The 114,140-nt window shown below is 63.0% G+C and carries 102 protein-coding genes, 4 tRNA genes and 3 pseudogenes (2 of these 109 running past the window's edge); 54 read left to right on the top strand and 55 right to left on the bottom strand.

What is annotated here, in order from left to right; all coding sequences use genetic code 11:
• The 3 genes from ampE to H681_RS05005 all read right to left on the bottom strand — a co-directional run.
• Nucleotides 1–674 carry the 5' portion of a regulatory signaling modulator protein AmpE gene (gene ampE, locus H681_RS05015; RefSeq protein ID WP_015475748.1) on the bottom strand. The gene continues 163 nt to the left of window position 1, outside the view, so 674 of the gene's 837 nt are visible here — the first part of the coding sequence; it begins with the start codon at nt 672–674; the stop codon falls past the left edge of the window.
• Complete coding sequence (ampD, locus tag H681_RS05010) at nt 671–1,234, bottom strand: 1,6-anhydro-N-acetylmuramyl-L-alanine amidase AmpD (protein WP_015475747.1); 564 nt, start codon at nt 1,232–1,234, stop codon at nt 671–673. The genes ampE and ampD overlap by 4 nt, the downstream gene beginning before the upstream one ends.
• Before the next feature lie 250 nt (nt 1,235–1,484).
• Nucleotides 1,485–3,779: a DUF1631 domain-containing protein gene (locus tag H681_RS05005; RefSeq protein ID WP_015475746.1), complete on the bottom strand. Its 2,295-nt coding sequence runs from the start codon at nt 3,777–3,779 to the stop codon at nt 1,485–1,487.
• A gap of 285 nt (nt 3,780–4,064) precedes the next feature.
• Between H681_RS05005 and nadC the strand changes: the two genes are divergently transcribed.
• Both nadC and galE read left to right on the top strand, forming a co-directional pair.
• The gene (gene nadC, locus H681_RS05000; RefSeq protein WP_015475745.1) at nt 4,065–4,913 is read left to right on the top strand and encodes a carboxylating nicotinate-nucleotide diphosphorylase; all 849 of its coding nucleotides are present in this window, start codon (nt 4,065–4,067) and stop codon (nt 4,911–4,913) included.
• Between the two features lie 129 nt (nt 4,914–5,042).
• The gene (gene galE, locus H681_RS04995; RefSeq protein WP_015475744.1) at nt 5,043–6,059 is read left to right on the top strand and encodes a UDP-glucose 4-epimerase GalE; all 1,017 of its coding nucleotides are present in this window, start codon (nt 5,043–5,045) and stop codon (nt 6,057–6,059) included.
• Between the two features lie 54 nt (nt 6,060–6,113).
• Here galE and H681_RS04990 read toward each other — a convergent pair.
• The 5 genes from H681_RS04990 to H681_RS04970 form a co-directional block, all read right to left on the bottom strand.
• Nucleotides 6,114–6,189 (bottom strand) — tRNA-Thr (locus H681_RS04990).
• Between the two features lie 97 nt (nt 6,190–6,286).
• Entirely contained in the window at nt 6,287–7,831 is a 1,545-nt protein-coding gene (locus H681_RS04985; protein ID WP_041711738.1) for an NAD(P)/FAD-dependent oxidoreductase, read from the bottom strand.
• The gene (locus H681_RS25655) at nt 7,821–8,306 is read right to left on the bottom strand and encodes a GtrA family protein (RefSeq protein ID WP_157883298.1); all 486 of its coding nucleotides are present in this window, start codon (nt 8,304–8,306) and stop codon (nt 7,821–7,823) included. Before H681_RS25655 ends, H681_RS04985 begins: the two co-directional genes overlap by 11 nt.
• Complete coding sequence (locus H681_RS26320; protein WP_015475741.1) at nt 8,290–10,215, bottom strand: hypothetical protein; 1,926 nt, start codon at nt 10,213–10,215, stop codon at nt 8,290–8,292. The genes H681_RS25655 and H681_RS26320 overlap by 17 nt, the downstream gene beginning before the upstream one ends.
• Before the next feature lie 91 nt (nt 10,216–10,306).
• Nucleotides 10,307–10,768, bottom strand: coding sequence for a pilin (locus H681_RS04970; protein ID WP_015475740.1), 462 nt, complete (start codon nt 10,766–10,768; stop codon nt 10,307–10,309).
• A gap of 225 nt (nt 10,769–10,993) precedes the next feature.
• Between H681_RS04970 and pilB the strand changes: the two genes are divergently transcribed.
• From pilB to yacG, 5 genes are all read left to right on the top strand, one after another.
• Complete coding sequence (gene pilB, locus H681_RS04965; protein ID WP_041711736.1) at nt 10,994–12,697, top strand: type IV-A pilus assembly ATPase PilB; 1,704 nt, start codon at nt 10,994–10,996, stop codon at nt 12,695–12,697.
• 3 nt (nt 12,698–12,700) lie between these two features.
• Nucleotides 12,701–13,918 (top strand): type II secretion system F family protein, encoded by a 1,218-nt coding sequence (locus H681_RS04960; protein ID WP_015475738.1) that lies wholly within the window; start codon nt 12,701–12,703, stop codon nt 13,916–13,918.
• A gap of 5 nt (nt 13,919–13,923) precedes the next feature.
• The gene (locus H681_RS04955) at nt 13,924–14,796 is read left to right on the top strand and encodes a prepilin peptidase (protein WP_015475737.1); all 873 of its coding nucleotides are present in this window, start codon (nt 13,924–13,926) and stop codon (nt 14,794–14,796) included.
• 65 nt (nt 14,797–14,861) lie between these two features.
• The gene (gene coaE, locus H681_RS04950; RefSeq protein ID WP_015475736.1) at nt 14,862–15,470 is read left to right on the top strand and encodes a dephospho-CoA kinase; all 609 of its coding nucleotides are present in this window, start codon (nt 14,862–14,864) and stop codon (nt 15,468–15,470) included.
• Nucleotides 15,467–15,670 (top strand): DNA gyrase inhibitor YacG, encoded by a 204-nt coding sequence (gene yacG / locus H681_RS04945; RefSeq protein WP_015475735.1) that lies wholly within the window; start codon nt 15,467–15,469, stop codon nt 15,668–15,670. The genes coaE and yacG overlap by 4 nt, the downstream gene beginning before the upstream one ends.
• 139 nt (nt 15,671–15,809) lie before the next feature.
• Here yacG and H681_RS04940 read toward each other — a convergent pair whose 3' ends face one another.
• From H681_RS04940 to H681_RS04925, 4 genes are all read right to left on the bottom strand, one after another.
• Nucleotides 15,810–16,025: a hypothetical protein gene (locus H681_RS04940; RefSeq protein WP_015475734.1), complete on the bottom strand. Its 216-nt coding sequence runs from the start codon at nt 16,023–16,025 to the stop codon at nt 15,810–15,812.
• A 106-nt stretch (nt 16,026–16,131) separates the two neighbouring features.
• A complete protein-coding gene (locus H681_RS04935) occupies nt 16,132–16,821 on the bottom strand; it encodes an energy-coupling factor ABC transporter permease (RefSeq protein ID WP_015475733.1) in 690 nt (229 codons plus the stop codon).
• Nucleotides 16,818–17,285, bottom strand: a complete 468-nt coding sequence (locus tag H681_RS04930; protein WP_041711734.1) for a hypothetical protein — start codon at nt 17,283–17,285, stop codon at nt 16,818–16,820. Before H681_RS04930 ends, H681_RS04935 begins: the two co-directional genes overlap by 4 nt.
• Before the next feature lie 2 nt (nt 17,286–17,287).
• Nucleotides 17,288–17,704, bottom strand: a complete 417-nt coding sequence (locus H681_RS04925; protein ID WP_015475731.1) for a GNAT family N-acetyltransferase — start codon at nt 17,702–17,704, stop codon at nt 17,288–17,290.
• A gap of 109 nt (nt 17,705–17,813) precedes the next feature.
• Between H681_RS04925 and H681_RS04920 the strand changes: the two genes are divergently transcribed.
• The 4 genes and pseudogenes from H681_RS04920 to H681_RS25650 all read left to right on the top strand — a co-directional run.
• Nucleotides 17,814–18,443 carry a DUF1780 domain-containing protein gene (locus H681_RS04920; protein ID WP_015475730.1) on the top strand — a complete coding sequence of 210 codons (630 nt, stop codon included), beginning with the start codon at nt 17,814–17,816 and terminating at the stop codon, nt 18,441–18,443.
• Nucleotides 18,444–18,512: 69 nt separating this feature from the next.
• Nucleotides 18,513–18,683: a DUF3094 domain-containing protein gene (locus tag H681_RS04915; RefSeq protein ID WP_015475729.1), complete on the top strand. Its 171-nt coding sequence runs from the start codon at nt 18,513–18,515 to the stop codon at nt 18,681–18,683.
• 53 nt (nt 18,684–18,736) lie between these two features.
• Nucleotides 18,737–20,035 (top strand): NAD(P)/FAD-dependent oxidoreductase, encoded by a 1,299-nt coding sequence (locus H681_RS04910; RefSeq protein ID WP_015475728.1) that lies wholly within the window; start codon nt 18,737–18,739, stop codon nt 20,033–20,035.
• A 249-nt stretch (nt 20,036–20,284) separates the two neighbouring features.
• Nucleotides 20,285–21,504: pseudogene (locus H681_RS25650) on the top strand (IS3 family transposase); the annotation flags it as partial.
• 64 nt (nt 21,505–21,568) lie between these two features.
• Here H681_RS25650 and cyoE read toward each other — a convergent pair.
• The 6 genes from cyoE to H681_RS27030 all read right to left on the bottom strand — a co-directional run bounded on the left by cyoE (nt 21,569) and on the right by H681_RS27030 (nt 27,447).
• Nucleotides 21,569–22,456 carry a heme o synthase gene (gene cyoE, locus H681_RS04895; protein WP_015475726.1) on the bottom strand — a complete coding sequence of 296 codons (888 nt, stop codon included), beginning with the start codon at nt 22,454–22,456 and terminating at the stop codon, nt 21,569–21,571.
• A gap of 11 nt (nt 22,457–22,467) precedes the next feature.
• Nucleotides 22,468–22,830 (bottom strand): cytochrome o ubiquinol oxidase subunit IV, encoded by a 363-nt coding sequence (cyoD, locus tag H681_RS04890; protein WP_015475725.1) that lies wholly within the window; start codon nt 22,828–22,830, stop codon nt 22,468–22,470.
• Entirely contained in the window at nt 22,830–23,459 is a 630-nt protein-coding gene (gene cyoC, locus H681_RS04885) for a cytochrome o ubiquinol oxidase subunit III (protein ID WP_015475724.1), read from the bottom strand. The genes cyoD and cyoC overlap by 1 nt, the downstream gene beginning before the upstream one ends.
• A gap of 3 nt (nt 23,460–23,462) precedes the next feature.
• A complete protein-coding gene (cyoB, locus tag H681_RS04880; RefSeq protein ID WP_015475723.1) occupies nt 23,463–25,442 on the bottom strand; it encodes a cytochrome o ubiquinol oxidase subunit I in 1,980 nt (659 codons plus the stop codon).
• A gap of 6 nt (nt 25,443–25,448) precedes the next feature.
• Nucleotides 25,449–26,444 carry a ubiquinol oxidase subunit II gene (gene cyoA / locus H681_RS04875; protein WP_041711732.1) on the bottom strand — a complete coding sequence of 332 codons (996 nt, stop codon included), beginning with the start codon at nt 26,442–26,444 and terminating at the stop codon, nt 25,449–25,451.
• An 871-nt stretch (nt 26,445–27,315) separates the two neighbouring features.
• The gene (locus H681_RS27030; protein ID WP_269078302.1) at nt 27,316–27,447 is read right to left on the bottom strand and encodes a hypothetical protein; all 132 of its coding nucleotides are present in this window, start codon (nt 27,445–27,447) and stop codon (nt 27,316–27,318) included.
• A 346-nt stretch (nt 27,448–27,793) separates the two neighbouring features.
• On the opposite strand from H681_RS27030, the gene H681_RS04870 reads away from it, so the two are divergent.
• Entirely contained in the window at nt 27,794–28,537 is a 744-nt protein-coding gene (locus tag H681_RS04870) for an SDR family NAD(P)-dependent oxidoreductase (protein WP_041712401.1), read from the top strand.
• A gap of 522 nt (nt 28,538–29,059) precedes the next feature.
• Nucleotides 29,060–30,037 (top strand): alpha/beta fold hydrolase, encoded by a 978-nt coding sequence (locus H681_RS04865; protein WP_015475720.1) that lies wholly within the window; start codon nt 29,060–29,062, stop codon nt 30,035–30,037.
• Between the two features lie 60 nt (nt 30,038–30,097).
• Here the strand turns inward: H681_RS04865 and H681_RS04860 are convergent, their stop codons facing one another.
• The 4 genes from H681_RS04860 to H681_RS04845 all read right to left on the bottom strand — a co-directional run bounded on the left by H681_RS04860 (nt 30,098) and on the right by H681_RS04845 (nt 37,568).
• Nucleotides 30,098–30,847 carry an SDR family NAD(P)-dependent oxidoreductase gene (locus tag H681_RS04860; protein ID WP_015475719.1) on the bottom strand — a complete coding sequence of 250 codons (750 nt, stop codon included), beginning with the start codon at nt 30,845–30,847 and terminating at the stop codon, nt 30,098–30,100.
• Nucleotides 30,847–31,269, bottom strand: coding sequence for a MerR family transcriptional regulator (locus H681_RS04855; protein ID WP_015475718.1), 423 nt, complete (start codon nt 31,267–31,269; stop codon nt 30,847–30,849). The genes H681_RS04860 and H681_RS04855 overlap by 1 nt, the downstream gene beginning before the upstream one ends.
• A gap of 49 nt (nt 31,270–31,318) precedes the next feature.
• Entirely contained in the window at nt 31,319–36,826 is a 5,508-nt protein-coding gene (locus tag H681_RS04850; protein ID WP_015475717.1) for a trifunctional serine/threonine-protein kinase/ATP-binding protein/sensor histidine kinase, read from the bottom strand.
• A 79-nt stretch (nt 36,827–36,905) separates the two neighbouring features.
• Nucleotides 36,906–37,568 carry a response regulator transcription factor gene (locus H681_RS04845; RefSeq protein ID WP_015475716.1) on the bottom strand — a complete coding sequence of 221 codons (663 nt, stop codon included), beginning with the start codon at nt 37,566–37,568 and terminating at the stop codon, nt 36,906–36,908.
• 271 nt (nt 37,569–37,839) lie between these two features.
• Between H681_RS04845 and H681_RS04840 the strand changes: the two genes are divergently transcribed.
• Nucleotides 37,840–38,853 (top strand): GlxA family transcriptional regulator, encoded by a 1,014-nt coding sequence (locus H681_RS04840; protein WP_041711729.1) that lies wholly within the window; start codon nt 37,840–37,842, stop codon nt 38,851–38,853.
• A gap of 25 nt (nt 38,854–38,878) precedes the next feature.
• On the opposite strand, the gene H681_RS04835 is transcribed toward H681_RS04840, so the two are convergent.
• Nucleotides 38,879–39,814, bottom strand: coding sequence for a LysR substrate-binding domain-containing protein (locus tag H681_RS04835; RefSeq protein WP_015475714.1), 936 nt, complete (start codon nt 39,812–39,814; stop codon nt 38,879–38,881).
• A 332-nt stretch (nt 39,815–40,146) separates the two neighbouring features.
• Between H681_RS04835 and H681_RS04830 the strand changes: the two genes are divergently transcribed.
• The 4 genes and pseudogenes from H681_RS04830 to H681_RS04815 all read left to right on the top strand — a co-directional run.
• Nucleotides 40,147–40,521 (top strand): response regulator transcription factor, encoded by a 375-nt coding sequence (locus tag H681_RS04830; RefSeq protein ID WP_015475713.1) that lies wholly within the window; start codon nt 40,147–40,149, stop codon nt 40,519–40,521.
• A gap of 295 nt (nt 40,522–40,816) precedes the next feature.
• Nucleotides 40,817–42,019: an NAD(P)/FAD-dependent oxidoreductase gene (locus tag H681_RS04825; protein WP_015475712.1), complete on the top strand. Its 1,203-nt coding sequence runs from the start codon at nt 40,817–40,819 to the stop codon at nt 42,017–42,019.
• Nucleotides 42,020–42,097: 78 nt separating this feature from the next.
• Nucleotides 42,098–43,021 (top strand): MBL fold metallo-hydrolase, encoded by a 924-nt coding sequence (locus H681_RS04820; protein WP_015475711.1) that lies wholly within the window; start codon nt 42,098–42,100, stop codon nt 43,019–43,021.
• 207 nt (nt 43,022–43,228) lie between these two features.
• A pseudogene (locus H681_RS04815) lies at nt 43,229–43,465 on the top strand (catalase); the annotation flags it as partial.
• Between the two features lie 365 nt (nt 43,466–43,830).
• Here H681_RS04815 and H681_RS04810 read toward each other — a convergent pair.
• The 3 genes from H681_RS04810 to H681_RS04800 all read right to left on the bottom strand — a co-directional run bounded on the left by H681_RS04810 (nt 43,831) and on the right by H681_RS04800 (nt 44,073).
• Nucleotides 43,831–43,906 (bottom strand) — tRNA-Lys (locus H681_RS04810).
• A 5-nt stretch (nt 43,907–43,911) separates the two neighbouring features.
• A tRNA-Pro gene (locus H681_RS04805) sits at nt 43,912–43,988 on the bottom strand.
• Between the two features lie 9 nt (nt 43,989–43,997).
• Nucleotides 43,998–44,073, bottom strand: a tRNA-Asn gene (locus tag H681_RS04800).
• Between the two features lie 211 nt (nt 44,074–44,284).
• On the opposite strand from H681_RS04800, the gene H681_RS04795 reads away from it, so the two are divergent.
• Together H681_RS04795 and H681_RS04790 are read left to right on the top strand one after the other, a co-directional pair.
• Entirely contained in the window at nt 44,285–46,570 is a 2,286-nt protein-coding gene (locus H681_RS04795) for a DUF1631 domain-containing protein (protein ID WP_015475709.1), read from the top strand.
• A 10-nt stretch (nt 46,571–46,580) separates the two neighbouring features.
• Nucleotides 46,581–46,934 (top strand): PilZ domain-containing protein, encoded by a 354-nt coding sequence (locus H681_RS04790; RefSeq protein WP_015475708.1) that lies wholly within the window; start codon nt 46,581–46,583, stop codon nt 46,932–46,934.
• Nucleotides 46,935–47,065: 131 nt separating this feature from the next.
• On the opposite strand, the gene clpB is transcribed toward H681_RS04790, so the two are convergent.
• The 3 genes from clpB to rluD all read right to left on the bottom strand — a co-directional run bounded on the left by clpB (nt 47,066) and on the right by rluD (nt 51,561).
• Nucleotides 47,066–49,630 (bottom strand): ATP-dependent chaperone ClpB, encoded by a 2,565-nt coding sequence (gene clpB, locus H681_RS04785; protein ID WP_015475707.1) that lies wholly within the window; start codon nt 49,628–49,630, stop codon nt 47,066–47,068.
• Nucleotides 49,631–49,879: 249 nt separating this feature from the next.
• Nucleotides 49,880–50,605 carry a peptidoglycan editing factor PgeF gene (pgeF, locus tag H681_RS04780; RefSeq protein WP_015475706.1) on the bottom strand — a complete coding sequence of 242 codons (726 nt, stop codon included), beginning with the start codon at nt 50,603–50,605 and terminating at the stop codon, nt 49,880–49,882.
• On the bottom strand, nt 50,602–51,561 hold the full coding sequence (rluD, locus tag H681_RS04775; RefSeq protein WP_015475705.1) for a 23S rRNA pseudouridine(1911/1915/1917) synthase RluD: 960 nt from the start codon (nt 51,559–51,561) through the stop codon (nt 50,602–50,604). Before rluD ends, pgeF begins: the two co-directional genes overlap by 4 nt.
• A gap of 148 nt (nt 51,562–51,709) precedes the next feature.
• Between rluD and H681_RS04770 the strand changes: the two genes are divergently transcribed.
• From H681_RS04770 to H681_RS04755, 4 genes are all read left to right on the top strand, one after another.
• Nucleotides 51,710–52,732, top strand: a complete 1,023-nt coding sequence (locus tag H681_RS04770; RefSeq protein ID WP_015475704.1) for an outer membrane protein assembly factor BamD — start codon at nt 51,710–51,712, stop codon at nt 52,730–52,732.
• Nucleotides 52,733–52,875: 143 nt separating this feature from the next.
• Nucleotides 52,876–53,112 (top strand): PP0621 family protein, encoded by a 237-nt coding sequence (locus H681_RS04765; protein ID WP_015475703.1) that lies wholly within the window; start codon nt 52,876–52,878, stop codon nt 53,110–53,112.
• Nucleotides 53,102–54,691 (top strand): sensor histidine kinase, encoded by a 1,590-nt coding sequence (locus tag H681_RS04760; RefSeq protein WP_015475702.1) that lies wholly within the window; start codon nt 53,102–53,104, stop codon nt 54,689–54,691. Before H681_RS04765 ends, H681_RS04760 begins: the two co-directional genes overlap by 11 nt.
• A gap of 15 nt (nt 54,692–54,706) precedes the next feature.
• Complete coding sequence (locus H681_RS04755; RefSeq protein WP_015475701.1) at nt 54,707–56,047, top strand: sigma-54-dependent transcriptional regulator; 1,341 nt, start codon at nt 54,707–54,709, stop codon at nt 56,045–56,047.
• Between the two features lie 327 nt (nt 56,048–56,374).
• Here H681_RS04755 and thiO read toward each other — a convergent pair whose 3' ends face one another.
• Entirely contained in the window at nt 56,375–57,484 is a 1,110-nt protein-coding gene (gene thiO, locus H681_RS04750; protein ID WP_015475700.1) for a glycine oxidase ThiO, read from the bottom strand.
• Nucleotides 57,485–57,682: 198 nt separating this feature from the next.
• On the opposite strand from thiO, the gene H681_RS04745 reads away from it, so the two are divergent.
• From H681_RS04745 to H681_RS04715, 7 genes are all read left to right on the top strand, one after another.
• Nucleotides 57,683–58,195, top strand: coding sequence for a GspH/FimT family pseudopilin (locus tag H681_RS04745; protein ID WP_015475699.1), 513 nt, complete (start codon nt 57,683–57,685; stop codon nt 58,193–58,195).
• 150 nt (nt 58,196–58,345) lie between these two features.
• Nucleotides 58,346–58,834 (top strand): GspH/FimT family pseudopilin, encoded by a 489-nt coding sequence (locus H681_RS04740; RefSeq protein WP_015475698.1) that lies wholly within the window; start codon nt 58,346–58,348, stop codon nt 58,832–58,834.
• Between the two features lie 8 nt (nt 58,835–58,842).
• On the top strand, nt 58,843–59,403 hold the full coding sequence (pilV, locus tag H681_RS04735) for a type IV pilus modification protein PilV (RefSeq protein ID WP_015475697.1): 561 nt from the start codon (nt 58,843–58,845) through the stop codon (nt 59,401–59,403).
• Nucleotides 59,400–60,245, top strand: a complete 846-nt coding sequence (locus H681_RS04730; RefSeq protein ID WP_015475696.1) for a PilW family protein — start codon at nt 59,400–59,402, stop codon at nt 60,243–60,245. The genes pilV and H681_RS04730 overlap by 4 nt, the downstream gene beginning before the upstream one ends.
• On the top strand, nt 60,242–60,868 hold the full coding sequence (locus H681_RS04725; protein ID WP_015475695.1) for a PilX N-terminal domain-containing pilus assembly protein: 627 nt from the start codon (nt 60,242–60,244) through the stop codon (nt 60,866–60,868). The genes H681_RS04730 and H681_RS04725 overlap by 4 nt, the downstream gene beginning before the upstream one ends.
• A gap of 11 nt (nt 60,869–60,879) precedes the next feature.
• A complete protein-coding gene (locus H681_RS04720; RefSeq protein WP_177324578.1) occupies nt 60,880–64,578 on the top strand; it encodes a pilus assembly protein in 3,699 nt (1,232 codons plus the stop codon).
• Between the two features lie 29 nt (nt 64,579–64,607).
• A complete protein-coding gene (locus tag H681_RS04715) occupies nt 64,608–65,027 on the top strand; it encodes a type IV pilin protein (protein WP_015475693.1) in 420 nt (139 codons plus the stop codon).
• Nucleotides 65,028–65,066: 39 nt separating this feature from the next.
• Here H681_RS04715 and ispH read toward each other — a convergent pair whose 3' ends face one another.
• The 6 genes from ispH to murJ all read right to left on the bottom strand — a co-directional run bounded on the left by ispH (nt 65,067) and on the right by murJ (nt 72,492).
• The gene (gene ispH / locus H681_RS04710; protein WP_015475692.1) at nt 65,067–66,011 is read right to left on the bottom strand and encodes a 4-hydroxy-3-methylbut-2-enyl diphosphate reductase; all 945 of its coding nucleotides are present in this window, start codon (nt 66,009–66,011) and stop codon (nt 65,067–65,069) included.
• Between the two features lie 97 nt (nt 66,012–66,108).
• Nucleotides 66,109–66,561 carry an FKBP-type peptidyl-prolyl cis-trans isomerase gene (gene fkpB / locus H681_RS04705; RefSeq protein WP_015475691.1) on the bottom strand — a complete coding sequence of 151 codons (453 nt, stop codon included), beginning with the start codon at nt 66,559–66,561 and terminating at the stop codon, nt 66,109–66,111.
• Complete coding sequence (lspA, locus tag H681_RS04700; protein WP_015475690.1) at nt 66,554–67,063, bottom strand: signal peptidase II; 510 nt, start codon at nt 67,061–67,063, stop codon at nt 66,554–66,556. Before lspA ends, fkpB begins: the two co-directional genes overlap by 8 nt.
• Nucleotides 67,056–69,890 carry an isoleucine--tRNA ligase gene (gene ileS / locus H681_RS04695; protein ID WP_015475689.1) on the bottom strand — a complete coding sequence of 945 codons (2,835 nt, stop codon included), beginning with the start codon at nt 69,888–69,890 and terminating at the stop codon, nt 67,056–67,058. Before ileS ends, lspA begins: the two co-directional genes overlap by 8 nt.
• 21 nt (nt 69,891–69,911) lie before the next feature.
• Nucleotides 69,912–70,850 (bottom strand): bifunctional riboflavin kinase/FAD synthetase, encoded by a 939-nt coding sequence (gene ribF, locus H681_RS04690; RefSeq protein ID WP_015475688.1) that lies wholly within the window; start codon nt 70,848–70,850, stop codon nt 69,912–69,914.
• A gap of 103 nt (nt 70,851–70,953) precedes the next feature.
• Complete coding sequence (gene murJ, locus H681_RS04685; RefSeq protein WP_015475687.1) at nt 70,954–72,492, bottom strand: murein biosynthesis integral membrane protein MurJ; 1,539 nt, start codon at nt 72,490–72,492, stop codon at nt 70,954–70,956.
• A 253-nt stretch (nt 72,493–72,745) separates the two neighbouring features.
• On the opposite strand from murJ, the gene rpsT reads away from it, so the two are divergent.
• Nucleotides 72,746–73,015, top strand: a complete 270-nt coding sequence (rpsT, locus tag H681_RS04680) for a 30S ribosomal protein S20 (RefSeq protein ID WP_009617555.1) — start codon at nt 72,746–72,748, stop codon at nt 73,013–73,015.
• A gap of 154 nt (nt 73,016–73,169) precedes the next feature.
• On the opposite strand, the gene H681_RS04675 is transcribed toward rpsT, so the two are convergent.
• The 5 genes from H681_RS04675 to rplU form a co-directional block, all read right to left on the bottom strand.
• Nucleotides 73,170–73,625 carry a CreA family protein gene (locus H681_RS04675; RefSeq protein ID WP_015475686.1) on the bottom strand — a complete coding sequence of 152 codons (456 nt, stop codon included), beginning with the start codon at nt 73,623–73,625 and terminating at the stop codon, nt 73,170–73,172.
• 11 nt (nt 73,626–73,636) lie between these two features.
• The gene (gene proB, locus H681_RS04670; protein ID WP_015475685.1) at nt 73,637–74,755 is read right to left on the bottom strand and encodes a glutamate 5-kinase; all 1,119 of its coding nucleotides are present in this window, start codon (nt 74,753–74,755) and stop codon (nt 73,637–73,639) included.
• A gap of 61 nt (nt 74,756–74,816) precedes the next feature.
• The gene (gene cgtA / locus H681_RS04665) at nt 74,817–76,037 is read right to left on the bottom strand and encodes an Obg family GTPase CgtA (RefSeq protein ID WP_015475684.1); all 1,221 of its coding nucleotides are present in this window, start codon (nt 76,035–76,037) and stop codon (nt 74,817–74,819) included.
• Between the two features lie 159 nt (nt 76,038–76,196).
• Nucleotides 76,197–76,454, bottom strand: coding sequence for a 50S ribosomal protein L27 (gene rpmA, locus H681_RS04660; RefSeq protein WP_009617551.1), 258 nt, complete (start codon nt 76,452–76,454; stop codon nt 76,197–76,199).
• Between the two features lie 22 nt (nt 76,455–76,476).
• Entirely contained in the window at nt 76,477–76,788 is a 312-nt protein-coding gene (rplU, locus tag H681_RS04655; protein WP_015475683.1) for a 50S ribosomal protein L21, read from the bottom strand.
• Nucleotides 76,789–77,029: 241 nt separating this feature from the next.
• On the opposite strand from rplU, the gene H681_RS04650 reads away from it, so the two are divergent.
• Both H681_RS04650 and H681_RS04645 read left to right on the top strand, forming a co-directional pair.
• Nucleotides 77,030–77,998: a polyprenyl synthetase family protein gene (locus H681_RS04650; RefSeq protein WP_015475682.1), complete on the top strand. Its 969-nt coding sequence runs from the start codon at nt 77,030–77,032 to the stop codon at nt 77,996–77,998.
• Nucleotides 77,999–78,174: 176 nt separating this feature from the next.
• Nucleotides 78,175–78,399, top strand: coding sequence for a PA4570 family protein (locus tag H681_RS04645; protein ID WP_015475681.1), 225 nt, complete (start codon nt 78,175–78,177; stop codon nt 78,397–78,399).
• A 248-nt stretch (nt 78,400–78,647) separates the two neighbouring features.
• Here H681_RS04645 and H681_RS04640 read toward each other — a convergent pair whose 3' ends face one another.
• The 6 genes from H681_RS04640 to H681_RS04615 form a co-directional block, all read right to left on the bottom strand.
• A complete protein-coding gene (locus H681_RS04640; RefSeq protein ID WP_015475680.1) occupies nt 78,648–79,265 on the bottom strand; it encodes an FKBP-type peptidyl-prolyl cis-trans isomerase in 618 nt (205 codons plus the stop codon).
• A gap of 76 nt (nt 79,266–79,341) precedes the next feature.
• A complete protein-coding gene (locus H681_RS04635; protein ID WP_015475679.1) occupies nt 79,342–79,638 on the bottom strand; it encodes a DUF6482 family protein in 297 nt (98 codons plus the stop codon).
• 124 nt (nt 79,639–79,762) lie between these two features.
• Nucleotides 79,763–80,257 carry a TIGR00645 family protein gene (locus H681_RS04630; RefSeq protein WP_015475678.1) on the bottom strand — a complete coding sequence of 165 codons (495 nt, stop codon included), beginning with the start codon at nt 80,255–80,257 and terminating at the stop codon, nt 79,763–79,765.
• Between the two features lie 154 nt (nt 80,258–80,411).
• Nucleotides 80,412–80,753, bottom strand: a complete 342-nt coding sequence (locus H681_RS04625; protein ID WP_015475677.1) for a PA4575 family protein — start codon at nt 80,751–80,753, stop codon at nt 80,412–80,414.
• Between the two features lie 165 nt (nt 80,754–80,918).
• Entirely contained in the window at nt 80,919–83,396 is a 2,478-nt protein-coding gene (locus H681_RS04620) for a Lon protease family protein (RefSeq protein ID WP_015475676.1), read from the bottom strand.
• A 96-nt stretch (nt 83,397–83,492) separates the two neighbouring features.
• Entirely contained in the window at nt 83,493–83,816 is a 324-nt protein-coding gene (locus tag H681_RS04615; RefSeq protein ID WP_015475675.1) for a TraR/DksA family transcriptional regulator, read from the bottom strand.
• A gap of 222 nt (nt 83,817–84,038) precedes the next feature.
• Here H681_RS04615 and H681_RS04610 point away from each other — a divergent pair, with 222 nt between their 5' ends.
• From H681_RS04610 to H681_RS04590, 5 genes are all read left to right on the top strand, one after another.
• Entirely contained in the window at nt 84,039–84,527 is a 489-nt protein-coding gene (locus H681_RS04610; RefSeq protein WP_015475674.1) for a DUF3015 domain-containing protein, read from the top strand.
• A 61-nt stretch (nt 84,528–84,588) separates the two neighbouring features.
• On the top strand, nt 84,589–86,454 hold the full coding sequence (locus tag H681_RS04605) for an Lnb N-terminal periplasmic domain-containing protein (protein ID WP_015475673.1): 1,866 nt from the start codon (nt 84,589–84,591) through the stop codon (nt 86,452–86,454).
• Nucleotides 86,455–86,506: 52 nt separating this feature from the next.
• Nucleotides 86,507–87,727 carry an RtcB family protein gene (locus H681_RS04600; protein WP_015475672.1) on the top strand — a complete coding sequence of 407 codons (1,221 nt, stop codon included), beginning with the start codon at nt 86,507–86,509 and terminating at the stop codon, nt 87,725–87,727.
• 160 nt (nt 87,728–87,887) lie between these two features.
• Nucleotides 87,888–88,247, top strand: a complete 360-nt coding sequence (locus tag H681_RS04595; protein WP_015475671.1) for a hypothetical protein — start codon at nt 87,888–87,890, stop codon at nt 88,245–88,247.
• A gap of 127 nt (nt 88,248–88,374) precedes the next feature.
• Entirely contained in the window at nt 88,375–89,400 is a 1,026-nt protein-coding gene (locus H681_RS04590; RefSeq protein WP_015475670.1) for a cytochrome-c peroxidase, read from the top strand.
• 176 nt (nt 89,401–89,576) lie between these two features.
• Here the strand turns inward: H681_RS04590 and gdhA are convergent, their stop codons facing one another.
• Complete coding sequence (gdhA, locus tag H681_RS04585; protein WP_015475669.1) at nt 89,577–90,911, bottom strand: NADP-specific glutamate dehydrogenase; 1,335 nt, start codon at nt 90,909–90,911, stop codon at nt 89,577–89,579.
• 214 nt (nt 90,912–91,125) lie between these two features.
• Here gdhA and H681_RS04580 point away from each other — a divergent pair, with 214 nt between their 5' ends.
• Nucleotides 91,126–91,422, top strand: coding sequence for a hypothetical protein (locus tag H681_RS04580; protein WP_015475668.1), 297 nt, complete (start codon nt 91,126–91,128; stop codon nt 91,420–91,422).
• 67 nt (nt 91,423–91,489) lie between these two features.
• Here the strand turns inward: H681_RS04580 and ettA are convergent, their stop codons facing one another.
• Entirely contained in the window at nt 91,490–93,181 is a 1,692-nt protein-coding gene (gene ettA, locus H681_RS04575; protein ID WP_080636200.1) for an energy-dependent translational throttle protein EttA, read from the bottom strand.
• A 148-nt stretch (nt 93,182–93,329) separates the two neighbouring features.
• On the opposite strand from ettA, the gene H681_RS04570 reads away from it, so the two are divergent.
• From H681_RS04570 to H681_RS04555, 4 genes are read left to right on the top strand one after another with little or no spacing between them, the layout of a single operon-like run.
• Nucleotides 93,330–94,595, top strand: a complete 1,266-nt coding sequence (locus tag H681_RS04570; RefSeq protein WP_015475666.1) for a site-specific integrase — start codon at nt 93,330–93,332, stop codon at nt 94,593–94,595.
• Nucleotides 94,592–96,178 (top strand): site-specific integrase, encoded by a 1,587-nt coding sequence (locus H681_RS04565; protein ID WP_015475665.1) that lies wholly within the window; start codon nt 94,592–94,594, stop codon nt 96,176–96,178. Before H681_RS04570 ends, H681_RS04565 begins: the two co-directional genes overlap by 4 nt.
• A complete protein-coding gene (locus H681_RS04560) occupies nt 96,175–98,412 on the top strand; it encodes a hypothetical protein (protein WP_015475664.1) in 2,238 nt (745 codons plus the stop codon). The genes H681_RS04565 and H681_RS04560 overlap by 4 nt, the downstream gene beginning before the upstream one ends.
• A gap of 2 nt (nt 98,413–98,414) precedes the next feature.
• Nucleotides 98,415–98,819 (top strand): hypothetical protein, encoded by a 405-nt coding sequence (locus H681_RS04555; protein ID WP_015475663.1) that lies wholly within the window; start codon nt 98,415–98,417, stop codon nt 98,817–98,819.
• Between the two features lie 15 nt (nt 98,820–98,834).
• Here the strand turns inward: H681_RS04555 and H681_RS26725 are convergent, their stop codons facing one another.
• Both H681_RS26725 and H681_RS04545 read right to left on the bottom strand, forming a co-directional pair.
• Nucleotides 98,835–99,065 (bottom strand): hypothetical protein, encoded by a 231-nt coding sequence (locus H681_RS26725; RefSeq protein WP_041711728.1) that lies wholly within the window; start codon nt 99,063–99,065, stop codon nt 98,835–98,837.
• Between the two features lie 456 nt (nt 99,066–99,521).
• Nucleotides 99,522–100,400, bottom strand: a complete 879-nt coding sequence (locus H681_RS04545) for a LysR family transcriptional regulator (protein WP_015475661.1) — start codon at nt 100,398–100,400, stop codon at nt 99,522–99,524.
• Between the two features lie 116 nt (nt 100,401–100,516).
• Between H681_RS04545 and H681_RS04540 the strand changes: the two genes are divergently transcribed.
• From H681_RS04540 to H681_RS04530, 3 genes are read left to right on the top strand one after another with little or no spacing between them, the layout of a single operon-like run.
• Nucleotides 100,517–101,590 (top strand): alkene reductase, encoded by a 1,074-nt coding sequence (locus H681_RS04540; protein WP_015475660.1) that lies wholly within the window; start codon nt 100,517–100,519, stop codon nt 101,588–101,590.
• A 10-nt stretch (nt 101,591–101,600) separates the two neighbouring features.
• Complete coding sequence (locus H681_RS04535; RefSeq protein WP_015475659.1) at nt 101,601–102,338, top strand: pirin family protein; 738 nt, start codon at nt 101,601–101,603, stop codon at nt 102,336–102,338.
• Between the two features lie 15 nt (nt 102,339–102,353).
• Complete coding sequence (locus H681_RS04530) at nt 102,354–102,941, top strand: isochorismatase family protein (RefSeq protein ID WP_015475658.1); 588 nt, start codon at nt 102,354–102,356, stop codon at nt 102,939–102,941.
• A 100-nt stretch (nt 102,942–103,041) separates the two neighbouring features.
• Here H681_RS04530 and H681_RS04525 read toward each other — a convergent pair whose 3' ends face one another.
• Nucleotides 103,042–103,662 carry a tyrosine-type recombinase/integrase gene (locus H681_RS04525; RefSeq protein ID WP_015475657.1) on the bottom strand — a complete coding sequence of 207 codons (621 nt, stop codon included), beginning with the start codon at nt 103,660–103,662 and terminating at the stop codon, nt 103,042–103,044.
• 86 nt (nt 103,663–103,748) lie between these two features.
• A complete protein-coding gene (locus H681_RS04520; RefSeq protein WP_015475656.1) occupies nt 103,749–104,663 on the bottom strand; it encodes a LysR substrate-binding domain-containing protein in 915 nt (304 codons plus the stop codon).
• A gap of 108 nt (nt 104,664–104,771) precedes the next feature.
• On the opposite strand from H681_RS04520, the gene H681_RS04515 reads away from it, so the two are divergent.
• From H681_RS04515 to H681_RS04505, 3 genes are all read left to right on the top strand, one after another.
• Nucleotides 104,772–105,884, top strand: coding sequence for an extracellular solute-binding protein (locus tag H681_RS04515; RefSeq protein ID WP_015475655.1), 1,113 nt, complete (start codon nt 104,772–104,774; stop codon nt 105,882–105,884).
• A 4-nt stretch (nt 105,885–105,888) separates the two neighbouring features.
• A complete protein-coding gene (locus H681_RS04510; protein WP_041711727.1) occupies nt 105,889–106,665 on the top strand; it encodes an MBL fold metallo-hydrolase in 777 nt (258 codons plus the stop codon).
• 268 nt (nt 106,666–106,933) lie between these two features.
• Nucleotides 106,934–107,665, top strand: a complete 732-nt coding sequence (locus tag H681_RS04505; protein WP_015475653.1) for a TorF family putative porin — start codon at nt 106,934–106,936, stop codon at nt 107,663–107,665.
• 418 nt (nt 107,666–108,083) lie between these two features.
• Here H681_RS04505 and H681_RS04500 read toward each other — a convergent pair whose 3' ends face one another.
• Both H681_RS04500 and H681_RS04495 read right to left on the bottom strand, forming a co-directional pair.
• The gene (locus tag H681_RS04500; RefSeq protein ID WP_015475652.1) at nt 108,084–109,115 is read right to left on the bottom strand and encodes an IS110 family transposase; all 1,032 of its coding nucleotides are present in this window, start codon (nt 109,113–109,115) and stop codon (nt 108,084–108,086) included.
• Between the two features lie 180 nt (nt 109,116–109,295).
• Nucleotides 109,296–110,186 carry a LysR family transcriptional regulator gene (locus H681_RS04495; RefSeq protein WP_015475651.1) on the bottom strand — a complete coding sequence of 297 codons (891 nt, stop codon included), beginning with the start codon at nt 110,184–110,186 and terminating at the stop codon, nt 109,296–109,298.
• A gap of 137 nt (nt 110,187–110,323) precedes the next feature.
• On the opposite strand from H681_RS04495, the pseudogene H681_RS27205 reads away from it, so the two are divergent.
• The 4 genes and pseudogenes from H681_RS27205 to H681_RS04470 form a co-directional block, all read left to right on the top strand.
• Nucleotides 110,324–111,479, top strand: a pseudogene (locus tag H681_RS27205) (IS3 family transposase).
• A gap of 112 nt (nt 111,480–111,591) precedes the next feature.
• A complete protein-coding gene (locus H681_RS04480) occupies nt 111,592–112,947 on the top strand; it encodes a chloride channel protein (protein ID WP_015475647.1) in 1,356 nt (451 codons plus the stop codon).
• Between the two features lie 113 nt (nt 112,948–113,060).
• Nucleotides 113,061–114,014 (top strand): TAXI family TRAP transporter solute-binding subunit, encoded by a 954-nt coding sequence (locus tag H681_RS04475; RefSeq protein WP_015475646.1) that lies wholly within the window; start codon nt 113,061–113,063, stop codon nt 114,012–114,014.
• A gap of 48 nt (nt 114,015–114,062) precedes the next feature.
• Nucleotides 114,063–114,140, top strand: the start of a protein-coding gene (locus H681_RS04470) for a TRAP transporter permease (protein ID WP_015475645.1). The gene runs 1,950 nt beyond the window's last position; only the first 78 of its 2,028 coding nucleotides appear in the window; the start codon lies at nt 114,063–114,065; its stop codon lies off the right edge, out of view.

The following is a 114,140-nucleotide window of genomic DNA, read 5'->3' as shown; positions in this document are numbered from 1 at the left end:
GGCACGTCCCAGGCCAGCAGGTCATGCAACAGGCTGCGGCTGACGGCGACGAAGTTGCCCACCAGGGCGAAACTCAGCACCAGCGCCCGCGCCGGCAGCCAATCGAGCGCATGCCGCAGCTGGACGGCGCGCTCGCGCAACTCCGCCTGCCGGCCCTGCTCCGCCGCGATGGCCAGCAGACGGTAGGTCAGCGCCGCCACCGGGCCCAGCAGCGCATACCAGAAGATCACCGCGAAGAACGCCTGGTAGGCCTGCCACACCAGCGTGCCCTGCACCTGCGCCAGCAGCTCGTCGTCGTTGTCGGCCTGCACGCCGAGGTCGCGCCGGGCAACGTGATAGGCGCCCTGGGCATCCTCGCGCCGCCAGGCATCGCGGAAGGGGCCGACGGCCCGCAGGATATCGCCGCGTCCCAGGCTCCAGACCACCACCAGCAGGTGCACCGGCAGCGCCAGCAGCCCATAGGCGACGGGTTCCAGCAGGGTCAGCAGCAGGGCCAGCAACAGCAGCGGCGGCAGTACCGCCACCAGCAGCCCGAGCCAGGGACGCGCGGTCAGCGACGGCGCACCGCCCACGCTGTCCAGCCAGCCGAGCCACAGGCTGTCGCGCTGCAGGCGCGCGCGCCAGGATGAAAGTTTCTCCACCAGCAGGACCAGCAACAACACCAGGAAACTCATATCGACTCCTTCGCTCCGAGGGCGGCGAAATAGCGCGCCCAGTCGAACGCCTCGCCCGGATCAGTCTTGCGCTCGGGCGCAATATCGCAGTGTCCCTGGATACGCACCGGGGTGATGGCCGGGTAGCTCGCCATCAGTTGCCGGGTCAGCTCCGCCAGCACCTCGTACTGACGGTCGCTATAGGGATCGCAATCGGTCCCTTCCAGCTCGATGCCGATGGAAAAATCGTTGCAGTTCTCCCGCCCGTCGAAACGCGACACGCCGGCATGCCAGGCGCGCTCGTTGCACGACACGAACTGGAACAGCGAACCGTCGCGCTCGATCAGGAAATGCGCGGAAACGGTCATGGCGGCGATGCTGGCGAAATAGGGATGCTCGTCGGCGTCGAGACGGTTCTGGAAAAACGCCTGGACCTTGCAGGTGCCGAACTGGCCCGGCGGCAGGCTGATGTTGTGGATCACCAGCAACGACACCACCTCGCCGTCGGGGCGGGCGTTGAAGTTCGGCGAGGGACAATGCTGGGCGCCTTGGCACCAGCCGGTACGGGGATCGAGCTGCATGGGGGCTCCTTGGCAGAACCCCACTCTAAAGCAGCCGCACGGGGAAATGAACTCGCCGGCTCAACCCCGCAGGCTCAGAACCTTCTGGAGGATATGCCCAGCGACGAACTTGAGTGTCTTTTGTAGGAGCGAGCTTGCTCGCGAACCTGCAAGGCACGGTGCTATACCGTTCGCGAGCAAGCTCGCTCCTACAAGAGCAGCCCGCCCTATGGGTGGCTTTGCAACCGTGCGGCAGGTCGTAGGCAGGCTCTCAGGCGTTCTTCAGGCGGCGCAGATTGCCGATCACCGACTCCAGGGCGCGGTCGAACAGCAGGGCGTCATCGAGCAGGCGCACGGCGTTGCGACGGAACTCCAGAGCCAGGCCCATGCGGGTCTTCTCCAGCACCTTCATGCCGGTGCGGTTGACGAAGATGTAACGGCAACTCGGGCGGATCACCGCCGCCAGCTTGCAGCGCAGCTTGTGCTCTTCGTCCTCCTGGATCTCCACCCAACTGCCGACGCGCAAGCCATCGACCCGGCGCAGCGACTCGTCGTCATCGGCGAGCACTTCCTCCGGCTCCGCAGGGCGGCTTTCGTCGGGAGTGGCGAGAACGATTTCCGCCACCACGGCCACCATCGCCGGCTGCGCCGCCGAGGCAACCGCCGCCGGGGCGTCCAGCGGCTCGTCGAGCAGCGGCAGGTCGTCGTCCAGCTCGGCCGCCGCCCGGCGTTCCTCGGCCTGCTTGTAGCGCTGGAAGGCCTGCACATGCAGCCCTTCCAGACGGCTGAAGAACTCACCGGTGGAGAACGGATCGAACGCCGCGGAGGACAACCCATCGCGCAGCGACTTGAGCAGTTGCGGGACTATCTCCAGCAGGCGCAGGCGCGAGTCCGGGTCCTCGTGGGGCTCCACGCTCCAGATCAGGTCGTCCATCGTCGCCAGCGCGGCGTCCCACTCGGTGGACGTAGTGCCGTGCTTGAGGCAGGTGAGCAGCAGCACCTTGCTCCAGGCTTCCTGCAGCAGACGCACCACCACCTCCGGCAGCGTGCGACCGAGCAGGCGCTCGTTGAGCACCCGCTCCACGTCCTGGCGCGCCAGCTCGGCGCGGGCGCGGCCTTCCTCGGCGTCGCGGGTGCGCTGTTCGAGCAGATCGCTACGACGGCGCTCGTCACCGGTGAAGACGATGAACTCATCGAGCAGTTCGGAGAAGATCGCCGGGTCGTCGACGAAATCGTTCAGCAGGCGCATCACCACCTGCTCGATCCTCTGGTACAGATAGTCGCGCTGGCCGTCGGTCTGCTCGCCCCAGCCCAGGGCCGCCGAGGCGATCTCGTTGAGCAGGCGACGCGCCGGGTGGCTGCCGCGGCTGAAGAAGGTCTTGTCGAGCACCGCGACCTTGAGCATCGGAATCTGCATGCGGCCGATCAGGGCCTTCAGCGAGTCCGGCAGGGTGCGGTCGTCGAGAATGAATTCGAAGAGCATGGAGACGAGGTTGATGACGTCCTCGTCGACCTGGCCGACCACGCGGGAGCGGCCACTCTTGGTGCTGACGCGGGTCAGCAGGTGATCCAGGTGCTGGCGTACGTCGACTTCATCGATGGTCTGCGCCGGCAGGTGCGACTGCAGGTGGGAGAGCAGGCGCATCAGGTCATTGCTGGTGATCGGCAGCGCATCGGCGGGCATCGCGCGGGTGGGCGCGACGGCGCTGCCGCGCACCTGCGAGAGCAGTTCCTGCAGGGCGGAGAAAGCCGCCTGGGACTCGGAGTCCAGGTACTGCATGCCGGCCTGCTCCACCGCAGCCGGCGCCGACGATGCCGCGCCGCCCTGGCTGGGCACAGCGCGTTGCGGCGGACGGCGCAGCGGCACGTTCTTGAGCTCCGGCAGCACGCCGAGAGCGACCAGCGTCTGATTGGCCTCGGCGTACAGCTGCTCGGCCTCGGCCAGCACATACTTGTCGAACAGCTTGAGGATGATCAGCTTGACCTTGATCTCCACCCCCAACCCCTGGCACGCCTCGAGGAACGCCTCGCAGAGCAGGCGCGGCCCCAGCGGGTTGGTCTTGTCTTCGACCTTCTTGCTGACCAGCGTGTTGAAACGGGCCGTGAGGTGCCCGAGGGCGATGCCATCGCGGCTCACCACCTTGGCGACCATAGCGTCCAGCGCTACGGACTCTTCCAGCTCATCGTTCTGGACCAGGGAGAGGTTGTCGTAGGAAACGGAGTCCAGCGGCGGCTTGCCGATCTCGTACTGGCAGAGGCTGGCGAATTGCTCGAAGACTTTCTGCAGGAAGCCGCGCTCGATGCTCTTGCGCTTGAGGCGCAGGTCGCGCATGGCCTCGAAATAGGCGCTCTGCTCGGAGTTGTTGGAGGCCCGGTCGGCCATCTCGAACAGGGTGTCGTCGGCGTTGTCGAACAACGCCTGCATGGCTTGACGCAGCTGAAGGGCGACCTTGTCGCGCACACTGACCAGCGCCGCCGGCAGACGACCGGCGAACGAATTCGGCGATTGTTCGGGAGCGGCCGGCTTGTTCAGCGGCACTACATTCGCGTTGGCGTCCTTCTGCATCGCAAGTCTCCTGCCGTCAGCCCTGGCGGGGCTGGCTGGCGGTACCAACAGTCATCGAGGCGTCATCCGTAACGTCAAATTCGTGGCGTCAAAAAGTAGGAAATTTCCGCATCATTATAGGGAAGCTTTTTGAACAACCAAGAGTCATTTCTCGCATTCTTGAAGAAATTCACGTCGATTTAGATGCCGCTTGTCTGACAGACGATTCACCGCCCGACAACGCCAATCGATACCCGCAAAGTTCCGTCGACCGTATAATCCCGGCACTGCGAACAGGAGTCCTCCATGCCGAACCTCACCCTCGCCGAGCTTTCCGGGGAAATCCAGGCCAACGTCCGCGCCGCCCTGGCCGAAGACGTCGGCAGCGGCGACATCACCGCCCAACTGATTCCCGCCGAGCGCGACGCTTCCGCGCGCATCATCACCCGCGAGAACGCCACCGTGGCCGGCAGCGCCTGGGTCGACGAGGTCTTCCGCCAGGTCGATCCCCGCGTCCAGGTGAAATGGCAGGCCCGCGATGGCGACCGGGTCAGCGCCGACCAGACCTTGTTCACCCTCGAAGGCCCGGCCCGCGCCCTGCTCACCGGCGAGCGCAGCGCCCTGAACTTCCTCCAGCTGCTCTCCGGCACCGCCACCCGCGCCCGCCACTACGCCGACCTGGTCGACGGCACCGGCGTGAAGCTGCTCGACACCCGCAAGACCCTGCCCGGCCTGCGCCTGGCGCAGAAGTACGCGATCACCTGCGGCGGCTGCCACAACCACCGGATCGGCCTGTACGACGCCTTCCTGATCAAGGAAAACCACATCGCCGCCTGCGGCGGCATCGCCCAGGCCATCGCCACCGCCCAGCGCATCGCGCCCGGCAAGCCGGTGGAAATCGAAGTGGAAGACCTCGCCGAACTGCGCCAGGCCCTGGATGCCGGCGCCGACATCATCATGCTCGACGAACTGAGCCTGGACGACATGCGCACCGCCGTCGCCCTCACCGCCGGCCGCGCCAGGCTGGAAGCCTCCGGCGGCATCACCGAGGCGACCCTGCGCAGCGTCGCCGAAACGGGGGTGGACTACATCTCCATCGGCACCCTGACCAAGGACGTCACGGCGCTGGATCTGTCGATGCGGCTGAGCCCCTGACTCCTGCTCGTGATGGAGTCCCGGTTCGCCGACTCGGTCACGCCGACCTCAATGGTCCCAATTCGGCCGCGTCTGACATAATCAGTCGCGTTCGAATCGACAGGCGAGTGAAGGGAGTACAGCGCGAACATGGCGAAGCGAATTCTGTTGACCGGGGGCTGCGGTTACATTGGCTCGCACATCTGCCTGGAACTGATCGAGCAGGGCTACCAACCCGTGGTGCTCGACAACCTGAGCAATAGCTCGACCACTCCGCTGCAGCGCATCGAGCAACTCACTGGCCAGCACATCCCCTTCATCGAAGGCGATGTTCGCGACGAAGCCATACTCGACCACATTTTCAGCACATACGAGCTCAGTGCGACCATCCACCTCGCAGGCCTCAAGTCTGTCGCGGAATCGGTCGCTGCCCCCATCGCCTACTACCAGACCAACTTTGGCGGCACCGTTGCCCTGTGCCAGGCCATGCAGCGCCATCGTGTGAAGCACTTCATCTATAGTTCCTCGGCCACCGTCTATGGCTTGACGGCCCAGAGCCCGATCCGCGAGGACGCCCCCACCGCCCCGGCCAGCCCCTATGGCCAGTCGAAACTCATGGCGGAGATTGCCCTGCGCGACATCGCCCACGCCGACCCGCAATGGAAAATCGCCATTCTGCGCTACTTCAACCCCGTCGGCGCCCATGCATGCGGGCAGATTGGCGAAGACCCCTGTGGCGTTCCGAACAACCTGATGCCGTACGTCTCCCAGGTTGCAGCCGGCAAGCAGCCCAAAATCCGGATTTTCGGCAACGACTATCCCACTCCGGATGGCACTGGCATGCGTGACTACCTGCATGTATGCGACCTGGCCCACGCCCACCTCTGCGCCCTGCGCTGGCTGGATGGAGCTAGCGGCGCGAAGGTCTTCAATCTCGGAACTGGCCGCGGCTACAGCGTGCTTGAAATCATCCGGGCCTATGAAAAGGCCTGCGGCCACGCCCTCCCCTTCCAGTTCCTTCCCCGGCGCGACGGCGACATCGCCAGTTACCACGCCGAGCCGGCGCTAGCTACCAGGGAGCTGCGCTGGTCCGCGACCCGCACGATTGAAGATATGTGCCGCGATGCCTGGAACTGGCAAAGCCGGAATCCCAACGGCTACACCTGATCCCGGATGACAGAAAACAAAAAGCCCCGCAATTGCAGGGCTTTTTGTTGAGGCTGGTGCCGGTAAGAGGAATCGAACCCCCGACCTTCTCATTACGAATGAGCTGCTCTACCGACTGAGCTACACCGGCGGCGGAGCGCACTGTATCAGTGGAAAAGTGCGCAAGCAACACGCCCTTCACACTGCAGGGGCATGGGCTTCTGGCAGCAAGAGCCCCTGTCCGGTAACTACTTTTCCTCGTGATACTCGTCATCCACATTGATGGCCCAGATCCGCTCCTTGTCGACTTGCCCGGAGACGATCTGTTCAACCGCTTCCTTGGCCGTCAGCATGGAGTGGTCCTGATTGTTGTAGCGATGCATGCCATTACGTCCGACAAGGAAGAGATTTCGCACTTCATCCAGTTCCTTGCGAAGGACGTCGAATCGTTTGTACGCCTCACCGAAATATCCGGGATACGCCTTGGGCACTCTGATTGCCACGGAGTCAATGGCCTGGGCCGCACTTACCAGACCGATTTCACACATTTCCTTCTGCGCCAGCGCTCTCAAGGCATCATCGTCCATCAGCCATAGGCTGTCGGTTTCCTTGCAGAAGAACTCAAGCCCGAGCCATACCGTATTCTGGTCGGCCACCATGTAGGGGCTCCAATTGTTGAATATCTGCACCCGCCCAACTTTCACTCCGGGCTCTTGGATGTAGATCCAATTGTCATTCAGCGTCCTGACCAGGTCTTCCCGGGCATAGAGCAGCCCGACGGTGATGAAATCCCTGTACTGCAGCGTTTTCGCAACACCTCGAGCCTCAACGGAGAAGCGATCCCGAGACGCAGCCACCAGGTCCTTGATCGGCATCGTCGAAATGACCTGATCGCACTCCAGACGGTGGAAATCACCATTGGCATCGACAAATCCCACGGACTCCACGAGCTCCCCGGAATAACCGATATCCACCACCCGGCTATTCATCTCCAACCGTCCACCAGCGGCGACAAAACTCGCAGCCACCTGCTCCCACATCTGCCCCGGGCCGAACTTGGGATAAATGAACCGCTCAATCAGAGAGGTGTGGGCCGCCTTGCCTTCAAGGCCAAGCATCTTCTTCAATGCATGGGCCAAGGCTCCGAGGATGGACAGGCTCTTGATACGTTGCCCCCCCCATTCTGCACTGATTTCATCACAACTAACGCCCCAGACCTTTTCCGTGTACTCCTTGAAGAACTGGCGGTACAGCTTCTCCCCGAATCGGTTGATCAGGAAATCCTGCAGGGAAACCTCCGGCTTGACCGGACGCAACTTCGCCGCCACGTAACTGAGCCCGTAGGTGAAGACTTTCACCAACCCCAGCTTGCGCAGACTGTCCAGATTCAGCTTCAGCGGATAGTCGAAGAACTGCTTGCCGAAGTAGATTCTGGACAAGCGATCCCGCAGCAACATTACGCTATCCGGATCCTGCTCCCGCGAAGCTACCGCATGAATAGGCAGGGCACTGGATTTACCCTGATACTGCAACAAGGTATCTGCAGCCCCCTCACCATCGGCAAGCGGCATGACATCTTGCCACCAGCGCATGACCCAATCGGACTTCGAGAAGAATCGGTGCCCACCGATATCGATGCGATTCCCCTTGTACTGGACAGTACGAGAAATACCACCGACCAGATTATCCGCCTCGATGATGGTGATATCTGTAAACCCGGACTCTTGTAGCTCCAATGCAGCTGTAAGTCCGGCGGGCCCAGCACCCACTATGACCACTTTATTATTTGACATGAAGGACACCGTCCTGAGTGGCGAGCGCTTCTCTGCCTCCGAAAAGCACATACTTACGGAGCAAGAAATTAAGGATGAAGCTGACCACTGCTGCTGCCAGCTTGACGAGCTCCGGATTCAAGCTCCAAAGCTCCGTTCCCAGGTAAAGCATCCCTCTTGCCACACAGGCGCCACAGACACCCAAAGCCATGAAGATCAGAAACTCCAGCATCGGGCTTCTTCTAAGAACCCGGGTTGGGAAGACCCAAAGCACGCTCAAGAAATAGGCTACAAGCACACCAACCAGAAAACTGGTAACTACGGCGGCGTTCATGGAGTGACTGAAGACCCGAATACACAGTGAAAAAGTTGCAATATCACATAACAACGCGACCAGCGAGACAAGGAAATATCGAAGCGGCTCCATCAATCGTGCAGCAATATGATTTACCGATTTATACGCTGGCCTTCCTGGCCATTTATTTTCGGACAACATTTTCCAGAACCCCGCTACAGCTATACAGATGAAAGGTAATGTCCTGGCCTTCCTTGTTATGTTTAGGGACCATCCACCACCCCAACTCCGGAACTGCCAACTCGGTCTGCAGTACAATATAAGAGAGCTCATGACCAGCAGATATACACATATCGCGTACGGCGTATATATCCAACGAGCAGCTATCCACCTGACCGGTCACCACCCCTATTGCATTACAAAATTCGGCCTGCACTGCCAAGCGCTGTAAAATCATCTTGCGCCGATATGCTTCCTCAGCCGTTTTACGCTCGAACAGCAACCCGGCCTGCTGCTCTTCACTGAAATAGCTTGCCCGTCGCAGGAGCAACCAAGGGGCCAACAACTCTTTCTCCCAGTAGACCTGTGCGCCACGCTCCAACTGCACACCGAAGGGATTGGACTCGCCTGCACGCTCTTCAACGTAACGATTCCAGATGCTTCGACTGTCCCAGCTATAGAGGGAATAGATGAGTGACGCACTCAAGCCACAAAGTAGCACCCCCTTGAATGCTCCACTCGGACGCCCCCAAGCACGCATCCCCCCCAGCAACAGCAGAGCAAGGACCAGCGGGTGGCCCAAGAGTATCGAGTCCAGTCGAAAGCTTCCCAGGTCCGCCCCCTGCTTCAAAAATGCCGTCACTGTGGTGACTATCATCAGCAGAAGGCCGAGCATGAGCCCAAGAGCAACAAAAATAATCATTGCTCGCGAAAATGCTGGGCGCGCCTTTCGAACCAACGCTCCCCAGAACACAAACAACGGAATAACCAGGGCAACCAACCACGGTGAAGGACTAATCTGTCCGGCCGGCATCGCCCAGACCACACAGGCCACTAGCAACAAGAGTCGCTCACGCCCGTACTCCCGGTTATAGATACTCCAGGCCAGCAAAGGCAGCGCAGCCATCGCAAACCAGTGGGCCACCCATTGGACCCGCCACAACTGAAGGCTGGTCATGAATGCAAGCCGCATGAGGTCCGCCAGCACGATACTCGCGAGGCAGGAGCAGATCAGCGCCAAAAACACCGCTTTGGCGAAGACCTGCAAGCGCCCGGAAAAATACTGAATGGAAAGAACCAGAAGGAAACTATCCGACAGCAGCGCCATCCAGGACTTGACGGGCCACTTGAGCATGAATACGTTTCTATTTGGGCTCGCAATCCATGAGTACCACTCCGCATCATACTTAAGAGCGATGAAAGCAAGGCTCTTAACTCCCAATGCGGCAAGTAACAGCACCAGCACAACCGGAATCAACAACAGCAACCAGCGCCTATTCTGAAGTACTAGCCAGAACCAGATCACGATCCAAACAGCCAGGGCTTGCAAGGGATGGAGAAGCGCCGCCATAAGCCATAGGACGGTACAAATTAGCCAACGCCCTGACAACAGCGCAGCAAGCGCCATCAGCCCCAATGGCTCGGCCAGTGTTCTACCGGTAAAAAAAGGCTCACTGTAGCTGAATACTAGGAAACCACCATATACCGACGGCAGCGCTAGCACCGCCAATAGCGCATACACCTGAGTACGCACACCGTTTTCACGAAAGAGGGCTCGGACTAGCAGCCCGGCGGCGACCAGATAAAGGACTCGCCCCAGAAATGTTGCAACGATGAATATATCTGCAACAGAAAAGTGCTTCAGCAACCAAGCTAGGAGTTGTGGAAAAACGGTAAATTCGGCCTGCCCACCATAAGCGAAGAAAAGATCATGAGAAAACTCACTGGGCTGCCATCTCAGGAACCCTTGTCCCAGATACAGGATGGCATCATGCCGGATACCGGAATACGGACGCAGAACAAGCAGAAGCGAGACTGCCAAAATCCCGAAGGCAATCTTGTTGATTAATGGTGACCGATGCGCCACGTCCATGTCACGAAGCTCACTCATACTCAAGACTCGATCTTTACAGCCAATAACCGACGAAAAAACAAAAAAGAAACCCCGGAGAGACCGGGGTTTCCTTCACACCAACTGGCTATCAGCCGCGGCAGGAGCCCGGCAGGAACTTTTGCGGAATAGTGGTGGTAGAGGAATCGCCACAAACCCAGCGATTAATAGTGCCACCAGCAGTAGGCGCAGTAATAGTAGTAGCCGAGGAAGATGGGGTCAAAGTCAGCACCTTACCATCAACATCGGAGTTGATGCCGGTGCCCGCAGTAACACTCACCACGCCATTGGCATCAGTTTCGATCTTAGCAACATACTTAGAAGTAGCAGTAGAGCTCTCGCACCCCCAGGCATTCGCTGCCGGCAGCGTAGTGGCGGATTGAACAACCTCAGTAATAGTGGTGCGACAAGCGGAAGCAGCCAGTACAACCTCAGAAACCTTGGCACGGGCGGTGTAATCTTGGTATGCCGGCAGCGCGATGGCGGCCAGGATGCCGATGATCGCAACCACGATCATCAGTTCGATCAGGGTAAAGCCTTTTTGAGCGTTCATAATTCTCTCCAGGTTTTTAGGTGCGGTCCTGAGACCTGACCTGGAGAAAGCAGCTTCCGTGCCAGAACTCCTACACCCAAAAATACAGTATCCGCAGACAGTTTCAGGCAACCAGCAGCGAAATTACGCACGAAGTGACAAATTTTGACAGCTCCCACTGTCGAATTTGGCACGTCCTGCCAACTGCGTTATAAGGCTTAATACCCATCTTCCGGCTACCTCCTTATGAACGATCAAGTCGTCCTGTCCGGCCTTGCCCGGCAGCTGGTGTTGTCTCAACTGCTCGATGAGAACAGCGCGCGGCAAGCCCAGCTACAGGCGCAACGCAATAAGCTGTCGTTGGTGACCTATCTCGTACAGAACAAATTGATAAAAAGCCGTCCATTGATGGAGTTGGCCGCCGACCAGTTCGGTGTCGCCTTCTGCGATCTGAGTAGCCTGGACCGCGAGAGCTTTCCCAAGGAGCTGGTCAGCGAGAAACTCGTTCGCCAGCACCGAGTCCTCCCCTTGTGGCGGAGAGGTAATAAGCTCTTTGTTGGACTGTCAGACCCTACCAACCATCAGGCAATCACCGACATCCAATTCAGCACCGGACTGACCACCGAAGCCATCCTGGTCGAAGACGACCGGCTCGGCGATGCCATCGAAAAGCTCTTCGAGAGCGTTACCGGCGGATTGGATGACCTGGGCGACGTCGATCTGGAAGGCTTGGATATCGAGAGCGGCAATGCCGAGCGCAAGGAGGAAGCCATCGGCGGCGACGCCGACGACGCCCCGGTGGTGCGCTTCGTGAACAAGATGCTGCTGGATGCCATCAAGGGCGGCTCGTCCGACCTGCACTTCGAGCCCTACGAGAAGATCTACCGCGTTCGCTTCCGCACCGACGGCATGCTCCAGGAAGTCGCCAAGCCGCCGGTCCAACTGGTCAGCCGCATCTCCGCCCGCCTCAAGGTCATGGCTGGCCTGGATATCTCCGAGCGCCGCAAGCCCCAGGACGGTCGGATCAAGATGCGCGTATCCAAGACCAAGTCCATCGACTTCCGCGTCAATACCCTGCCCACGCTGTGGGGCGAAAAGATCGTGATGCGTATCCTCGACTCGGCCAGTGCGCAAATGGGCATCGACGCTCTGGGCTATGAGGAAGAGCAGAAGCAGCTTTATCTTTCGGCACTCAAGCAGCCGCAGGGCATGATCCTGGTGACCGGCCCCACCGGCTCGGGCAAGACAGTATCCCTGTATACCGGCCTGAATATCCTCAACACCCCGGACATCAACATCTCGACCGCGGAAGACCCGGTGGAGATCAACCTGGAAGGCATCAACCAGGTCAACGTCAACCCGAAGACAGGCCTGGACTTCGCCCAGGCACTGCGTGCCTTCCTGCGCCAGGACCCTGACGTGATCATGGTGGGCGAGATCCGCGACCTCGAGACCGCAGAAATCGCCATCAAGGCAGCCCAGACCGGGCACATGGTGATGTCCACCCTGCACACCAACAGCGCCGCGGAAACCCTCACCCGCCTGCTGAACATGGGCGTGGCTTCCTTCAACCTCGCCACCTCCACCAACCTGATCATTGCCCAGCGCCTGGCCAGAAAACTGTGCCCGGCCTGCAAGAAGGAGCACGACGTTCCACGCGAAACGCTGCTCCATGAAGGCTTCCCGGAAGCCAGGATCGGTTCGTTCAAGCTCTACGCCCCGGTCGGGTGCGAAAACTGCAAGAACGGTTACAAGGGGCGTGTAGGTATTTATGAAGTGGTTAAAATCACGCCGGCGCTACAGCGGATTATCATGGAAGAAGGCAATTCCATTCAGATCGCCGAACAAGCCCGCAAAGAAGGCTTCAACGATCTGCGCACCTCGGGCCTGCTGAAAGCCATGCAGGGAATTACCAGCCTCGAGGAAATCAACCGCGTGACCAAGGATTAATCCATGGCGGAAAAAGCATTGAGGACCAGTGTCTTTACCTGGGAAGGCACTGATCGCAAGGGCGGGAAAGTCAAAGGGGAGCTTTCCGGGACCAACACGGCGCTGGTCAAGGCTCAACTGCGCAAGCAGGGGATCAACCCGACCAAGGTTCGCAAGAAAGGCATCTCACTGCTGAGCAAGGGCAAGGCGATCAAGCCAATGGACATCGCCCTGTTCACCCGGCAGATGGCGACCATGATGGGCTCGGGCGTTCCGCTGCTGCAGTCCTTCGACATCATCGGTGAGGGCTTCGACAATCCGAACATGCGTAAGCTGGTGGACGATATCAAGCAGGAGGTCGCAGCCGGTAACAGCCTGGCCAACTCCCTGCGCAAAAAGCCACAATATTTCGACGATCTATACTGCAACTTGGTGGATGCCGGCGAACAGTCCGGCGCCCTGGAGACCCTGCTCGACCGCGTGGCGACCTACAAGGAAAAGACCGAGTCGCTCAAGGCCAAGATCAAGAAGGCCATGACCTACCCCATTGCAGTGGTCGTCGTCGCCATCATTGTGTCAGCCATCTTGTTGATCAAGGTAGTGCCGCAGTTCCAGTCGGTATTCGCCAACTTCGGCGCGGAACTACCGGCCTTCACCCTCTTCGTCATTTCCATTTCGGAAGCGTTGCAGCAATGGTGGTTTATTGTCCTGATCGCCATGTTCGCAGCGGCATTCACCCTCAGAGAATTCCACAGGCGCTCCGAAAAGTTCAGAGACTCAATGGATCGTGGTGTACTGAAACTGCCCATTGTCGGCGACATCCTCTACAAGTCCTCGGTCGCCCGTTACGCCCGCACACTGTCCACCACCTTCGCCGCCGGCGTACCGCTAGTAGAAGCGCTGGACTCAGTCTCCGGCGCCACTGGCAACGTGGTGTTCCGCAATGCGGTCAACAGGATCAAACAGGACGTCTCCTCCGGTACCCAACTGAACTTCTCCATGCGCACCACCGGCGTCTTCCCCAGCATGGCCATCCAGATGGCGGCCATCGGCGAGGAGTCCGGTTCACTGGATTCCATGCTGGACAAGGTCGCCAACTACTACGAGGAAGAGGTCGACAACGCCGTCGACAACCTGACCACACTGATGGAGCCGATGATCATGGCCGTGCTCGGCGTACTGGTCGGCGGCCTGATCATCGCCATGTACCTTCCGATCTTCCAACTGGGCAACGTCGTATAAGCCACATGCCAGTCCTGAACTTCCTGGCCAGCACCCCGCTGGCCTTTGTTTTATGCGCCCTGCTGATCGGCCTGCTGGTCGGCAGCTTCCTCAACGTGGTCATCCACCGCCTGCCGCGGATGATGCAGCGCGACTGGCAACGCGAGGCGCGCGAAGCGCTGGAGCTGCCCGCAGGCGAGCCGCAGCCCACCTACAACCTGGTTCTGCCGAACTCCCAGTGCCCGCATTGCGGCCACGAGATCAGGGCCTGGGAAAACATCCCGGTGGTGAGCTACCTGGCGCTGGGCGGCAAGTGCTCGTCCTGCAAGACGCCCATCAGCAAGCGCTATCCGCTGATCGAACTGGCCTGTGGCGCGCTCTCGGCCTTCATCGCCTGGCACTACGGTTTCGGCTGGCAGGCCGGCGCCATGCTGCTGCTTGGCTGGGGTCTGCTGGCGATGAGCATGATCGACGTCGATCACCAGTTGCTGCCGGATGCGCTGGTGCTGCCGTTGCTGTGGCTGGGACTGATCGCCAACTACTTCGGGCTGTTCACCAACCTGGGTGATGCGCTCTGGGGCGCGGTGTTCGGCTACCTGAGCCTGTGGTCGGTGTACTGGCTGTTCAAGCTGCTCACCGGCAAGGAAGGCATGGGCTACGGCGACTTCAAGCTGCTGGCGATGGTCGGCGCCTGGGGTGGCTGGCAGGTGCTGCCGCTGACCATTCTGCTGTCGTCGCTGGTGGGCGCCATTCTCGGCGTAATCACCCTGCGCCTGCGCAAGGCCGAAACCGGCACGCCGATCCCCTTCGGGCCCTATCTCGCCATTGCCGGCTGGATTGCGCTGCTCTGGGGTGATCAAATAACCGCGACTTATCTGCAGTTTGCCGGTTTCCACTAGCCTTCTCCCGCGCCGAATCCGTTCGGCGCGCTGTGACGGCCACGGGGCCGGCAAGAAGGAGTGCCATGAAACCCTGGATCCTGGGCCTGACGGGCGGTATCGGCAGCGGCAAGAGCGCCGCCGCCGAGCATTTTGCCGCGCTGGGCGTGCACATGGTGGACGCCGATCATGCCGCGCGCTGGGTGGTCGAACCCGGCCGCCCAGCCCTTGCCAAGATTGTCGACCGCTTCGGTGACGCGGTGCTGCTGCCGGACGGCCAGCTCAACCGCGCGGCGCTGCGCGAGCGGATTTTCACCTCGGAAGAGGAGCGCCGCTGGCTGGAGCAACTACTGCACCCGCTGATCGGCGAGGAAATCGCCGCCAACCTGGCGCGCGCCGAATCGCCGTATGCCATCCTGGTTTCACCACTGCTGGTGGAGTCCGGGCAGCGCCGGATGGCCCAGCGGGTGCTGGTGGTGGATACCCCGGAACACCTGCAACTCGAACGCACCATGCGTCGGGACAAGGTGTCCGAAGAACAGGTCCGCGCGATCCTCAAGGCTCAGGCCGTGCGCGAAGACCGACTCAGGCACGCGGACGACGTGCTGCTCAACGATGGCGATCTCGCGCACCTGCACCAGCAGGTCGAGCGCCTGCATCAGTTCTATCTCGGCCTGCGTGGAGGACAACCATGAGCCAACCTATGACCGTGGAATGCCCCACCTGCGGCGCCCCCGTGGAGTGGAGCGCGAAGAGCGAGTTCCGTCCTTTCTGCTCGCATCGCTGCAAGCTGATCGACCTTGGCGCCTGGGCGGCGGAGGAACATGCCATCCCCGGCGACAACCTGGAAGACGAGCTGTTCTCCGGCGACCTGGAAAAACCGCGCGGGCACTGACCGGGCAACGCGGACAGCCTTTCCGTAGGAGCGAGCTTGCTCGCGAACGGATTCCGCTGCGGGGCTGGTTCGCGAGCAAGCTCGCTCCTACGAAAAGCAACGAAGAGAAAAAAGCCGCCTTTCGAGGCGGCATTTTCATTCAGGGGCGCATGAAGCTGTAGTCGCGCTCCTCATCCAGATTGTCGGCGAGGAAGTGCAGCTCGTGCCCCAGGTCTTCCTCGGTACGCACCTGCGCGTTGGCCTGTACCACCGCGCTGAGCAGCGCGCGCACCACCAATTGCGGGTCCTGCCCCGCCGCTTCCGCCTCGATCAGCAACTCGTGAAGGCGTTGCTCTGCCCAGCTGTGAATGCTCATCGACAATCTCCTCGCGAATGGGGGGCCAGCTTCCCCGATCGCAGGGCGCATCCGAACTGACCTGGATCAACCGACGGCGGCGATGCACCTGGCCGATGGCCGAACATCAGCGCGACTCATCGTCGTCCTTCCACGGAGCCTGCAGGTAGCGCGTACGGTTGAAGGTTTCCAGCCAGTCCGGATAGAACACCACCAGACCGGTGACGATGGTGCCGTTGATGAAGGCCTCGGGGAACATGATCAGCCAGAGGTAGCCGATGAAGTCCTCGATCCACGGCGGCATGGGGAACAGTCCGTCCATCCACAGCAGCCCCAGCCCGAGCAGCAGGCTGCAGACCGCCGCCAGCGCCGCGGGGAAGAACCCCGAGCAGAAGATGTAGACGAACAGGTTCCGCGGTTGCCGGCGTTCGACGAAGATCGCCGCCAGCTCGGTGATCAGCACCGGAATCAGCACCAGCAGAATGCCGTTGATGCCGATGGCCGCCCAGTCCTGCCGACCCATCACGCACAGGCCGACCTGCGCCACCAGCCCGACGATGATCGCCAGCGGCCAGTCGAGCAGCAGCGTCACGGCGGTCATGCCGATGAAGTGGAAGGACACGCCCGAGGCGAAATCCCGGCGCACCAGCCACAGCAGGAACAGGGCGAGCATGGTACCGAACACCAGGTGCTGGCGGCGGAAGTCGCTGATCAGTTCCAGCCAGGGTGCGCGCCAGGCGGCCCAGGCGACGATGGGCAGATAGATCGCCCAGCCCAGCTCCAGGGTTTCCTCGGACAGCAGCTGTGCGGCGATCACGGCGCACCCTGCTCCAGCGCCTGGCGCAGCGCCTCGGCATTATCGAAACGGCGGGTATCGACCACCTTGCCCTGCTCCAGCCGCAGCCAGGTCACGACGTCCGGTTGAGCGCTGAAGCGGCTGGCGATGCGCGCGTCGCGGTCGAGCAGAACGCGGTAGAGGTAATTGCGCATGGCGGGCACGGCGAACATCGCCGAAATAGGCGCCGGCATGCGGCTGATGTCCGCGACGAACACGGCGTGCCGGGCCTCGAGGTAGCCGGCGGGGCGACCTTCGAGCGCGGACTTGACCAGCTTGTTGCCGGTCATGTCACGGGCGATCAGGACCACCTGCAATCCGGCGTCGGCCGTGTAGGGCTTGTCGAACTGGTCCAGCAACGTCCAGCCGCTCGCCATGCCCGCGTCCTGCGCCAGCGCGGCGCTCGACAGCAGCAGGAACAGCACTCCGCTCAGCAATCGTTTCACGCTCAACCTCCAACGGAAAAAACCTGTAGATCCTCGCGCCGTCCCCATCCGCTCTGGGCATCCCAGAATGCCAGGGCCTGGGGAGCGTCGCGGAGTACGAAGACGTGGGACTTGCCAATGCCTTCGCGCGCCAGGCGGGCCAAGGCTTCGTCGAGCAGCGCCCGCGCCAGCCCCCGCCCACGGAAAGCCTCGTCGACCGCCAGATGCTGGAGATAACCCCGGCGCCCGTCATGGCCGGCCAACAGGCTGCCGATCACCTGGCCCCCGTCCTCCAGCACCAGGCTCAGGCCGGGATTACGCCGCAGGTAGGCGGCGAAAGGTTCGTAGTCGTCGTCACGGCGCAACTGGATGCCCGGCGTGCGCTCCCACAGGGCGTGCAGGGCGGCGTGATCGTCGGGAACGGCGGAGCGAAGCAGCATCTGCAACCTCGGTGTCATGGCTCGCGACAGTCTACACCGGGCACCCGTCCCATCGCCGCCCCGTCGACTGGCTGAAGCCCTCTCGATGCGTAGCAACTATGCTGAAGGCATGAATGAGTCCGACTACCTGCGCCTGCTGACCCGCCAGGCGGAACAAGCCAACGACCTTCTCTCCAATGCCCGCAAGTGGGAGCGGGAGTGCTGGGCCTGCCAGCGTCTGCTGCAGGCGCTGAAGGTGCCGTATCGCCAGGAAGACTTCATCGAGCCGACGCAACAGCCGCCGGACGTGCTGTTCCGCGATGCCAGCTTCGAGGTGTTCTTCGTGCTCGATCAGGGCCGCCGGCTCAACGAGGAATGGCGCGAGGAGCTGCTGCGCCGGCGCATGGCGCAGAGCCTCAACCAGTTGATTCGGCGCGAGCAGCGTCCACGGCGGATCCCCTGCGCAGACCTGCAGGCACGCCTGGCGCCGACGCTGCGCAAGAAGGCGCACAACTACAGCGAGCGCGGCATCGACCTGAGCGATCTGGACCTGCTCGCCTTCGTCAGCCTCAAGCGCGAGACGGCGGACTTCAACACCCCTTTTCCGCCACCCACGGAATACCTGCGCCAGGGCTGGCGTTCGCTGTCGATCGTTGGCCCCACCTTTGCCCGGGTGCTGTTCGCCCATACCGATGCCCCGGATTTCCTGCGCGGCAGCCTTGGCCGCACGGTGCTGTTCGACATGGGCATGGGGCTCTGATGTCCCGAGTGCATTGAGGGGCCGTCCAAGCCCTACTAGAATGCTCGACATTATAAACGGAGGCCGCCCATGCCCAGTCGCCTGAGCCCCGAAGACCAGCAGAAGGTCGATCAGTACCTCAGTTCCCCCGTCCACCAGGTCGAACGCCAGCCGTTCAAGCCCTGGCTGATGATGAGCGCGCTACTGGGGGTCGTTATCGCCCTGGGCCTGCTGAGCCGCCTCCTGGCCTACCTTGCGTGAGCGCCGTGCCGCCACGGGCCGATACAGGATTCCTTAAGCTATGAGAATGCAACATGTCCCATCGTATCGTGATCGTCGGCGGCGGCGCCGGCGGGCTGGAGCTCGCGACCCGTCTCGGCCGCACCCTGGGTAAAAAGGGCCGCGCGCGCATTACGCTCGTCGACGCCAACCTCACCCACATCTGGAAACCCCTGCTGCACGAAGTCGCCGCCGGCTCGCTCAACTCCTCCGAGGATGAGCTGAACTACGTCGCCCAGGCGAAATGGAACCACTTCGAATTCCAGCTCGGCCGCCTGATTGGCCTGGACCGCGCGAGCCAGCGCATCCAGCTCGCCGCGACGCTGGACGAGCAGGGCGAGGAACTGGTGCCGGCGCGCGCTCTGGAGTACGACACCCTGGTCCTGGCAGTCGGCAGCACCACCAATGACTTCGGCACCCAGGGCGCCGCGGACCACTGCATCTTCCTGGACACCCGCGAGCAGGCCGAGCGCTTCCACAAGCAGTTGCTGACCCACTACCTGCGCGCCCACGCCGGGCAGGACAAGGACGACCAGATCAGCGTCGCCATCGTCGGCGCGGGTGCTACGGGCGTCGAGCTGTCCGCCGAGCTGCACCACGCCGCGCAGGAGCTGGCGGCCTACGGCCTGACCGGCATCCAGCCGCAGAACATGCGCATCACCCTGATCGAGGCCGGCCCGCGCGTACTGCCGGCATTGCCCGAGCGCATCAGCCGCCCGGTGCATCAGACGCTGGAGAAACTCGGCGTGCGCGTGCTCACCGGTTCGGCGGTGCAGGAAGTGACTGTAGAAGGCCTGCGCACGGCGGTGGGCGAGTTCATTCCGGCGAGCCTTAAGGTCTGGGCGGCGGGCATCCGCGCGCCGAGCCTGCTCAAGGACATCGACGGGCTGGAGACCAACCGCATCAACCAACTGGTGGTCCGCCCTACCCTGCAGACCACCCGCGACGACAACATCTTCGCCTTCGGCGACTGTGCCGCCTGCCCGATGGGCGATGGCAGCGAACGCAGCGTGCCGCCGCGCGCCCAGGCTGCGCACCAGCAGGCTTCGCTGCTGGCCAAGGCCATCGTCGCGCGCCTGGACGGCAAGCCGCTGCCGGAGTACCGCTACACCGACTACGGCTCGCTGATCTCGCTGTCGCGTTTCAGCGCGGTAGGTAACCTGATGGGTAACCTGATGGGCAGCGTGAAGCTCGAGGGCTGGCTGGCGCGGATGTTCTACGTGTCGCTGTACCGCATGCACCAGATGGCGCTGTACGGACCGTTCCGCACGGCGCTGCTGATGATTGCGGACCGCATCGGGCGCAGTACGGAGCCGCGCTTGAAGCTGCACTGAGGCTTGACCCCATCCTACGTACCACCTAATACCGTTCGGTGGTGCCCCCTGTAGGAGCGAGCTTGCTCGCGAACGCTCTTCCCGGCCGCTCCTACGCTCGGGCGGTTCGCGAGCAAGCTCGCTCCTACAACCGCACGTTGCCTGGAATGCCAGGCACAAAAAAGCCGCCCCGAAGGGCGGCTTTTTCGTTGCAGCTGTCCCGTCCTGAATAAGGTTTACACCTTCGCCCTTATTTTCAGGAGAACTCCGATGGCAGAAGGTGTGCGTCGTAGTCAGCGTGATTACACGCTGGCTTTTAAACTGGCGGTGGTCGAGCAGGTCGAAAAAGGCGAAATGAGTTACAAGCAGGCCCAGGCCCGCTACGGTATCCAGGGGCGCTCGACGGTGTTGGTGTGGCTACGCAAGCACGGCCGACAGAACTGGAGCCAGGGCGCATCCATTCGCTCTAGTCGGAGGGGTTCGATGACTGATGAGAAAACACCGCTGACGCCGGAGCAGCGAATCAAGGAGCTTGAGCAGCAGCTTGAGGTCATGAGCCAAAAGGCTCAGTTCTTCGAGGCGGTGGTGGATGTCCTGAAGAATGACTACGGCGTCTCCATCGTAAAAAAGCGTCCCGGCAAGTCCTCACGCAAAGGCAAGTCCAAGGGCTGAGCATTAGCAGGGCTTGCCAGTTTCTGGGCGTCAGTCGCCAGGCCTATTACCAGCGCAACCGCGCGGCGGATCGGCGCTCCCAGCAGGATCGACAGATTGTTCAGTTTGTCCGGGAGGTGCGGATGCGTCAGCCTCGGCTGGGCACGCGCAAGCTGCATTTTCTGCTTCAGGAACAGGCCCGCGCAGAGCTTCGCGTGGGGCGGGATCGCTTGTTTCGCGTCCTGGCGGAGCAGCGCCTACTGGTTGCGCCCAAGCGGGCGTACCACAAGACCACTCACAGCTTTCACCGCTTCTACCGCCACCCCAATCTGCTCAAGCCTGGCCCGCAACAGGTGTTGCCCAGCGCTCCGGAGCGCGTCTGGGTGGCCGATATCACCTACCTGCCAAGCCTGAGCGGCCCGCTGTATCTGAGCCTGGTCACCGACGCCTATTCGCGCAAGATCGTCGGTCACCATGTCCATGACAGCCTGCATGCCGAGTCGGTGGCCCGCGCGTTCAGCCTGGCGTTACAGCGACGCAGGACGCGGCATGCCCTGGTGCATCACTCGGACCGCGGTATCCAGTACTGCTCTGCGCATTACCAGCGCCTGCATGCACGACACGGCATCACCTGCTCGATGACCGATGGTTATGACTGCTACCAGAATGCGCTGGCCGAACGGGTCAACGGCATCCTGAAGAATGAGCTACTGATACAGCCCCCGGCAGACCTGGCCCAGGCGCGTCGAATGGTGCACGAGGCCGTCGATATCTATAACCGGGAGCGTCCCCACCACGCTCTGAAATACAAAACGCCCGATGCAATGCATCGGGCGTTTTTGAGGTCTGGTGCCAACCCTCAGAGGTGTAAACCTATTTCAGGACTAGACAAGCACAGCAGCCTTACAGCGCCGCCAGCATCGACGGGGCCGGGATGGCCTGGAAGTCGATGGACATCATCAGGCTCAGCACGCTGATCGCGATGATGGAGAAGGCGAACAACTGGCGGGCCCAGCGGCGGTCGTCTTCGGCACTGAAGCCTTTCACCGCGATGAACAGCCACCAGGCGCTGACGGCCAGCGCCACCACCAGGTAACCGTAGCCGGCGAAGCCGGTCACGGTCAGCAGCAGGGTCGCCAGACCGAAGGCCACGACGTAGTAGAGGATCTGCTTCTTGGTCGCTTCGATGCCGCGCTCCACCGGCAGCACGGGAATCCCGGCAGCGCGGTAGTCGTTGAGGCGGAAGATCGCGATGGCGTAGCTGTGCGGCATCTGCCAGAGGCAGAAGATCAGCAGCAGCACCGCCGCGCCCATGTCGAACTGACCGCTGGCGGCGCAATAGCCCACCACCGGCGGCATGGCTCCGGAGAGACTGCCGACCAGCGTGCCGTAGACCGAGCTGCGCTTGAGCCAGAGGCTGTAGAGCACGACGTAGACGAAGAAGCCGAACGCGGCGAGCAGGGTCGCCTGCACGTTGGTCTTCCACATCAGCAGGCCGAAGCCCGCCACGCCCAGCACCAGGCCATGGGCCAGGGCCGCCGTGAGCGAGATCTGCCCGGTCACGGTGACACGGCTGCGGGTACGCTCCATGAAGCGATCGATGTCGCGGTCGATGCAGTTGTTGAACACGCAACCACTGGCAACGACCAGGGACAGGCCGATCACGGTGGCCAGCAGCAGCATCGGGTCAACGCTGCCGCGGGCGGCGAGGAAGTATCCCCCCGCCACCGCGATCAGGTTTCCGAAGATGATGCCCGGCTTGGCGACCAGCAGATAACGCTTGAGTTTCACGGCATCGGCCCTCAGGGCATCGGCATCATCAGGGTGTCTGCGGTGTAGATGATCCACAGCGACAGACCGACCACCAACAGGATGATGATGGCGGTGAAGATAAATGCCATGACGTTCCAGCGGCCTTCGGAGCTGAAGTTCATGTGCAGGAAGCAGATCAGGTGCACGACGACCTGAACCAGACCCAGAATCACCATGGTCAGCAGGGTGGCGTGACGCGAGAAGCCACCGTCGATGACCATGTAGAACGGGATCGCGGTCAGGATCACCGAGAGCACGAAGCCGATGGCGTACGAACCCAGGCTGCCGTGACCGGCGCCGTGGTTGTCGTGGCCGGCACCGTGGGAGTCGTGATGATGTGCAGCAGCGGTCATTACAGGGCCCCCATCAGGTAGACGACGGTGAATACGCAGATCCAGACGATGTCCAGGAAGTGCCAGAACAGGCTCAGGCACATCATGCGGGTGTTGTTCTGCGCGGTCAGGCCGCGGGTGCCGATCTGCGCCATCAGCACCAGCATCCACAGCAGGCCGGCACTTACGTGCAGGCCATGCATGCCGACCAGGGTGAAGAAGGACGACAGGAAGGCGCTGCGGCTCGGGCCGAAGCCTTCGACGATCAGGTGATGGAACTCGTTGAGTTCCATACCGATGAACGCGGCGCCGCAGAGGAAGGTCACGCCCAGCCAGGCGATGGCCTTGCCCTTGGCGCCCTTGTGCGCAGCCAGCATGGCCAGGCCATAGGTGCAGGAGGAGATCAGCAGGATCGCGGTTTCGACGGCCACATAGGGCAGTTCGAAGATGTCCTTGCCGCTCGGGCCGCCGGCCGTGTGGTTGACCAGCACGGCGTAGGTGGCGAAGACGCTCGCGAACAGGATGCAGTCGGTCATCAGGTACAGCCAGAAGCCGAAGACCGTCATGCCGCCGCTATCGTGGGCGTGGTCGTGGTCATGCGCCGCTTCGTGCGTATCGACCAGGTGTTGATTCAGTACTGCCGTGGACATGGTTTATACCTGCGCAGTGGCGAGTTTCTGGAAGTTGGCGTTTTCGATGCGCTCGATCTCATCCGGCTGGACGTAGTAGTCCAGGTCGGTGACGTAGCTGCGCACGATGACCGAGGCGATCATGCCGACGAAGCCAACGCCCACCAGCCACCAGATGTGCCAGATGGCGGCGAAGCCGAAGAGGAAGGCGAACACGGCGATGGAGAAGCCAGCGGCGGTGTTCTTCGGCATGTGGATCGGCGCGTAGGCCGGCAGCTTGCGGTACGCGGTACCGGTCTGCTTCATCTCGTGGAACGCGTCGACGTCGTTGACGTGCGGCAGCTCGGCGAAGTTGTAGTACGGCGGCGGCGAGGAAGTGGACCACTCCAGGGTACGGCCGCCCCACGGGTCGCCGGTCACATCGGCCAGTTGCTTGCGGTTCCTGATCGACACCAGCAGCTGGATCAGTTGGCAGGCGATACCGAAGAAGATCAGCACGGCGCCGCAGAACGCCACCACCATGTACGGCTGCCACATCGGGTTTTCGTAGTGGTTCAGGCGACGGGTCATGCCCATGAAGCCGAGGACGTACAGCGGCATGAAGGCCATGTAGAAGCCGACCAGCCAGCACCAGAACGAACGCTTGCCCCACTTCTCGTCCAGCTTGAAGCCGAAGGCTTTCGGGAACCAGAAGACGAAGCCGGCCAGGTAGCCGAACACCGCACCACCGATGATGGTGTTGTGGAAGTGAGCGATCAGGAACAGGCTGTTGTGCAGCAGGTAGTCAGCACCCGGAATGGCCAGCAGAACGCCGGTCATGCCACCGATGGTGAAGGTGACGATGAAGCCCAGGGTCCACAGGATCGGGGTGTCGAAGCGCAGGCGGCCACGGTAGATGGTGAACAGCCAGTTGAACAGCTTCACCCCGGTGGGGATGGAGATCAGCATGGTCGCCACGCCGAAGAAGCCATTGACGTCGCCACCCGAGCCCATGGTGAAGAAGTGGTGCAGCCAAACGGTGAAGCCGAGGAAGGTGATCGCGGCGCTCGCCCACACCATCGAGGTGTAGCCGAACATTTTCTTGCCAGCGAAGGTCGCGGTGACTTCGGAGAAGATACCGAAAGCCGGCAGGATCAGGATGTACACCTCAGGATGGCCCCAGGCCCAGAAGAGGTTGATGTACATCATGGCGTTGCCGCCCAGCTCGTTGGTGAAGAAGTGCATGTCGAAGTAGCGGTCCAGCGACAGCAGGCCCAGGGCCGCGGTCAGGATCGGGAACGACGCAACGATCAGGATGTTGGCGAAGGTGCAGGTCCAGGTGAAGATCGGCATCTGCATCAGCTTCATGCCGGGGGTGCGCATCTTGAACACGGTCACCAGGAAGTTGATGCCCGTGAGCAAGGTGCCCATGCCCGATATCTGTAGCGCCCAGATGTAGTAGTCCACACCCACGCCCGGACTGTAGGCCAGCTCGGACAGCGGCGGGTAGGCGACCCAGCCGGTACGGGCGAACTCACCCAGGCCCAGGGAGACGTTCACCAGCATGGCGCTGACGACCAGCAGCCAGAAGCTCAGGGAGTTCAGGAAGGGGAACGCCACGTCGCGTGCGCCGATCTGCAGCGGCACGGCCAGGTTCATCAGACCGGTCATGAAGGGCATGGCCATGAAGATGATCATGATCACGCCGTGCGCGGTGAAGATCTGGTCGTAGTGTTCCGGCGGCAGGTAGCCGTGGTTGGCGCCTTCAGCCAGCGCGAGCTGGCCGCGCATCATGATGGCGTCGGCGAAGCCGCGCAGGAGCATGATCAGCGCGACGATGATGTACATCACGCCGATCTTCTTGTGGTCGATGGACGTCAGCCATTCGGTCCACAGGTAGGTCCACTTGCGGTAGTAGGTGATCGCGCCGAACACACCGAGGCCCAACAGGGCGACGACGGCCAGCGTGATGACGATGATCGGCTCGTGATACGGCACGGCCGACAGTGTCAGTTTCCCGAACATCTGCGCTTACTCCTGGCTCGGATTCGTTTGCATGCCAGGCATGCCTTGCATGTTGCTCATGTCGTGGCCCGCCATGGCGGTCTCGTCATGCGCTGCTTCGCCGTGCTCGCCCTTCTCGGCCTGTTCTTTGGCCTCGTGGGCCTTGGCCATCGCGTGGCCAGCGTGTTCCCACTTGTTCAGCACGTGGGAGAACAGCTCGGGGCTGACGGTTGCGAAGTAGGTCGCCGGGACGTTCTCGGTCGGCTTGACCAGCTCCGGGTACTGCTCCAGGTTCAGGGTCTGCTGCGAGGCCTTGACCTTCGCGACCCACTCCTGGAAGCCCTGCTCGGAGGTGGAGATGGCCTTGAACTTCATGCCCGAGAAGCCACCGCCGCTGTAGTTCGCGGAGATGCCGTCGAACACGCCTTCTTCGTTGGCGATCAGGTGCAGCTTGGTCATCATTCCGGCCATGGAGTAGATCTGGCTGCCCAGCTGCGGAATGAAGAAGGAGTTCATCACCGAATCCGAGGTGATCTGGAAGTTCACCGGGGTGTCTTTCGGGAAGGCGATTTCGTTGACGGTGGCGATACCCTGTTCCGGGTAGATGAACAGCCACTTCCAGTCCAGCGAGATGGCCTGGATGGTCACCGGCTTGACCTCGGAGTCCAGCGGACGGTACGGGTCCAGCTTGTGGGTGCTCTCCCAGGTGATCCAGCCGAGCACGGCGATGATCAGGCAGGGAACCAGCCAGACCACCAGCTCGATCCTGGTCGAGTGAGACCAGTCCGGCATGTAGGTGGCCTTGGTGTTCGAAGCCCGGTATTTCCAGGCGAACGCGAAGGTCATCAGGATGACCGGCACCACCACGATCAGCATCAGCAGGGTTGCCGTGATGATCAGGGACTTCTCGTCGGCGCCGACCTGCCCTTTCGGGTCGAACAGCGCCATGTTGCAACCGCCGAGCATCAGCATCGGCAGCCACGCAAGTCTCTTCAAAATTCCTGTGTACTGCTCTTTTTTCATCTTGCGGCCTTAGTGGATGAAAATCGCTTCACCGCCCACGAATCCTCGCCATGCACTGCTCGACGACTCGTTACCCGCGACTTTTCCAAGCCGCCTGCCAGGGCTGTCATGGATTCACGAACGCGGCCGCACGGATTCCAGGCAAAGAGAGGCCGCCCGGTCTTCGCGATGCGAAACCGATTTCGTCAGCTGATTCGTTCCGTGTTATTCAGCGTGTGGTGTCTGGACTGGCGGCTCGTGAGAACGCGCGCGTCGCACACCGGATGCACGAGCGGATTGCCCGACTCGTCTTATGACAGGAGCCCACCGATGGCAGCCCCCTGTTGTTATGCCGCTGCACCAAAGGATGAACACTGGCCATGATCTGCGTCAGTGCGACTCAGCGATTTGGGGGTAGGAAATGGACGGCAGGTATTACAAAGCATTTCAGAAATGCCTTTCAAGGCCCCGACCTTTCATTTTTAACAAGATATTTTCTCAATTCGAGAAACAGTCTCGCCCCGAATCGCTCACGAAACGAACAATTCACGCAAGATTTGAAAGGATATTATTCCCAGTCAGCAGCCGGCCCACACCTGCCACAGATATGTGTCAATTCCATGAATCATGCGGGTTTCAGCGCGGTGGCAAGAAAGCGGGAAGCCACCCCTAAGCATCCGGCAAAGACCTTGCCATGACGGCGATCAAGAACCTTTCCGAAAGTTGTTGAAACGCCCTGCGCAGCCTGCGACACATCGACGCATCGAAACTTTTGCAAGCGACAAACTGGTTCAAATTATGACGAGCGTACCGGCATGCTCGCCCATCGCAGGGACACGCCGCCCGGTCGTAAGCAGCGAAGTGGGCATGCCGGGGATGTCTCCTGATCCGCTCAACGAGAGAAGCCCATGTTCCGCGCCGGATAGACCAGGGCGCAGCGTGCACCGGTGTTGATGCTCCCGTCATGCACCCGCACCAGCTGGTAGAACTCGCTCAGGCGCGGGATCAGCCAGCGCGCGGCCATGCTCGGGGCGCGCGCTGGCTGACGCTGCGGCCCTCGCTGGCGAGCCTCTGCGAGACGCCCTCGGCCGTCGACACAATGACCTGTCAGGTCGAATGCAAACGGATGGTCCGGTTGATAGGGGCGAGTCCAGCCTGCCACAACGAACTCGCTGTCATTACGACTCATCAAGTGTCAATTTGACCAATACAAATCAGAGTCATAATGACCATATAAAAATAATAACTTATTGATTTTAAACACAAAAATAATTGGCACGATTACTGATAAGACGTGGATGGGCAACATTGCCAAGCAGAGAGCGGCAAGCCCACCATTCAATCAGGAGGACACAATGCAGGGGGACACAATGACAGACGTATTCGCAAACTGCTTCGCGGTGGTGACGGGCGCTAGCTCCGGCATAGGTCTGGCCGCGACACGGGCACTGTTGGGTCGCGGAGCCAAGGTGCTGACAATGAGCCGTCACCTCGGTGAATTGGAAGAGTTGCAATTGACGCATGGCGACAGGCTGATATGGCTCCAGGGCGATGTCACCTGTAGCGCCGATCTCGATGCCCTCGCCGAGTGCGCACGCCAGCACGGAGAGATCGACTGTCTACTACCGAATGCGGGCATCGCTCAGCTTGCGGATGGGCTGGATGTCACGGCATTCGATCGGCAGTGGGCGGTCAATGGCGCTGGTGCGCTGAACACCCTGGCCGTGCTGCGCGAGCAGTTTGCCAAATCAGCCTCAGTGGTATTCATCGGAACATTCCTGTCCGCACTGAGCTTCCCTGGTCTGGCTGCATATATAGCCTCCAAGAGCGCGCTGAAGGCCCAGGTGCGAACCTTGGCCGTGGAGATGGCATGCCAGGGGGTTCGGATCAACCTTGTGTCGCCCGGGCCTACGGCGACGCCAATCTGGTCCACCCTGGGGTTACCCGACGATCAGTTGGCAGAAGTCGCCACCGGCGTTAACCGGCGGCTACTCGGCGGAGCATTCCTGGAGCCGGATGCCGTGGCCGACAGTATCCTCTTCCTCTTGTCGTCGGCATCGCGCGGAATCTATGGTCAGGACCTGGTAGTCGATAACGGCTATACCTTGCAGTAACCAGGCTGCAACTGGGCGTATTCGATTACGCCCAGTGGTCCGCTATCGGCGAAGCCCCCGCGCAACGGCAGCTGTGCAGTCAATATCCCCCGGCAAAGTCGAGGTTTGACCTCGACACTCGCCCCGGACGAAACGCTGCATGGACTGCCTCCGCCATAACTGCCGATGGCAGGATAACGAGAGGACTGGCCAAGTTCTTACGCAGCCAAGGCCGGTAGCAGACGCTCTCTTCCGCGTAGCGTTCGGCAAGTAGAGCAAAGTAGCGTCGCATCCTTTCCAGCAGCGGGTCTTACGCTCAGTAGATCGATGAGATCGCATAAGTCCCCCAGTCCCGGGGCGCTCCTCCGCGAAACCTAGGTATGGTGGCGCGATACCTATGGACGATGGTGAGAGCCGCCAGCAACCGAATAGGGTTTGCCTACCGGCAATCCGGCCTTCGCAGCGACCGCAGAGTCGCTTCGAGCGCGGATTGGACCAGCCCCCACTCGCCGTGCGAGCGGTACCCTGACGAGAGCATCCACCATGACCGACGAGACCCAAGGAACCACCCGCCGCGCCCTGATGAGCGCTGGCGTAGCCGCCGCCACTCTGGCGGTGGCCGTCCCCATGCTGGCGGGCCAGGCGAGCGCCGCCCTGGCCCCGCCCCCAACGGGTGCACGCCGCAAGGAGCAAGGGTCGGGCTATCTCACCCTGCGCGACGGCACCCAGCTGTTCTACAAGGATTGGGGCAGCGGCCAGCCCATCGTGTTCCACCACGGTTGGCCGCTCTCGGGGGATGACTGGGATAACCAGATGCTGTTCTTCCTCGCCAGAGGCTACCGCGTGATCGCCCATGACCGTCGTGGCCACGGCCGCTCCACACAGACGGCGCAAGGCAATGACATGGATACCTATGCCGCCGACCTGGCTGAACTGGCGGCGCACCTGGACCTGAAGAACGCCGTGCACATCGGTCACTCCACCGGTGGCGGCGAGGTCGCCCGTTACGTCGCACGTCATGGTGCCGGCCGCGTCGCCAAGGCGGTGCTGATCGGCGCCGTCCCGCCGATCATGCTGCAAACCGAGAAGAACCCTGGCGGCCTGCCACTGAAGGTGTTCGATGGCTTCCGCGAAGCACTCGCCGCCAGTCGTTCGAACTTCTACCGCGAGGTGGCAGCGGGTCCCTTCTATGGTTTCAACCGTCCGGGCGCCAAGGTCTCCGAAGCGGTGATCGACAACTGGTGGCGCCAAGGCATGAACGGCGGCGCCAAGGCCCATTACGACTGTATTGCGGCCTTCTCGGAAACCGACTTTACCGAAGACCTGAAGCAGATCGCCGTACCGACCCTGGTGCTGCACGGGGAAGACGACCAGATCGTCCCCATCGACGACTCGGCGCGCCTCTCCATCAAACTGCTGCGGCACGGCACGCTGAAGACCTATCCCGGCCTGCCCCACGGCATGTGCACCACCCACGCCGACACCATCAACGCCGACCTGCTGGCCTTCATCAAGGACTGATCGACTGGCCTCGGGCACGGTGAACGGACCCGGAGCCCGAGGCTCCGGGTCCGTTCGCTGTCAGAGCTGGGACAGCCCGCCGTCGACGCAGAGGTCGACTCCGGTGATGAAACTGCTGTCGTCCGAAGCCAGGAACAGCGCGGCATTCGCCAGCTCCTCCGGGCGGCCGAGCCGGCCGAGGGGAATCAGCTGCGCCAACTGCTTTTCGAACGCATCGAACTGCGCCTCGCCGATGCCCATCTTGCCGATGATCGGCGTGAGCACGGGACCGGGGCTCAGGCAATTGACGCGAATGTTCCTGTGCTTGAGTTCGGCGGCCCAGCTGCGCGCGAAGGAGCGAACCGCCGCCTTGGTGGCGGCATAGACCACATGGGCCTCCAGCGCCTTCAGGTGGGCAATGGACGATACCAGCACGATGGACGCGCCATCGCGCAGCAGCGGCAACGCTTTTTGAATGGTGTAGAAAACACCTTTGACGTTGACGTCGAACTGTTCGTCGAACTGCCTTTCATCGACCTGATCGCCGGGCGCGGGCCGGATGATGCCGGCGTTGGCGACCAGCACGTCGAGCCGCCCGAAACGCTCGCCAACCTGCCGGTACAGCGCATCGAGGTCCTCCAGCCGGCCGGCATCGGCGCAGATGCCAATGGCGTTCGCACCGATCAGCCCAACCGCCTCCTCCACCACCTGCCGGCGGCGTCCGGTGATGACCACCTCTGCCCCTTCCTGCGCGAATCGTTGCGCGGTGGCCAGGCCGATACCGCTGTTGCCGCCGGTGACCAGCGCGACCTTGTTGCTCAGCTTTCCCATCATGTCTCCAACGTGGCTTGCCAATGAGCTCGTTCGAGAGACTGCAAATCAGGTACGCGCGCCAGGCCTGCCCGCAGTGGCAGGTAGCGTTCGATCTTCTGGGCCAGACGCTCGCGGCGCCCGGCCAGCTCGGCCTGGAGCGCATCCAGGGCGACCAGCTTTTCCAGGTGCTGCTGCAGGCAGGCGAGAAAACCCTCGCTGTCTTCTTCCTCCTCGAGGTACTGCAACAGGCCGTGGATCTGCCGGGTACTGAAGCCGCAGTCGAGCAGCTCGCGGATCCACAGCACGCGTTGCAGCATGGATGAGGAGTAATCGCGATAGCCGTTGTCCAGGCGCGATGACTCGATCAGTTGCCGCGACTCGTAATGGCGAAGTGCGCGCGTACTCACACCGGCACGCGATGCCAGCTCTCCGATTTGCATGTCTACCTCCGATGGACGGAACTCTAGGGGCTTGACGCTAGCGTCAAGGTCAAGCCCCTCCGGCTTCAGTTGCTCGCGCAGGAAGCGCCGGCAGGATGAACTGCACCACCGCCCCACGCGGCTGGTTGGCGCAGGCCCACAGGCGGCCGCCATGACTGTCGATGATCGAGCGGCAGATCGACAGGCCCATGCCCAGGCCACTGGCCTTGGTGCTGTAGAACGGCGTGAAAAGCAGCTCGGCATTGCCTTCGGCGAAGCCCGGTCCGCTGTCGCCCACCCTCACCCGCACGCCATCCGCCTCGCGCTCAGTGCTGACCAGCAGTTGGCGTTCGCCGGCGGATACGCTGCCCATTGCTTCGAGCGCATTGATGATCAGGTTGAGCATCACCTGCTGCAGTTCGACCCGGTCTCCCTCGACTTCCGGAAGGCCCTCGGCGAACCGGGTACGGACCAGCGCGCCGCCCTTGGCGGCTTCGGCGCGGGTGAACTCGATGATCTCCCGGATCGCCCCGTTGAGATCCACCGCCTGCTTTTGCGGCGGGGCCTTGCGGATCAGTTGGCGTATGCGCCCCAACACCTCGGAAGCGCGGTTGGCGTCCCGGATGATGCGTCCCAGCACCTGGCTGACCTCGCCCAGTTCCGGCGGCTGCGCCCCCAGCCAGCGCAGTGCGGCATTGGCGTTGGTCACGGTGGCGGCGATCGGCTGGTTCACCTCGTGGGCGATGGAAGCCGCCAGTTGGCCCATGGTCGCCACGCGGTTGGCGTGGGCCAGCTCGGCCTGCACTTCGCGGTATCGCCGCTCGCTCTCGCGCACCTGTTCCTCGGCCTGTTTGCGTTCGCTCAGGTCGAGGACGAAGGCCACGCCTTCGCGCTGGCCACCTTCGAAGCCGGCAAGGCCGACGATCACCGGCACCCGGCTGCCGTCCTTGCGGATGTACTCCTTCTCCAGGGGGCGCGTGCAGCCGCTGCGCACGGCCGTGGCCAGGGTCTCCCGGCTCTGCGCGTGCTGCTCGGGCGGGGTCAGGTCCTGCCAGTGCACGCAACCGGCGGGCAGCTCCCCGCGCTGGTAGCCGAGCATGCGCAGGAAGGCGTCGTTGGCCTCGAGGATCCGGCCCTCGGCGCTCCAGAGCACGATGCCGATGATGTTGGAGTCCACCAGCCGGCGGATCTTCGCCTCGCGCGCGGCGAGGTCGCGGTACAGCCGCGCGTTCTCCAGCGAGATCGCCGCCTGCGAGGCCAGCAGTCGCAGCACGGCGATCCGGGCGGGGCTGAACACGCCGGCCGAGAGGTTGTTCTCCAGGTACAGCGCGCCGCTGAGCCTGGCCTGGTTCGCCAGCGGCATGCACAGGACCGAGCGCACACCGTGCTGACGGACATAAGGGTCGACGGCGAACGCCGGCTCGGACATGGCATCGTCCAGGCACAGGCTCTCGCCGGTGCGCAGCACCTGGTAGAGCAGCGTTTCGGCCAGGCCGACCGCACTGACGGGCTCGTTGCACAACAGCGTCGCGCCGCCGACCGTCGCCTGCGCCGCGATGCGCGGTTCGCCCGCCTCGCTCAGGACCAGCACCCCGCGCTCGGCGCCAGCCTGTTCGATGGCCGTGCGCATCACCCTGTCGATCAGCTTGTCCAGCACGATCGCCTCCGAGGCGGCCTGGGACACCTTGAGCACGGTGGCCAGGTCCAGGTGCTCCACCGGGGCGGCGATGGTCGCGGTCGGACCGGGCGCCGGCTCCTCGCTGCGCAGGTGGCGATGGCGCCCCTCAAGTTGACGCACCTTGCCCTCGGCTCCCCAGCGCAGGTAGCCGTAGCGGGCGTCCTGCAGGTACACGCGGGAGATCCTGGCCAGGCCGCGGGCGCCGTAGAAGCGCCCCGCCAGCTCACTGGCCAGCGCTTCGATCTGCACGAAGCCGTTGTCCCGCGCCTGGCCGATGGCCTCCTCGTAGAGCAGCTCCGCCTCGACCAACCGGCCCTCGACGCGGGCGATCTCCGCGCCCACCAGCGCCACCCGGCAGGCGAAGGACTCCGCGCACTGCCGCGCCCACTGCTGCAATTGCGCGTGATGGCCGGCCAGTTCCCGCAGTTGGGCGGGGCGCCGCTCGGCCGCGTCCGAGTCGACCGTCTCCGCCAGGAGCAGCGCTGCGTGGAAGTGGTACTCGGCCTCCTCTATGAAGGACTCCACGCTTCGCAGCAGCGCCTTCGCGCACGCCGCGCACTGCAGCGCCACCGCGTAATCGCCTGCCAGGTAGCGCGCCTGCAGCTTGCGCACCCAGTACTTGCAGGCGGCCAGCGTCAGGTCCGGTGTGCTGCCCAGGTGCGCCTCGAAGCGCGCCTCGTCGAAGCCGTCGTCGTCGAAGCAGCCGAAGACCGGCGTCTGCCCGCGGAGGGTGCGGATCAGCGCCAGCTGCGTGCCGATGAAGTCCGCCACCAGCCCGAAGCGCACCTTCCGCGCGTAGGCCAGGCCTTGCCCGGCCTCCTCATGCACCCGCGCCAGGGGCTCGCCGAGGAACAGCACATCGGAGATATGGCCGTTGCCGGCATAGGCGGCGTAAGGCAGGTCGCCGACGCGGTTGGCCGCGACGAAGGCCCGACGCAGCAGTTCCCGGCATTCGCCGACCGGCCGCATCCAGCGCGCCACGAACATCGAGAAGCACAGGTAGGTCCGCGCTTCATGGCGCTTCAGGCCGCGCCGGTCGACCAGCTCGCAGCCCAGCCGACCGAAGCGGTAGCCGGCCTCGTGGTCGCCGAAGCGGCGCCCGGCGACCCGCCCCACGTTCGCATAGAGCATGCACGAGGCGTCGCAGTTGCCCCGCTCCAGGCTCAGGCTCACGGCCTTGCAGACAGTCAGGCTGGCGAGGTTGACGTCGCTCTGCACGGCGGGGGCGAACAGCTTGCCGAGGGCGTCCATGGTGGCCAGGGAGGCGGCATCCTCCATCAGCGGCAGGTCGATGAGCTGCTCGATGCTGCGCTCGCCCAGTCGTTCCCAGATCCGCTGGTATTCCTCGCGCACCTGCTCGTCGCCGGGGTGCGCCGTCCAGTGGATGCCGACCGTCTGCAGGTAGTCCAGGCACACGGCGACCGCCTGGTCGCTGCGGTCCTGCAGCAGGCACACATCCATCTGCAGGCAGGCCACCGCCGCCCGCTCCACCGTGCTGGCGGCGCGCACGGCCAGGCCGGCGAGGCGCGCATCGGCCCGGGCCAGCTGGCCGGTGAGGAATTCGCACTCGGCGCGGTTGAGCTCCAGGGCGAAGCACAGCTCGTGACGGCGCTCCCGGCAATCGTCGTCGAGCAGTTCAGCCCCGGCGCCCAGGTAGGTCAGCGCCGAGGCGTAGGCGCTGGAGGCCTTGGCGCGCTGCCCGGCGAGCAGGTTGTACTCGGCCAGTTGTTCGCGCTCGGCGCGCGCCTCGATCAGCCCGGCGCCGCGATTGAGCTGGCCGACGATCTCGAAGATGGCCTCTTCACGCTGCTCCGGCGGCATCCGCTCGGCCAGCAGGCGACCGATGCGCAGGTGTGCCGCGGCGCGGGCCTCCCCGGGAATCAGCGAATAGGCCGCCTCGTGGATGCGGTCATGGGCGAAGGCACAGGCGCCCTCCTGGCGTTCCACCAGTTCCTGGTACACCGCCGGCCAGAGCATCGCCTGGACCCGCGCCGGCGGCACGCCGAGCACGCTGGCAAGGCTGTCGATCGGCGCCGCGTTGCCCAGGCAGGCCAGTTGCTGCAGGGCCTGGCGGGTGTCCAGCGGCAGCCGCGCCAGCTTGCCGAGCATGAGGTCGACGACGTTGTCGGTGTAGCCCTTGGCATGGATCCTCTCCGCCTCCCAGCACCAGCGCCGGGCCGCGTGGTCGTAGGCCAGCAGCCCCTCCTCGGCCAGCGACTGGAGGAACTGGATGACGAAGAACGGGTTGCCGGCGGTCTTGTCGTGTACCAGCCGGGCCAGCGCCACGATGCTCGGCGGCGGACAGCGCAGGGCCTCGGCGATCAGTTGCTCGATGTGCACGCGGGCCAGCGGAGCCAGGTGGATCTCGTCGATGCGCACGCCGGCCTGGCGGATGGACTGCAGCTTGAGCGCCAGCGGATGGCTGGCGTCCACCTCGTTGTCGCGGTAGGCGCCCACCAGCATCAGGTGGCGCAGGTCCGAATGGGCGAGCAGGTCTTCCAGCAGATCGAGGGTCGCCGCATCCAGCCATTGCAGGTCGTCGAGGAACAGCGCCAGCGGGTGTTCGGCGCGGGCGAAAACCCCGATGAAGCGGCGCAGCACCAGCAGGAAGCGGCGCTGCGCCTGCTGCGGCTCCAGTTCCGGCACCGGCGGCGGCTCGCCGATGATCAGCCGCAGTTCGGGAATCAGGTCGGTGATCAACCGCGCGTTGGGCTCCAGCGCTTCGAGCAGGGCGCTGCGCCAGCCGGCCAGCAGCTCGTCGTTCTTGCCCAGCAGCGTGCGCACCAGGCCCTGGAAGGCCTGCACCAGCGTCGAGTAGGGAATGTCGCGCTTGTACTGGTCGAACTTGCCGGAAGCGAACAACCCGCGCGGCGGCACCAGCAGTCTGTGCAGCTCGTTGACCACCGAGGACTTGCCGATCCCGGAATAGCCCGACACCAGTACCAGCTCGGGAGTGCTGCTGGCGACGATGCGCGCGAAGGCCTCGACCAACACCTCGACCTCGAGTTCGCGGCCATAGAGCTTCTCGGGTACCAGCAGGCGGTCAGGCGTCCCCTGCTCGTCCAGGCTGAAGGCTTCGATGCGCCCTCCCCGCTGCCAGTCGTCCAGACAGCGACGCAGGTCGTGCTCCACGCCGACGGCGCTCTGGTAGCGCTCTTCGGCGGTCTTGGCCAGCAGCTTGAGGACGATCTGCGAGAGCATCGGCGGCACGCCGGCGACCCGTTCGCCGGGCGGCGGCGGCTTGCGCGCGATGTGGCAATGCACCCACTCCATCGGGTCGCTGGCGGTGAATGGCAGCGTGCCGGTGAGCATCTGGTAGAGGACCACGCCAAAGGCATAGAGGTCGCTGCGCGAGTCGATCGAGCGGTTCATCCGTCCGGTCTGTTCCGGCGCCATGTAGGCCAGGGTGCCAGCGATGGTCTCCGGCGGCTCGGGGGCCTGGCGCTCGCGCGGCAACCGCGAGGCCAGACCGAACCCGGTCAGGCGTACCTGGCCATCGGTGCAGTTGACCTGGATGTGGTTGGGCTTGAGGTCCTTGTGCACCAGGCCGCGCTGGTGCAGGTGGCGCAGTGCCACGGCGATGTCCACGGCCAGGCGCAGGCAGGTTTCGCTCTCCAGAGGCTGGCGCAGCAGGCAGGACAACGGCTCGCCGCCGGGATCGTCGAGCAACAGTCGGGTCTGTCCGCCCTCGCGATGCAGCGCCTGCGGGCGCAGCGCCCAGGCGCTGTGCAGTTCGTCGCGCAGGCTGTACTCGTGGGCCAGCCGTTCGAGCGTGGCGGGCAAGGGATGTTCGGCGGCCGGGCGGACCAGAAGCACGCTGGCGCCGCGGTCACCGGATGGGTAGGCGCGGCAGAACACCCGCTCGCCGTCGTCCCACAAGATCTTCTGTTTGCTGGCCATCGGCGCGGCAACCTCTGACGGGAATTCCGCTGCCCCCGAGCGGTGGTCAGCGACTGTTATGCGATATGCGTGACGGTGCTCAGGTCGTCCGCTGCAACGGCTCGACACCCAATGCCTCGGCCATGCGCACCAGGTCGGCGACCGAGCGCGCGGCCAGCTTCTTCATCACCTGGCCGCGGTGCACCTTCACGGTCACCTCGCTGAGGTTGAGCTCGGCGGCGATCTGCTTGTTCATCAGCCCCGCGACGACGAAGCGCAATACCTCGCGCTCCCGCTGGGTCAGCGCCTCGAAGGCCTGGCGCAGCGCAGCGCCGGACTGCTCGGCCTGCAACCGCTCGCCATCGCGGGCCAGGGCGCTGGCCACGGCGTCGAGCATGTCCTGGTCGCGGAAAGGCTTGGCGAGAAAATCCACGGCGCCGGCCTTCATGGCCTTGACCGTCATGGCGATATCGCCGTGGCCGGTCATGAACACGATGGGCATGCGCACCCCGCTCTTCTCCATCTGCTCCTGGAACGCCAGGCCGCTCTCGCCGCGCAGGCGCACGTCAAGCACCAGGCAACTGGGAGCATCACTCCGGGGAAAAGACAGAAAAGCCTGGGTGGAATCGAAAGTCTGCGCCTGCAAGCCGATGGAACGCAGCAGACCATCGAGGGCGAGGCGCATGGACTCGTCGTCGTCGACCACATAGACCACCGGCTCCTTCGGGCCGTGCGGCGGATTGGAATGCGACGACGAGCTCATATTGCCTCCTTGAGGAACGCGACACTCGCGGTGTGCAGGTCAAAAAATCTAGTCCATGATGGGGCACGCGGCAAAACGCCAGCCCAATGGTCATAGGAGCCGGGCCGGTGTCTTCAGAATGTCGGCCATGACGATGCTGCGAGCAAGGCTAGCCTGACGGAGCGAAGCGCCGCCAGGACAGAAACCCCTGAATATCGGCCACACCCGCGCCCCTTGAAGCATCCGGCCGTCGCCCCAGTTTCACCCAGCCACCCGAACAGGCAGAACCCCGATGGCAAGCGCCTTTGCTCCCCCTCACCCGCTCCCCGCGACGACGCCGATAACCATCGCCTTCGTCGCCTACCCGCAGATGGGTCTGCTCGACCTCAGCGGCGCCCAGACCGTGTTCTGGGCCGCCGGCAAGGCCCTGGCCCAGAGCGGCCGGCCCGGCTACCGCCTGCTGACGGCGAGCCTGCGCGGCGGGCTGACGAGCACCGTCGAAGGACTGTCGGTGGACACCAGCGCCCTGCATGAACTCGACCTCGCCGAGATCGATACCCTGGTCGTCCCCGGCGCTCCGGACATCTGCGACACCCTCGACAGCCACAGCGAACTGGCGGCCTGGCTCAACCACGCGGCCCCCAAAGTGCGCCGGGTGGCGTCTGTGTGCAGCGGCGCCTTCCTACTGGCCAAGGCCGGGCTGCTCGACGGCTGCCGCGCCGCGACCCACTGGGCCATGTGTGACACCCTGCAACAGCGCTTCCCGGCCCTGGAGGTGGATGCCGATGCGCTCTTCATCCAGCAGGGTGCGGTCTGGACCTCCGCGGGTGTCACCGCCGGCATAGACCTGGCACTGGCGCTGGTGGAAGCCGACTGCGGCCGCGAGGTCAGCATGCAGGCGGCGCGCGAACTGGTGGTCTACCTCAAGCGCCCTGGCGGACAGGCGCAGTACAGCACCTTGCTGCAATTGCAGACCCAGGACAGCTCGGCATTCGATGAGCTGCACCTGTGGCTGGCGGAGAACCTGGACGACCCGGAACTGACCGTGGAACGCCTCGCCGAACAGGCGAAGATGAGCCTGCGTAACTTCTCCCGCGTATACAAGGAACGCACCGGGCGCACGCCGGCCAAGGCCATCGAACTGTTCCGCCTGGAAGCGGCGAAGCGCCTGCTGGAAAACTCCTCGCGCAACATCGAGCAGATCGCCCGCGCCTGCGGCTTCGCTGACGAGGAGCGGCTGCGCACCACCTTCCGGCGCCACCTGACGATCTCTCCGCGCGACTATCGCAGCCGCTTCACCCGCTGAGCCTTACCCATCGAGTCAGCCTCGCTCAGGCCGCGGACAGCGCCAGCGAACGCTCCGGCTGCCGGGCCAGGTGACGGGCGAAGCAGGAACGCAGCCAGCGCTCGCGCGGGTCGGCATGGCTGGTGCCGCGCCAGGCCATGGAGAGGTCCGGGCTCGACAGCGGCAGCGGCGCGTATTCAGCACGCAGTCCTTCTACCCGCGCCATCACCTGGGCCACGTAGTCGGGCACGATGGCGAGCATATCGCTGCCGGCCAGCAGCGCCGGCAAGGCACTGAACTGCGGCACCGCCAGCACCACCCTGCGCTTCCGGTCATGGCGCGCCAGGGTACGATCGATGTCGTCGATCATCTTGCCCTGCGCGGACACCGCCACATGGGGGCGCCGGCAGAACTCATCGAGGCTCACCGGTCCCGCCGACAAATCAGCGCGCAGCAGCATCGGCTGTACCGGGCGCAGGCTGCGGCAATGGGCACTGGCCGGCAGTTCCTGCGCCTGGCCGATCCCCAGGGAGATATCCCCGGCGACCAACAGTTGTGGCAGTTGCCACGCATCCACCCGCCGCACGACGAGCGTGACATTCGGCGCCTCGGTGCGAAGCTGCTGCATCAGCCGGGGCAGCAGCACGTATTCGACTTCGTCGCACAGCCCGACATGGAAGATCTCTTCGCTGGTGCGCGGGTCGAACTCCTGGGTGCAGCTCAGGGCCAGGGCAATGCCGTCCAGGGCTGGCCCCAGGCGCGCGTGGATTTCCTCGGCCCGCGCGGTGGGCTCCATCGCCCGCCCGCTGCGAATGAACAACGGATCGTCGAACATTGCCCGCAACCGGTTCAGCGCGCTGCTGACAGTGGTCTGGCAGAGAAACAGACGTTCACCCGCCCGGGTCACGTTGCGCTCGCGCATCATGGTCTCGAAGACAACCAGCAAGTTGATATCGGCATGTCGCAGATCATTTCTGTTCATGGGTCCGCCCTCCAGGTGAAGTTGGATTCGAACAGCTTTTCGCTGTGCCCGCTCACTTCTCCAGGCTTGCGATGTGACTCCAGATTATTCAGGCGTAACCATGGGGTCAGTTGTACATGGGTGCAATATCACCATCCGTTGGCTATCCGAACCGATACCTGGGTATTGCTACGGCAAACTTATCGCAGCGAACATCATCGAGATCAGACTGTATACCGGAATATTCATACCCAAGCATTGCCCATCTATACCTAGGTATACTTCTCCGACTTGTTCGATGGCGTATCTTGCAAGTACGGCAGGCGCCGCCACGAGCGCCCCAGAGGAAGCAAATGCGCAATAAGGCTGTCATTGCAGTAGTCGACGACGATGAGTCCCTTCGCACCGCGCTGGAAGGCCTGCTGCGCGCCACCGGTTATCTGGCACGCACCTATGGCGGAGCCCGCGAATTCCTGGGCTCCGACGGCCTGGAACTGGCCAACTGCCTGATCTCCGATATCCAGATGCCGGACATGTGTGGCGTGGAGCTCTATGAGACGCTGCGTACCCGTGGCCTGGACCTTCCGGTGATATTCATTACCGCATACCCCAGCGAGCGGCCGCGCATCAGCACGGACATGCCCGGCGTGATCGCCTGCCTGCCCAAGCCGTTCGAAGCCGAACAGTTGCTGGACTGCATCGAGACCGCCCTGCTCTTGAAACCCTGAACAGCCGAACTTCTGAAAGTTACGGTTCGCGCCTACTGCACGACAAGTCACTGCCCGACAAAGTGCTGCGCGCAGCTCCTCTTCGATACCTTCGTATAGTTCCCTTCAACACATGCGTAATTCCCGCACACCGATGTAGAAGTGCGCCTGGAAATTCTCCTCCCTAGCATGGATTCACAGCGGACGACTGCAGATAGAACAACGCGAACCGCAGTTTTCGACAACCAGTCAGCGTCACGCCGAACTTGAAGCAGTTACTTCAAGGCAATTCATCCATTCGAGTCAGGAGCACATGATGAAACAGCAACTTCTGGTTATTGGCGCGGGCTTCGGTGGACTGTGGAGCACCCTGAGCGCCGCCCGCCTGCTGGACATGCACGGCCGCAACGATGTGGATATCACCCTGCTGGCGCCGCAGGCTGAACTACGCATTCGCCCGCGCTTCTACGAACCCGACGTGCACAGCATGTTCGCGCCACTGGATGAACTGTTCGGCGCGGTGGGCGTGCGCTTCGTCAAGGGCACCGCTGAAAGCATCGACGAGCAGGCCCGCAAGGTCGGCTACCGCGACGATGCCGGCCGCGTCGCCGAACTGAGTTACGACCGCCTGGTGCTGGCAAGCGGCAGCCAGCTGTCCCGCCCGCCGGTGCCGGGCCTGAAGGAATATGCCTTCGACGTCGACCAGATCGAGTCGGCGGCGCACCTGGAAAGCCACCTGCTGTCGCTGCGCAACCAGCCGGCCAGCCGCGCACGCGACACCGTGGTGGTCTGCGGCGGCGGTTTCACCGGTATCGAGACCGCCACCGAAATGCCGGCCCGCCTGCGTGCGGTGCTGGGTGACGACCAGGATGTGCGGGTGATCATCGTCGATCGCGGCGAGCGCATCGGCGCGGTGATGGGCGAAGGCATCCGCCCGCCGATCATCGAGGCCTCCGCCAGCCTGGGTATCGAGTGGATCACCGGCGCCACGGTCTCCGCCGTGGACGCCCAAGGCGTGACCCTCGACGACGGCCGCCACATCGAGAGCCACACGGTGATCTGGACCGTGGGTTTCCGCGCCAGCCCGCTGACCGAACAGCTGACTGCCCAGCGCGATGGCCAGGGCCGCCTGCACGTGGACGGCAACCTCAAGGTGCGTGGCCTGCCGGACGTGTTCGCCGCCGGCGACGTGGCCTACGCCGCCACCGACGACCTCGGCAACTTCGCCGCGATGTCCTGCCAGCATGCGATCAGCCTTGGCCGCTACGCCGGCAACAACGCCGCCGCCGACCTGCTCGGGATCGACCCATTGCAGTACCGCCAGCCCAAGTACGTCACCTGCCTCGACCTGGGCGCGTGGGGCGCCGTGTACACCGAAGGCTGGGACCGCCAGCTGAAGCTGGTGAAAGCCGAGGCCAAGGAGCTCAAGACGCAGATCAACACCGTGTGGATCTACCCACCGGCGGCCGACCGCCGGACCGCCCTGGCTGCCGCCGACCCGCTGATCCCGGTGGCCTGACCGCCTCCCGCACTCCCTCGCCCGGAGGGAGTGCCCTCCGCCTGATGGACTCGATCGACAAACAACAGGAGAAGCACCATGACCATGCACCTGAATACCTTCGCCCAGCCCAATGCCGCCAACCCAAGCCAGGAGCTGGTGCCTTCGCGCTATGCCCTGCGCCTGGGCGAGATCGAGGTGCTTGTGGTCAGCGACGGAGTGCTGCCGCTGCCGACCGAGACCATGTCCACCAACGCCACCCCGGAAGAACGTGCGGCCTGGTTCAAGGAGATGTACCTGGGTCCGGACATGTTCGACTGGGCTCTGAACGTGTTAGTGGTGCGCAGCGGTGAGCAGACTATCCTGGTCGACGCCGGCCTGGGCAACCAGTTCCCCGGTTTTCCCCGCGCCGGGCAGTTCCCCAGGCGCCTGAAGGATGCAGGCATCGAGTTGTCGTCGATCACCGATATCGTGATCACCCACATGCACATGGACCACATCGGCGGGCTGCTCACCGACACCGTGAAGAACGGCCTGAGCCCTGAGGTGCGCATCCACGTCACGGCCACCGAAGTCGACTTCTGGAAGATCCCCGACTTCAGCCTGACCGAGATGCCGCAGCCAGTGCCGGACGTCCTGCGGCGCACCGCCAACGAGTTCATGGCCCACTACCAGAGCCGCCTGCGCATCTTCGAAGAGGAGTACCAGGTGGCGCCAGGCGTGGTGGCGAAACTCACCGGCGGCCACACCCCCGGCCACTGCATCGTCTACGTCGACTCCGCCGGAGAGCGCCTGACCTTCGCAGGCGACGCACTTTTCCCGGTGGCCTTCGACCACCCGGAATGGCACAACGGCTTCGAGCACAATCCGGAAGAATCAGTCCATGTGCGGGTACGCCTGCTACGCGAAGCGGCGGCCAGCGGCGAGCTGTTCGTCGCCACCCATCTGCCCTTCCCCTCGGTTGGCCGCGTAGCCATCAACGGTGACGCCTTCCGCTGGATCGCCGGCTTCTGGGACTATTGATAGCCCAGGTGCCACAGCCCTTTGTTCCGATCGGCCGCGCCTTTCGAGCGCCCGCCGGAACAGGGGCTCTCATTTCCAGTGGCAGCTATCGGCTGATTAAGCCCCGCAGCAACTCCTACCCACGAATCTGCTCGCTCATCGTCGGTTCGGCCTGACCGAATCAGGGCGAGTGCCCGTGCTCACCCTTTCAAGCCTGGAGCCATCGAGATGACCGACACACGCTCACCCGACAACGGCGCGCTGCCTACCCTGACCCATGCCACCGGTGCTCCGGTAGCGGACAACCTCAACACAATGACCGCCGGCCCTCGCGGCCCGGCGTTATTGCAGGATATCTGGCTGATCGAGAAACTGGCTCACTTCGACCGCGAAGTGATCCCTGAGCGGCGCATGCATGCCAAGGGATGGGGCGCCCATGGCACCTTCACAGTCACCCAGGATATTGCCCTGGGCTTGCCGCCTGCCTGAGAGACCGCCCTGATAGCACCGGTACAGATGGAGCCGTGGGTAATCGCATGGGCCGGAGCCTTGCTGAGCTACTCGATGAGGCTCGGGTCCAGCGGGGCGTCGGACAAGGAGGGACCGCCGGTGACCAGCAGGATATCGAACATCCCGGTAGCCTGGGCGAATGTGAGGTCTGCCCGCAACTGCATGCTGCCCTACGCCCAAATAGCTGATTCCACTGGCCTGGAAACGAAAAAGCCCGCCTTGGAAGGCGGGCTATTTCATATCACAAGGAGCGAGCCCAAGGTTCACTCCTGGCGGCTGCAAGACCAGAAATTCCTGGTACCGTACAACCGCTGCGAAACTGGTGGGTCGTGTAGGATTCGAACCTACGACCAATTGGTTAAAAGCCAACTGCTCTACCGACTGAGCTAACGACCCAAATTTGGTCGGGGTAGAGAGATTCGAACTCCCGACATCCTGCTCCCAAAGCAGGCGCGCTACCGGACTGCGCTATACCCCGCTTGGAAGTTGGCTCCGCGACCTGGACTCGAACCAGGGACCCAATGATTAACAGTCATTTGCTCTACCGACTGAGCTATCGCGGAACGACGAGCCTTCCAATCCCTTCTACGCTTCCGGTTTCACCGGATTCCCGTATCAGAGGCGCGCCATTTTACGTATATCGAAACGTCTGTCAACACTCTGATCCAAAAAGTTTTTCTCTGCTTTGCAGGGGCGCAGGCGGATTGCTATATCTGCATGAATGACATGAGTGATCACCGCGGGTGTAACGGACCGATCACGGACAGGAAGGCCATGAGCACCAAGGACACTCCTCCGCCCTCGTCGATCGCCAGCCGCATGATCCAGCCGCGGTTCGGCGAGCTGGTGCAAGTCTGTCGCCAGTTGGTGATGAACCGACTGGCCGAGCTGCTCGGCAATGTCTTTTCCCAGGTCGACGACACGCTGTTCGAGGGTGCTGAAAAGGCCGAGAACAATCAGGTCCAGGCGCTGTTCTTCGATGCCATGAGGGAAATCCGCAAGGAACGGCCGGCACTCGAGCGCTTCTATCACCAGCGCATCGCTCAGGGGCTGAGCGACTTCCTCGAAGGCCGGTTGCCGGCAGACGATCCCTATGAAGAGCTGGATGCCGACCATCTGACGCTGGTCGAACACGACGAATATGAAGAGACCCTGCTCATCATCAATATGGTGAACCAGGTAAAGGCGCAATGCGTCCAGCCACTGTTCGCCCTTGGCCAACGCCTGGCGCTGCTCAACAACGGCAGCAAGATCGGCGAGGACCGCAACCCCTTCGGCCCCCAGGCCATTGTCCGGGCCTATAGCGAGACCCTGGCGCAGGCCGCTTTTCCGCTGCGCGTCAAAACCATCCTTTATGTCCTGTTCGAACAGCAGGTGATGCAACACCTGGCGCCGCTCTACGAACAGCTCAACCAGCGCCTGGCCGACGCAGGTATCCTGCCGAACCTCAAGTACCGCGCCCCCGACGACCGCCCCGCTCCGACAGCGCGGCCCGCCACTCCCGAGAAAGACACGGCACCGCCCTTGCAGCCACACCACTACGATGTCGGTGACCTGCCGGACCTCCCGCCGGCCGACCGCAACGCCCTGTTCGGTGGGCTGGCCGTCCTGTTGGCCGAACACCGCCGGCGCGGCGACAAGGCCACGCTGTTCGGCAACAGCCACAGCATCGCCAGCTTCGGTCCCTCCTCCGACGCCGCTACCACGACCTACAGCGCCAGGGAGTTGCTCGAAGCACTGAACCGCCTGCAACGCGAGTCCGCCCAGGAACTGGCCCAGCGCCTGCGCCAACCGCAGCCGGTAGAGGCTCTGAAAGCCGACCTGCAGCGCCAGTTGGAGGCCGGCGCCGCATACCCGGCCAATACCCGCCTGACCGACCAGGAGGCCGACGTCATCGACCTGGTGGGCATGGTCTTCGACTTCATTCTCGACGACGAGAACCTGCCCGATAGTTGCAAGACCACCCTCTCCCACCTGCACACGCCCTATCTGAAGGTCGCCCTGCAGGACAAGCAGCTGTTCACCCAGCACCACCATCCCGCGCGCAAACTGCTCAACGCGATGGCCCAGGCCGGCGTGATCTACGGTGGCGAGGATGAGGAGCGCAGCCTGCTGGCGAAGATGCACTGGGTCGTGGAACAGGTAGTCCAGGGTTTCGTCGGCGACTTCAGCCTGTTCGACGCGCTGCTGGGCGAGTTCAACGAGTACGTCGCCAACCTGCGGCAGAAGGTGGAGCTGCGCGAGCGGCGCGCGATGGAAGCGGCGCGCGGACGCGACCGTTTATTGGCTGCCCGCGAGCAGGCACTGGAAGTCATTGCCGGCATCACCGGAGGACGCGACCTGCCACCCCTGGTGCGCAACTTCCTCGAACTCAGCTGGTGCGATGCGCTGACCTTCATTGCATTGCGCGCCGGCGAGCACAGCGACGAGTGGAAGCGCGCCTGCGAGGTGGGCGAGCAACTGGCCTGGAGCGTCACCCCGCTGGACGCGGCGGGACGCGAGCATCTGCAGGCGCTGCGTCTCGGTCTTCTGGATGAGCTGCGCAAGGGGCTGGAGCTGCTCGGTGGTTACCATGAGGATGGCATCCGCCGTCTGCTGCAGGACCTGGTCGCCTGCCAGCACGCGATCCAGACCCAGCAGCCGCAAGTCGCGGCGCAATTCCGCCAGGACCTGCCGGAAAGCCCGCTGGGCGTCATGCTTGGCGCGGAAGTCCACAGCCTCGACCTGAGCGCCGGAGAGCCCCTGCCCGAGCGTGTGCGCGAGCTGATCAAGGAACTGGCTCAGGTGGAGTTCGGCACCTGGTTCGAATTTCGCGACGTCACGCCGCCCCGTCGGCTCAAGCTGTCGTGGTTCAGCCCGACCACTCGCAACTATATGTTCGTCGATCAAACCGGCCAGCGCGTGGCCGTCAAACCGTTGGTGCAGTTGGCGCGGGAAATCGAGTCTGGCACGGTTCGCCTGATCCCCGCGGAACATGCCGTCCCGCTGATGGATCGCGCACTGAATGCGATCTACCGGGTCCTGCAACGCATTACCGGGCGCGCCCCGGCACAACACTGAGGAACACTCGATGGGAGAACGTCGCCAGCACAACCGGCAGCAGACCGGGCTGACCGTGGAGGTCTTCGACCGCCACTCCGGGCGCAGTCTCGGACGCCTTGCCGATCTGTCCAGCGAAGGCTTCATGCTCTGCGGTGTGGGCGTGCCGGACGTCGATTCGGTCTGGGACTGCCGGCTCGTGCCGGCGCCACCGTTGGATGAGATCGGCGAGATCCACCTGGGCGCCGACTGCCTGTGGAGCCGCGCGGGCGTCGACGGCCAACTGGGCTGGGCGGGCTTCCACATCATCGATATCGCCGAGGATCAGGCCGATCTGATCGAGCAGTTGCTGGTCATGCTCCGTGGCGCCCGCGAGACCGGCTGATTCGACGTTCTGTAGGAGCGAGCTTGCTCGCGCCCCCTGGCCCACTGCAGAGTTTGTTCGCGAGCAAGCTCGCTCCTACGCAAAGCCATGAAAAAGCCCGCCAATTGGCGGGCTTTTTCATGGGGTTTGGATCAGGAGAAGACGATCTCGTCGTTCTCCACCTTGGCGTGGATCTGCGTGCCAGGGTTGAACTTGCCGGCGAGGATCAGTTGCGCCAGCGGGTTCTCGATCCAGCGCTGGATCGCACGCTTGAGTGGCCGCGCGCCATACACCGGGTCGAAGCCGACGGCGATCAGCTTGTCCATCGCCTCGCGACTCAGCTCCAGGCTCAGCTCGCGCTCGGCCAGGCGCTTGCGCAGACGGCCCATCTGGATCTCGGCGATCCCGGCGATCTGCTCGCGGGCCAACGGTTCGAAGACCACCACTTCGTCGATCCGGTTGATGAACTCCGGACGGAAGTGCGAGTTCACCGCGTCCATGACTGCCGCATGCTGGGCTTCGCGGTCGCCGACCAGCTCCTGGATCTGCGCCGAGCCGAGGTTCGAGGTCATCACCACCACGGTGTTGCGGAAGTCCACGGTGCGCCCGTGGCTGTCGGTCAGGCGGCCGTCTTCGAGCACCTGCAGCAGGATGTTGAAGACGTCCGGGTGGGCTTTCTCCACCTCGTCCATCAGCACCACGGAGTACGGCTTGCGGCGTACGGCCTCGGTCAGGTAGCCGCCCTCTTCGTAGCCGACGTAGCCCGGCGGGGCGCCGATCAGGCGAGCCACGGAGTGTTTCTCCATGAACTCCGACATGTCGATGCGCACCAGCGCTTCCTCGGTGTCGAAGAGGAACTCGGCCAGCGCCTTGCACAGCTCGGTCTTGCCCACCCCGGTCGGGCCGAGGAAGAGGAACGAGCCGCTGGGACGGTTCGGATCGGCAAGGCCCGCGCGGGAACGGCGCACGGCGTTGGATACGGCCACCACGGCCTCGTGCTGGCCGATGACGCGCTTGTGCAGTTCGTCTTCCATGCGCAGCAGCTTCTCGCGCTCGCCTTCGAGCATCTTGGACACCGGGATGCCGGTCCACTTGGCGACGACCTCGGCGATTTCCTCGTCCGTCACCTTGTTGCGCAGCAGTTGCTTCTCGGTCTGGCCGTGCTGGTCGACCATCTGCAGGCTGCGTTCCAGGTCCGGGATGGTCTGGTACTGGATGCGCGCCATGCTTTCCAGGTCGCCCTTGCGCCGGGCCGTTTCCATTTCCTGCTTGGCCTGCTCGATCTTCTGCTGGATCTGCGCGGAACCCTGGACCTCGGCTTTCTCCGACTTCCAGATTTCCTCGAGGTCGGCGTACTCGCGCTCGAGCTTGGCGATGTCTTCTTCCAGCTTGGCGAGGCGCTTCTTGGTGGCCTCGTCGTCTTCCTTCTTCAGCGCCTCGCGCTCGATCTTCAGCTGGATCAGGCGGCGGTCCAGGCGATCGAGTTCCTCCGGCTTGGAGTCGATCTCCATGCGGATGCGGCTGGCGGCCTCGTCGATCAGGTCGATGGCCTTGTCCGGCAACTGGCGGTCGGTGATGTAGCGGTGGCTGAGCTTGGCCGCGGCGATGATCGCGCCGTCGGTGATGGTCACACCGTGGTGCACCTCGTAGCGCTCTTTCAGGCCACGCAGGATGGCGATGGTGTCTTCCTCGCTCGGCTCGTCCACCAGGACTTTCTGGAAGCGGCGCTCCAGCGCGGCGTCCTTCTCGATGTACTGGCGGTATTCGTCCAGGGTGGTGGCTCCGACACAGTGCAATTCACCACGGGCCAGGGCCGGCTTGAGCATGTTGCCGGCGTCCATCGCACCCTCGGCCTTGCCGGCGCCGACCATCGTGTGCAGTTCGTCGATGAACAGGATGATCCGGCCTTCCTGCTTGGACAGCTCGTTGAGCACCGCCTTCAGACGCTCCTCGAACTCGCCGCGGAACTTGGCGCCGGCGATCAGCGCGCCCATGTCCAGCGCCAGCAGGCGCTTGTCCTTCAGGCCATCGGGCACTTCGCCGTTGACGATACGCTGGGCCAGGCCCTCGACGATCGCAGTCTTGCCCACGCCGGGCTCGCCGATCAGTACCGGGTTGTTCTTGGTGCGGCGCTGCAGGACCTGGATGGTCCGGCGGATTTCGTCGTCACGGCCGATCACCGGGTCGAGCTTGCCGTCCTCGGCGCGCTTGGTCATGTCGACGGTGTACTTGTCCAGCGCCTGGCGCGACTCTTCGGCGTTCGGGTCGTTGACCGCTTCGCCGCCGCGCAGGTTGGCCACCGCGTTTTCCAGGGCCTTCCTGGACACGCCCTGGCTGCCCAGCAGCTTGCCGAGTCGGGTGTTGTCGTCCATCGCGGCCAGCAGGACCAACTCGCTGGAGATGAACTGGTCGCCCTTCTGCTGGGCCAGGCGGTCGGCCTGGTTGAGCAGGCGCGCCAGGTCCTGCGACAGGTTCACGTCGCCGGTGGGGTTCTGGATCTTCGGCAACGTATCCAGCTCTTTATCGAGCGCGACACGCAGCGCGGGGATATCGAAGCCGACCTGCATCAGCAGGGGCTTGATCGAACCGCCCTGCTGCTCCAGCAGGGCGGAAATCAGGTGCACCGGCTCGATGGCCGGGTGGTCATGTCCCACGGCCAGGGACTGGGCATCGGAGAGTGCAAGCTGCAGCTTGCTGGTCAAACGGTCGATTCGCATGGGGTCGTCCTTCCTTTCTATAGCGAGCCGGAGCGATGGGTGCCCCTGGTCACGACAAAGCCCGCCGGGATGTCAGATAGATAAGGACGATTTTGGTCGGTTCAAGCCATTTGGCCATGACACCCGTCAGTTCGAGGCATTTGCCGGGCGTCTGGGCGAGGTTTGCCGTGGACGTTCATGGCAATGCGCGTGCTCTTCGCAGGAGCGAGCTTGCTCGCGCCTACAGGAAGGCGCCGGTGCGGCCCCGGCTCAAGCGAGCCAGATCAGGCTGGCCAGGCGGCCGGTGCGGGGGTTGCGGCGGTAGGAATAGAAGCGTTCGGTGTCAGTGAAGGTGCACAGACCGCCACCGTAGACCGCCGTCACGCCCTTTGCGACGAGGCGAATGCGCGCCAGTTCATAGATGTCGGCCATGAACCTGCCGGCATTGGCGCTGGGTACGAAGGCGCACCCGGCCTCGGCGTGATCCGCAAGGAAGGCTTCGCGCACCTCCGGACCGACCTCGAACGCCTGCGGGCCGATGGACGGCCCCAGCCAGACCAGCAGTTCATCCGGCGCACTCCCCAGGGCGTCGAGCGTGGCTTCCAGCACACCACCGGCCAGTCCGCGCCAGCCGGCATGGGCGGCGGCAACGCGGGTGCCGGCGCGGTCGCAGAACAGCGCCGGCAGACAGTCGGCGGTCATGATGCTGCAGGCGATCCCCGGCGTGGCGCTCCAGCTGGCGTCCGCCGTGGCGACGCGCGACGGATCGGCCTCGACCACCGCCAGACCATGCACCTGGCTCAGCCAGGCCGGCTGACAACCCAGTTCGGCGGTCAGCCGGCGGCGATTCTCGGCGACCGCGGCCGGCTCGTCGCCGACGTGGTCGCCCAGGTTGAGGCCGTCGAAGGGTTCTGCGCTGACGCCCCCGGCACGCGTGGTCACGCAGGCGCGGACATTGGCCGGCGCCGGCCAGTCGGGCGTCAGCCAGGGGTTCATACGAAGGACTCGTTATCCTGCCGCAGCAGGCTCAGCAGCCAGGTGAAATCATCCGGCAGCGGCGATTCCCACTTCATCCGCACGTTGGTATGCGGGTGATCCAGCTCGAGAAAGCGCGCGTGCAGGGCCTGGCGCGGGAAGTCGCGTAGGGATTCGATCAGGGTCGGGCTGGCGCCCGGCGGGATGCGGAAACGCCCGCCGTAGGTCGGGTCGCCCACCAACGGATGGCCGATATGCGTCATATGGACGCGGATCTGGTGGGTACGGCCGGTCTCCAGCTTCACCCGCACGTGGGTGTGGGCGCGGAAGCGGTCCAGCACGCGGTAATGGCTGATCGCGACCTTGCCGGCATCGACCACCGCCATCTTCTGCCGCTGCACGCCGTGACGACCGATGGGGGCATCGACGGTGCCGCCGGAAACGATCACGCCGGTGACGATGGCTTCATAGATCCGACTGACGGAACGGGCCTGCAACTGCGCCACCAGGTTGGTGTGGGCCTCGAGGGTCTTGGCCACCACCATCAGGCCGGTGGTGTCCTTGTCCAGGCGGTGCACGATGCCGGCGCGCGGCACGTTGGCCAGGTGCGGCACGTGATGCAGCAGCGCATTGAGCAGGGTACCGTCCTGGTGGCCGGCGGCAGGGTGAACCACCAGACCGGTCGGCTTGTCGATGATCAGGATGTGGTCGTCTTCATAGACGATGTCCAGCTCGATGTCCTGGGCCTTCCACTCGCCCTGGGCCTCCAGTTCCACCTGCAGTTCCAGGCGCGAGCCGGCGTGAACGGTGTCACGCGGGCGCAGCACGGCGCCATCGACCGTCAGGCGGCCGTCCTTGATCCAGCCGGACAGGCGCGAGCGGGAGTGATCGGAGAAGAGCTGGGCGGCGACCTGGTCGAGACGCTGACCACCGAGGTCGAACGGCACTTCTGCCGCGAGTTGAATGATATCGGACATGGCGGGACACGAAGGGCGCGCGGCCTTTTGGTTCGGCTGCACGCTGTGGTTAAATACGGGGCCTTTGTCCCAGGGTAACCCCCTGGGGCGCCAATCATAACAGACGGTTGCGGCCGCGACAGCCGACCGTCCAGGGACGCAAGCCGCCATGCAAGTGAAACACCTGCTGCTGATCGCCATCCTCGCCTTCGTCACCGCCTGCTCCTCCAAGGGCGAGAAGGTGGATGAGAACCTGAGCGAAAGCCAGCTGTACCAGCAGGCCCAGGACGATCTGAACAACAAGAGCTACACCAACGCCGTGACCAAGCTGAAGGCGCTGGAGTCCCGCTATCCGTTCGGTCGTTACGCGGAACAGGCCCAGTTGGAGCTGATCTACGCCAACTACAAGAACATGGAGCCCGAGGCCGCGCGTTCCGCCGCCGAGCGTTTCATCCGCCTGCACCCGCAACACCCGAACGTCGACTACGCCTACTACCTGAAGGGCCTGGCCTCCTTCGACCAGGACCGTGGCCTGCTGGCGCGCTTCCTGCCGCTGGACATGACCAAGCGCGACCCCGGCGCCGCCCGCGACTCCTTCAACGAGTTCGCACAGCTGGTCAGCCGCTTCCCGAACAGCCGTTACGCGCCGGACGCCAAGGCGCGCATGATCTACCTGCGCAACCTGCTGGCCGCCTACGAAGTGCACGTCGGCCACTACTACCTCAAGCGCCAGGCCTATGTCGCCGCCGCCAACCGTGGCCGCTACGTGGTGGAAAACTTCCAGGAAACCCCGGCCGTCGGCGATGGCCTGGCGATCATGGTCGAAGCCTACCAGCGCCTGGGCCTGAACGACCTGGCCGACTCCAGCCTGCAGACCCTGAAGCTGAACTATCCGGACAACCCGAGCCTGAAGGACGGTCAGTTCGTCCCGCGCGAGGACGAGGCCGACAACCGCTCCTGGCTGGCCAAGGCGACCCTGGGCCTGATCGAGACCAACGACGCCCCGCCGCACATGGAAACCCAGGCGAGCAAGGACGTGATCAAGCAGTACGAGGACGCCGAACAGCAGATCCCGGCCGAGCTCAAGCCCGAAAACCAGTCCGACGTGCAGGAAGAAGAGCACGAGGCCGAAGGCAACAGCGACAGCGGTCGTTCCTGGTTCAGCTACATGACCTTCGGCATCTTCGACTGAGTGCCGAACGTCCTGGACCCCTGATCAAGGGAGGCTTCGGCCTCCCTTTTTCGTGGGTGATCGTCCGCCTGCGCGGACCACGTCTCTGTGCGCGAAGGCACGCCTTGGATACACTGCGGCTCTCGACGAAATAAGGGAATGCCATGACCCGCCTGCTGTTCTGGATCGCACTGTTCGCCCTGGCCTGGTGGCTGTGGCGCAAGGCCACCCGCCCTTCCCGTCCCAGCACACCGGCATCCGGCGAGGAACAGACCGTGCCGATGGTCCGCTGCGCCCAGTGCGGAGTGCACGTTCCGCGCAGCAATGCCCTGCAGGACGAGAGCAACTGGTACTGCAGCCGCGCGCACCTCGAGCAGGACCGCACAGACCGTGGGCACTGACGGCATCTCGCTCACCGGGCAGGGACTGCGCGTCCTGCGCCTGTACCACCTGTACCGCCTGACCATCGGCCTGGCGCTGGTACTGCTGATTTCCAGCAATTACGACGACGATATCCTCAAGCTCGCCCACACCGAGCTGTTCCATATCGGCTGCTGGACCTATCTGGTGGTCAACATTCTGGTCGCGGTCCTGATGCCGGCGCCCCGGAAGCTGATGCCGCTGTTCGTGCTGGCGGCATGCGACGTGCTGATGCTCAGCGGGTTGTTCTACGCCGCCGGCGGCGTTCCCAGCGGCATCGGCAACCTGATGGTGGTTTCCGTCGCCATCGCCAACATCCTGCTGCGCGGCCGCGTTGGCCTGCTGATCGCCGCACTGGCCTCCATCGGCCTGATCTACCTGACGTTCTATCTCAGCCTCACCCAGACGCTGGCCCTCAACTACTACGTGCAAGCGGGTAGCCTGGGCGCCATGTGCTTCGCCTCGGCGCTGCTGATCCAGGCCCTGGCGCGCCGCCAGCAGATCGTCGAGAACCTTGCGGAACAGCGGGCCACCACGGTCGCCAACCTCGAAGAACTCAACGCCCTGATTCTCCAGCGCATGCGTACCGGCATCCTGGTACTGGACGACCAGCAGCGTGTGCTGCTGGCCAACCAGAGCGCCACCACCCTGCTCGGCGGGCAGGAACTGACCGGCCACTCGCTGGCCGAGCACACCCCGGCGCTGCTCGCCAGCCTGCAGCAATGGCAGCAGAACCCCGCGCTGCGGCCGCCCAGCCTGCAGCCACGCGAGACCGCGCCCAGCGTGCAGCCCGCCTTCATCCCCCTGCACCGTGGCAACGAACAGCACATCCTGATGTTCCTCGAGGACATCTCGCAGATCGCCCAGCAGGCGCAACAGCTCAAGCTGGTGGCCCTCGGCCGGCTGACCGCCGGCATCGCCCATGAGGTCCGCAACCCCCTGGGCGCCATCAGCCACGCTGCACAACTGCTGCTGGAATCCGAAGAGCTCGACCCGCCGGATCGGCGGCTGACGCAGATCATCCAGGACCAGTCGCGGCGGATGAACCTGGTGATCGAGAACGTCCTGCAACTGTCCCGCCGCCGCCAGGCCGAACCGCAACTGCTCGACCTGAAGTACTGGCTGCAGCGCTTCTCCGGCGAAATGCGCGAAGGGCTGCGGGACGGCCAGCAACTGCACGTCGAAACCGGACCGGGCACCGTGCAGACGCGCATGGACCCCCATCAGTTGACGCAGGTGCTGACCAACCTTGTGCAGAATGGGTTACGGTACAGCGCCAAGAAGAACGACACCGGCCAGGTGTGGCTGCGCCTGTTCCGCGATAGCGAAACCGACCTGCCGATCCTGGAAGTGCTGGACGACGGCCAGGGCATCGCCGCCGAACAGCGGGTGAAGCTGTTCGAGCCATTCTTTACCACCGAGAGCAAAGGCACCGGTCTTGGGCTGTACATCTCCCGGGAGCTGTGCGAAAGCAACCAGGCGCGCCTGGACTATAAAACGCGTGACGAAGGAGGCAGTTGTTTCCGCATCACCTTCGCCCATCCACGCAAACAAAGCTAAGAACACGCAAAGAGCATGAGTCGTCAAAAAGCCCTGATCGTCGATGACGAACCCGATATCCGCGAGCTGCTGGAGATCACCCTCGGTCGCATGAAGCTCGATACCCGCAGCGCCCGCAACGTCAAGGAAGCGCGTGAGCTCCTGGCCCGCGAGCCGTTCGACTTCTGCCTCACCGACATGCGCCTGCCCGACGGTACCGGCCTGGATCTGGTGCAGTACATCCAGCAGCGCCATCCGCAGACACCGGTGGCGATGATCACCGCGTTCGGCAGCCTGGACACCGCGGTCCAGGCGCTAAAAGCCGGCGCCTTCGACTTTCTCACCAAGCCCGTCGACCTCGCGCGCCTGCGCGAACTGGTCGGCACGGCGCTGCGCCTGCGCTTCCCCGATGCCGAGGAAGCCCCGGTGGACAACCGCCTGCTCGGCGACTCGCCGCCGATGCGCCAGATGCGCAACCAGATCGCCAAGCTGGCGCGCAGCCAGGCACCGGTCTACATCAGCGGCGAATCGGGCAGCGGCAAGGAACTGGTCGCCCGACTGATCCATGAACAGGGTCCGCGCGCGAATATCGCCTTCGTCCCGGTGAACTGCGGGGCGATTCCGTCAGAGCTGATGGAAAGCGAGTTCTTCGGCCACAGGAAAGGCAGCTTCACCGGCGCGGTAGAGGACAAGCTGGGACTGTTCCAGGCCGCCAACGGCGGCACCCTCTTCCTCGACGAGGTCGCCGACCTGCCGCTGCCCATGCAGGTCAAGCTGCTGCGCGCGATCCAGGAAAAAGCCGTGCGCGCCGTCGGCGGCCAGCAGGAAAACGCGGTGGACGTACGCATCCTCTGCGCGACCCACAAGGATCTCGCCACGGAAGTCTCCGCCGGCCGCTTCCGCCAGGACCTCTACTACCGCCTGAATGTCATCGAGCTGCGCGTACCGCCACTGCGCGAGCGCCGCGAAGACATTCCGCTGCTCACCGACCGCGTGCTCAAGCGCCTGGCCGGCGATGTCGGACTGCCCGTGGCGACGGTCAGTTCCGATGCCGTGGAGAAGCTCAAGAGCTACCGTTTCCCCGGCAACGTGCGCGAACTGGAGAACATGCTCGAGCGCGCCTACACGCTGTGCGAGAACGACGTGATCCAGTCCCATGACCTGCGCCTGGCCGAGACCACCAGCAGCGGCGACAACGGCGGCCCGGCGAGCCTCGCGCAGATCGACAACCTCGAGGACTACCTCGAAGACATCGAGCGCAAGCTGATCATGCAAGCCCTGGAGGAAACCCGCTGGAACCGCACCGCGGCTGCGCAGCGCCTGGGGCTCACCTTCCGCTCGATGCGCTACCGGCTGAAGAAGCTGGGGATCGACTGAGAACAGCGACTCCTGGTTCGCGAGCAAGCTCGCTACAGTCGTGTGTAGATGGCTCTTCGTAGGAGCGCGCTTGCTCGCGAACCGCACGGCACCGGGCAACATCCGGCTCGACGCCAGATCGCGGACGGAGTCCGCTGCTACGAGCGCGACAACATGCCTCGTTACCCGTAGCGAGCTCCGTCCGCGATGCTCCCGCCCTTTGCAGGGCGGGCTCTTCGTACAAAATAAATCTGCCGTGACGGGTATCGCTTCGCTCCACGCCATCCTGCGGAGCAACCGAAGACAGCCGCTCCGGCAAGCCAAGCGGCGATGCCCCGCTGGAAACGCTCAATCCAGCGGTGTAGCAACCAGACGCCCTTCCGCCGCATAAGGCGTCGCCTCGATGATCGGCTGACGCCGCTGCATCAGGTCCGCCAGCAACTGGCAGGACGCCGGCGCCAGCACCAGGCCGTTGCGGTAATGCCCGGTGTTCAACCACAGGCCGCGATGCCCCGGCACCTCGCCAATGAACGGAATGCCCTGCGGCGATCCCGGACGCAGGCCCGCCCAGTGCTTGATCGGCTCCATTCCCGCCAGCGCCGGAATCAGTTCCTCTGCCGACGCGCGCAGGCTGGCCAGCGCCTCGTCCGATGGGGTCTTGTCGAAGCCGGCATGCTCCAGGGTGCTGCCCACCAGGATGTGCCCGTCGCGCCGCGGAATCGCGTAGCGCCCTTTCGCCAGCACCATGCTGGAAAGGAAGTCCGGGGCGCAGCGATAGAGGATCATCTGCCCCTTCACCGGCTCCACCGGCAGCTCCAGCCCCAGCGTCGCCAGCAACTGGCCGCTCCAGGCACCGGCCGCCAGCACGACCGAGTCCGCCGTGAAATCGCCCTGCGCGGTGCGCACGCCCCGTATTTCATCGCCGTCCCGCAGGAAGCCGCTCACCTCGACCTGCTCGCGTACCGAAACGTTCGGCAGGCGCACCAGCGCCTCCCGCAGTGACTTGGCCAGACGCGGGTTGCGCACGTTGGCGACGCCCGCCATGTACACCGCTCGGTTGAAGCCCTGCCCCAGCACGGGCACGGCGTCATGCACGGCGGAAATCGCCACCTCCGACAGCGGGCGGCCGTGGGCGCGGGCCCAGGCCAGGGCATCGTCCTGGTCGTCCAGATCCAGCCAGTACAGACCGGTCACGTGCACTTCCGGATCGACGCCGGTGTCCGCCAGCAGCCGCTGGCCCAGGTCGGGATAAAAGTCCTGCGACCAGTGCGCCAGGTTGGCCACGGCCCGGCTGTAACGCCAGGGATAGAGCGGCGAGACGATCCCGCCCCCCGCCCAGGAAGCCTCGCGCCCGGTCTCGCCCCGCTCCAGCAGGAGCACCTCGGCCCCGGCCTGTCCCAGGGTCCAGGCCGACAACAGCCCCACGACCCCGCCGCCCACCACGATCACATCCGGCATACAACGCCCCACATCTCTAATGGAAAACCAAAGGGAAATCGCCAGTCGCCCACTATACCGGGCGCCAGGATGAACAGGGTGACGGACGACAACTACACGCAGCGCGGAAGCGTCCTACCCAAGCATCGGAGCTGACGGCAGGTGCTCCCAGGCTCACCATCAATACTCCCTGGCGACATCACCACCCAGGGACGGATCATGCTCAAACGCACGGGTTTCAGCCTCATCGAACTGCTGGTGGCCCTGGCCATCCTGGCCATCGCCCTCTCCATCGCCGCACCAGGCTTCGGCCAGCTCATCGAAGAGCACCGGCTGCAGGTCGCGACTCAGGAGTTGCAGAGCGCCCTGAATCAAGCGCGCGCGACAGCCGCGCTGAGCGGACAGCCCGTCAGCATCGCCGCGCTCGAAGGCAACTGGGCCCAGGGCTGGACACTGTTCGTCGACAGCAACAACAACGGCGTTCGCGAACCCTCCGAGCCCCTGCTGTCCACCCACGCAGCCCTCGCGCACATCACCGTCGTCCCGGATGCCACCTCCCTGCGCTACCTCCACTACACACCGGGTGGCTACAGCATCCAGCCCAGCGGCGCCTTCCATTCCGGGCATTTCGTGCTCTGCGCCAATACGCCATCAGCCGCTCGGATCGTGATCAACAGAGCCGGAAGAATTCGCCGGGAGGCCGGCGATGCAAACTCGCTCTGCCCTCGATGACCCGCATCACACTCGCGGCGCGATCGGCTTCACATATATGCAGATCGCATGACCGAACATCGCGCTATAGCGAACGGTCATCTGTCTATATAGGACTTTTCAGACGACAGACGGCAGCATGGCCGCGACTTAAAACGCGAGGAATGCGCTATGTCGCGCCCCAAGGAATCAGCTGGATTTACGCTGATCGAATTGATGATCGTGGTGACCCTGCTGGCGATTTTCGCCACGCTGGCCGTCCCGAGCTTCACCGCGACCATCGAACGCAATCGCCTGCAAACCCAGGCGGATGAACTGAAATCCTTCCTGCTCTACGCCCGTGGCGAAGCCGTGAGCCAGAAGGCCACGCTCATCGTGGCCGCCGACGGCGATGACCTCTGGAACGTCAAGCGCGGCGATGCCGACGATGCACTCCGTCAGCTCAAGCACGACCCTGAACTCGCGCAGATCCGCGCCAGCGCCGATGAAATCAAGTTCAGGAGCAACGGTACGGCAACGGCGACCGCCTTCACTGTCTGCCACAACGACGACACCGCCACGGGGCTTTACCTGGAGGTCCAGGCAAGCGGCGCCGTCAAGCTGTTCCGCCAGGGGACGAAGGATGCCGACGACACTGCCCTGGACAGTTGCACCCTGTGAGAAACGCCATGACGACCGACAAAGGCTTCAGCCTGATCGAGGTGCTTGTGGCACTCCTCCTGACCACCGTCGGCGTGCTCGGCATGCTGGCGCTGCAGGGGCGCAGCATCCAGTACACCCAGGACTCCGTGCAACGCAACACAGCCGTCGAACTGGCGAATGACCTGATCGAGATCGTCAGGGCCAATCCGCAGGAGCTGTTCAGCGACACGCCCCCCAAAAACCCCATGAACAGCGGGATGAAGGCGAGTTCGCTGTTCTACAAAGGGGCCGGGCAGGACTTCTCCGACCGTCAGGACTGCGTCGCCAGCTCGACCCGTATCGCGAGAACGGCACAGGAGCAGCGCGATTGCTGGGCCGACAAGGTCGAGAGCGTGCTTCCCGGCGGCGAGGACCTGTTCACCAGCGACATGTACATCTGCCGCAGCCCCGCCCCTGGCGAGTGCGATGAGGACGCCGGCTCGATGATCGAGATTCATCTGGCCTGGCAGGTTCGCGAAGGCGCCTGCCTGGACGACGCCGACACCGACGCCACCGTCTGCACCTACACCGTGCGAGTAGAGCCATGAACACGATGAAGCGCCAGCTCGGCCTGTCGATGGTCGAACTGCTGATCGCGCTGGCAATCAGCAGCTTCCTGATCCTTGGCATCACCCAGGTCTACATCGACAACAAGCGCAGTTACGTCTTCCAGCAGAATCAGGCCAACAACCTGGAAAATGGCCGATTCGCCACGCTGACCCTCAACCATTACCTGGGCAAGGCAGGCTACCGCCGCAACCCGTCGTCATTGCTGGAAATCGTCTTCCCCAGCCGTGCCGCCGCGGACGGGTGCCAGGCCTTCGACGCAGGCCACGCCATCACCGGACTCGCCACCGACCAGGGCGCCGGGTTCTGCATCCGCTACCAGCCGCAAGTCAGCGGGGAGCTGGATTGCCAGGGTGAGGCCAGTTCCGTCGAGTACGACGAAGCCTTTCCTTCGACCCCCGCCGTCGAGGACGACCTGACCGTATTGGCCTTCAAGTACGAGCCGGGCGCCGCCCTGCAGCAAGGGCGCCTGCTGTGCAAGAGCCTGAACGCTGCCTCCCCGCAGTACAGCGAACTGCTCGCCGGCATTGCCGATCTGCGCCTGGACTTCGGAATCGGCAGCGCGGACGTGCTGGAAAAGGAAGTGTCGTCGTACATCCCGCAAGCGGATTGGACGCCGGACGACGGTGCCATTCGCAGCGTGCGCTACGCCTTGCTGCTCGCCAGCCGCGAAGGCCAGCGCGACAGCGACGACTCGAAAGTGCTCAGCGACTGGCTGGCCGTCGCCTCGACCGCCACCCGGACCCGTCTGCAGAAAGCGGACAAGAAGAGCATCTATCAGGTCGCCAGCAGTACCCAGACCGTCAGGAACTTCATGCCATGACAGCCCATTCCCGCAAAACCCAGGGCGGCGCGGTACTGCTCGTCGCCCTCGTCATGCTGCTGCTGCTCACACTGCTGGCCGTCGGCAGCATGCGCGGCGTAACCCTTGAAACGCGCATCACCGCCAACCGCGCCCACGACACGAAACTTCAGAATGTCGCCGATGCGGGCCTGCGCGAGGCCGAGTTCCGTTTCTACGGTCCGGGCTACCTGGCCGACAAGCTGGAAGCCAACGCCGACAACTGCAGCACGGCGAACACCCTGAAAACCAACGGTCTGAACAAGCCCTGCCTCCTGGCAATCGACGACGACCACCTGCTCGCCTTCGTCGACTCGCCCGCAGATGCCGACGAGGACTTCCTCAAGGCCGAATCGCAGGACGGTCTGCTCTGGATGCCCTACCGCGGTACGGACCCCGCGAACACGACAGAATCCAACGCCGACTATCCGGCGTCCTGGAACAGCACCCTGGCGGTCGAAACCGGCAACGCGGCGATCAACGCGGAATACGGCATGGCCGCCGAAGGCCAGGGCACGTACTTCTATCTCAACAATGGCAAGGCCGGCGACGCCCTCTACCTCCAGTCGACACACGCCAACATCTACCTTGGCCTGAACAACTAAGAGCCGACATCATGCACCGCTCCCGTCTTCACACCTGCATCAAGACGCTCTCGTGCGCAGCCTTTGGCGTAACCCTGCTCAGTGCGGCCGACGCCTACGCGAGTGTTTCCCAGAGCCCTTTGAGCCTGACCGTGGGCGTCCCGCCGAACATGCTGCTGACGCTCGACGACTCGGGCAGCATGCGCTGGGCCTTCGCGCCGGATAACAAAAGCAGCACCGGGGCAACACGGCGTGCAAAGTCCAGTGTCTTCAACCCGCTTTACTACAACCCAGCCGTCAGCTATCGCGCACCGATCGTGTTCGATACCTTGGGCAACGAAAACCAACTATCGACCAGCTTCACCTCCGCCCGGATCAACGGTTACAACAGCACTCGGGGCACTATCAATCTGTCCAACGACTACAAGGTCACCTGGACCTACGTGCTGGAGGAAGGACAGGCCTCGAATTACGGCTACAGCAGTACCTCCAACCGACTGGCGGAGAACCCCTCGGCCGACTTCAGCGCTTCAGCGGTCCGCTCCAGCAACGGCAGCTCAACCGTCACCACGCCGGCCGGGATCGTTTTCACCATCAACCGGACAGGACGCAACAGTTGTACAGCCACTGCCAGCTATTCCGGCGCGTTCAGCAACAAGACCGCCAGTTGCGACCGCACGACAACCAACACCTACACGGCTAACCTGACCCAGGACGGCGTACCTGCGTACTACTACCTCTACGACGCCACCAAGGCCAACAACTGCACCACCACCAATGACGATTGCTACACCCTGAAGTTCGTCAGCGCCAGTGAGCAACAGAACTTCGCCAACTGGTATTCCTTCTACCGGAACCGCGCCCTGGCCACCATTTCCGCCGCAGCCCTGGCCTTCTACGACTTGTCCCCTTCCGTACGCCTGAGCTGGCAGGGATTGGGACGCTGCACCACCTTCGACGGCACTGACAGCAACTGCCGGAACAACGCATTCAAGGCCTACACTCCCGAACATAAGGGGCAACTGTATGCCTGGCTGCAAAATATCAACTTCAACCAGAGCACCTATCTGCCGGCAGCCCTGAAACGTGCCGGCGAGTTCCTCAGAACCGCAACTCCCTGGCAAAAGAACCCCGGCGGTACTGGCAACAGCACCCAGAACACCTACGCCTGCCGCGCCAGCTATCACATCATGATGACTGACGGCTTGTGGAACGAAACGGTCTCCAACCCGGGTACCTTCCGCCACGATGCAACCAACTTCACCCTGCCGGACAACCGCGCCTATAGCCAGCAGCATCCCTATTACGATAAACAGAGCAGTACCCTGGCCGACTTGGCCATGCATTACTGGGCCACGGACTTGAATCCGGACCTGGCCAACAATGTGCCGGCCTATACTCCCTTCAAGAGCAACGACACTACGACCGACTACTGGGACCCGCGCAACGATCCGGCGACCTGGCAGCACATGACCAACTTCACGATGGGGCTGGGCCTGACCGAAGCCTTGAACCGCACGGACATCCCCTGGGAGGGCGCAACCCACAAGGGCGACGGCTACACGGCCCTGGTCGCGGGCAACGTGAGCTGGCCGCCCGCCACCTCCGGCAGCGATAACAACGTGTATGACCTGTGGCACGCGGCGATCAACTCCCGTGGCGAGTTCTTCAGCGTCGATAGCCCGGAAAGCATGATCCAGGCCTTCGATGACATCCTCTCGCGCATCGCCGACCGCAAGTCCACCGCCGCCCGACCGGCCATCAACTCCGGCCAGATCAGCACGGACGAAAATGACAACGGCACGGTCAAGACCGTCTCCTACCAGACCTCCTACGCCAGCGACGACAACTGGTCCGGTGACGTGAAGCGCTTCGAGAAAGCCTGGAACGCCCAGACCAACGCCTTCGAGACCATGCAGATCTGGAGCGCCAAGGCCCAGGTCCCCGGCTGGCAGAACCGATCCATCAAGATCGCCGGCAACAGCAACAGCGGGCTGGTCGACTTCGCCTGGGACAACGCAGGCTCCGCCGACACCAACGGCAGCCTCGCCAACCTCCTCAGCCGGGACCCGGAGAACGCCAATGCCGCCGACTCCCTGGGCCAGCAGCGCCTGGAATACCTGCAGGGCAGCCGCACTGGCGAAGGCACCACATTCCGTCAACGCAGCGGCGTGCTGGGTGACTTCTACTCATCCAGCCCCGCTGTCGTGAGCGGCCCCCGTTACCTGGTCAACTTCAGCGACCACCTGGAAGGCAACACCGACTACACCACCTTCGCCAGCAGCGTCGCCGACCGTTCGCCCCGCGTTTACGTGGGTGGCAACGATGGCATGCTGCACGGCTTCAACGCCCTGACCGGTGCCGAAGAGTTCGCCTTCATCCCCAGCGCCGTGTTTGGCAAGCTGAACAAACTGACGGGCGCCAACTACACCCACGAGTTCTATGTGGAAGGCAGCCCCGTCGTCGCCGACGTGTACAACGGCAGCGAATGGCGCACCATTCTGGTCGGCACCCTGAAGGGCGGCGGCAAGGCCATCTTCGCCCTGGACATCACCACGCCCGGAAGCGAGGAGCTGCTGTGGGAGTTCGACGACAGCAGCCTCCCCAGCGATGCGGCGGTGAAGATGGGCTACAGCTTCTCCCAGCCAACCATCGCCCGGCTGCATACCGGCGAGTGGGCCGTCGTCTTCGGCAACGGCTACGAAAGCGCCGGCAACACCAACGGCAAGGCCGCCCTGTTCATCGTCGATGCGATGGAAGGCACCCTGCTCAAGAGCCTGGAAGTCGAGGGTACCGACGGCATCGCCAACGGCCTTTCCACCCCCAAGCTGGGCGACTACAACGCTGACGGCGTGGCCGACTACGCCTACGCGGGCGACCTGCAAGGCAACGTCTGGCGCTTCGATCTGCTGCGCAACGGCCGCAGCGACGCCACCCCGTTCACCTCCGAGGACGACGGCGAGACCGCCATCGACGCCTTCGAAGTGGCGTATGGCGGCAACCCGCTGTTCAGCGCGGTTTCGAGTAACGATCGCCGGCAACCCATCACCTCTGCTCCCAGCCTGGTACGCCACCCCACCGGCGTCGGCTACCTGGTGATCTTCGGCACCGGCAAGTTCTTCGATACCGACGACAAGGAAGGCGACAAGAGCATGGCCCAGAGCGTCTACGGCATCTGGGACAAGCAGACCCTGGGCGAGGAAGCCGGCAACCCCAGCATCACCCGCAGCAGCCTGCAGGAGCAGAGCATCGAGACGCAGACCACCGTCTCCGCCGATGGCTCGAGCCGGCAAGGCCGCGTGATCAGCGATAATAACGTGCGCTGGCAGGCTTCCGGCAGCCAGTCCGCACAGAACGGCTGGTACCTGAACCTGAAGCAGAGCGACGGTGAAATGGTGGTGGAAAACATGTCGCAACTGGGAAGGACCATTTTCTTCCAGTCACTGGTGCCCAATGACGATCCTTGCGGCGACGGCGCCAGCAACTGGACCTACGCGATCAACCCCTTCACCGGCGGCAGGACGCCCCAGCACGCCTTCGACTACAAGCCCACGGACGACGTCGGCACCGACAACATCTCCGCGATCCGGCAGGACGGCGAAGGCGGCGGCACCATTTCCCAGAACTCGGACAGTTCGTACCAGTACTGCACCGGCCAGGAATGCGTAAACATCTACCCGGACCCGACCAGCCAGGGTCGGCAGAGCTGGCGCAGAGTGGAGCAGGAATGAGCCGTTACCCAGCCTCGATGGAGTATTCGATGAAACGTGTTCAGACCGGCTTCACCCTGCTCGAAGTCATGATCGTAGTGGTCATCATCGGCATCCTCGCCGCCATCGCCTATCCGAGCTACGAGGAATACATCAAGCGCGGGAAACGGGCGGAAGGCCAGGCCATGCTGAACGATGCGGCGGCGCGCCAGGAGCGCTACTACGCCCAGAACAACGCCTACGTGACCGCCACCGACGACCTCGACAAACTGGGCATGCGGACCAGCGGCAGCAACGTCGTCTCCGAGACAGGCCAATACACGCTGCAGGTGGCGGGAGGCGGAGGCGGTTACACGCTGACCGCCGTCCAGCAGTTCAACGACAGCCAGTGCGGCAACCTGACCCTGACCGCCCAGGGCGAGAAGGAGCGAACCGGCAGCGGCAAGAGCGTTGCGGAGTGCTGGCGCTGAGCCCATGAAAAAGCCCGCCTTGCGGCGGGCTCTTTTGTGTCACACAGCCTTCACCCGCAATTCCTTGGGCATGGAGAAGGTGATGTTCTCTTCCCGGCCGTCCAGCTCCACCTCGGGCTCCGCCCCCCACTCGCGCAACTGCTCGATCACGCCGCGCACCAGGACTTCCGGTGCCGAGGCGCCAGCCGTGATGCCGATGCGCTGCACACCGTCGAACCACTCTTTCTTCAGGTCCTCGGCGCCATCGATCAGATAGCCCGGCGTCCCCATGCGCTCGGCCAGCTCGCGCAGGCGGTTGGAGTTGGAGCTGTTCGGGCTGCCCACCACCAGTACCAGGTCGCACTGGTCGGCCAGTTCCTTCACCGCGTCCTGGCGGTTCTGGGTGGCGTAGCAGATGTCGTTCTTGCGCGGGCCCTGGATGTGCGGGAATTTCGCGCGCAGGGCGTCGATGACCTTGGAGGTGTCGTCCATCGACAGGGTGGTCTGGGTGACGAAATGCAGCGCCTCGGGATTGCGAACCGCCAGCGCGGCCACATCCTCTTCGTCCTCCACCAGGTAGATGGAGCCACCGTTGGACGCATCGTACTGGCCCATCGTGCCTTCCACTTCCGGGTGGCCTTCGTGGCCGATCAGGATGCATTCATGGCCGTCGCGGCTGTAGCGCACCACTTCCATATGCACCTTGGTCACCAGCGGGCAGGTCGCATCGAAGACCTTCAGGCCGCGGTTCTCGGCTTCCTTGCGTACCGCCTGGGAAACGCCGTGGGCGCTGAAGATGACGATGGTGTCGTCCGGCACCTGGTCGAGTTCCTCGACGAACACGGCGCCGCGGTTGCGCAGGTTTTCCACCACGAACTTGTTGTGCACCACTTCATGGCGCACGTAGATCGGCGGGCCGAACACGTCGAGGGCGCGGTTGACGATCTCGATCGCCCGGTCGACGCCGGCGCAGAAGCCGCGGGGATTGGCGAGTTTGATTTGCATGGTGGCCTCGGGTGCTACGCAAGCCGGCCCACGAAGGGCCGGTAGGAATACTTCGCCTCAAGTGCAACGGCCCGCCGATGGCGGGCCGCGCAGCCAGTCAGGCTGATTGTACGTCGATGATATCCACTTCGAACGACAGGGTCTTGCCGGCCAGCGGGTGGTTGAAGTCGATGGTGACGTGCTGCTCGTCGAAGGCTTTCACGATGCCCGGCAGTTCGGTCTTGGCGGCATCGTTGAAGATCACCAGCAGGCCCTCGGCCAGTTCCATGTCCTGGAACTGGTCACGCGGCATCACCTGCACGTTGGCCGGGTTCGGCTGGCCGAAGCCCTGCTCCGGCTCGATGCTCAGCGTGCGCTTGTCGCCGGCCTTGAGGCCGAACAGCGCCTGCTCGAAGCCCGGCAGCAGGTTGCCGTCGCCGACCTTGAAGGTCGCCGGCTGCTTGTCGAAGGTACTGTCGACGACATTGCCGTCTTCCAGCTTAAGGGCGAAATGCAGGGTGACCTGGCTATCTGCACCAATGCGCTGAATGTTTTCAGAAGCCTCAGCCATGTGCGGTTTCTCCGGATTTCTTCGATTTGAACATGTCCAGCGCCAGCATGACGGCGCCGACGGTAATGGCGCTGTCCGCCAGGTTGAACGCCGGGAAGTACCAGCGGTTCTGCCAGTGCACCAGGATGAAGTCCACTACGTGGCCAAGCAGCATGCGGTCGTACAGGTTGCCCAGCGCACCGCCCAGCACCAAGGCCAGGGCGATGGCCAGCCAGGTCTCGCCGCGCTTGAGGCGCTTGAGCCAGACCACCAGCACGATGCTGACCACGATGGCGATCAGGGCGAACAGCCAGCGCTGCCAGCCCGAGCTGTCGGCCAGGAAGCTGAAGGCCGCGCCGGTGTTGTAGGCCAGGGTCCAGCTGAACAGGTCGGGGATGACCACGATCTGCTGGTACATGGTCAGCTCGGCCTGGAAGAACGCCTTGCTGACCTGGTCCAGTACGAACACCAGTACGGTGATCCACAGCCAGGGGAGACGGCCGAAACGATCGGCGTTAGGCATAGTGGCGAACCTCGCCGGCGCCATCGATGTTCTCGACACAACGACCGCACAGTTCCGGGTGCGCGGCATCGCTGCCGACATCGGTGCGGAAGTGCCAGCAACGGCCGCACTTGGCATGGGTGGACTTGACCACCTTCAGCTTCAGCCCCGGCAGCTCGCTGTCCATCGCATCGGCCGGTGCATCGGCCAGCGGCGCGACGGTGGCGGCGGAGGTGATCAGCACGAAGCGCAGCTCGTTGCCCAGCTTCTCCAGGCGCTTGGCCAGGGAGTCTTCGGCGTAGAGGGTGATCTCGGCCTGCAGATTGCCGCCGATGGTCTTGGCGCTGCGCTGGTTCTCCAGCTCCTTGTTCACGGCGGCCTTGGCGGCCATGACTTCGTCCCAGTAGGCGCGGTCCAGCTCGGCGTCGGCCGGCAGCTCGGAGAGGCCGTCGTACCAGGTGGTCAGCATCACCGATTGAGCGCGCTCGCCCGGCAGGAAGCTCCAGATTTCCTCGGCGGTGAACGCCAGGATCGGCGCGATCCAGCGCACCAGAGCCTCGGCGATGTGGAACAGCGCGGTCTGGCAGGAACGGCGGGCGACGCTGTTTTCCTGGGTGGTGTACTGGCGGTCCTTGATGATGTCCAGGTAGAAGCCGCCCAGCTCCTGCACGCAGAAGTTGTGCACCTTGGAGTAGACGTTCCAGAAGCGGTAGTCGCGGTAGGCCTCTTCCAGCTCGCGCTGCAGCAGCAGGGCGCGGTCGATGGCCCAGCGGTCCAGGGCCAGCAACTGGTCGTTGGGCAGCAGGTCCTTGGCCGGGTCGAAGCCGGACAGGTTGGACAGCAGGAAGCGCGCGGTGTTGCGGATGCGCCGATAGGCATCGGCGCTGCGCTGCAGGATGGTCTGGGAAACCGCCATCTCGCCCGAGTAGTCGGTGGCGGAAACCCACAGGCGCAGGATGTCGGCGCCCAGGGTGTCGGTGACCTGCTGCGGGGCGATCACGTTGCCCAGGGACTTGGACATCTTGCGGCCGGACTCGTCCACGGTGAAGCCGTGGGTCAGCAGCTGGCGGTACGGCGCGTGGCCGTCGATGGCGCAGCCGGTCAGCAGGGACGAGTGGAACCAGCCGCGGTGCTGGTCGGAGCCTTCCAGGTAGAGGTCGGCGGCCGGACCGCTGGCGTGGCCCAGCTCGGCGTGGGAGCCGCGCAGCACGTGCCAGTGAGTGGTGCCGGAGTCGAACCAGACGTCCAGGGTGTCGTTGATCTTGTCGTACTGCGCGGCTTCATTGCCCAGCAGTTCGGCGGCGTCGAGCTTGAACCAGGCCTCGATGCCTTCCTTCTCGACGCGCTGGGCGACGGCTTCCATCAGTTCGACGGTGCGCGGGTGCAGTTCACCGGTGGCCTTGTGCAGGAAGAACGGGATCGGTACGCCCCAGTTGCGCTGGCGCGAGATGCACCAGTCCGGACGGCCGGCGATCATGCCGTGCAGGCGCGCCTGGCCCCAGTTGGGCACGAAGTCGGTTTCGGTGATGGCCTGCAGCGCGCGCGCGCGCAGGGTATCGCCGGCTTCCGGCTGCTTGTCCATGCCGACGAACCACTGCGCGGTGGCGCGGTAGATCAGCGGAGTCTTGTGGCGCCAGCAGTGCATGTAGCTGTGACTGATGCTGGCGTGCTTGAGCAGCGCGCCCACTTCGTCGAGCTTGGCGACGATGGCCGGGTTGGCCTTCCAGATGAACTGGCCGCCAAAGAACGGCAGGTCGGCCACATAGACGCCATTGCTCTGCACCGGGCTGAGAATGTCGTCGTTGCTCATGCCGTACTGCTTGCAGGTACGGAAGTCGTCCTCGCCGTAGGCCGGGGCGGAGTGAACCACGCCAGTACCGGCGCCCAGCTCGACGTACTCGGCCAGGTAGACCGGCGAGAAGCGCTCGTAGAACGGGTGGCGGAAGCGGATCAGGTCCAGCGACTCGCCCTGGGCGGTGGCGATGACCTGGCCTTCCAGGCCGTAGCGTTGCAGGCAGGACTCGACCAGTTCCTCGGCCAGCACCAGCAGGCGCTCGCCGGTGTCGACCAGCGCATAGGTGAATTCGGGGTGGACGTTCAACGCCTGGTTGGCCGGAATGGTCCAGGGGGTGGTGGTCCAGATGACGATGGCGGCAGGCTTGGGCAGGCTGGCCAGGCCGAAGGCGGCGGCCAGCTTGTCGGCATCTTCCACCGGGAAGGCGACGTCGATGGCGTCGGATTTCTTGTCGGCGTACTCGACTTCCGCCTCGGCCAGGGCCGAGCCGCAGTCGAAGCACCAGTTCACCGGCTTCAGGCCCTTGAACACGAAGCCCTGCTTGACCATCTCGGCGAGCGCGCGGATTTCACCGGCCTCGTTGGAGAAGTTCATGGTCTTGTAGGGGTTGTCCCACTCGCCCAGCACGCCCAGGCGGATGAAGTCGGCCTTCTGCCCTTCGATCTGCTCGGCGGCGTATTCGCGGCACAGCTCGCGGGTCTTGTCCGCCGGCAGGTTCTTGCCGTGGGTGGTCTCGACCTTGTGCTCGATCGGCAGGCCGTGGCAGTCCCAGCCCGGCACATAGGGGGCGTCGTAGCCGGCCAGAGTCTTGGAACGGACGATGATGTCCTTGAGGATCTTGTTGACCGCGTGACCGATGTGAATGCTGCCGTTGGCGTAGGGCGGGCCATCGTGCAGGATGAATTTCGGGCGACCTTCGCCAATCTTCCGCAGTTGCTGGTACAGGCCAATATCGTTCCAGAACTTCAGGGTATGCGGCTCGCGCTGCGGCAGGCCGGCTTTCATCGGGAAGTCGGTTTCGGGAAGGTTCAGAGTGGCTTTGTAATCGGTCATCTCAGGGCCTGTTCAGGATCTTCAATCAAGCGGTTGGCCCAGCCAATAGGCCCGGGCGGCGGCGATGTCGGCGAGGATGGCCGCCTTGAGTGCCTCGAGCGAGGCAAAACGCTGCTCATCACGCAGCTTCTGGTGGAAAGTGATGTCCAGATGCTGGCCGTAAAGGTCGCCAGCGAAGTCCAGCAGATGCACTTCCAGGTGGGGCCGGCCATCGCCATTCACAGACGGCCGGGTGCCGATGTTGGCAACCCCGTTGCAGCGCTGGCCAGCCACCATCGTGCTGACCAGGTAAACCCCATTGAGCGGCGCCTTGCGGCGCTTGAGCTGGATGTTCGCGGTGGGCGAACCCAGCGTACGGCCCAGCTTCTGCCCGTGCAGCACGCGGCCGCTCAGGCGGTATGGACGGCCCAGCAGGCGCTCGGCCATGTGCAGGTCGCCGTCGGCCAGGTCCTTGCGGATGCGCGAACTGCTCACGCGCATGCCGTCGACTTCCACGGTGGTCGCGGCTTCGACGGTGAAGCCCTGCTCCGCGCTGGCGTTGACCAGGAAGGCGAAGTCGCCGGAACGGTCGCAGCCGAAGCGGAAATCGTCACCCACTTCCAGATGACGGACCCGCAGGCCCTCCACCAGCACCTGGCGGACGAACTCGGCGGCCGACAGTTCGCGCAGGCGGCGGTTGAAGGCCAGGCAGAGAACGAAGTCGACGCCGTACTGGCGCAGCAGCTCGAGCTTCTCGCGCAGGCGGGCCAGGCGCACCGGCGCGGCATCCGGGGCGAAGTACTCGCGCGGCTGCGGCTCGAAGATCACCACGCAACTGGGCACGCCCAGCTCCAGCGAACGCTCGCGCAGACGCCCCAGGATCGCCTGGTGGCCGAGATGGACGCCGTCGAAGTTACCGATGGTGGCGACACAGCCCCCGGACAGGGGCCGCAGGTTGTGAAGGCCTCGAAGCAGCTGCATAGCGCGCGTATTGCTCAGAAAGTGGTCGATTATACCCACACCCGCCGCCGTGCGACAGGCAAAATGCCGTCGCCGAAAGCGGATGCAACCCTTTGCCGCTGACTCAGGATACCGCCCGCCGGGAAAAGTCCCGGATGCGGAAGCCGAGAAGTGCCAGCATACCGAAATAGGCGACGACGCCGGCCATCACCAGGCCGCCAAGACGCAGCAGGCGCCAGAGCATATCGCCCTGGCCCCAGGCCGGCATCACGATCATCAGCCCCACCAGCACGACGCACATCACCAGCACCGCCACCACCAGCTTGACGATGAACGCGCCCCAGCCCGGCTGCGGCTCGAACAGGCGATGCTTGCGCAGTTGCCAGTACAGCAGGCCGGCGTTGAGGCAGGCCGCCAGGCTGATCGCCAGGGCCAGGCCGGCATGCTTGAGCGGACCGATGAACACCAGGTTCATCAACTGCGTGGAAACCAGGGTGAACAGCGCGATCTTCACCGGCGTCTTGATGTTCTGCCGCGCATAGAAACCCGGCGCCAGCACCTTCACCAGAATGATGCCGAGCAGGCCGACGGCGTAGGCGATCAGCGCGCGCTGGGTCATCAGCGCGTCATGGGCACTGAACTTGCCGTACTGGAACAGCGAAACGGTCAGCGGCTCGGCGATCACCGCCAGCGCCAGGGAACACGGCAGCGCCAGCAGGAAGCACAGGCGCAGGCCCCAGTCCATCAGCCGCGAATACTCGTGGCGGTCATCGCTGGCGTAGGTCTTGGCCAGCGACGGCAGCAGGATGGTGCCCAGCGCCACGCCCAGCACGCCGGACGGCAGCTCCATCAGGCGATCGGCGTAATACATCCAGGACACGGAACCGGCCACCAGGAAGGAGGCGAAGATAGTGTTGATGATCAGCGAGATCTGGCTGACCGAAACGCCGAGGATCGCCGGCCCCATCTGCTTGAGCACACGCCACACGCCGGAATCGCGCAGGTTGATGCGCGGCAGCACCAGCATGCCGATCTTCTTCAGGTGCGGCAGTTGGTAGAGCAGTTGCGCCAGCCCACCGGCCAGCACCGCCCAACCCAGCGCCATGATCGGCGGGTCGAAGTACGGCGTCAGGAACAGCGCGAAGAGAATCATGCTGACGTTCAGCAGGGTCGGCACGAAGGCCGGCACCGAGAAGCGGTTCCAGGTATTGAGGATCGCCCCCGCCAGCGAGGCCAGCGAGATCAGCAGGATGTAAGGAAAGGTCACCCGCAGCAAGGAACTGGTGAGCTGGAACTTCTCCGGCGAATCGACGAAACCGGGTGCCGTCACCCAGATCACCCAGGGCGCGGCGAGAATCCCCAGCGCGGTGACCAGCGCCAGGATCAGGGTCAGCAGACCGGATACGTAGGCGATGAAGGTACGGGTCGCCTCCTCGCCCTGCTGGGTCTTGTACTCGGCCAGGATCGGCACGAAGGCCTGGGAAAACGCGCCCTCGGCGAAGATCCGGCGCAGCAGGTTGGGCAGCTTGAAGGCGACGAAGAAGGCGTCGGTGGCCATGCCGGCGCCGAACATGCGCGCGACGATGGTATCGCGCACGAAGCCGAGCACCCGCGAGATCATGGTCATCGAGCTGACCGCGGCCAGCGACTTGAGTAGGTTCATAGCGTCCAGAACTGGTAGAATGGCCGCCCCTGCCGGGCGCGGCACTGGCCTGGAGCGATTGCTCGACCGCCAGGCGAAGCGCAGCAGTGTAGGGCCGCGGGGCGAATAAATCACCCCATCCGCCGGACAGCGTGCGCCCGTCGCACCACTCGTCGGAGGCCGCGCACACCCTTGACAAGGCCCTGATGCAACGGCATTATTCGCGGCCTTAATTTATTCGCAACATCCCAAGTTTTTTTCGAGGAGCTCGACGGTGGCCAACACACCTTCCGCCAAAAAACGCGCCAAACAGGCTGAGAAGCGTCGCAGCCACAACGCCAGCCTGCGTTCCATGGTTCGTACCTACATCAAGAACGTAGTCAAAGCAGTCGACGCCAAGGACCTGCCGAAGGCCCAGGCCGCTCTGGTTGCCGCCGTACCGGTCATCGACCGCATGGCTGACAAAGGCATCATCCACAAGAACAAGGCCGCTCGTCACAAGAGCCGCCTGAACGCCCACGTGAAGGCCCTGGCCACCGCGTAAGCGTTCCGTTCTTGAAGAACCGGCCTCAGGGCCGGTTTTTTATTGCCCGCAGAAACCCGTAGGAGCGAGCTCGCTCGCGAACAGCGCTCCTCCAAACCTGCGAGACCTGAGGGCACCTCCATTCGCGAGCAAGCTCGCTCCTACGAAGAGCCTTTCATTTCTCAGGCCACGGCATGATCGGAATCGCCGTCACCGCATTCTGCGGACTGCCTTCGATCACCCGGTCGCTATAGACCAGATAAACCAGCGCATTGCGCTTCTTGTCGAAGAAACGCACCACCTGCATGGTCTTGAACACCAGCGAAGTGCGCTGCTGGAACACCACCTCGCCGTCTTTCAACTCACCAGCGAAGCGGATCGGCCCGACCTGACGGCAGGAGATCGACGCCTCGGCACGATCCTCTGCCAGACCCAGTCCACCCTTCACGCCGCCGGTCTTCGCGCGAGACAGGTAGCAGCTGACACCCTGCACCTTCGGATCATCGAAAGCCTCGACGACGATCTTGTCGTTCGGCCCGACCCACTTGAAGACGGTGGACACCTCGCCAACCACATCGGCCCGGGCCAGCACCGGCAGCAACATCAGCGCCGCCATCAATCCCTTGCACATGAAGAATTTCCTCAGACGAGCACCAGGTTGTCGCGATGCACCAGCTCCGGACCATCGACATAGCCAAGCATGCCTTCGATGGCATCGGTCGGCTGGCCGATGATCTTCTGCGCCTCGAGAGCACTGTAGTTAGCCAGGCCGCGAGCAATCTCGCGCCCCTGCCGATCCACACAGACCACCATTTCACCGCGACGGAAGCTGCCCTGTACGGCCTTCACACCGACCGGCAGCAAGCTCTTGTGATCCTGAGCCACCGCCTTCACCGCACCATCATCCAGCACCAGGGTGCCACGCATCTGCAGATGGCCGGCCAGCCACTGCTTGCGGGCCGCCTTGCGGCTCTGCTCGGGCGTCAGCAAGGTACCCAGGCGCTCACCGGCACGCAGGCGATCCAGCACGCGCTCGATGCGTCCACCGACGATCACCGTGTGCGCACCGGAACGCGCCGCCAGGCGCGCCGCGCGCAGCTTGGTCTGCATGCCGCCACGACCCAGCGCCCCGCCAGTGCCACCCGCCACTGCATCCAGGGCCGGATCATCGGCGCGAGCCTCGAAGATCAGCTCGGCGTCGGGATTGTTGCGCGGGTCAGCGTCGAACATGCCGTCGCGATCGGTGAGAATCACCAACAGGTCGGCCTCGACCAGGTTGGCCACCAGCGCCGCCAGGGTGTCGTTGTCGCCGAAGCGGATCTCGTCGGTGACCACGGTGTCGTTCTCGTTGATCACCGGGATCACGCCGAGGTCGACCAGCGTGCGCAGGGTGTTGCGCCCATTCAGGTAGCGCTTGCGGTCCGAGAGGTCGTCATGGGTCAGCAGCACCTGGGCGGTCTGCAGGCTATGCACGCCGAAGCTGGACTCCCAGGCCTGCACCAGGCCCATCTGCCCCACCGCGGCGGCCGCCTGCAGTTCGTGCATGTCGCTAGGCCGGGAAACCCAGCCCAGGCGACTCATGCCCGCCGCGACGGCGCCCGAGGACACCAGCACCAGTTCGACACCCGCGCAATGCAGCGCGACCATCTGCTCGACCCACACAGCCATAGCATCGCGATCCAGACCGCGACCGTCGGCGGTCAGCAACGCACTGCCAATCTTGACTACCCAGCGCTTGGCGCCAGTGACCTTCTCACGCATACCCTCAACCTTAGAAGTCAGGCTTCACACGTTTCATCCGGACCGGCGAGCGCCGCTCCGATCAAGGCACGTAGAAGATTTCCGGCCCGTCGCCGTCGTCTTCGTCATCCTCGAAATCATCGTCATCCACATCGTCGGCATTCTTCAGGCCGGCGCGACGCAGTGCACGGGCATCGTCCAGCGCCTGCAGACGGGCACGGGCCTCGTCTTCGATGCGCTGATCCAGCGCCGCCAGGGCTTCGCCGTAGGCCGGTTCTTCCTCGATGCGCAGGGTGCGCTCGTCGAGGTACTTCATGATGTCCTGGCTCAGCGCCTCGGTGCCTTCACGCTCCAGGGCGGAGATCACGTAGACCGGACCTTCCCAGCCCAGGCGCTCGACCACGGCCTGTTTGCGACGCTCCTGCTCCTCGGGCTCGAGGATCTGGTCCATCTTGTTCAGCACCAGCCAGCGGTCACGCTCGGTCAGCGCCGGGCTGAACTTCTCCAGCTCGTGGACGATGGTTTCCGCGGCATCGGCCGGGTCGCTCTCGTCCAGCGGCGCCATGTCGACGATGTGCAGCAGCAGGCGGGTACGCGCCAGGTGCTTGAGGAAGCGGATACCCAGGCCGGCGCCTTCGGCGGCACCTTCGATCAGACCAGGGATATCGGCAACCACGAAACTCTTGAAGCGGCCGACACTGACCACGCCCAGGTTCGGCACCAGGGTGGTGAAGGGGTAATCGGCGACTTTCGGCTTGGCGGCGGACACCGCGCGAATGAAGGTGCTCTTGCCGGCGTTCGGCAGGCCGAGCAGGCCTACGTCCGCCAGTACTTTCAGCTCCAGCTTGAGGTCACGCGCCTCGCCGGGCTTGCCCGGAGTGGTCTGGCGCGGTGCACGGTTGGTACTGGACTTGAAGCGGGTATTGCCCAGGCCGTGCCAGCCGCCCTGGGCCACCATGATGCGCTGACCGGCAGCGGTCAGGTCGCCGATGATTTCCTGGGTGCTTGCATCGATGATGGTGGTACCGACCGGCACGGGCAGGACGAGATCGTCGCCCTTGGCGCCGGTGCAATCCTTGCTGCCGCCGTTCTCGCCACGCTGGGCATCGAAACGACGGGTGTAGCGGTAGTCCACCAGGGTATTCAGGTTCTCGTCGGCCTCGAGGAACACCGAGCCGCCGTCACCACCGTCACCGCCGTTGGGACCGCCTTTCTCGATGAACTTCTCGCGGCGGAAGCTCATGAGGCCGTTGCCGCCGTCACCGGCTTTCACGTGGATGGATACTTCGTCGACGAATTTCATTGCGAACGCCTCCCGCAGAGCCTGCGGGTTGAAAATAAGAAAAGGAGCATAGGATACAGCCAAGTCCGCGCAAACGCCCGAACCGACAGCACCTCGCCTGGAAACGCCAGAAACAAAAAAGCCCCGTCGCGAGACAGGGCTTTTTCAGTGAGAGCTCGCTTAGGCAGCGACAACGCTTACATAGCGACGGCCAAAGGCGCCTTTCACTTCGAACTTGATCACGCCGTCGATTTTCGCGAACAGGGTGTGATCCTTGCCCATGCCAACGCCGTAACCAGCGTGGAACTGGGTACCGCGCTGACGCACGATGATGTTGCCTGCTTTGACAGCCTGGCTACCGAACAGCTTCACGCCAAGGCGTTTACTTTCGGAATCGCGGCCGTTGCGGGTACTACCGCCAGCTTTTTTGTGTGCCATGAGTCAATCTCCTGAAAAGGAATTAGGCCTGGATGCCGGTGATTTTGATTTCAGTGAACCACTGGCGGTGGCCCTGACGCTTCATGTGGTGCTTGCGGCGGCGGAACTTGATGATGCGCACTTTGTCGTGACGACCGTGGGAAACCACTTCTGCGGTCACTTTCGCGCCTTCTACCACCGGCAGGCCGATCTTGACGTCATCGCCGTTGGCGACCAGCAGGATGCGATCCAGGTTGATCGCTTCGCCGGTGGCGACGTCGAGTTTCTCGACCTTGAGGAATTCGCCTTCGGTGACTTTGTATTGCTTGCCACCAGTAACAATTACTGCGTACATCTGGATGTCTCCGTTAGACCTGCTCACCCGACGCTTTATAGAAAGAGGAATCGGTCGGCATGGCTGCATGGGGCCGGAAGGGACGCCCGTGCAATTGCGTAAGGCAGGGTATGCCAGGGAAGTTCGGGGCCGCGATTGTACGCAAACCAATGCCCCGGATCAAGCCTCATGGGGCCTTGCCTTGACAGCCCCAACCCCGGCACCTAGCATGCCGCGCAATCTACGAGGAGCGCTGTCTTTGATGCAACCCCAGGCTTTCTATCGCGTGGTGGCGGACGACTTCACCGCCGTCGACGGCATCATTCGTCGCCAACTCACTTCCCGCGTTCCCCTGGTGGAAAAGATCGGCGACTACATCATCTCCGCCGGCGGCAAGCGGCTGCGTCCGCTGCTGGTGCTGCTCTCGGGCAAGGCCCTGGGCTACTCGGGCGATGACCTGCAACTGCTGGCCGCCACCATCGAGTTCCTGCACACCTCCACCCTGCTGCACGACGACGTGGTCGACGCCTCCGGCCTGCGCCGCGGCCGCGCTACCGCCAACGCCCAGTGGGGCAACGCACCGAGCGTACTGGTGGGCGACTTCCTTTATGCACGCTCCTTCGAAATGATGGTCGAACTGGGCTCCATGCCGGTCATGCGCATCATTTCCCAGGCCACCCGCGTGATCGCCGAGGGCGAAGTGCTGCAGTTGTCCAAGGTCCGCGACGCCAGCACCACCGAAGAAACCTACATGGAAGTCATCCGCGGCAAGACCGCGATGCTCTTCGAAGCCTCCACCCACAGCGCCGCCGCGCTGGCCAACGCCCAGCCGGAGCAATCCGAGGCGCTGCGCCTGTTCGGTGATGCCCTGGGTATCGCCTTCCAGTTGGTGGACGACCTGCTCGACTACCGTGGCGACGCCGCCAGCCTGGGCAAGAACGTCGGCGACGACCTCGCCGAAGGCAAGCCCACCCTGCCGCTGATCGTCACCATGCGCGACGGTACGCCGGAACAGGCCAGCCTGGTGCGCAAGGCCATCCAGCAAGGCGGCAGCCAGGACCTGGAAGGCATCCGCGCTGCCGTCGAGGCCGCCGGCGCCCTGGACTACACCGCCAACCTCGCCCGCGAGTACGCGGCCCGCGCCATCGACTGCCTGAAGGCGCTGCCGGACAACGAGTACCGCGCCGCGCTGACCGAACTGGCCGAGTTCGCCGTCGCCCGCACGCACTGATCCAACGCTCCGCAAAAGCCCGCCCCGGTTCGCCGCGGCGGGCTTTTTATTGCCGCTCCGTTGATCGGGAGCCACAGATCGTCGCCCGTCGCCCAGGTGAAATTTTTCCAATTCAGGCTTGCTATTAAGATAATAAGAATTATTCTCATCAAACGATCTACACGGAGGAACTTGCCATGACCTACATGATCGACGCTTGGCTGGATCGCCCGCACCCGTATTTGCGCATCCTGCATCGGGATACCGGGGAAGTCTGCGCGGTGCTGGAAGAAGACGCGCTGGACGAGTTGCGCGAACAGGGTGGCCTGGAGCTGTCGGAACTCTCCACCAGCGAGCCGCTGGTGCTCAAGGAGCTGGTGCGCAATCTGTTCCTGTTCTGTTACGCCCGCGCGTTGCGCTGAGAGCGACGCCAGACTGTAGGACCGAGGGGGGGCGCCTAGCCCTTGCTCGCGAACCTCTCACGCTGGCGCAGGGCTGTTCGCGAGCAAGCTCGCTCCTACAGCAGCACTACGAGACCGCGTTTGCGATGGCGCAGGAAGCGCCATCGGTGCAGTCGCCGCCCGGGAGGCGGCTGCACAAAGGGGCGCCGAAGCGCCCCTTTTCCTGCGCAGTCGCCAGGGACGGCACTGCGCAGCGAACCATTCGGAAATCAGAGGATTTCCAGCAGTTCGACGTCGAACACCAGCACGCTGTGCGGCGGGATGCTGCCGACGGCCTGGCCGCCGTAGGCCAGCTCGCTCGGCACGTGCAGGCGCCACTTGCTGCCGGCGTTCATCAGTTGCAGGGCCTCGACCCAGCCGGCGATCACGCCGCCCACCGGGAACTCGGCCGGCTGACCGCGCTCGTAGGAGCTGTCGAACACGGTACCATCGACCAGGGTGCCGTGGTAATGGGTACGCACGGTGTCCTCGCGGGACGGCTTGGCGCCCTCGCCTGCCACCAGCACTTCGTACTGCAGGCCGGATGGCAGGACGGTCACGCCTTCGCGCTTGGCGTTTTCCACCAGGTACTCGCGGCCAACGGCGGCGGCGGCTTCGGCTTGCGCCTGGGCTTCGGCCTGCATGCGCTCGCGGATCACCTGGAAGCTGGCGGACAGGGCTTCGCCCGGCACGCGGCTTTCGACGCCTGCAAAGGCGTCGGACAGGCCGGCCAGGACGGCGTCGAGGGTCATACCCGGAACCGGGTTCGAGCGCAGTTGGTCGCCGAGCTGGCGGCCGATGCCGTAGCTGACGCGGGCTTCGTCGGTGGAAAGGTTGAGTTCGCTCATGGCGGCGCTCCGCTGGGGGGTCAAAAAAGGGCCGCCAGCCTAGCACAGATGATCCGCCGCCCCCACCGCTGCCGGCCTAGTGCAGCGGGATGGGCACGCCGTCACCGATGTCGAGCTCATCCTGCAGGCCGACCATCTCGTCATGCACCACCGCATGCACCAGTTGGAACGGCACCGCCGGCAAGGCATGCAGCACCTCGCGGGCATGGGCGACGGAGCGCACGCTGAGCACATGCCCCATCACGTCCTGGATCGGATAGAAGCGTCCGCCCATCCGGGCTTCGAGCACATAGATATCGCCTTCCAGCGACACCAGGTTGATTTCGTCGATATCCCCGGCGAGGGAGCGATTGGTCAGTTCCTCGAGATTCATGGGGCACCTCCTGCACATGGCGTCATGCAAAAGTCTTGTACAGCCACCCGTCACCGCAAGCCGGAAACGCAGCCGCCCGTCCGTTTCACAACGGACGGGCGGCTGGAGGAACGCCTGTCGGGGCTCAGTGGTCGTGGCGCGTGGCCTTGTCCAGGTAACCCATAGCGAACGCGGACAGGACGAAGGTGAGGTGGATGATCACGTACCACATCAGTTTGTTGTCCGGGACGTTCTTGGCGTCCATGAAGATGCGCAGCAGGTGGATCGAGGAGATCGCCACGATGGAGGCGGCGACCTTGTTCTTCAGCGAACTGGCGTCCATCTTGCCCAGCCAGTTGAGCTTCTCCTTGTTTTCGTCGATGTCCAGCTGCGACACGAAGTTCTCGTAGCCGGAGAACATCACCATTACCAGCAGGCCGCCGACCAGCGCCATGTCGATCAACGACAGCAGCACCAGGACCAGATCCGCCTCGGCAATCGTGAAGATGCTCGGCAGGATGTGGACGATTTCCTGGAAGAACTTGATGGTCAGGGCCAGCAGCGCCAGCGACAGGCCGATGTAGATCGGCGCCAGCAGCCAGCGGGCGGCGTACAGGGAGTTTTCGACGAAGCGTTCCATGATACTCGTGGGATTAGTCTGGAGGGTCGAAGTATAACTGAAGGAAATTTCAGCATTGCTCCGCATTTTTGTGGACAAATATGTAACCCGCCACGGGGCCGCCCGGCGACAGCCAGACACCTCGAATGCCCCGCGACTCAGGCCACGTTCTGTATCAGGACTCCGGGCGGAACTGATAATTCCCCAGGTGGCGACAGCGCTCACCGTTCAAACGGCGCAGCTCGGCCTGCAGGTGCAGTTGCCAGATCGGTGGGTCGGACGCCTCGATGTAACCCTGCTGGGCCAGGCAATCGGAAATCGCGTCGAGCACCCCCTCCGCGACGAAGGGCCCGAAGAACGGGCCTTGCGCCTTGATGGCGGTAGGTTGCGCACCGGCCATGCCGGCGGCACACAACAGCGTCCAGAGTCCATTCTCTCCGGCCAGCGGCCTGATCGCGCATTCGATTCGCGTGGTCAGCCCCAGACAGGGGCGGATAAGGCAGAGGTTACGCGGCATAGCGGCACCCTCGCGGTGGTCCTGATTTTGAGACTACACCCAGGTTCCGACACGCGAAAGCGCCGTTTTATCCACGCCGGCTGTGGATAAGCATGTGAACTGCGCGGGGGCAGGAGCGCCAGGGCGACGCCCCGCGCGGCGTGGAGGCGGCTGGTCAGGTTCTGCTCAGTCGGTGTCCTTCTTCTTCCGCACGCGCTCCTTCTCCACCGGCGACTTGGCCGCCTTGGCCTTCGCCGCGGCTTCCTTGAGCGGTTTTTCCTTCTCGTCTTCTTCCATGCCGAGCTCGGAGATTTCCTTCAAACGCTCGACGACACGGGCATTCACGCTGCCTTTCGGGAAATTGCCCTTGGCGTCCGGCGCACCGGCCGGCTGGCCGACCAGCAGGCTCAGCGCCTCGTCGGCCTGGCGCACGGCGTAGATATGGAACTGGCCATTGCGCACCGCCTGCAGCACGCGCTCATCCAGCATCAGGGTGCTGACGTTGGAGCGCGGGATGATCACCCCTTGCTCACCGGTCAGGCCGCGCGCTTCGCAGAGACGGAAGAAGCCCTCGATCTTCTCGTTGACCCCGCCGACCGCCTGCACTTCGCCGAACTGGTTGATCGAACCGGTGATGGCGAAGCACTGCCGCAGCGGCGTGCGCGACAGCGCGGAGATCAGCGTGCAGACCTCGCCCAGCGAGGCACTGTCACCGTCCACGTAACCGTAGGACTGCTCCAGGGCGATGCTCGCGGAAATCTCCAGCGGGAACTCCTGCGCATAACGGCTGCCAAGGTAACCGGTGAGGATCATCACGCCCTTGGAGTGGATCGGCTGGCCGAGGCTCACCTCGCGCTCGATGTCGACGATGCCGCTGCCGCCGGGATAGACGGTGGCGGAAATCCGCGCCGGCACGCCGAAGGCCGAATCGCCGACCTCCAGCACGGTCAGGCCGTTGCACTTGCCGACGGCGGCGCCTTCGGTATCGATCAGGATGATCCCGGCCAGCATGTCGTCGAGGATGCGCCCGGACACCCGTCCGGTGCGGGTCTCCTTGGCTTTCAGGGCGCGCTCGATGTGGCCGAGGTCGGTCATCTCTTCGCTCGCCAGCTGACGGATGAAGTCCGCCTCGCTGACCAGTTGGAACAGATCGCTGATGCGCGCCGACAGGCGCCCCTGGTGTTCGGCCAGGCGCGCGCTGTAGGTCGCCAGGCGGGCGACGGCGGCGCTGCTCAGCGGCGCCAGGCCCTCTTCGGAGGTGCGGGTCTTCAGCAACTGGGCGAACTGTTCGAGGCTGTCCTCGCCCAGCGGGATGTCCTCGTCGAAGTCCACCAGGACGCGGAACATCTCCTGGAAGTCCGGATCCAGGTCCTGCAGCGTGTAATAGATCTGCCGCGAACCGATGATGATCACCTTGATGTTCAGCGGGATCACTTGCGGCGTCAGGCTCATGGCCGCCAGGCGGCCCAGTTCGGCCAGCGGCGACTCCATCTTCAGCTGGCGCGAATGCAGCGCGCGCTTCAGCGCATCCCAGACGAACGGCTCGCTGAGCAGCTTCTCCGCCTCCAGCACCAGGAAGCCGCCATTGGCGCGATGCAGCGCGCCCGAACGCAGCTGGCGGTAGCTGGTATACAGCGCGCCCTGGTCGGAGGCGTATTCGATACGGCCGAACAGGTTGTCGTAGGTCGGATGCGACTCGAAGATCACCGGCGCGCCGCTGGTGGAATGGTGGCCGATCACCTGGTTGGGGGCGTACTGCTCCTGCAGCCCCTGCTTGCGCTGCGGGTCGGTGCGGTCCGAGTCCACCAACTGGTCGACCACGGTCTTCAGCAGGTTCAGCTGCATCGCCTGCAGGTAGGCGCTGACACCGGAGTTGTTGTTGTACTTCTCCACCAGTGGCGCCAGCAGCGGCTGCAGGGCCAGGGTGATGGTTTCCTCGTTGAGCTGGCGCAGTTGGTTGCTGGACTCGCGTTTCCACTGCGGCAGGCTGGCCAGTTCCTCGTTGAGGTGCTCTTCCAGCGTGGCGATATCGGCGTGGAAGCGTTCGCGCTCGGCCTCGGGCAGTTGGGCGAAGTCCGCCTCGTCCAGCGCCTTGCCCTCGCTCATCGGGGTGAAGGCGATGTTGGCGCTGTCGCGGTACAGCGCGACGTCCTTCTCCAGCGCCAGGCGCTCGACGGTGTCCAGGGCCTTGTCGTAGCGCTGGTTGAAGGCGCGGTCGATGGCGCTCTTCTTCTGCTGGTAGGCCGGATTCTCGAACACCGAGGGGAAGGTGGCGAGCAGGTTGTCGATCAGGTGATCGAAGTCAGCGCCGAAATCCGCCGCGCTGCCCGGCGGCAGCTCGATGGCGCGCGGCTCGCGGGACTCGTCGAAATTGTTGACGTAGACCCAGTCCGCCGGCGTGGGCAGACGCTTGCCCTCGGCCTTCAGGTAGCGCTGCACGAACGAGAAGCGACCGGTGCCCGGCTCGCCCATGACGAACACGTTGTATCCCGGACGCGGCATCGCCACGCCGAACTGCAATGCCTCCACCGCGCGCTCCTGGCCGAGTACGCCGAGGAAGGGCTCCAGTTCGTCGGTGGTGGTGAAGGGGAATTGTTCGGGGGAGAAGGGACGGGTCAGTTCATCGGGCGCCAGGCGCAGGCCTGCAGCAACGGAATCGGGCATCGGAAGTCCTTGCTTCGGGCGGCGCGAGGCCGCGGAGAGTTGTCCGCATTCTCGCGCCCCCCGCGCGCCACTGGCAAGGCAGTATTGGTGACAGTATCAGTCCACTTCATCGGCGCAGCGCAGGCAATGCTCCGCCGCCGGCAGCGCCTGCAGACGGCGCGCTTCGATCGGTTCTCCGCAGCGCGCACAGAGGCCGTAGGTGCCGTCCGCCAGGCGCAGGCGTGCCAGCCCGACCAGCCGCATGCCCGCCTCCGCTTCCGCCAGCAGCGCGCGCAGGACGTCGTCGTTCTGCCGCTGCTGGGCCTGCTCGGCGAAGTCCGGCGAATGGGTCCGACCGAGATCGCGACGGATCGCCTCGGCACGCCGGGAATACTCCACCGCCAGTTGATCCAGGGTCGGACGCGGATCGAAATCGGCCATGACGACCTCCTTGCAAGGGGAACTCCTTCCAGTGTGGCCCGTTCCAAGACAACCGCCGCTGATGCCGATCAATAACCTGCCGGCGAGCGGCGGCAAGCCCGAATGCGCCGCACAGGAGCGCATCGGCTTCCTTGACACCCCGTGCTCATTCCTAAAAGCTTCAGGCGGCGCTGTTTGCTGTCAGCGACACCTGCCCGTATTCAAGAAAAGAGAGAAAACACGATGAAAAGGATTCTGATCGGTACCCTCCTCGCCACCGCCTCCCTCAGCGCTCTGGCCGACGCTCCCGGCAGCGACGGCTGCGGCTGGGGCAACATGCTCTTCAAGGGCCAGCGCGGCACCGCCACTCACGTCCTGGCGGCCACCACCAACGGCACCAGCGGCAACAACACCTTCGGCATGACCACCGGCACCAACGGCTGCCACACCAATGGCGCGCTGACCTACGGCGGCAAGCCGATGATCGTGCTCAGCAGCATGATGGACGAGCTGTCCGAAGACATGGCCAAGGGTAACGGCGAAGCCCTGACCACCTACGCCGTAGTCCTGGGCGTGCAGCCGCAGGATCGCGCGCACTTCGCCGAAGTGGCCCACCAGCACTTCGCCCAGATCTTCAACAAGTCCGACGTCACCGCGGAAGACGTGTACGCCAACACCCAGGCTGTCCTGAAGCAGGACGCCCAGCTGGCCAAGTACGCCGAACAGGCCTGACGGCCACGCGCGAGCCCACCGTCACGGTGGGCTCTCTCCTCTCCTTCCAGTAGTCCCCTCCATGCCCAAACGCCTGTTGCCCTGGATGGCGCTGTGCGCCTGCTCCTCACTGTTCGCCGCACCACAGATCGCCCCGCAGCGCCTGCAGGCACTGGCCAGCGAACCCTACTGGCTCGCCCTGGGCCACTACGAGCCCGCCAGGCTGGGCGGCTGGCGCAGCTTCGTCGACGACCCGAAGTTCTTCCTCGCCGCCGATGGCGAGCAGCACCCCGACGCCGAACTGGCCGCTACCGTGAAGGCGCTCTACGCCCCTGCCGAACTCGGCGACAAGCACGCTCAGTGCGTCTACCCGGCGCGCACCCGCTGGCTGCGCCAGCAACTGCAACTCGACGACCTGCCGTCCGTGGCCTGCCAGGAGTACAAGACCTGGTACACCGACATCAATCCGCACAGCGCGGTGCTGGTGTTCCCCGCGGCCTACCTGAACAGTCCGTCTTCGATGTTCGGCCACACCCTGCTGCGCATCGACCAGGCCGACGTCGACTCCGACAACACCGCCCTGCTGAGCTATGCCCTGAACTTCGGCGCCTACATCGAGGGCATGGACAACAGTATTCTCTACGCCTGGAAGGGCCTGATGGGCGGCTACCCTGGCCTGTTCGCCCTGGTGCCGTACCGCGAGAAGCTCTCCGAATACAGCCGCCTGGAGAACCGCGACCTCTGGGAATACCGGCTCAACCTGAGCCCTGAAGAAACCGGGCGGATGGTCGAGCACGTCTGGGAGCTCAAACAGGTTCGCTTCAAGTACTACTTCTTCGACGAGAACTGCTCGTTCCGTCTGCTGGAGCTGTTGGAAATCGCCCGCCCCGGCACCGAACTCACCGACCAGTTCCCGCTCACCGCCATTCCCACCGACACCGTGCGCGCGGTGAAGAACGCCGGGATGATCGAGCGCATCGACTACCGCCCCTCCCGCGAGCGCGAACTGCTCGCCCGCGGCGCGCCGCTGAGCCATGAGGAAAAACGCCTGGCGCGCCGGATGGCGGACGACGACCGGCTGCTCGACAGCCCCGACTTCAAGGCCCTGCCCGCCGAGCGCCAGGCGCTGGTGCAGGACACCGCCTTCCGCCTGGTGCGCTACCGCGCCACCGGTCAGGAGCGCGACAAGGCCATCGCCTCGCGCAGCTACAACCTGCTCAAGGCCATCAATCAGAACCCACCGCCCGCGCTGACCGTGGAGCGCCCCGGCCAGCCGGAAGACGGCCATGAATCGCGCACCTGGCAACTGGGCGCCGGCAGCCGCGATGGCGAAGCCTTCGCCCAGTACGGCCTGCGCATGGCCTATCACGACCTCGCCGACAACCAGTACGGCTTCCCCCTCGGTGCGCAGATCGAGCTCGGCCAGCTGAAGCTGCGCCAGTACGAGGGCAATCGCTGGCAGCTGCAGCAGCTCGACCTGGTCACCATCCGCTCGATGACGCCACGCAACGAACTGCTGCAGCCGCTCTCCTGGCAGGTTTCCGGCGGCTGGGAGCGCGTGCTCGGCAAGCACAGCGAGAATGACCACGACACCCTGGTCGGCCATCTCAACGGCGGCGCCGGCGGTAGTTGGAAACTCAGCGACGAGCTGCAGGCCTATGCCCTGGGCACCGCGCGGATCGAGAACAACCAGGACTTCGCCGCGACCATCGCCCCGGCGCTGGGCTTCGACACCGGCCTGCTGTGGAGCAATCCGCTGGGCAACCTGACCCTCGAGGCCAAGGGCGACTACTTCCACAACGGCGAAGTCCGCCGCAGCCTGAGCCTCGGCCAGCAGGTCGAACTGGGCCGCAACCTCGGCCTGCGTCTGTCGGCCCAGCGCGAGTTCAGCCACCTGGCCACGCCGGTCAACGAAGTAATGCTGGAGCTGCGCTGGTACCACTACTGAGCCCGGCGGTTCCGGCGCACAATGGAGAGCCTGCTGAACGCCGGAATCGCCCATGAGCAGCACGCCCTATCAACTGCTGGAAGTCGCCCACGGCAAGCCGATCAAGCTGTGGACTGCCGGCGTACCGGTGGAGGACGACGCGCGCCGGCAACTGCTGAACACCGCGAAGATGCCCTTCATCTTCAGACACCTGGCCGTGATGCCGGACGTTCACCTGGGCAAGGGCTCGACCATCGGCAGCGTGATCCCTACCCAGGGCGCGATCATCCCGGCCGCCGTCGGCGTGGACATTGGCTGCGGCATGATCGCGGCGCGCACCTCGCTGGTGGCTTCCGACCTGCCGGACAATCTGCACGGCCTGCGCAGCGCCATCGAGAAGGCCGTGCCCCACGGCAAGACCTTCGGCCGCCGCGACCAGGGCGCCTGGGAACACGTGCCGGCGCACGCCGATGAGGCGTGGAGATCACTGGCCGGGCGCTTCAAGGCAATCACCGGCAAGTACCCGAGGCTGGAAAAGACCAACAACCGCCATCACCTGGGCACCCTGGGAACCGGCAACCATTTCATCGAAGTCTGCCTCGACGAGGCCGACCGCGTCTGGTTCATGCTGCACAGCGGCTCGCGCGGCGTCGGCAACGCCATCGGCAATCTGTTCATCGAGCTGGCCCAGGCCGACATGCGCCAGCACATCGCCAACCTGCCTGACCGGGACCTGGCGTACTTCGAGGAAGGCAGTCGGCATTTCGACGACTACGTGGAAGCCGTGGGCTGGGCCCAGGACTTCGCCCGGCAGAACCGCGAACTGATGATGCGCGCCGTGATCGCCGCCGCGAGGCAGGTGATCCGCAAACCGTTCGATGCCAGCCTGGAAGCGGTGAACTGCCACCACAACTACGTGCAGAAGGAGCGTCACTTCGGCGAAGAGGTACTGGTGACTCGCAAGGGCGCGGTGTCCGCGCAGAAGGGCCAGCTCGGTATCATCCCCGGTTCGATGGGCGCCCGGAGCTTCATCGTCCGTGGCCTGGGCAACGAAGAGGCCTTCTGCTCCTGCAGCCACGGCGCCGGCCGGACCATGAGCCGGACCCAGGCGAAGAAACGCTTCAGCGTGGCGGACCAGGTGCGCGCCACCGCGCATGTCGAATGTCGCAAGGACAAGGACGTGATCGACGAGATCCCGATGGCCTACAAGGACATCGAGGCGGTGATGAACGCCCAGCGCGACCTGGTGGAGGTGCTGCACACCCTGCGCCAGGTGGTCTGCGTGAAAGGCTGAGACCGGCTTCAGCGGACGGAAGGACCGGTAGCACAGGGGGATCACACCGGCTTGACGCTTTCCTCACACACCGCCCGATAGAGTGCCGCCACGCCACCCTGCCGGTGGCGAATCTCTCCATCCGGCGCGTGCGCCCGCCCATTGGCACACGGGAGTTTTCATGGCGCCCCGCGCCATCTTCATCCTGCTTTTGCTCGCCCCGCTGGCCGGCTGCGAAACCACTCACCAGACACTGATCGCCCAGGGCTATCCGCCCGCCTACGCCGACGGTTTCGACGACGGCTGCGGCAGTGGCCGTCAGGCGGCTGGCGCCATCACCGGTGAGTTCCGCAAGAACGTGCCGCGCTACCTGGCCGACAAGCAGTACGCCCTGGGCTGGGGCGACGGTTTCCAGCAATGCCAGGCCCAGTCCGTCAGCCAGGACCGCCAGCGCTATGAGTCGCAGCGCAACAGCGACCGTGAGCGCGACTGGGAACAAGAGAAAGACCGTGCCCTGGGGCGCGCCTTGCGCGGCAACTGAAACTGCGGCAAAGCCCCGCACCAGACGCGTCCCTTGTCCTTGACCCCGATCAAGCCGGCCTTGCGCCGGCTGGCCTCTCCTAGAACGTGGAACAGAAGACTATCCGCCTGAGAAAGGAGAACGCCTCATGCAGCCACTGAAATGGGTCCTGGGCAGCCTGGTAATGCTCGCCAGCACCTCGGCCGCCCACGCCGACGCCCTGCGCGACCACGCCAACGGTCTCTTCAAGCCCATTCCGGAGCAAGCCAGCGACACGCTCGACCCCAACCAGGTCGAACTGGGCCGGCAGCTGTTCTTCGAGCCACGCCTGTCCGCCAGCCACGTGATCAGTTGCAATACCTGCCACAACGTCGGCACCGGCGGCGCCGACAACGTCCCCGCGTCCAGCGGTCACGCCTGGCAGAAAGGCGCGCGCAACTCGCCCACCGTGTTCAACGCGGTGTTCAACGTTGCGCAGTTCTGGGATGGCCGCGCCAAGGACCTGGAAGAACAGGCCAAGGGCCCGGTGCAGAACCCGGTGGAGATGCACAACACACCGAACAACGTCGAGGCCACGCTGCGCAGCATGCCGGAGTACGTCGCCTCCTTCGAAAAGGCCTTCCCCAGCGACAAGCAACCGGTCAGCTTCGACAACATGGCGCGCGCCCTGCAGGCCTTCGAATCGACCCTGATCACCCCCGACTCGCGCTTCGACCTGTACCTCAAGGGCGACGACAATGCCCTCGACGCCCGTGAGAAGAAGGGCCTGCAGACCTTCATGAGCTCGGGCTGCATCAGTTGCCACAACGGCGTGAACCTGGGCGGCCAGGCGTACTTCCCGTTCGGCCTGGTGAAGAAGCCCGACGGCAAGGTCCTGCCCAGCGGCGACAAGGGCCGCTTCGAGGTGACCAAGACGCAGAACGACGCGTACGTGTTCCGCGCCGCGCCGCTGCGCAACGTCGCCCTCACCGCGCCGTACTTCCACAGCGGACAGGTCTGGGATCTGGAGGAAGCCGTGGCGATCATGGGCACCGCGCAGTTGGGCAAGCAGCTCAACACCGAGGAAGTCGGTGACATCGTCGCCTTCCTCAAGACCGTCACCGGCAAGCAGCCGAAGGTGGAATACCCGCTGCTGCCGCCGAGCACCGCGACCACGCCGCGACCGGTGGATTGACGATGGGCCTGTAGGACCGAGGGGGGCGCCCAGCCCTTGCTCACGAACCAGCCTAACGTCGAAGTCATCGGGCGGTTTTTCGCGAGCAAGCTCGCTCCTACGAAGAGCAGCCCGCGCTTCGCCGGCTGAAAAGAAAAACGGGCCCGATGGGCCCGTTCTTCATGCAGGGGAAGCGGTCAGACCACGCCCTGGGCCAGCATGGCGTCGGCGACCTTGACGAAACCGGCGATGTTGGCGCCCTTCACGTAGTTGATCCGGCCGTTCTCCTCACCGTAGTGCTCACAGGCGTGGTGGATGTTCTGCATGATGCCGTGCAGACGCTGGTCCACCTCGCCGGCGGTCCAGTGCAGGCGCATGGCGTTCTGGCTCATCTCCAGGCCGCTGGTGGCCACGCCGCCGGCGTTGGAGGCCTTGCCCGGCGCGTAGAGGATGCCGGCCTCGAGGAAGATATCCACAGCCTCCAGGGTCGACGGCATGTTCGCGCCTTCGGCCACGCAGATGCAGCCGTTGGCCAGCAGGGTGCGCGCGTCGCTGGCGTCCAGCTCGTTCTGGGTGGCGCAGGGCAGCGCGATGTCGCAGGCGAGCGCCCACGGACGCTGGCCGGCGAGGAAACGCAGGCCGGGACCGGTCATCTCGCTGAGACGGCCGCGACGCACGTTCTTCAGCTCCATCACCGCTTCCCACTGTTCCGAGGTCAGCCCGGCTTCGGCGAACAGGGTGCCTTCGGAGTCGGACAGCGAGATCACCTTGCCGCCCAGTTCCATCACCTTCTGCGCCGCGTACTGGGCCACGTTGCCGGAGCCGGAGATCGCCACGCGCTGGCCATCGAAGCCGCTGTTGCGCGCCTTGAGCATTTCCTGGGCGAAATAGACGCAGCCGAAGCCGGTCGCTTCCGGGCGGATCAGGCTGCCGCCGTACGCCAGGCCCTTGCCGGTCAACACCGAGGTGAACTCGTTGGACAGGCGCTTGTACTGGCCGAACAGGTAGCCGATCTCGCGGGCGCCGACGCCGATGTCACCGGCGGGCACGTCGAGATCCGCACCGACGTGACGGAACAGCTCGCTCATGAACGACTGGCAGAAGCGCATGACTTCGGCATCGCTCTTGCCCTTGGGATCGAAGTCTGAGCCGCCCTTGCCGCCACCCATTGGCAGCGAGGTCAGGGAGTTCTTGAACACCTGCTCGAAGGCCAGGAACTTGAGCACGCCCAGGTTCACCGACGGGTGGAAACGCAGACCGCCCTTGTACGGACCGATGGCGCTGCTCATCTGCACGCGGAAACCACGGTTGACTCGCACCCGGCCGGCGTCATCCACCCACGGCACGCGGAACAGGATCGCGCGTTCGGGCTCGACGATGCGCTCAACGATGCCGGCTTCCAGGTAATGCGGGTTGGCTTCGAGGAACGGCCAGAGGGAGCGCAGCACCTCTTCCACCGCCTGGTGGAACTCGGGCTGATCGGGGTCGCGCCGCTTGAGGCGCTCGAGGAACGAGTCAACGGATTGGGTCATGTCTACACCGGTACATTTTCTGGTTATGTGATGCTTTTTGCCGGCAGACTCTATCAATCCATGTCGCACTCAGATAGTGCAACGTGACGCTTTTCTGAATCTTTATGGTGCAATTATGTAAATCGCATCCTCGCCGGCCCGGAAGAAAACCAGATTTTTGTATACAAAATCAATAGAAAATCGCACTCGTCCTTGACTCCACAGGAGCGCCCCGATGTCTCCCCACCCCCTCACACTGCTTTCCGCGCTCGTCTGCAGCCTTGCCCTGCCCGCCCATGCGGCCATGAAACTGGGCGATTTCACCGAGTCCGGCGCGCTGCTCGTGGCGGATACATTCGACAGCGAAGTGATCCACAAGTCGAACTTCAGCACCGACGACCTGCAACGCATGTCACGCCAGTTGGAAGAACAGCAACGCACGCTGCAGGACCAGGCGCGGCAAATCGACACACTGCAGCGCCAACTGGAAGAACAGCGCCGCGCCCTGGACGATCTCAAGCGCAACCGCTGAAGCCGGCCAGCCAAAGGCACGGAAACGAAAACGGGGCCCGAAGGCCCCGTTTTCAGTCAGAAGCGGCTTACGCCAGCTTCTTGTAGCGCACACGGTGCGGCTGCGAAGCAGCGTCGCCCAGGCGCTTCTTGCGATCGGCTTCGAACTCGGTGTAGTTGCCTTCGAAGAAGACCACCTTGCCGTCGTCCTCATAGGAGAGGATGTGGGTCGCGATACGGTCCAGGAACCAGCGATCGTGGGAAATCACGATGGCGGAGCCGGGGAAGTCCAGCAGCGCTTCTTCCAGTGCGCGCAGGGTTTCCACGTCGAGGTCGTTGGACGGTTCGTCGAGCAGCAGCACGTTGCCGCCCTGCTTCAGCGTCAGGGCCAGGTGCAGACGGCCGCGCTCACCACCGGAGAGGTCCTTGACGAACTTCTGCTGGTCGCCGCCCTTGAAGTTGAAGCGGCCGACGTAGCTGCGCGACGGGACTTCGTAGTTGCCGATCTTGATCTGCTCGAAGCCGTCGGACACCTGCTCCCACACGGTCTTGTTGCCTTCGAGGATTTCGCGGCTCTGGTCGACGCTGGCGATCTGCACGGTTTCGCCGATCTCGATGGTGCCCGAGTCCGGTTGCTCCTTGCCGGTCAGCATGCGGAACAGGGTGGATTTACCCGCACCGTTGCCGCCGATCACGCCGACGATGGCGCCCTTGGGAATGCTCAGCGACAGGTTGTCGATCAGCTCGCGGTCGCCGTAGCCCTTGCAGACGTTGTGCAGCTCGATGACCTTGTCGCCCAGACGCGGACCGGCCGGGATGTAGATCTCGTTGGTCTCGCTGCGCTTCTGGAATTCCTGCGACTGCAGTTCCTCGAAGCGTTGCAGACGGGCCTTGGACTTGGCTTGGCGGCCCTTGGCGCCCTGGCGTACCCACTCCAGTTCGGCCTTCATGGCCTTGGCGTGGGAGGCTTCCTGCTTGGCTTCCTGGGCCAGGCGGTTGGCCTTGGATTCCAGCCAGCCGGAGTAGTTGCCTTCGAACGGGATACCGTGGCCACGGTCGAGTTCCAGGATCCAGCCGGCGACGTTGTCGAGGAAGTAGCGGTCGTGGGTGATCGCTACCACGGTGCCCGGGAAGTCGTGGAGGAAGTGTTCCAGCCAGGCGACGGAGTCGGCGTCCAGGTGGTTGGTCGGTTCGTCCAGCAGCAGCATGTCCGGGGCGGACAGCAGCAGGCGGCAGAGGGCCACGCGGCGCTTTTCGCCACCGGAGAGGTGTTCGATCTTCGCGTCCCACGGCGGCAGGCGCAGGGCGTCGGCGGCGACTTCCAGCTGGCGCTCCAGGTTGTGACCGTCGGATGCCTGGAGGATGGCTTCCAGCTTGGCCTGCTCGGCGGCCAGGGCGTCGAAGTCGGCGTCCGGCTCGGCGTAGGCGGCATAGACCTCGTCCAGGCGCGCCTGGGCGGCCTTGATCTGGCCGACGGCCTCTTCGACGATGTCGCGCACCGTGGCCTGCGGGTCGAGCTTGGGCTCCTGCGGCAGGTAACCGACGTTGATGCCGGGCATCGGGCGGGCTTCACCTTCGATCTCGGTGTCGACACCGGCCATGATGCGCAGCAGGGTGGATTTACCCGCGCCGTTCAGGCCGAGCACGCCGATCTTGGCGCCGGGGAAGAACGACAGGGAGATGTCCTTGAGGATTTCACGCTTGGGCGGTACGACTTTGCCGACCCGATGCATGGTATAGACGTAAGAGCCTGTTTTGCCTGTTTTGTCACTTTTGGACATGCTTTGATTCGCCTTTAGTCCTGTCTCTTCAGTGCTTGAATGGTAGCGACAAGCGCTAAAATTCGGGAAAGTAAAACGTTAGGTTTTGCGCTGACCAGTCGATGCCCATGACTATACTTAAAAAAGTTATGTTTTATGAGAGGGCAACATGGGTTTCCAGGTCACAGAGCAGGTGGTGAATGCTGCTCGAAGAAAGCTGCTGGTACAAGACTACATCCCGATCTACTACCCCAACCTATACATCACCATGGAGCACTCGGGCAGAGCCCTCGAAACGACCAAGAAGTACCTTGAGCATCTGGCTGTGTTTGAGGAGTTTCTGGCCTTTTCCTCCATTGATTTGATTTCTCACCTCGAACAGCGCCCTCACAGCCAATACCTGACAGACAGTGAGCTTTCTAGGTTTGTGTCGGACGCGGGGTTCAGCAAGGAAACCTTGGCCATGAAGTATGCGGGGATGCATTTGCATCCGACTGCCTACAAATCCGTTGGCAAAGTCCATGCGCAGCAGCGAATCGAGGCGGTACGCGACTATCTGGCCTTCCTCTATGACAAGTTGGGTGATCACTCAACACGATATGAGGCGGTTGACGACCTGAAGAAGCGCATCAACCGCAAGATCAAAGCGGCCAGCCCTGCGTGGAAAAAAACGCGAACGGACGAAATGAAAGGGCTTACCAGCCCGGAGCGAACTCGATTGCTGGAAATCATGCATCCGGATAGCTCCGAGAACCCCTTTTCAGATGAAGCCATCAGGCTGCGTAACTACATCATTTTGCTGCTGGGTCTCGACATGGGGCTGCGCCGTTCCGAGATGCTGCTGATCAAGACCAGCGATATTCACTGGCACAGTCGTCAACTAGCGGTGGTTAACCTGGAGGATGAGAGCCTCGATCCACGAACCATGGCCCCGCAATTCAAAACCCACGAGCGCATGCTGGTGATGACCGATGACCTGTATGACGCAATTACTGAATACGAATCGAAATATCGCCACAGAAAGCCCCGTAACGGCGCATCGCAAGCGAGAAGGCATCCGTTTTTGCTGGTGGCGCACAAGCGAAATGAGGGCGGACCTCTGACCATCAAGGCAGTGGATGGCGTTCTGTCCAGGGTCCGAGAAATAGCGCCGGAACTGGCTCATGTGCACCCGCATATTCTGAGGCATGACGCGGTCTACACGATGCTGGAAAGCATGCGTGAGGAACTGGCAGTGCTCACGCCGGAGGATCGCACCACGCAAGTACAAAAGACCCTCACATGGATGTTCGGCTGGAGTCCCGATTCGAACATGCCAGGCCACTACGGCGCGAAATTCTGGAAGGAAGAGGCAGACAAAGCGATACAGAAACGGGCCGAGCGATTTACGTTCAGCCGTCAGAAGGCCGGCACGACACAAAGAGGTTCAGAGTGAGCATCGCCGTCGAAGCACTGCAGGCACCCACGAAGGACAGCCTCGATGCATGGCTGAACACGCCTCGCCTGGCGAAATGTGGGAACGTGTTCACACCCGCCGAACCGATGTGGAAACCGGATAAATCGGCTTGTCATTCAGTCAACTGGGAAGCGGCTATTGCCGGCGTCTCGCCGGATTGGCAGCCCTGGTTGCACGCCGCCCTGGCGTACCGAATGGCCGATCAGGCAGCGATGTCGGTTTCTAAACTCGCCAGTGTGTTGTCGCGGGCTGCTCAGGCCGGGCTTGACCCGCTCAACGAGGGTCAACTGATAGATCTGCGAGAGCGCTTCAATCTTGGTGAGTTTAGTTGCACTGCCACTTTCATGGCGTTTTGGCACGACTGCGAATCCCTCGAACAGCGTCCGTCGCAATCCCTGATCAATGCCTACCAGACGCTGCCCAGGAATAAGCGCTCCAGCAACGATGTGATCCTCAGCCTTGACCCCGAGAAAGGTCCTTTGACGCAGGTGGAGCAGGACGCGCTGCATCAATGGATACATGAGCAGTTTGGTCACGGGCAGTTAGAGTTCGAGGAGTATCTTTACCTGCGCATATTGATGATTTACGGGCAGCGTGGCTCTCAGATGCGAATGATGGTTTTTGGTGATTTCACCAAAAGCGATCAGGGATGCAAGGTGAAGTTTCATTGGGCAAAGCGAAAAGACAACGAGGCGGGTTGGCGAGCAAAGGCCGAAACATTCAGTCTGGATGAGGACCTCTACAACACCGTGAAGGCCTACAAGGCAATGGTTCTGGCGCAACTCTGGCAAACGTATCCAGACGGCGCCGACTGGAATGCAGCCATTGAGAATGTGCCCCTCTTTCGTCGGAAGCTGGATGATGAAGCAGAACATTGGGGGGCGCGGAATGCCCCTGTTTTACTCGACAGCCCCCTTCAAAAAGGCCTCGAAGACGCGCCGCAGCCGATCTTTCATGCCGGATCAGGCACGATCAAATGTTGGCTTGAGCGCATCGAGCGAAGGAGGGACTTTCCGATTTCACCTCGCACCCATCAGCCGCTGAAAGTGACGCGGGGGCACCGGTTCAAACACACCTTAGGTACCGACCTTTCCAATGCGGGGCTGGATGAATGGACGATGGCCCGCGCATTGATGCACAACGATACTCGGACAGTGCGAAAGTACCGCGCCGTGTCGCCGGAGTTGCTGGCGTTGATCGACGCGAAGATGAGCGACCATATGGCCTTGGTTGTGAATGCGTTCACCGGGATCATCGTCACGGATCGCACCTCTGCGATAAACGGGGATCGAGCGGATCGACTAATCGAGGATGTGGCAGTTTGCGGTGCCACTGCCACCTGCCATCTCGATGCGCCTTACACCTGTTATGCATGCGGAAAATTTCAACCTCTTCTGCACGCCAATCATCGCGAGGTCCTTGAGCGATTGGAACGTCGTCGGGAGCAAACCATTGCCACGGATAAAACGACCGGAGTGCTCTGGGATCGGGCCATTCTGGCCTGCCGTAAGGTGATTTTGGATTGTGAGGCCATGCTACGGTCAGGGAGGAACAGCGAATGACCGATGCTTTTCATTCTGAATCAACGAACAACAACATTGTCGACTTTAAGCCCAGAAGCCAACTGGCTGCGGAGGCTCAGCTCGCGGCGTTTATCGAATGGGCAAAACAGACCCTGCCCAAAGGCATTCCCAATCGAGTTCACGCGAGCATTCGCTGGGAAGATGGCAGTTGGCACCTACATGGCTTCCAAAGCTGTAGCTTCTCGGCGCTCGGATCGACCTCAGTTGCCCCAGTGGCGATGCAGGCACCCTTCACGGATTTTGCCAAAGCCATACTTGTGTACCGAAAGGTTTTCTCGCAGAAAAAGGCGACAAGTGGCTGGCTGAATGCCCTGAAGGGGCTGGAAGCCGCCCTGTTCGAGTTGACCGGCACGCGGGATGTGACGCGGGTGTCAGCCGCTGTCTGTAATACAGCGTGCGAGCACATGAATCGTCACTGGACAAAAGGCAATACCGCATACGGTTTCAGTAAGGCACTTGAGGTCATCATCACCCTGATGCGGAACAAAAAACTGCTCAGGTCGGATTTCCGGTGGACCTCTCCGCTGACGCTGAGGCCGTCTGGCACGCTCAAGCAGCAAAAGCAGGATCGGGAACAGAAGCTGCCCAGCCCTGACGCAATCAGAGCCCTCGGGGAAGTGTTCACTAACGAATTGACCCGCCCCCTCGATATCGTTGTGACATCCGCCTGTGCGCTGTTGCTGAGTGCACCCAGTCGCGTGGGTGAACTGGCAGATATTGAATTGGATTGCCTAGTATTCAAAGAGGATAGCCAGGGCAATCGGCGCATGTTCCTGCGCTGGTACGCGGAAAAGATAAACCAGGTGATGCTGAAGCCCGTCGTTAAGCCTGAGATGGAGCCGGTCGTCGAGCGGGTCATCACATTACTGAAACCGATCACCGATGAGGCGCGGGCTTACGCCGCCTGGCTGGAAGACCATCCCGATGAGTTTCCGCCCCATGAAGGATTGCCATCCAAGGGGCCTGATGAACCGCTCACGTTCGCCGAAGCCTGTGCCGCGCTGAAACTCGCCTATAAAGAGGGCGGAGCGCGATCCTGCTTCAATGACAATTTACTGAAATCTTTGGAGAAGCGAAAGGCGCTCAGCCCCGCCGCCCGAACCCTCTTGGCCGAGATCCGTGACGGGTGGGATTCCAGCGTAGGTAAGCGCATATATGTTAAGGGCAAGCATGGAGTCCAGGGTTATGAGTTTGACGACCGGTGTGTGATCACACTGCACAAGCTCAATGTGCTGTTGCGGATGAAGTATCTTCCAAAGGATTTTCCCTACACCACGCCCTACACAGAGGGCAAGGCTCGGGTGAAGTACCGTGATGCGTTGTTCACCGTGCGCACGGGAGCACTAGCTGAAGACTCAGGTACAGCTCATGCGACACTCGGGTTTGGCGTGGAGATCGCGGCGAACTCTGGCCGACTTACCGGGCAATTAGGCGGTTCGAAAAACCCGGCATTGAAAAGCCTGTTCGAGCGCTTCGGCTACCCCGGCGTCAAGGTCAACACGCATGCGTTTCGGCACGAATTGAACACGCGGATGCACCAGGCCGGTCTGTCGCAGCTCCTGATTGACGCCTTCTCTGGGCGCACGACGATGGGATCGGTCTACAACCATGAAACCATCGAGGACCGCACCCAGAGGGTTGCGGATTACCACCCAAAAACGAAGCACAGCAACGCTGCTCAGCTTATGGAAAAGGTCAAAACCAATCAGCCTCTGAATCTTGCTGATCTGATGGAACTGCGCAAGGGCGAGCAGGACCGCATTATCCATCAAACCCATATCGGCGTTTGCCTGCACAACTTCGCATCCGAGCCCTGCCCGAAAATGGGTGCCTGTTTGGACTGCGGGCGGCTCGGTTGCGTCAAAGGGGATGACGTAAAGCTGGGCAATCTCAGAGAAGAACGCGACAACCTTAAACGTCGTCTCGATAAAGCCCTGGATGCGCAGTCTCGGGGCGTGTTTGGGGCATCGGAGTCGGCCAAAAAACTGGGTGAGAAGCTCTTTAAGTGCGAGGCGCTCATCCAAACGCTGGAAAACCCCGAACTCGAAAACGGTGCCATTGTGTGGAACGCCGATAACGGTTGGACGCTGACCAAGAACGCCGCTGCAATGTCGGGGCTGATCGAAGTCAGGTTCATTGAAGAGAACCAGGCGCAAGAGGCGTTACCATCGTTGGACGACGTCTTGGCTTTGCTGGATGAGATCGAGGGTTAACGATGGGGCATTTAACGCCAAAGGATGAGAAGCGCATCATTAAGCTGATTGAGGAATGGTCAGAGCCGAAGCTGACCTGGCCTTTGCTCGTTGAGGCCTGCAAAGAAAAATTGGGTATCAGTCGTGCTCGCCAGTCCCTGATGAAACTACCTGCCGTGGATTTAGCGATGAAGAATTGCAAGGCGGCATTGAAGGCTCAGAAGCTGAAGCCGGGCTGGATTAGCGATATTCAGGCAGCCAACGAGCACATTGAGAAACTGACAGCGACCAATCAGAAGCTGTTAGCTGCTGTTCGAGATATGCATAGCCGTTTTTTGATCTGGCAAGCCAATGCGGATATGCACGGGCTAACGCAATCGATGTTGGAGCGGCCGGTTTCACAGCTTCAAAAGAAACTGTCTCCATAAGTGTTCCGTTCAAAGCTAAATAGGACAGAATTTGGCCCGATGACTGAGGCGCATGCAGCCAACGGACGCGCCCTCGGCTCTTGGGTGCGAAAGCCTCCCCGATCTGCCGATCACCAGGATGTCGATGTTGTTCGGACCGGTCGGAAGCCGCACTCCCGTTTCAAGCTCGAGCTCCGCTGACTCATCGCGCGCATGCAGGATCAACGGAAGAATTTGTTTCAGCATGAAGGCGTACTGCAGTTGCATGCTCGCCTCTTTGTTGACCGCGATGAGTCCACCGCCAACCTTTCGACTGGCGGATAACGCCATGCTCCGTATAGCCTTCTGCTTCGCTTAACAGCATCGGCATCCCGGATTCCTGATTACGCGGCTCAATGGCTGGCCCATCGGTTTCCCCTGTCAACGCTTCACCCACGGTGCAACATGCATGACTCGGGGTCTGGTTGATTCGCCATTTCTTACCAGTATCGAACTTTCATCGACTATCCTCCGCCAGCTTTAACTGGCGCACTAAGCGTCCAGCCAAGTCACCTTCCGGTTACGGTGCTGCAGACTAGTTTCACGAACCTGCCAACCGCCAAGTGCGTAATTGCATCGCATTTGACCGCCCAATTGCATTGCCGCTGACCACCGTTTGCATCCGACTTGACCAGTCTCGCCGAAGAGGCGACAGGCAGAAAACGGCCACAAGCGGTCAATCAATCACCCTCTTGAAGCCAACCTCTCGCGCAGGAACTCGATGAACCGCTGCGTCTTGGCCGGCAGCAGACGTGTCTCAGTGATGGCGTACACTGGCATCGGCAGTCCCCGCCAGTTCGGCATGATGCGGCGCAGCCTGCCGTTTTCTAGTTCATCCGCGACTATTTCTTCTGGCATCAGGACGATGCCCTGATTGAGCGTCGCCAGACGCCGAATCATCCCCACGCTATTCAATTGGTAGCGCCCACCCACTGACACGCTGACTGTTTGCAGGCCATCCAGTAGCGTCCAGGCCCCGGTTTTCAGGATGCCCAAACACTGATGTGCTTCCAGGTCGGCCGGGCTGGAGGGTTCCCCTTCACGCTGCAGATAGCCCGGCGAGGCATACAAGTTGGGCGTCAGAGACGCCAGCAGCCGCGCGATAAGTTGCGAGTTTTCCGGCTCGCCCATGCGGATGGCCACATCGAAGGGTTCGCTGACCAGGTCGACGCGTCTCGGGGTGAGGTCGAAATCGAAGGTGATGCCTGGGTACAGGTCGGCGAACTCGGCGATTAACGGCGCGAGGTAAGTTACCGCGAAATCCACCGGCAGCGAGGCACGCAGCACTCCGCTGGGCTGCGCCAGCATTTCGCCCAGTTGCTCATGGGCCAGTCGCGCCTCGTCGACGATGCGTTTGCAGCGCTCGAAGTAGAGCTGGCCGGCTTCCGTCACCTCGACCTTGCGCGTCGTGCGATGCAGCAGGCGCAGGCCTATAGCTTTTTCCAGGGTGCTAATGCGCCGCGACAGCGTCGAGTTGGGCACCCCGGTCGCCTCGGAGGCACCGCGAAAGCCCTTGGCCTTCACCACCTCGACGAATAGGGCCATGTCATTCAGGAGCTCCATGACTATTGCCTCAAAATTGGATCAATCCTCTCCAATATAACGTATTTATTCCATGATGCGCGAAGCAGAAGATAGCTCCAAGCGAATCCCCATTCCCCCGCTTCGAGGAATTCACCATGCAGCAGTTGTTCACCCCCATCCACGTAGGCCGCTACTCCCTGCGCAATCGCCTGGTCATGGCGCCCATGACCCGCAGTCGCGCGCAAGCGGACGGCACACCAGGAGAACTGGCCGTCGAATACTACGCACAGCGTGCCGGTCTCGGCCTGATCGTAAGTGAGGGCACCCAGCCGTCGGATGATGGCCAGGGCTATCTCACCACCCCGGGCATCTACACCGACGCCCATGTTGCGGGCTGGAGGAAAGTCACCGAGCAGGTGCATGCCAAGGGCGGCCACCTCTTCATTCAGCTGATGCATGCCGGGCGTATGTCGCACCCGGACAACACACCACACCATCGTCAGGGCGTCGCCCCCTCGGCAATCGCGCCGAACACCCAGATGTTCACCCCGACGGGTATGCAGGACATTCCCGCCCCCCGCGCGCTTAGCCGCGAAGAGATTCGCCAGACCGTCGTCGACTTCCGCTTCGCCGCCCGCCGCGCCATCGAGGCCGGGGCCGACGGCGTCGAGATTCATGCTGCCAACGCCTACCTGATCCAGCAGTTCTTTGCCCCGAGTGCCAACACCCGCACCGACGAGTATGGCGGCTCCATCGAGAATCGCGCCCGCTTCGCCATTGAGGTGGCAAGTGCCATCGCCGAGGAAATCGGCGCCGATCGTACGGCCATCCGCCTGTCGCCTGGCACCACGCTGTGGGGCATCGACGAGGGAGCCGAGGGCCCCGACCTGTACCGCTACCTGGTAGCTGAACTCGACAAGCTGAGCCTGGCCTACCTGCATGTCATGCAGCAGGGTGACGAACCTCTGCTGGCCGACATTCGAAAGCTGTGGCGGCACACGCTGATTCTCAACCGACCAGGGCGGCCACGCGAAGAGATCGGTGCCGACTTGTCAGCAGGGCTGGCCGATCTGGAAGCCTATGGCCAGATGGTTCTGGCCAACCCTGATTTCGTCGAGCGGCTGTACCATGCTGCCCCGTTGAACGAAGCCAATCGAGCGGCTTATTTCGGCGGCGACGCACAGGGCTATATCGACTACCCGGCGCTGTACGGCGCGGCGGCGAACTGAGGTTGCGGATATGACAACCCTCGCCACGCTACAGCGGGCCAGCAAGGGCAATTATTTCCGGGTCTACGCACTGCGCGGCCAGGAGCAACTGCTCGATCCGTTCCTCGGCATCGATCACGCCTGGATGAGCGCGCCCACCTTCGCGCCCCACCCGCATGCCGGTTTCTCGGCGGTGTCCTATGTGTTTCTCGACTCGGAGACGGGTATCGAGAACAAGGACTCGCTCGGCAACCACAACCTGATCCAGCCGGGTGGGCTGCACTGGGCGGCGGCAGGCAGCGGGATAGTCCATGAGGAAATCCCTGCCGAGCCGGACATGACGGTGCATTCGCTGCAGATATTCGTCGCTTTGCCGCCCGAACATCGGGACGGCCCTCCATTCGCCTTGAGCCTGGAGCCGCAGGACATACCCGTGGTGCGCCTGCCGGGTGCCAAGGTGCGAGTGGCCGCTGGCAGGTTCGGCCAAGCCGCTTCACCGCTGCGACCGCCAACCGAGGTGACACTGCTCGATGTATCTCTGGATGACGGCGCCGCGCTGACGGTTCCGTTGGCGGCCGGGCATGTCGTCATCGTCATGCCGATCCATGGCGCTCTGTCGGTAGACGGTCAGCTGTTCGAGCGGGACTCCATCAAACTGCCTGTTTTTCAACCCGACAGCAGCGAGCGCGTCCTGCTGCTGCAGGCCCCCCAGGGGGCCGCCAAGGCGATGATCTTCGCCGGCGTGCCCCTTTATCCCAGTGCCACCTAGCGAGAGGTAACGACCATGGCTTTTCAACGTTTCGATGCTGCCAATTCCGCCCTGCTGCTGATCGACCATCAGGTCGGCACCATGGGCTGGGTCAAGTCCATCCCCTTCGAGGAGATGAAGCGCAACGCGCTGATGCTGGCGAAGACCGCTCGCATCCTCAAGATGCCCGTGGTGCTGACGTCCAGCATGGAGGAATACGCTCAAGGGCCGCTGCTGGCCGAGCTGGAAAGCATATTACCGGCCGAGTTCGCCGCCCGTATCAAGCGGGTCGGCATCGTCAATGCGATGGACGACGAAAACTTTGCAGCGGCTGTTCGTGCGACCGGGCGACGCAAAATCATCATCGCCGGCGTGACCAATGACGTTTGCACAGTCTTCCCGGCTCTGAGCCTGGTGGGCGATGGCTACGAAGTACAGGTGATTGCCGATGCCGGTGGCTCACCGAGCGCGATTGGCGACGACATGGCTCTGCGCCGCATGGAGAAGGCTGGCGTCACGCTCTCCAGCACCAATCAGGTGATCGCCGAGCTGGCCGGCAGCTGGAGTACACCGGAGGGCGGTGAGATCGTGCAGCAAGTGGTGATGCCGGCACTACAAGGCTAGCTATGCGAGGGGGCGGCGGGTATGCCCTCTCTTTTGCCGCTTTCAACGACCGCTTCTGGCCGCATAGCGACGGTCTGGTCTCGACCGTCGCTATGCGTGGTTAGACCTCGGTCTGTTCCGCCATTTCCAAGGCGTCATCGACCTCAATTCCCAGGTATCGGATGGTGCTTTCAAGCTTCGTATGGCCGAGAAGGAGTTGGACTGCCCTCAGGTTCTTCGTCCTGCGGTAGATCAGGGATGCCTTCGTACGCCGCAGAGTGTGGGTGCCGTACATGGCCGGATCAAGGCCAATGGCTGTCACCCAGGATTTAACGATTCGAGCGTATTGCCTGGTGGAGAGATGATCTGAGCCTCGCAACCGGCTCGGAAACAGGCAATCCTCGCTGCGGAGCTGGGCCTGATGTATCCAGACCGCCAAAGCCGCCCGGGTTTGCTCTGTGATCTCAAACTGCACTGGTCGCTGTGTTTTCTGCTGCATCACGATGGCTCGCGGCGACACGTGTTCTCCATGGGCTATGTCCCGCACACGAAGCTTGGTTAAGTCGCAGGCTCGCAGCTTGCTGTCGATGGCCAAGTCGAATAGAGCAAGATCCCGGGTTCTCTCCGCAATCTGGAGCCTTACCCTGATGGCCCATATATCGCTGAGCCGGAGCGGGGCTTTCTGTCCGACTAGCTTTCCTTTGTTCCAAGGCTGGTGGCTGAAGGTGGCAGTGGTGTTCATGGCTTGTCCTCCACGTGAAGGGAGGACAAGGGTGGACCAGCAATAGCAATGGGCGCTAACCGGCCAAGAGCAGACGTTCCCACCACCTAGGAACGACCGCTAAGTTGCTGTACATCCAGGGCAGTTTGGGCTATCAGCCAGTCTACGAACTGAACCACTCCTGTTATGTGCCGTTGCTCTTCAGGACATAGGCAGTAGTAACCGAGGCCAGCAGGTACTTCAAGATTGAAGGGCCGCACGAGCAGACCCTGATCTAGATCCCGGCGCGAGTTAAACTCATCCGAGAGGGCCACTCCGTAACCGTCGCGGGCAGCTTGCAAGGCCATGCTAAAGCTCTCGATATGCAGATCTGACTCACCTGGGTAGGGTACGCGCGCTTCCAGCAGCCAACGACGCCAGAGGGTGCCGTCATCCTCATGCAGTAGTCGGTGATGTACTAGGTCGTACGGATTAGACAATGCGTTGGGCCCCCGCAACAGTTGTGGGCTACACACCGGAAACATGTGAAGGGTGCGTAGAGGGCGCCACCACAGCCCCTCCCAGGGCGGGGCTGCGTACAGCAGAGCGACATTAGCTCTCTTCCAATCCACTTCCGTGACATGGTTGGCGGCGATAATGCGAAGGCGGATGTGCGGATAGGCCTCCTTGAACCCTAACAAACTAGGTATCAGCCAAGACGAACCAAATACCGGTTCGGTCGAAATGGTCAGAGTTGTCGTCGGTATGGCCTGTTGCGACTGGCTAATGATCTGATTGAGTCCATCGTTAATCTCATGCATGCCCTTGGCAACCGAGCGGTGTAGCGCCAACCCCGCCTGCGTGAGAACTATGTTTCTCCCTTGGCGACTGAATAGTTCCACACCCAGAGCAGATTGCAGGCTCTTGAGCTGCTGGCTGACGGCACCTGGAGTGATGTGCAGCTCCGCAGCCGCAGCCCCCACATGACCAAGACGGGCGACGGACTCAAACACACGCAAGTTATTTAGTGCAGGAATGTGCATGGGAATCGTTTAGCCAGCCTCAACAATAAATCATTAAAATATATAGCTTGTCTGATCTTATTACGCTTGCGAAGAATTGGCTACCACTCCCGATCTGGAGCATTGCCGATGGAAAGCCTGCGATTCGCTTCACTTGTTACAACAGCGACTGGAATGTTGCTAATCGCCTCAAACTCTGTGGCGGCCGATGCCGTACGAACAGTCAACGTCTACGCCTGGGCGAGTTATCTCGCACCAGAGACTCTGGCTCGCTTTGAAAAACAGACTGGCATCAAGGTTAAGTACGACAGCTTTGATAGCGCGGACGTCCTAGAAGCTAAGTTGATGACCGGACACACCGGTTACGACGTAGTCCAACCGGGCGTCGCCATGCTTGATCGCTTGATTCGGGCCAAAGCGCTACAGCCATCGGGCATGCAGCAATATAAAACGAAAGAGCAGTACGATCCCCAGTTGCTCGCTCAGCTCGAGAAGGTCGACCCCGGGAACCTCTATGCTGTGCCCTATGCTTGGGGCACTACTGGCCTTGCATACAACAAGGACGCCATCGAGAAACGCATTCCAAATGCACCGCTAAACAGCTTTGACCTACTGTTCAAGCCGGAATACACCAGCAAGCTGAAGGACTGTGGCATCGCTATCATCGACTCCCCCCAAGAAGTCATGAGTATCGCCCTGCACTACCTCGGAAAGAATCCTTACAGCCAAAATTCGGCCGATTATATAGCCGCCAAACAATTGCTCGACAAGCTGCGGCCGAACCTTCGTTATATTGCATTCGGCAAGCAGAGCAATGATCTGGCTAACGGTGACCTATGCCTGGCTCTGTCTTATAACGGTGACGCCATGACTGCCAAGGGGCAGGCTGTCGCGGCCAATAAACCATTCGCTATCGGCTATCAGATTCCCAAAGAAGGAACCCTGGCCTGGATTGATAACTTCGCAATCCCCGCAGACGCCCCCCACGTTGAGGAAGCGAAGGAATTTATCGAATTTGTGACCGAGGCCGAGGGAATGGCAGAGATGACGAACACTCTGTACTACGCCAATGCCAATCGGGCATCACTCGACAAGGTCAACCCGGTACTACGCAACGACGAAACTCTGTTCCCATCCGCCGAAAGCCGCAAGACATTGTTCGGCGAGGAACCGTTGCCGGCCCGGACATTACGCGAGCGGACTCGGACCTGGGCAAGTTTCAGAACCAATGTCGGGAACTAGCGACATGACGCTCAAAGTGGCAGACGCTTGGTTCGAGAAAAGGACATTTGATGATGGAGTCACGTTGCTATGGGAACCTCATGTACATCCCATGTTGCGCTGCAATATCTGGCATGTCCCTGGGCGCGATCGCGACCTGCTAATCGATACCGGACTAGGTGTTGCCAGCCTTCGCGAAGCAGCACGCAACCTATTTCTGAAACCGGTGTGCGCAGTAGCAACTCATAGCCATCTCGACCACATGGGAGGTCTGCACGAGTTCGAATGCAGGCTATGTCACGCCGCAGAGGCAGAGTATTTTTCTCAGCCAAACAGCGATAACCGCTTGGTTATCAATGATGATCATTGGCTAGCGACGTACATGTCAGACTTGGGCTGCGACCGCCTGGTAATCGATGCCCTCCCAGGGCCTGGCTTCGACCCCGCGAAGTGGGCACTGCTACCGGCGCCGCCTACCGGACTTTTAGTAGACCAAGACATCATCGATCTGGGCGACCGTCATTTCGAGGTGCTCCATCTGCCCGGACACTCCCCAGGCAGCATTGCCTTGTACGAGCAGAGTACGAGAACGCTGTTTTCTGGAGATGTGGTGTACGACGCCGATCTGCTTGATTCCATTCCGCACGCGAATATTGGCGACTACGCGGCGTCCCTAGAACGCCTGCGGGGGCTTCAGGTTGATGTTGTGCATGCCGGACACGAAGCCAGCTTCGGCCGCGAAAGATTGCTAGCCATCATCGATACGTACTTGGAACGCTGGAATAAAGATATAGGGGGCTGAAGGCTGCACTAGTCCACTTGGGTCAGTTGTTGGGTTGGGGCTCACCAACTACAGCAGGCTTTAATCAGCCATTAACGAACTTCCTAGTGTTTGCGACTCACCTGCTCGCGCGAGCTCTCATGCCCAAAAAGTACCAGGTGGTCGTACACGGCAGCCGGGGCGATAAGACTCTCGCGAAGCAAGAAGAAACATCGGCACCTTCTAGTGATGGGGCTTTTAGTCGGAAGGCGTCGTTACAAAACTAGAAAATAAAAGTAGGGAGCACTGCATGAATCACATATCAAAGCTTTGCATTGCTGGCATATTGCTGGCGCCGTGGGGGGCGAGCCAAGCATTCCAGTTGAATGATGACCTTAGCCTAGATTTGAATATTGGCGCTTACAGTGACTACCACAGTCGTGGTATGTCACAAACCCAGAACGATCCAGCCATTCAGGGTTCCGTCACGCTTTCTCACTCCAGTGGGCTGTACGCCGGAGTATGGAGCTCCAACGTCGATTTCGGTTATGGCAGTAAGACTCGCCAAGAAATAGACTATTACGCAGGCTATTACTGGAAAATAACCGACAATGTATCCCTCGACCTTGCTTATTTCGAGTATGAGTACCCGAAAGAAAGCAAGCTTAACTACAGCGAAACCTACGCAAAGCTTTCCGCATACGGGATCTATGCAGGAGGATATTACTCAGGTGATATGGGAGGCGACCAGAGTTACTTGTACAGCTTTGTCGGCTATGAAACCGCACTCCCTATGGATATTGGACTTAATATCCGTTACGGTTTGGTTGACTTCAAAGATGACATCTTGGTTGATGGAAACGGCAGCACTGCCTCCACCTACAATGAATGGCAGGTTTCGCTAAGCAAGAAATTACTTGGTCTTGACTGGTCGCTAGCCTATGTAGACTCCAACTTGTCGAATGATGAGTGCGCTAGTTACAACGGTTTCGACGATGTCTGTGGCTCAAACCTAGTACTTGGCGTGAGCAAGTCCTTCTGATTTATCGCGTTGCGTGTTACTCCTCTGGCTTGCCTCGATGAACTATGTTCGTCGAGGCTTTTTTTAGGCAAATATCTAAATCCCCAAGAGTTACTGAGCGCAAGGCTTAGATCCCTGTCAGTCATATGCCAGTTTTTCGTTCCGCATGTCCGTATATGGACTCCCCCTCATTGCAAGCCCCTTCGCTTTGGCCCCCGTGCCGACTGCACACGTATATTCGGCCTCTGACTTCGGCATCTCTTTGATGCTGGGCCATGATGGGCTATTCGCGCGCTGGCTCCCAATCGCTTCTACGTGCTTTTCGCACATGGACATTTGAGGGTTTTGCCAGCGCCGGTTCGACCGGTTTGCCATCGTTCAGGTTGCTTCGCAATCGTGGGTGACGGTTACTCTCTTGCTGAGCGTGCTGGTTGGTGGGTCAGGCAGCAGCCCGATCCGGTTGGTAATCGGTGCCGTTACGCAGTATCGCCCAAGCCATGCGCGCGGTTTTGTTGGCCAGCGCGATTGCTGCCACGTTGGCATGTGATCGCTCAGCCAGGCGGACGATCCACTGGCTAAGTCGGTCGTCTTTGGAATTGGCTGTACGTAACGCTGATCGAGCGCCATGAACCATCAGTGTCCGTAAGTAGGCATCGCCGCGTTTACTAATGCCGAGCAATCGATCTTTGCCGCCGGAGCTATGTTGTTTGGGCGTTAATCCCAGCGAAGCAGCAAACTGCCGGCCATTGGCAAACTGACGAGCGTCACCGATGGCAGCGACGAGTGCAGTGGCGATCATCGGGCCGACACCACGCAGTTGCTGTAGACATAGAGCGTCAGGCTCATTTGCCGCGATCACGGATATCTCGCTATCAAGCTCTCTCACCCGTGCATCCAGTGCGCGCAGATCGCCCCACAAGCCATCCAGTAGATGTCGGAAACGCGGCGTTAAACCGTTGTCTGCATCTTCCAGCCAGCACGGTATTGCTCGACGCAGCGAGAGCAATTCTTTCGGTGCAATTAGACCGTACTCAGCGACCAGCCCACGGATCTGATTGGCTTTTGCCGTACGCTGCTCAATTAACCCGGCACGAATTCGATGGGTCGCCTGAATGTCCTGCTGCTCGACTGTTTTGATAGCTACGAAACGCATGCTGGGCCGGCTCATCGCCTCACAGATTGCTTCAGCATCATTGGCGTCATTCTTGTTGCTTTTGACGTAGGGTTTGACGAATTGGGGAGCAATTAACTTGACCTGGAATCCACGAGCCTCAAGTTGCCGCGCCCAATGGTGAGCACCGCCACAACTTTCCATGCCAATTACACAGCCTGGCTCAGCCTGCTCAAGCAAGGCTTGTAGCCATAGATCGCGTTGTAAGCGCTGCCGCCAAATCGGCTTCTCGTGACAGTCAACGCCATGGATCTGAAACACGTTCTTGGCCAAGTCGACCCCAATGCGCATAAGCTTCATGTGTGGACTCCTTCTAGCTGTTAACTGTGGTTCGCACCTTCAGTCTGGCACTCAGATGCCGAGGCGAGGGGGAGTCCATCCCATTGCTTCGGGTCGGGAGCCGCCGACCGAGACAGGCGGGTGTCGGCCAGAAGCGGACATAACGGGCAAAATGGAACCGATCCCGTTGTTTTCCACCTACTACGTCAATCGCAACGCCTCGAGTACAAGAGCGAAGGCCGGCGAAGGTTGCCTGCGGCTGGGGTAGTAGAGGTTATAGCCGGAAAACGGCTCGCACCAGTCTTCCAGCACTCGAATCAACCGGCCCTCTTCAAGGTGAGGGTCAAACTCATCTTCGGGCAGGTAGGCGATGCCCAAGCCTGCGACGGCGGCGTCGGCGATGTGGGTGGTGGTGTTGAACACCAGCTGCCCGTCGACCCTCACCCTCAGTTTCTTGCCTTTGCGCTCGAACTCCCAGGCATCCACTCCGCCGTAGGTGGGAAAGCGGATATCGATGCACCTATGCGCAGCCAGGTCGTTAGGATGCCTGGGTATGGGGTGCTCGGCGAAATAGCTGGGGGCGGCCACCACGGCCATGCGCAGATCGCCGCCGATGGGCATGGCAATCATGTCTTGCGCCACCGTACCGCTGAAGCTCACGCCGGCATCGAAACGGTCAGCCACGATATCTCGGAAACCGTAGTTGATATCGAATTCGAGCTTGATGTCTGGATAGGCCGCCAGAAGGGGGATCAGCTTGGGCAGCAAGGTCGTCTTGATGATGTTGTCGCCACAAGTGATACGAACCTTGCCCGCCGGCTTGTCGCGCAGCTCGGTCAGGGCATCCAGCTCGGCTTCGATCTCATCGAAACGGTGGCCGATGGCGTCCATGAGCCGTTCACCCGCCGCCGTCAGCGAAACACTGCGGGTGGTGCGTGTGAGCAGACGAATCTGCAGCCGTGCCTCCAACGCCGACACAACCTGACTCACCGCAGATTGGGTTATGCCCAGGTGTGCTGCTGCACGGGTAAAACTGCCCTCGCGCGCCACCGTCACGAAGGCTTGCAGGTCGTTGAAATTATGCCGAGGCATGCTTCCATCCTCTTATTCAGTAGCAGAGGTTATAGCGGCTTTCAGCATTCATTAGCTAGTCAAAGCCTCACTCTGGTCTGTCCCGGGCTGAGTGGACACTGACTTAAGGTGGATAATGTCCACCGCAAGGAGTGTTCATGACCCAGACCAGACGACGTTTTCCCGAATCTTTCAAACGCGAGGCGGTAGACCAGGTGCTTGCCGGTACGCCGCTTCGTCATGTAGCCGAGACGCTCGGCATCGCTGAAAGCCTGCTGGGCAATTGGAAGCGCCAGTACGAGCAGCAAGGTGAGGATGCCTTTCCGGGCAATGGCAAGCAGCGGGGCGAGAGCGCGGAGCTGCGTCGCCTACGCCAGCAACTGGCTCAAGTCACCATGGAGCGCGATGTTTTAAAAAAGGCGCTCGCCATCTTCTCGCAGCCCACGAAGTGAAGTTCCGCGCCATCGAGGCGTTGGCCGGTCGCTATCCCGTAGCGCCGATGTGCCGGCTGCTGCAGGTATCCCGCAGCGGTTTCTATGCCTGGCAGCAGCGGCCTCCCTCGGCGAGAGAGATGGCGAATCGGCGTCTGAGCCAGGAGATCCGCACCATCCACCACGAGGTGAATGGGATCTATGGCCATCGCCGAATCAAGGCCGAGTTGGCGGCCATGGGGCATGCGTGTGGTCGACACCGAGTCGCTCGACTGATGCGCGAAGCCGGCCTGCGTGTTCGTTCGCGCAAGCGTTGGCGGCTGGTTTCCAGCAGTCGTCATGCTCTGCCGATTGCCCCGAACCACCTGGATCGCCAGTTCGCCTCGGATCGCGCCAATCGGCACTGGGTCTCGGACATGACCTACGTGCGGACGGCCCAAGGCTGGCTGTATCTGGCCGTCGTGCTCGATCTCTATTCACGCGCTGTCGTCGGTTGGGCGATGCACCACCGCATGCAGCAGGCCCTGGTGCATGCTGCTCTGGAGATGGCCGTTGCACGCCGACAGCCGAAAGAAGAAGTGCTGCTGCACTCGGATCGTGGCAGCCAATACTGCGCGTACGACTACCAGGCCTTGCTTCGGCGACATCGAATCGTGCCCAGCCATTCACGTCCGGGGACTGCTGGGACAACGCCGCGATGGAGAGCTTCTTCCGTTCGCTGAAGGCCGAGCGGGTGTACCTGACTCGCTACGCCAGCTACCAGGAGGCGAAAACCGACCTGTTCGACTACATCCGCTTTTACAATCACCGCCGTCGCCACTCGACGTTGGGTTATCTCAGTCCGATGGAGTTTGAGCGGCGAAATGCGAGCAGTAGCTCTTAACTACTTGTCCACCAGTTCCGGGACAGACCACTGGTACTATTCCACTGGCCACCGACGCCCAAATCTGGCGAAGACAAAGATTCATCCTCCCTTCCGCAACCAGAAATCAATCATGTCCGACCAGTCAGCAAATCTGCCCTCCCGCAACCTTGCCGACAGCGAGCCAAACGTCAGCCGTGCACGGCGCTTCTACCATTCTCGCTGGCGGCTCTGGCGACAACATCTGGCGTTCTGGGTCGGGGCTCTGCTGGTAGGCCTGTTGGCGCTGGCCTTCGCCTGGCTGGCGGACCAGTCCTTCGCCCTGTTCAAGCGCACGCTCGGCGTCGCCCCCTGGCTGCCGCTGCTGGTCACCCCCGCGGGTTTCGCCCTGCTGGCCTGGGTCACCCAGCGCTGGTTCGTCGAGGCCAAGGGCAGCGGCATTCCCCAGGTGATCGCCGCGCTGGAGTCGCCTTCGCGGCGCTTCCGCGCCCAGGTGCTGGCGCTGCCGGTGGCCGCCGTGCGCATGGTCTTCACCCTGGGCGCGCTGCTGGTGGGCGGCTCGGTGGGCCGCGAAGGGCCCACGGTGCACGTCGGCGCCGCGGTCATCTACGCCTTCGGCCGGCGCCTGGGGCTGCACGGCCGGCGCACCATCGCCGGGCTGATCCTCGCCGGCGGCGCGGCCGGCATCGCCGCGGCCTTCAACACGCCGCTGGCCGGCATCGTGTTCGCCATCGAGGAGCTCAGCCGCACCTTCGAACAGCGCTTCAGCGGCCTGGTGCTGACCGCGGTGCTGATCGGCGGCGCCGTCACCCTCGGGCTGATGGGCCACTACTCCTACTTCGGCGAGATCGGCGGCAGCCTGCCGGCGGGCTGGGGCTGGAGCGAGGTGCCGGCCTGCGCGCTGCTCGGCGGCCTGCTGGGCGGGCTCTACGTCAAGCTGGTGCTGCCCACCCGGGTCGGCTGGCTGGGCCGCATGTGCCGCCTGCGCGAGCGCTTCCCGGTGCGCTTCGCCGGTGCCTGCGGGCTGCTGCTGGCGCTGCTGGGGCTGGCCTCGGGCAACCACGTGTTCGGCACCGGCTACGAGGAGACCCGCGCCCTGCTGGAGGGCCAGCCGATGACCGAGCAGAGCTTCCTGCTGTGGAAGTTCCTGGCCAACGTGGTGTCCTACCTCGCCGGCATCCCCGGCGGCCTGTTCTCGCCCTCGCTGAGCATAGGCGCGGCCTTCGCCCCGCTGCTGGCCCAGTTGCCCGACGTCAACCCGCAGACCTGCGCGCTGCTGGGCATGGGCGCCTACCTCGCCGGGGTGACGCGCTCGCCGCTGACCGCCTCGGTGATCGTCCTGGAACTCTCCCACAGCCCCGACCTGCTCATCCCCATGCTGGCGGCCACGGTCATGGCCGCCACCGTCTCCGGCTGGATCGCACCGGTCTCGCTGTACCACGCCCTGGCGCGGCAGATCCTCGACAAGCTGGCACCAAATAAACCCTGAGCTAAAAGCAGTCGCGCGCTCTTAGACTTTCGGCTAAAAACCTGGGCAAGCCGGGCGCAAGCGTTCTACGGTTAGTCATTCAGGCACAAGAACAAGAACCTGGAGACCCAGCCATGATCCGACGCACCCGCCTGGCGCTGGCCGGCGCCGCCTTCCTCGCCGTCTGCGCCACCGCCCAGGCCGCCCCTGTCTTCATCAACATCCTCACCGGCGGCACCAGCGGTGTGTACTACCCCGTGGGCGTCGGCCTGTCGCAGATCTACAGCCACGGCATCGAGGGCAGCAAGACCTCGGTGCAGGCCACCAAGGCCTCGGTGGAGAACCTCAACCTGCTGCAGGCCGGCCGCGGCGAACTGGCCTTCGCCCTTGGCGACTCGGTGGCCGACGCCTGGAAGGGCGAGGCCGACGCCGGCTTCAAGACGCCGCTGAAGAAGCTGCGGGCCATCGCCGGCACCTACCCCAACTACATCCAAATCGTCGCCAGCAAGGAGTCGGGGATCACCTCCCTGGCCGACCTCAAGGGCAAGCGTATCTCCGTCGGCGCGCCCAAGTCCGGCACCGAGCTGAACGCCCGTGCGATCTTCAAGGCCGCCGGGCTGAGCTACGAGGACATGGGCAAGGTCGAGTACCTGCCCTTCGCCGAGTCGGTGGAGCTGATCAAGAACCGCCAGCTCGACGCCACCCTGCAGTCCTCGGGCCTGGGCCAGGCATCGATCCGCGACCTGGCCTCGACCATGCCGGTGAGCTTCGTGGCGATCCCCGCCGAGGTGGTGGCGAAGATCGGCAACAACGCCTACCTGCCGGCGACCATCCCGGCCAAGACCTACGACGGCCAGGACGCCGACGTGCCCACCGCCGCCATCGTCAATATCCTGGTAACCCATGAAGGGGTGAGTGACGAGTTGGCCTACCAGATGACCAAGCAGTTGTTCGATAACCTGCCGCGCCTGGTCACCGCCCATGCGGCGGCCAAGGACATCAGCCTGGACAAGGCGGCGAAGAACCTGCCGATTCCGCTGCACCCCGGCGCCGAGCGCTTCTACAAGGAAAAAGGTCTGCTTCCCTGAGCCATGGGCCGGCCCCACGCCGGGGCCGGCCACCGCAGGAGACCCCGAATGAGCGATACCGCCCACGGCCTGCATGCCGACACCGAGCGCTGGCCCACCAGCCTGTTCGCCGTCGCCCTGGCCTTT

Origin of the sequence: Pseudomonas sp. ATCC 13867 (genome assembly GCF_000349845.1) — a bacterium.
GTDB lineage: Bacteria > Pseudomonadota > Gammaproteobacteria > Pseudomonadales > Pseudomonadaceae > Pseudomonas.
The sequence above is the reverse complement of the archived record's forward strand: the minus strand, read 5'-3'. Positions and strand labels throughout refer to the sequence as shown.

Bases quoted from the DNA above. Each gene is read 5' to 3' on its own strand.
- ampD (WP_015475747.1), bottom strand. From the start codon at position 1,234: ATGCAGCTCGATCCCCGTACCGGCTGGTGCCAAGGCGCCCAGCATTGT.
- H681_RS05005 (WP_015475746.1), bottom strand. From the start codon at position 3,779: ATGCAGAAGGACGCCAACGCGAATGTAGTGCCGCTGAACAAGCCGGCC.
- nadC (WP_015475745.1), top strand. From the start codon at position 4,065: ATGCCGAACCTCACCCTCGCCGAGCTTTCCGGGGAAATCCAGGCCAAC.
- galE (WP_015475744.1), top strand. From the start codon at position 5,043: ATGGCGAAGCGAATTCTGTTGACCGGGGGCTGCGGTTACATTGGCTCG.
- H681_RS04985 (WP_041711738.1), bottom strand. From the start codon at position 7,831: ATGTCAAATAATAAAGTGGTCATAGTGGGTGCTGGGCCCGCCGGACTT.
- H681_RS25655 (WP_157883298.1), bottom strand. From the start codon at position 8,306: ATGTTGTCCGAAAATAAATGGCCAGGAAGGCCAGCGTATAAATCGGTA.
- H681_RS26320 (WP_015475741.1), bottom strand. From the start codon at position 10,215: ATGAGTGAGCTTCGTGACATGGACGTGGCGCATCGGTCACCATTAATC.
- H681_RS04970 (WP_015475740.1), bottom strand. From the start codon at position 10,768: ATGAACGCTCAAAAAGGCTTTACCCTGATCGAACTGATGATCGTGGTT.
- pilB (WP_041711736.1), top strand. From the start codon at position 10,994: ATGAACGATCAAGTCGTCCTGTCCGGCCTTGCCCGGCAGCTGGTGTTG.
- H681_RS04960 (WP_015475738.1), top strand. From the start codon at position 12,701: ATGGCGGAAAAAGCATTGAGGACCAGTGTCTTTACCTGGGAAGGCACT.
- H681_RS04955 (WP_015475737.1), top strand. From the start codon at position 13,924: ATGCCAGTCCTGAACTTCCTGGCCAGCACCCCGCTGGCCTTTGTTTTA.
- coaE (WP_015475736.1), top strand. From the start codon at position 14,862: ATGAAACCCTGGATCCTGGGCCTGACGGGCGGTATCGGCAGCGGCAAG.
- yacG (WP_015475735.1), top strand. From the start codon at position 15,467: ATGAGCCAACCTATGACCGTGGAATGCCCCACCTGCGGCGCCCCCGTG.
- H681_RS04940 (WP_015475734.1), bottom strand. From the start codon at position 16,025: ATGAGCATTCACAGCTGGGCAGAGCAACGCCTTCACGAGTTGCTGATC.
- H681_RS04925 (WP_015475731.1), bottom strand. From the start codon at position 17,704: ATGCTGCTTCGCTCCGCCGTTCCCGACGATCACGCCGCCCTGCACGCC.
- H681_RS04920 (WP_015475730.1), top strand. From the start codon at position 17,814: ATGAATGAGTCCGACTACCTGCGCCTGCTGACCCGCCAGGCGGAACAA.
- H681_RS04915 (WP_015475729.1), top strand. From the start codon at position 18,513: ATGCCCAGTCGCCTGAGCCCCGAAGACCAGCAGAAGGTCGATCAGTAC.
- H681_RS04910 (WP_015475728.1), top strand. From the start codon at position 18,737: ATGTCCCATCGTATCGTGATCGTCGGCGGCGGCGCCGGCGGGCTGGAG.
- cyoD (WP_015475725.1), bottom strand. From the start codon at position 22,830: ATGACCGCTGCTGCACATCATCACGACTCCCACGGTGCCGGCCACGAC.
- cyoC (WP_015475724.1), bottom strand. From the start codon at position 23,459: ATGTCCACGGCAGTACTGAATCAACACCTGGTCGATACGCACGAAGCG.
- cyoB (WP_015475723.1), bottom strand. From the start codon at position 25,442: ATGTTCGGGAAACTGACACTGTCGGCCGTGCCGTATCACGAGCCGATC.
- cyoA (WP_041711732.1), bottom strand. From the start codon at position 26,444: ATGAAAAAAGAGCAGTACACAGGAATTTTGAAGAGACTTGCGTGGCTG.
- H681_RS27030 (WP_269078302.1), bottom strand. From the start codon at position 27,447: ATGGCCGCGCGCTGGCTGATCCCGCGCCTGAGCGAGTTCTACCAGCTG.
- H681_RS04870 (WP_041712401.1), top strand. From the start codon at position 27,794: ATGACAGACGTATTCGCAAACTGCTTCGCGGTGGTGACGGGCGCTAGC.
- H681_RS04865 (WP_015475720.1), top strand. From the start codon at position 29,060: ATGACCGACGAGACCCAAGGAACCACCCGCCGCGCCCTGATGAGCGCT.
- H681_RS04860 (WP_015475719.1), bottom strand. From the start codon at position 30,847: ATGGGAAAGCTGAGCAACAAGGTCGCGCTGGTCACCGGCGGCAACAGC.
- H681_RS04855 (WP_015475718.1), bottom strand. From the start codon at position 31,269: ATGCAAATCGGAGAGCTGGCATCGCGTGCCGGTGTGAGTACGCGCGCA.
- H681_RS04850 (WP_015475717.1), bottom strand. From the start codon at position 36,826: ATGGCCAGCAAACAGAAGATCTTGTGGGACGACGGCGAGCGGGTGTTC.
- H681_RS04845 (WP_015475716.1), bottom strand. From the start codon at position 37,568: ATGAGCTCGTCGTCGCATTCCAATCCGCCGCACGGCCCGAAGGAGCCG.
- H681_RS04840 (WP_041711729.1), top strand. From the start codon at position 37,840: ATGGCAAGCGCCTTTGCTCCCCCTCACCCGCTCCCCGCGACGACGCCG.
- H681_RS04835 (WP_015475714.1), bottom strand. From the start codon at position 39,814: ATGAACAGAAATGATCTGCGACATGCCGATATCAACTTGCTGGTTGTC.
- H681_RS04830 (WP_015475713.1), top strand. From the start codon at position 40,147: ATGCGCAATAAGGCTGTCATTGCAGTAGTCGACGACGATGAGTCCCTT.
- H681_RS04825 (WP_015475712.1), top strand. From the start codon at position 40,817: ATGAAACAGCAACTTCTGGTTATTGGCGCGGGCTTCGGTGGACTGTGG.
- H681_RS04820 (WP_015475711.1), top strand. From the start codon at position 42,098: ATGACCATGCACCTGAATACCTTCGCCCAGCCCAATGCCGCCAACCCA.
- H681_RS04795 (WP_015475709.1), top strand. From the start codon at position 44,285: ATGAGCACCAAGGACACTCCTCCGCCCTCGTCGATCGCCAGCCGCATG.
- H681_RS04790 (WP_015475708.1), top strand. From the start codon at position 46,581: ATGGGAGAACGTCGCCAGCACAACCGGCAGCAGACCGGGCTGACCGTG.
- clpB (WP_015475707.1), bottom strand. From the start codon at position 49,630: ATGCGAATCGACCGTTTGACCAGCAAGCTGCAGCTTGCACTCTCCGAT.
- pgeF (WP_015475706.1), bottom strand. From the start codon at position 50,605: ATGAACCCCTGGCTGACGCCCGACTGGCCGGCGCCGGCCAATGTCCGC.
- rluD (WP_015475705.1), bottom strand. From the start codon at position 51,561: ATGTCCGATATCATTCAACTCGCGGCAGAAGTGCCGTTCGACCTCGGT.
- H681_RS04770 (WP_015475704.1), top strand. From the start codon at position 51,710: ATGCAAGTGAAACACCTGCTGCTGATCGCCATCCTCGCCTTCGTCACC.
- H681_RS04765 (WP_015475703.1), top strand. From the start codon at position 52,876: ATGACCCGCCTGCTGTTCTGGATCGCACTGTTCGCCCTGGCCTGGTGG.
- H681_RS04755 (WP_015475701.1), top strand. From the start codon at position 54,707: ATGAGTCGTCAAAAAGCCCTGATCGTCGATGACGAACCCGATATCCGC.
- thiO (WP_015475700.1), bottom strand. From the start codon at position 57,484: ATGCCGGATGTGATCGTGGTGGGCGGCGGGGTCGTGGGGCTGTTGTCG.
- H681_RS04745 (WP_015475699.1), top strand. From the start codon at position 57,683: ATGCTCAAACGCACGGGTTTCAGCCTCATCGAACTGCTGGTGGCCCTG.
- H681_RS04740 (WP_015475698.1), top strand. From the start codon at position 58,346: ATGTCGCGCCCCAAGGAATCAGCTGGATTTACGCTGATCGAATTGATG.
- pilV (WP_015475697.1), top strand. From the start codon at position 58,843: ATGACGACCGACAAAGGCTTCAGCCTGATCGAGGTGCTTGTGGCACTC.
- H681_RS04730 (WP_015475696.1), top strand. From the start codon at position 59,400: ATGAACACGATGAAGCGCCAGCTCGGCCTGTCGATGGTCGAACTGCTG.
- H681_RS04725 (WP_015475695.1), top strand. From the start codon at position 60,242: ATGACAGCCCATTCCCGCAAAACCCAGGGCGGCGCGGTACTGCTCGTC.
- H681_RS04720 (WP_177324578.1), top strand. From the start codon at position 60,880: ATGCACCGCTCCCGTCTTCACACCTGCATCAAGACGCTCTCGTGCGCA.
- H681_RS04715 (WP_015475693.1), top strand. From the start codon at position 64,608: ATGAAACGTGTTCAGACCGGCTTCACCCTGCTCGAAGTCATGATCGTA.
- ispH (WP_015475692.1), bottom strand. From the start codon at position 66,011: ATGCAAATCAAACTCGCCAATCCCCGCGGCTTCTGCGCCGGCGTCGAC.
- fkpB (WP_015475691.1), bottom strand. From the start codon at position 66,561: ATGGCTGAGGCTTCTGAAAACATTCAGCGCATTGGTGCAGATAGCCAG.
- lspA (WP_015475690.1), bottom strand. From the start codon at position 67,063: ATGCCTAACGCCGATCGTTTCGGCCGTCTCCCCTGGCTGTGGATCACC.
- ileS (WP_015475689.1), bottom strand. From the start codon at position 69,890: ATGACCGATTACAAAGCCACTCTGAACCTTCCCGAAACCGACTTCCCG.
- ribF (WP_015475688.1), bottom strand. From the start codon at position 70,850: ATGCAGCTGCTTCGAGGCCTTCACAACCTGCGGCCCCTGTCCGGGGGC.
- murJ (WP_015475687.1), bottom strand. From the start codon at position 72,492: ATGAACCTACTCAAGTCGCTGGCCGCGGTCAGCTCGATGACCATGATC.
- H681_RS04675 (WP_015475686.1), bottom strand. From the start codon at position 73,625: ATGTGCAAGGGATTGATGGCGGCGCTGATGTTGCTGCCGGTGCTGGCC.
- proB (WP_015475685.1), bottom strand. From the start codon at position 74,755: ATGCGTGAGAAGGTCACTGGCGCCAAGCGCTGGGTAGTCAAGATTGGC.
- cgtA (WP_015475684.1), bottom strand. From the start codon at position 76,037: ATGAAATTCGTCGACGAAGTATCCATCCACGTGAAAGCCGGTGACGGC.
- rpmA (WP_009617551.1), bottom strand. From the start codon at position 76,454: ATGGCACACAAAAAAGCTGGCGGTAGTACCCGCAACGGCCGCGATTCC.
- rplU (WP_015475683.1), bottom strand. From the start codon at position 76,788: ATGTACGCAGTAATTGTTACTGGTGGCAAGCAATACAAAGTCACCGAA.
- H681_RS04650 (WP_015475682.1), top strand. From the start codon at position 77,030: ATGCAACCCCAGGCTTTCTATCGCGTGGTGGCGGACGACTTCACCGCC.
- H681_RS04645 (WP_015475681.1), top strand. From the start codon at position 78,175: ATGACCTACATGATCGACGCTTGGCTGGATCGCCCGCACCCGTATTTG.
- H681_RS04640 (WP_015475680.1), bottom strand. From the start codon at position 79,265: ATGAGCGAACTCAACCTTTCCACCGACGAAGCCCGCGTCAGCTACGGC.
- H681_RS04635 (WP_015475679.1), bottom strand. From the start codon at position 79,638: ATGAATCTCGAGGAACTGACCAATCGCTCCCTCGCCGGGGATATCGAC.
- H681_RS04630 (WP_015475678.1), bottom strand. From the start codon at position 80,257: ATGGAACGCTTCGTCGAAAACTCCCTGTACGCCGCCCGCTGGCTGCTG.
- H681_RS04625 (WP_015475677.1), bottom strand. From the start codon at position 80,753: ATGCCGCGTAACCTCTGCCTTATCCGCCCCTGTCTGGGGCTGACCACG.
- H681_RS04620 (WP_015475676.1), bottom strand. From the start codon at position 83,396: ATGCCCGATTCCGTTGCTGCAGGCCTGCGCCTGGCGCCCGATGAACTG.
- H681_RS04615 (WP_015475675.1), bottom strand. From the start codon at position 83,816: ATGGCCGATTTCGATCCGCGTCCGACCCTGGATCAACTGGCGGTGGAG.
- H681_RS04610 (WP_015475674.1), top strand. From the start codon at position 84,039: ATGAAAAGGATTCTGATCGGTACCCTCCTCGCCACCGCCTCCCTCAGC.
- H681_RS04605 (WP_015475673.1), top strand. From the start codon at position 84,589: ATGCCCAAACGCCTGTTGCCCTGGATGGCGCTGTGCGCCTGCTCCTCA.
- H681_RS04600 (WP_015475672.1), top strand. From the start codon at position 86,507: ATGAGCAGCACGCCCTATCAACTGCTGGAAGTCGCCCACGGCAAGCCG.
- H681_RS04595 (WP_015475671.1), top strand. From the start codon at position 87,888: ATGGCGCCCCGCGCCATCTTCATCCTGCTTTTGCTCGCCCCGCTGGCC.
- H681_RS04590 (WP_015475670.1), top strand. From the start codon at position 88,375: ATGCAGCCACTGAAATGGGTCCTGGGCAGCCTGGTAATGCTCGCCAGC.
- gdhA (WP_015475669.1), bottom strand. From the start codon at position 90,911: ATGACCCAATCCGTTGACTCGTTCCTCGAGCGCCTCAAGCGGCGCGAC.
- H681_RS04580 (WP_015475668.1), top strand. From the start codon at position 91,126: ATGTCTCCCCACCCCCTCACACTGCTTTCCGCGCTCGTCTGCAGCCTT.
- ettA (WP_080636200.1), bottom strand. From the start codon at position 93,181: ATGTCCAAAAGTGACAAAACAGGCAAAACAGGCTCTTACGTCTATACC.
- H681_RS04570 (WP_015475666.1), top strand. From the start codon at position 93,330: ATGGGTTTCCAGGTCACAGAGCAGGTGGTGAATGCTGCTCGAAGAAAG.
- H681_RS04560 (WP_015475664.1), top strand. From the start codon at position 96,175: ATGACCGATGCTTTTCATTCTGAATCAACGAACAACAACATTGTCGAC.
- H681_RS04555 (WP_015475663.1), top strand. From the start codon at position 98,415: ATGGGGCATTTAACGCCAAAGGATGAGAAGCGCATCATTAAGCTGATT.
- H681_RS26725 (WP_041711728.1), bottom strand. From the start codon at position 99,065: ATGCAACTGCAGTACGCCTTCATGCTGAAACAAATTCTTCCGTTGATC.
- H681_RS04545 (WP_015475661.1), bottom strand. From the start codon at position 100,400: ATGGAGCTCCTGAATGACATGGCCCTATTCGTCGAGGTGGTGAAGGCC.
- H681_RS04540 (WP_015475660.1), top strand. From the start codon at position 100,517: ATGCAGCAGTTGTTCACCCCCATCCACGTAGGCCGCTACTCCCTGCGC.
- H681_RS04535 (WP_015475659.1), top strand. From the start codon at position 101,601: ATGACAACCCTCGCCACGCTACAGCGGGCCAGCAAGGGCAATTATTTC.
- H681_RS04530 (WP_015475658.1), top strand. From the start codon at position 102,354: ATGGCTTTTCAACGTTTCGATGCTGCCAATTCCGCCCTGCTGCTGATC.
- H681_RS04525 (WP_015475657.1), bottom strand. From the start codon at position 103,662: ATGAACACCACTGCCACCTTCAGCCACCAGCCTTGGAACAAAGGAAAG.
- H681_RS04520 (WP_015475656.1), bottom strand. From the start codon at position 104,663: ATGCACATTCCTGCACTAAATAACTTGCGTGTGTTTGAGTCCGTCGCC.
- H681_RS04515 (WP_015475655.1), top strand. From the start codon at position 104,772: ATGGAAAGCCTGCGATTCGCTTCACTTGTTACAACAGCGACTGGAATG.
- H681_RS04510 (WP_041711727.1), top strand. From the start codon at position 105,889: ATGACGCTCAAAGTGGCAGACGCTTGGTTCGAGAAAAGGACATTTGAT.
- H681_RS04505 (WP_015475653.1), top strand. From the start codon at position 106,934: ATGAATCACATATCAAAGCTTTGCATTGCTGGCATATTGCTGGCGCCG.
- H681_RS04500 (WP_015475652.1), bottom strand. From the start codon at position 109,115: ATGAAGCTTATGCGCATTGGGGTCGACTTGGCCAAGAACGTGTTTCAG.
- H681_RS04495 (WP_015475651.1), bottom strand. From the start codon at position 110,186: ATGCCTCGGCATAATTTCAACGACCTGCAAGCCTTCGTGACGGTGGCG.
- H681_RS04480 (WP_015475647.1), top strand. From the start codon at position 111,592: ATGTCCGACCAGTCAGCAAATCTGCCCTCCCGCAACCTTGCCGACAGC.
- H681_RS04475 (WP_015475646.1), top strand. From the start codon at position 113,061: ATGATCCGACGCACCCGCCTGGCGCTGGCCGGCGCCGCCTTCCTCGCC.